Source organism: Pseudomonas sp. M1, assembly GCF_022760135.1.
Lineage (GTDB): Bacteria > Pseudomonadota > Gammaproteobacteria > Pseudomonadales > Pseudomonadaceae > Pseudomonas > Pseudomonas citronellolis.
Genome location: NZ_CP094343.1, coordinates 1,640,869 through 1,748,822 on the forward strand (window position 1 = coordinate 1,640,869; position 107,954 = coordinate 1,748,822).

125 protein-coding genes, 2 tRNA genes and 1 pseudogene (2 of these 128 only partly in view) are annotated in these 107,954 nt (G+C 64.8%); 73 read left to right on the forward strand and 55 right to left on the reverse strand.

The annotated features are described in order from the left end of the window. From PM1_RS07325 to PM1_RS07425, 20 genes are all read right to left on the reverse strand, one after another. Positions 1-119 carry the start of an HNH endonuclease gene (locus PM1_RS07325; RefSeq protein ID WP_024128525.1) on the reverse strand. Its footprint begins 397 nt before the window's first position, so the window shows 119 of its 516 coding nt (coding positions 1-119); its start codon is at positions 117-119; the stop codon falls past the left edge of the window. Then, positions 119-769 (reverse strand): hypothetical protein, encoded by a 651-nt coding sequence (locus PM1_RS07330; protein ID WP_009616732.1) that lies wholly within the window; start codon positions 767-769, stop codon positions 119-121. The genes PM1_RS07325 and PM1_RS07330 overlap by 1 nt, the downstream gene beginning before the upstream one ends. Further along, the gene (locus PM1_RS07335) at positions 766-984 is read right to left on the reverse strand and encodes a hypothetical protein (RefSeq protein ID WP_009616734.1); all 219 of its coding nucleotides are present in this window, start codon (positions 982-984) and stop codon (positions 766-768) included. Before PM1_RS07335 ends, PM1_RS07330 begins: the two co-directional genes overlap by 4 nt. A 352-nt stretch (positions 985-1,336) precedes the next feature. Continuing rightward, entirely contained in the window at positions 1,337-2,053 is a 717-nt protein-coding gene (locus PM1_RS07340) for a hypothetical protein (protein ID WP_009616736.1), read from the reverse strand. A 76-nt stretch (positions 2,054-2,129) separates the two neighbouring features. After that, entirely contained in the window at positions 2,130-2,654 is a 525-nt protein-coding gene (locus PM1_RS07345) for a hypothetical protein (protein WP_009616738.1), read from the reverse strand. Further along, entirely contained in the window at positions 2,651-4,252 is a 1,602-nt protein-coding gene (locus PM1_RS07350) for a YqaJ viral recombinase family protein (protein WP_009616740.1), read from the reverse strand. Before PM1_RS07350 ends, PM1_RS07345 begins: the two co-directional genes overlap by 4 nt. Positions 4,253-4,254: 2 nt before the next feature. Next, positions 4,255-5,043, reverse strand: coding sequence for a phage recombination protein Bet (gene bet / locus PM1_RS07355; protein WP_009616742.1), 789 nt, complete (start codon positions 5,041-5,043; stop codon positions 4,255-4,257). Further along, a complete protein-coding gene (locus PM1_RS07360; RefSeq protein ID WP_009616744.1) occupies positions 5,040-5,498 on the reverse strand; it encodes an HNH endonuclease signature motif containing protein in 459 nt (152 codons plus the stop codon). Before PM1_RS07360 ends, bet begins: the two co-directional genes overlap by 4 nt. A 165-nt stretch (positions 5,499-5,663) precedes the next feature. Continuing rightward, complete coding sequence (locus PM1_RS07365; protein ID WP_009616746.1) at positions 5,664-5,810, reverse strand: hypothetical protein; 147 nt, start codon at positions 5,808-5,810, stop codon at positions 5,664-5,666. Next, a complete protein-coding gene (locus PM1_RS07370; RefSeq protein WP_238603227.1) occupies positions 5,807-6,136 on the reverse strand; it encodes a hypothetical protein in 330 nt (109 codons plus the stop codon). The genes PM1_RS07365 and PM1_RS07370 overlap by 4 nt, the downstream gene beginning before the upstream one ends. Positions 6,137-6,344: 208 nt before the next feature. Next, positions 6,345-6,599 (reverse strand): hypothetical protein, encoded by a 255-nt coding sequence (locus PM1_RS07375; RefSeq protein WP_009616751.1) that lies wholly within the window; start codon positions 6,597-6,599, stop codon positions 6,345-6,347. Further along, a complete protein-coding gene (locus PM1_RS07380) occupies positions 6,599-7,000 on the reverse strand; it encodes a hypothetical protein (RefSeq protein ID WP_009616753.1) in 402 nt (133 codons plus the stop codon). Before PM1_RS07380 ends, PM1_RS07375 begins: the two co-directional genes overlap by 1 nt. Positions 7,001-7,010: 10 nt before the next feature. Next, on the reverse strand, positions 7,011-7,445 hold the full coding sequence (locus PM1_RS07385; protein WP_009616755.1) for a hypothetical protein: 435 nt from the start codon (positions 7,443-7,445) through the stop codon (positions 7,011-7,013). Next, entirely contained in the window at positions 7,442-8,545 is a 1,104-nt protein-coding gene (locus PM1_RS07390) for an RNA-directed DNA polymerase (RefSeq protein WP_009616757.1), read from the reverse strand. The genes PM1_RS07385 and PM1_RS07390 overlap by 4 nt, the downstream gene beginning before the upstream one ends. A 261-nt stretch (positions 8,546-8,806) precedes the next feature. After that, entirely contained in the window at positions 8,807-9,163 is a 357-nt protein-coding gene (locus PM1_RS07400; protein WP_009616759.1) for a four helix bundle protein, read from the reverse strand. Between the two features lie 57 nt (positions 9,164-9,220). Then, positions 9,221-9,820 (reverse strand): DUF1566 domain-containing protein, encoded by a 600-nt coding sequence (locus PM1_RS07405; protein ID WP_009616761.1) that lies wholly within the window; start codon positions 9,818-9,820, stop codon positions 9,221-9,223. Positions 9,821-9,938: 118 nt separating this feature from the next. Further along, the gene (locus PM1_RS07410; protein ID WP_009616763.1) at positions 9,939-10,424 is read right to left on the reverse strand and encodes a hypothetical protein; all 486 of its coding nucleotides are present in this window, start codon (positions 10,422-10,424) and stop codon (positions 9,939-9,941) included. Positions 10,425-10,454: 30 nt separating this feature from the next. Next, positions 10,455-10,928: a DUF1566 domain-containing protein gene (locus PM1_RS07415; RefSeq protein ID WP_009616765.1), complete on the reverse strand. Its 474-nt coding sequence runs from the start codon at positions 10,926-10,928 to the stop codon at positions 10,455-10,457. Positions 10,929-11,508: 580 nt separating this feature from the next. Beyond that, complete coding sequence (locus PM1_RS07420) at positions 11,509-11,949, reverse strand: type II toxin-antitoxin system YafO family toxin (RefSeq protein WP_009616767.1); 441 nt, start codon at positions 11,947-11,949, stop codon at positions 11,509-11,511. An 8-nt stretch (positions 11,950-11,957) separates the two neighbouring features. Beyond that, positions 11,958-12,500 (reverse strand): hypothetical protein, encoded by a 543-nt coding sequence (locus tag PM1_RS07425; protein WP_009616770.1) that lies wholly within the window; start codon positions 12,498-12,500, stop codon positions 11,958-11,960. A gap of 242 nt (positions 12,501-12,742) precedes the next feature. On the opposite strand from PM1_RS07425, the gene PM1_RS07430 reads away from it, so the two are divergent. After that, a complete protein-coding gene (locus PM1_RS07430) occupies positions 12,743-12,979 on the forward strand; it encodes a hypothetical protein (RefSeq protein WP_009616772.1) in 237 nt (78 codons plus the stop codon). Between the two features lie 191 nt (positions 12,980-13,170). Further along, positions 13,171-13,833 carry an NYN domain-containing protein gene (locus PM1_RS07435; protein ID WP_009616774.1) on the forward strand — a complete coding sequence of 221 codons (663 nt, stop codon included), beginning with the start codon at positions 13,171-13,173 and terminating at the stop codon, positions 13,831-13,833. On the opposite strand, the gene PM1_RS07440 is transcribed toward PM1_RS07435, so the two are convergent. From PM1_RS07440 to PM1_RS07460, 5 genes are all read right to left on the reverse strand, one after another. After that, the gene (locus PM1_RS07440) at positions 13,830-14,054 is read right to left on the reverse strand and encodes a hypothetical protein (RefSeq protein ID WP_009616776.1); all 225 of its coding nucleotides are present in this window, start codon (positions 14,052-14,054) and stop codon (positions 13,830-13,832) included. The genes PM1_RS07435 and PM1_RS07440 overlap by 4 nt on opposite strands. 282 nt (positions 14,055-14,336) lie before the next feature. After that, on the reverse strand, positions 14,337-14,858 hold the full coding sequence (locus PM1_RS07445; RefSeq protein ID WP_009616779.1) for a type II toxin-antitoxin system VapC family toxin: 522 nt from the start codon (positions 14,856-14,858) through the stop codon (positions 14,337-14,339). 2 nt (positions 14,859-14,860) lie between these two features. Then, entirely contained in the window at positions 14,861-15,574 is a 714-nt protein-coding gene (locus tag PM1_RS07450; RefSeq protein WP_009616781.1) for a hypothetical protein, read from the reverse strand. A gap of 184 nt (positions 15,575-15,758) precedes the next feature. Continuing rightward, positions 15,759-15,974, reverse strand: a complete 216-nt coding sequence (locus tag PM1_RS07455; protein WP_009616783.1) for a hypothetical protein — start codon at positions 15,972-15,974, stop codon at positions 15,759-15,761. A gap of 22 nt (positions 15,975-15,996) precedes the next feature. After that, the gene (locus tag PM1_RS07460; protein ID WP_024128530.1) at positions 15,997-16,677 is read right to left on the reverse strand and encodes a S24 family peptidase; all 681 of its coding nucleotides are present in this window, start codon (positions 16,675-16,677) and stop codon (positions 15,997-15,999) included. 115 nt (positions 16,678-16,792) lie between these two features. Here PM1_RS07460 and PM1_RS07465 point away from each other — a divergent pair, with 115 nt between their 5' ends. The 32 genes from PM1_RS07465 (at position 16,793) to PM1_RS07620 (ending at position 34,735) form a co-directional block, all read left to right on the forward strand. Further along, positions 16,793-17,029, forward strand: a complete 237-nt coding sequence (locus PM1_RS07465; protein ID WP_009616786.1) for a hypothetical protein — start codon at positions 16,793-16,795, stop codon at positions 17,027-17,029. Positions 17,030-17,031: 2 nt separating this feature from the next. After that, positions 17,032-17,340: a CII family transcriptional regulator gene (locus tag PM1_RS07470; RefSeq protein ID WP_009616788.1), complete on the forward strand. Its 309-nt coding sequence runs from the start codon at positions 17,032-17,034 to the stop codon at positions 17,338-17,340. A 1-nt stretch (position 17,341) separates the two neighbouring features. Then, positions 17,342-18,172, forward strand: coding sequence for a hypothetical protein (locus tag PM1_RS07475; RefSeq protein WP_009616790.1), 831 nt, complete (start codon positions 17,342-17,344; stop codon positions 18,170-18,172). Next, a complete protein-coding gene (locus PM1_RS07480; RefSeq protein ID WP_009616791.1) occupies positions 18,162-18,977 on the forward strand; it encodes an ATP-binding protein in 816 nt (271 codons plus the stop codon). Before PM1_RS07475 ends, PM1_RS07480 begins: the two co-directional genes overlap by 11 nt. Continuing rightward, complete coding sequence (locus PM1_RS07485) at positions 18,970-19,122, forward strand: hypothetical protein (RefSeq protein WP_009616792.1); 153 nt, start codon at positions 18,970-18,972, stop codon at positions 19,120-19,122. Before PM1_RS07480 ends, PM1_RS07485 begins: the two co-directional genes overlap by 8 nt. A gap of 109 nt (positions 19,123-19,231) precedes the next feature. Continuing rightward, positions 19,232-19,432 carry a hypothetical protein gene (locus PM1_RS07490; RefSeq protein ID WP_009616795.1) on the forward strand — a complete coding sequence of 67 codons (201 nt, stop codon included), beginning with the start codon at positions 19,232-19,234 and terminating at the stop codon, positions 19,430-19,432. Next, entirely contained in the window at positions 19,425-19,667 is a 243-nt protein-coding gene (locus PM1_RS07495; RefSeq protein ID WP_009616796.1) for a hypothetical protein, read from the forward strand. Before PM1_RS07490 ends, PM1_RS07495 begins: the two co-directional genes overlap by 8 nt. Continuing rightward, on the forward strand, positions 19,660-19,830 hold the full coding sequence (locus PM1_RS07500; RefSeq protein WP_009616797.1) for a hypothetical protein: 171 nt from the start codon (positions 19,660-19,662) through the stop codon (positions 19,828-19,830). Before PM1_RS07495 ends, PM1_RS07500 begins: the two co-directional genes overlap by 8 nt. Next, positions 19,823-20,098, forward strand: coding sequence for a hypothetical protein (locus PM1_RS07505; protein WP_009616798.1), 276 nt, complete (start codon positions 19,823-19,825; stop codon positions 20,096-20,098). The genes PM1_RS07500 and PM1_RS07505 overlap by 8 nt, the downstream gene beginning before the upstream one ends. Continuing rightward, complete coding sequence (locus PM1_RS07510; RefSeq protein WP_024128531.1) at positions 20,091-20,321, forward strand: hypothetical protein; 231 nt, start codon at positions 20,091-20,093, stop codon at positions 20,319-20,321. The genes PM1_RS07505 and PM1_RS07510 overlap by 8 nt, the downstream gene beginning before the upstream one ends. Continuing rightward, positions 20,314-20,718: a recombination protein NinB gene (locus PM1_RS07515; protein WP_009616799.1), complete on the forward strand. Its 405-nt coding sequence runs from the start codon at positions 20,314-20,316 to the stop codon at positions 20,716-20,718. The genes PM1_RS07510 and PM1_RS07515 overlap by 8 nt, the downstream gene beginning before the upstream one ends. 465 nt (positions 20,719-21,183) lie before the next feature. Next, the gene (locus PM1_RS07520; RefSeq protein WP_009616801.1) at positions 21,184-21,768 is read left to right on the forward strand and encodes a recombination protein NinG; all 585 of its coding nucleotides are present in this window, start codon (positions 21,184-21,186) and stop codon (positions 21,766-21,768) included. A gap of 70 nt (positions 21,769-21,838) precedes the next feature. Further along, on the forward strand, positions 21,839-22,441 hold the full coding sequence (locus tag PM1_RS07525; protein ID WP_009616802.1) for a hypothetical protein: 603 nt from the start codon (positions 21,839-21,841) through the stop codon (positions 22,439-22,441). 132 nt (positions 22,442-22,573) lie between these two features. Beyond that, positions 22,574-22,882 (forward strand): hypothetical protein, encoded by a 309-nt coding sequence (locus tag PM1_RS07530; RefSeq protein ID WP_009616803.1) that lies wholly within the window; start codon positions 22,574-22,576, stop codon positions 22,880-22,882. A 2-nt stretch (positions 22,883-22,884) separates the two neighbouring features. After that, the gene (locus PM1_RS07535) at positions 22,885-23,178 is read left to right on the forward strand and encodes a hypothetical protein (RefSeq protein WP_009616804.1); all 294 of its coding nucleotides are present in this window, start codon (positions 22,885-22,887) and stop codon (positions 23,176-23,178) included. Then, positions 23,175-23,798: a putative metallopeptidase gene (locus PM1_RS07540; protein WP_024128535.1), complete on the forward strand. Its 624-nt coding sequence runs from the start codon at positions 23,175-23,177 to the stop codon at positions 23,796-23,798. Before PM1_RS07535 ends, PM1_RS07540 begins: the two co-directional genes overlap by 4 nt. Positions 23,799-23,830: 32 nt before the next feature. Beyond that, positions 23,831-24,298, forward strand: coding sequence for a DUF2280 domain-containing protein (locus tag PM1_RS07545; protein ID WP_009616808.1), 468 nt, complete (start codon positions 23,831-23,833; stop codon positions 24,296-24,298). Then, positions 24,279-25,535, forward strand: coding sequence for a PBSX family phage terminase large subunit (locus PM1_RS07550; protein WP_024128536.1), 1,257 nt, complete (start codon positions 24,279-24,281; stop codon positions 25,533-25,535). Before PM1_RS07545 ends, PM1_RS07550 begins: the two co-directional genes overlap by 20 nt. Further along, positions 25,535-25,732 (forward strand): hypothetical protein, encoded by a 198-nt coding sequence (locus PM1_RS07555; protein WP_009616812.1) that lies wholly within the window; start codon positions 25,535-25,537, stop codon positions 25,730-25,732. Before PM1_RS07550 ends, PM1_RS07555 begins: the two co-directional genes overlap by 1 nt. Continuing rightward, positions 25,729-27,102, forward strand: a complete 1,374-nt coding sequence (locus PM1_RS07560) for an anti-CBASS protein Acb1 family protein (RefSeq protein WP_242935544.1) — start codon at positions 25,729-25,731, stop codon at positions 27,100-27,102. Before PM1_RS07555 ends, PM1_RS07560 begins: the two co-directional genes overlap by 4 nt. After that, positions 27,065-27,991 carry a phage minor head protein gene (locus PM1_RS07565; protein WP_009616814.1) on the forward strand — a complete coding sequence of 309 codons (927 nt, stop codon included), beginning with the start codon at positions 27,065-27,067 and terminating at the stop codon, positions 27,989-27,991. The genes PM1_RS07560 and PM1_RS07565 overlap by 38 nt, the downstream gene beginning before the upstream one ends. Before the next feature lie 3 nt (positions 27,992-27,994). Next, a complete protein-coding gene (locus tag PM1_RS07570; protein WP_009616815.1) occupies positions 27,995-29,272 on the forward strand; it encodes a hypothetical protein in 1,278 nt (425 codons plus the stop codon). After that, on the forward strand, positions 29,272-29,718 hold the full coding sequence (locus tag PM1_RS07575) for a hypothetical protein (protein ID WP_009616816.1): 447 nt from the start codon (positions 29,272-29,274) through the stop codon (positions 29,716-29,718). Before PM1_RS07570 ends, PM1_RS07575 begins: the two co-directional genes overlap by 1 nt. A gap of 10 nt (positions 29,719-29,728) precedes the next feature. Further along, the gene (locus PM1_RS07580; RefSeq protein WP_009616817.1) at positions 29,729-30,802 is read left to right on the forward strand and encodes a major capsid protein; all 1,074 of its coding nucleotides are present in this window, start codon (positions 29,729-29,731) and stop codon (positions 30,800-30,802) included. Between the two features lie 10 nt (positions 30,803-30,812). Then, positions 30,813-31,253, forward strand: coding sequence for a hypothetical protein (locus PM1_RS07585; protein WP_009616818.1), 441 nt, complete (start codon positions 30,813-30,815; stop codon positions 31,251-31,253). 84 nt (positions 31,254-31,337) lie between these two features. Further along, positions 31,338-31,733: a DUF7370 family protein gene (locus PM1_RS07590; protein ID WP_009616819.1), complete on the forward strand. Its 396-nt coding sequence runs from the start codon at positions 31,338-31,340 to the stop codon at positions 31,731-31,733. 55 nt (positions 31,734-31,788) lie between these two features. After that, positions 31,789-32,073: a hypothetical protein gene (locus PM1_RS07595; protein WP_238603228.1), complete on the forward strand. Its 285-nt coding sequence runs from the start codon at positions 31,789-31,791 to the stop codon at positions 32,071-32,073. Then, entirely contained in the window at positions 32,074-32,346 is a 273-nt protein-coding gene (locus PM1_RS07600) for a hypothetical protein (protein WP_009616822.1), read from the forward strand. A gap of 8 nt (positions 32,347-32,354) precedes the next feature. Beyond that, positions 32,355-32,765: a hypothetical protein gene (locus PM1_RS07605; protein ID WP_009616823.1), complete on the forward strand. Its 411-nt coding sequence runs from the start codon at positions 32,355-32,357 to the stop codon at positions 32,763-32,765. Beyond that, positions 32,758-33,126, forward strand: a complete 369-nt coding sequence (locus PM1_RS07610) for a phage tail termination protein (protein WP_009616824.1) — start codon at positions 32,758-32,760, stop codon at positions 33,124-33,126. The genes PM1_RS07605 and PM1_RS07610 overlap by 8 nt, the downstream gene beginning before the upstream one ends. Positions 33,127-33,140: 14 nt before the next feature. After that, on the forward strand, positions 33,141-34,136 hold the full coding sequence (locus PM1_RS07615; protein ID WP_009616825.1) for a phage tail tube protein: 996 nt from the start codon (positions 33,141-33,143) through the stop codon (positions 34,134-34,136). Continuing rightward, positions 34,133-34,735 (forward strand): DUF6246 family protein, encoded by a 603-nt coding sequence (locus tag PM1_RS07620; RefSeq protein WP_024128539.1) that lies wholly within the window; start codon positions 34,133-34,135, stop codon positions 34,733-34,735. Before PM1_RS07615 ends, PM1_RS07620 begins: the two co-directional genes overlap by 4 nt. A 10-nt stretch (positions 34,736-34,745) precedes the next feature. Here PM1_RS07620 and PM1_RS07625 read toward each other — a convergent pair whose 3' ends face one another. Further along, positions 34,746-35,114 carry a hypothetical protein gene (locus PM1_RS07625; protein ID WP_052059000.1) on the reverse strand — a complete coding sequence of 123 codons (369 nt, stop codon included), beginning with the start codon at positions 35,112-35,114 and terminating at the stop codon, positions 34,746-34,748. 139 nt (positions 35,115-35,253) lie between these two features. Here PM1_RS07625 and PM1_RS07630 point away from each other — a divergent pair, with 139 nt between their 5' ends. From PM1_RS07630 to PM1_RS07695, 15 genes and pseudogenes are all read left to right on the forward strand, one after another. Next, positions 35,254-35,592 carry a hypothetical protein gene (locus PM1_RS07630; protein ID WP_084229664.1) on the forward strand — a complete coding sequence of 113 codons (339 nt, stop codon included), beginning with the start codon at positions 35,254-35,256 and terminating at the stop codon, positions 35,590-35,592. 61 nt (positions 35,593-35,653) lie between these two features. Beyond that, positions 35,654-38,473 (forward strand): tape measure protein, encoded by a 2,820-nt coding sequence (locus PM1_RS07635; RefSeq protein ID WP_009616826.1) that lies wholly within the window; start codon positions 35,654-35,656, stop codon positions 38,471-38,473. Further along, on the forward strand, positions 38,470-38,925 hold the full coding sequence (locus tag PM1_RS07640) for a hypothetical protein (protein WP_009616827.1): 456 nt from the start codon (positions 38,470-38,472) through the stop codon (positions 38,923-38,925). The genes PM1_RS07635 and PM1_RS07640 overlap by 4 nt, the downstream gene beginning before the upstream one ends. After that, positions 38,922-39,410 carry a DUF1833 family protein gene (locus PM1_RS07645; RefSeq protein WP_009616828.1) on the forward strand — a complete coding sequence of 163 codons (489 nt, stop codon included), beginning with the start codon at positions 38,922-38,924 and terminating at the stop codon, positions 39,408-39,410. The genes PM1_RS07640 and PM1_RS07645 overlap by 4 nt, the downstream gene beginning before the upstream one ends. A gap of 3 nt (positions 39,411-39,413) precedes the next feature. After that, complete coding sequence (locus PM1_RS07650) at positions 39,414-39,821, forward strand: hypothetical protein (RefSeq protein WP_009616829.1); 408 nt, start codon at positions 39,414-39,416, stop codon at positions 39,819-39,821. Then, entirely contained in the window at positions 39,793-42,528 is a 2,736-nt protein-coding gene (locus PM1_RS07655; RefSeq protein WP_009616830.1) for a host specificity factor TipJ family phage tail protein, read from the forward strand. The genes PM1_RS07650 and PM1_RS07655 overlap by 29 nt, the downstream gene beginning before the upstream one ends. A 60-nt stretch (positions 42,529-42,588) precedes the next feature. Beyond that, complete coding sequence (locus tag PM1_RS07660) at positions 42,589-44,856, forward strand: hypothetical protein (protein ID WP_009616831.1); 2,268 nt, start codon at positions 42,589-42,591, stop codon at positions 44,854-44,856. 24 nt (positions 44,857-44,880) lie between these two features. Further along, complete coding sequence (locus tag PM1_RS07665) at positions 44,881-45,111, forward strand: DUF7940 domain-containing protein (RefSeq protein WP_009616833.1); 231 nt, start codon at positions 44,881-44,883, stop codon at positions 45,109-45,111. A 9-nt stretch (positions 45,112-45,120) separates the two neighbouring features. Then, positions 45,121-45,189: pseudogene (locus tag PM1_RS31215) on the forward strand (glycoside hydrolase family 19 protein); the annotation flags it as partial. A 15-nt stretch (positions 45,190-45,204) separates the two neighbouring features. Continuing rightward, a complete protein-coding gene (locus PM1_RS07670) occupies positions 45,205-45,639 on the forward strand; it encodes a lysozyme (RefSeq protein WP_009616835.1) in 435 nt (144 codons plus the stop codon). Further along, positions 45,636-46,145: a DUF2514 family protein gene (locus tag PM1_RS07675; RefSeq protein WP_043300125.1), complete on the forward strand. Its 510-nt coding sequence runs from the start codon at positions 45,636-45,638 to the stop codon at positions 46,143-46,145. The genes PM1_RS07670 and PM1_RS07675 overlap by 4 nt, the downstream gene beginning before the upstream one ends. A 429-nt stretch (positions 46,146-46,574) precedes the next feature. Then, complete coding sequence (locus PM1_RS07680; RefSeq protein WP_009616837.1) at positions 46,575-47,087, forward strand: CinA family protein; 513 nt, start codon at positions 46,575-46,577, stop codon at positions 47,085-47,087. A gap of 87 nt (positions 47,088-47,174) precedes the next feature. Further along, complete coding sequence (gene recA, locus PM1_RS07685) at positions 47,175-48,236, forward strand: recombinase RecA (protein ID WP_009616839.1); 1,062 nt, start codon at positions 47,175-47,177, stop codon at positions 48,234-48,236. Positions 48,237-48,244: 8 nt separating this feature from the next. Then, the gene (gene recX, locus PM1_RS07690; RefSeq protein ID WP_009616841.1) at positions 48,245-48,709 is read left to right on the forward strand and encodes a recombination regulator RecX; all 465 of its coding nucleotides are present in this window, start codon (positions 48,245-48,247) and stop codon (positions 48,707-48,709) included. Between the two features lie 654 nt (positions 48,710-49,363). Continuing rightward, complete coding sequence (locus PM1_RS07695; RefSeq protein WP_009616843.1) at positions 49,364-50,296, forward strand: IS110 family transposase; 933 nt, start codon at positions 49,364-49,366, stop codon at positions 50,294-50,296. Between the two features lie 36 nt (positions 50,297-50,332). Here PM1_RS07695 and PM1_RS07700 read toward each other — a convergent pair whose 3' ends face one another. Next, positions 50,333-51,424, reverse strand: coding sequence for an LOG family protein (locus PM1_RS07700; RefSeq protein WP_009616844.1), 1,092 nt, complete (start codon positions 51,422-51,424; stop codon positions 50,333-50,335). Between the two features lie 85 nt (positions 51,425-51,509). After that, positions 51,510-52,931 carry an MBL fold metallo-hydrolase RNA specificity domain-containing protein gene (locus PM1_RS07705; protein ID WP_009616845.1) on the reverse strand — a complete coding sequence of 474 codons (1,422 nt, stop codon included), beginning with the start codon at positions 52,929-52,931 and terminating at the stop codon, positions 51,510-51,512. Between the two features lie 128 nt (positions 52,932-53,059). On the opposite strand from PM1_RS07705, the gene PM1_RS07710 reads away from it, so the two are divergent. Further along, positions 53,060-55,465 (forward strand): phosphoketolase, encoded by a 2,406-nt coding sequence (locus PM1_RS07710; protein WP_009616846.1) that lies wholly within the window; start codon positions 53,060-53,062, stop codon positions 55,463-55,465. A gap of 6 nt (positions 55,466-55,471) precedes the next feature. Here PM1_RS07710 and PM1_RS07715 read toward each other — a convergent pair whose 3' ends face one another. Both PM1_RS07715 and PM1_RS07720 read right to left on the reverse strand, forming a co-directional pair. Then, positions 55,472-55,693 carry a DUF3820 family protein gene (locus PM1_RS07715; protein ID WP_009616847.1) on the reverse strand — a complete coding sequence of 74 codons (222 nt, stop codon included), beginning with the start codon at positions 55,691-55,693 and terminating at the stop codon, positions 55,472-55,474. 10 nt (positions 55,694-55,703) lie between these two features. After that, the gene (locus PM1_RS07720) at positions 55,704-56,111 is read right to left on the reverse strand and encodes a quorum-sensing-regulated virulence factor family protein (RefSeq protein ID WP_009616848.1); all 408 of its coding nucleotides are present in this window, start codon (positions 56,109-56,111) and stop codon (positions 55,704-55,706) included. Between the two features lie 167 nt (positions 56,112-56,278). Between PM1_RS07720 and PM1_RS07725 the strand changes: the two genes are divergently transcribed. Then, complete coding sequence (locus PM1_RS07725; protein WP_009616849.1) at positions 56,279-57,019, forward strand: tRNA-uridine aminocarboxypropyltransferase; 741 nt, start codon at positions 56,279-56,281, stop codon at positions 57,017-57,019. A gap of 3 nt (positions 57,020-57,022) precedes the next feature. On the opposite strand, the gene PM1_RS07730 is transcribed toward PM1_RS07725, so the two are convergent. Then, positions 57,023-57,904: a DMT family transporter gene (locus PM1_RS07730; RefSeq protein ID WP_009616850.1), complete on the reverse strand. Its 882-nt coding sequence runs from the start codon at positions 57,902-57,904 to the stop codon at positions 57,023-57,025. 226 nt (positions 57,905-58,130) lie between these two features. On the opposite strand from PM1_RS07730, the gene erdR reads away from it, so the two are divergent. Both erdR and PM1_RS07740 read left to right on the forward strand, forming a co-directional pair. Further along, positions 58,131-58,781 (forward strand): response regulator transcription factor ErdR, encoded by a 651-nt coding sequence (erdR, locus tag PM1_RS07735; protein ID WP_009616852.1) that lies wholly within the window; start codon positions 58,131-58,133, stop codon positions 58,779-58,781. An 82-nt stretch (positions 58,782-58,863) separates the two neighbouring features. Then, positions 58,864-59,235 carry a diacylglycerol kinase gene (locus PM1_RS07740; RefSeq protein WP_009616854.1) on the forward strand — a complete coding sequence of 124 codons (372 nt, stop codon included), beginning with the start codon at positions 58,864-58,866 and terminating at the stop codon, positions 59,233-59,235. A gap of 314 nt (positions 59,236-59,549) precedes the next feature. Here PM1_RS07740 and PM1_RS07745 read toward each other — a convergent pair whose 3' ends face one another. Next, complete coding sequence (locus tag PM1_RS07745) at positions 59,550-60,476, reverse strand: LysR family transcriptional regulator (RefSeq protein WP_009616855.1); 927 nt, start codon at positions 60,474-60,476, stop codon at positions 59,550-59,552. A gap of 232 nt (positions 60,477-60,708) precedes the next feature. Between PM1_RS07745 and fpr the strand changes: the two genes are divergently transcribed. Next, the gene (gene fpr, locus PM1_RS07750; RefSeq protein ID WP_009616858.1) at positions 60,709-61,485 is read left to right on the forward strand and encodes a ferredoxin-NADP reductase; all 777 of its coding nucleotides are present in this window, start codon (positions 60,709-60,711) and stop codon (positions 61,483-61,485) included. A gap of 281 nt (positions 61,486-61,766) precedes the next feature. On the opposite strand, the gene tsaA is transcribed toward fpr, so the two are convergent. The 3 genes from tsaA to rimO all read right to left on the reverse strand — a co-directional run bounded on the left by tsaA (position 61,767) and on the right by rimO (position 64,697). Beyond that, on the reverse strand, positions 61,767-62,477 hold the full coding sequence (gene tsaA, locus PM1_RS07755; RefSeq protein WP_009616859.1) for a tRNA (N6-threonylcarbamoyladenosine(37)-N6)-methyltransferase TrmO: 711 nt from the start codon (positions 62,475-62,477) through the stop codon (positions 61,767-61,769). Between the two features lie 382 nt (positions 62,478-62,859). Then, a complete protein-coding gene (locus PM1_RS07760) occupies positions 62,860-63,321 on the reverse strand; it encodes a DUF1456 family protein (RefSeq protein ID WP_009616860.1) in 462 nt (153 codons plus the stop codon). A gap of 53 nt (positions 63,322-63,374) precedes the next feature. Beyond that, a complete protein-coding gene (rimO, locus tag PM1_RS07765; protein WP_009616861.1) occupies positions 63,375-64,697 on the reverse strand; it encodes a 30S ribosomal protein S12 methylthiotransferase RimO in 1,323 nt (440 codons plus the stop codon). Positions 64,698-64,947: 250 nt separating this feature from the next. Here rimO and PM1_RS07770 point away from each other — a divergent pair, with 250 nt between their 5' ends. Continuing rightward, positions 64,948-66,852, forward strand: coding sequence for a potassium transporter Kup (locus PM1_RS07770; RefSeq protein ID WP_009616862.1), 1,905 nt, complete (start codon positions 64,948-64,950; stop codon positions 66,850-66,852). A 251-nt stretch (positions 66,853-67,103) separates the two neighbouring features. On the opposite strand, the gene PM1_RS07775 is transcribed toward PM1_RS07770, so the two are convergent. The 5 genes from PM1_RS07775 to PM1_RS07795 form a co-directional block, all read right to left on the reverse strand. Then, on the reverse strand, positions 67,104-67,667 hold the full coding sequence (locus PM1_RS07775) for a cytochrome b (RefSeq protein WP_009616863.1): 564 nt from the start codon (positions 67,665-67,667) through the stop codon (positions 67,104-67,106). A gap of 119 nt (positions 67,668-67,786) precedes the next feature. Further along, entirely contained in the window at positions 67,787-69,067 is a 1,281-nt protein-coding gene (locus PM1_RS07780; protein ID WP_009616864.1) for a virulence factor family protein, read from the reverse strand. A 1-nt stretch (position 69,068) separates the two neighbouring features. Continuing rightward, entirely contained in the window at positions 69,069-71,702 is a 2,634-nt protein-coding gene (gene mprF, locus PM1_RS07785; protein WP_009616865.1) for a bifunctional lysylphosphatidylglycerol flippase/synthetase MprF, read from the reverse strand. Positions 71,703-71,866: 164 nt separating this feature from the next. Further along, positions 71,867-71,943 (reverse strand) — tRNA-Met (locus tag PM1_RS07790). Positions 71,944-72,057: 114 nt separating this feature from the next. Next, positions 72,058-72,134: transfer RNA gene (locus PM1_RS07795), tRNA-Met, on the reverse strand. Between the two features lie 147 nt (positions 72,135-72,281). On the opposite strand from PM1_RS07795, the gene dinB reads away from it, so the two are divergent. From dinB to gcvT, 5 genes are all read left to right on the forward strand, one after another. Continuing rightward, entirely contained in the window at positions 72,282-73,409 is a 1,128-nt protein-coding gene (dinB, locus tag PM1_RS07800; RefSeq protein ID WP_009616867.1) for a DNA polymerase IV, read from the forward strand. A gap of 59 nt (positions 73,410-73,468) precedes the next feature. Next, positions 73,469-74,995, forward strand: coding sequence for a sigma-54-dependent transcriptional regulator (locus tag PM1_RS07805; RefSeq protein ID WP_009616868.1), 1,527 nt, complete (start codon positions 73,469-73,471; stop codon positions 74,993-74,995). A 265-nt stretch (positions 74,996-75,260) separates the two neighbouring features. Then, complete coding sequence (gene gcvH / locus PM1_RS07810) at positions 75,261-75,638, forward strand: glycine cleavage system protein GcvH (protein ID WP_009616869.1); 378 nt, start codon at positions 75,261-75,263, stop codon at positions 75,636-75,638. A gap of 14 nt (positions 75,639-75,652) precedes the next feature. After that, positions 75,653-78,514 carry an aminomethyl-transferring glycine dehydrogenase gene (gcvP, locus tag PM1_RS07815; RefSeq protein ID WP_009616870.1) on the forward strand — a complete coding sequence of 954 codons (2,862 nt, stop codon included), beginning with the start codon at positions 75,653-75,655 and terminating at the stop codon, positions 78,512-78,514. A 93-nt stretch (positions 78,515-78,607) separates the two neighbouring features. After that, a complete protein-coding gene (gene gcvT, locus PM1_RS07820) occupies positions 78,608-79,720 on the forward strand; it encodes a glycine cleavage system aminomethyltransferase GcvT (RefSeq protein WP_009616875.1) in 1,113 nt (370 codons plus the stop codon). Between the two features lie 345 nt (positions 79,721-80,065). On the opposite strand, the gene PM1_RS07825 is transcribed toward gcvT, so the two are convergent. From PM1_RS07825 to PM1_RS07840, 4 genes are all read right to left on the reverse strand, one after another. Further along, the gene (locus PM1_RS07825; protein ID WP_009616877.1) at positions 80,066-80,467 is read right to left on the reverse strand and encodes an META domain-containing protein; all 402 of its coding nucleotides are present in this window, start codon (positions 80,465-80,467) and stop codon (positions 80,066-80,068) included. After that, entirely contained in the window at positions 80,464-80,904 is a 441-nt protein-coding gene (locus PM1_RS07830) for a hypothetical protein (RefSeq protein WP_009616879.1), read from the reverse strand. Before PM1_RS07830 ends, PM1_RS07825 begins: the two co-directional genes overlap by 4 nt. An 80-nt stretch (positions 80,905-80,984) precedes the next feature. Beyond that, entirely contained in the window at positions 80,985-81,974 is a 990-nt protein-coding gene (locus tag PM1_RS07835) for a 2-hydroxyacid dehydrogenase (RefSeq protein WP_009616882.1), read from the reverse strand. 8 nt (positions 81,975-81,982) lie between these two features. Continuing rightward, on the reverse strand, positions 81,983-84,757 hold the full coding sequence (locus PM1_RS07840; protein ID WP_024128544.1) for a response regulator: 2,775 nt from the start codon (positions 84,755-84,757) through the stop codon (positions 81,983-81,985). Between the two features lie 140 nt (positions 84,758-84,897). On the opposite strand from PM1_RS07840, the gene PM1_RS07845 reads away from it, so the two are divergent. Further along, positions 84,898-85,608 (forward strand): response regulator transcription factor, encoded by a 711-nt coding sequence (locus PM1_RS07845; RefSeq protein ID WP_009616884.1) that lies wholly within the window; start codon positions 84,898-84,900, stop codon positions 85,606-85,608. Beyond that, positions 85,586-86,965 carry a HAMP domain-containing sensor histidine kinase gene (locus PM1_RS07850; protein WP_009616886.1) on the forward strand — a complete coding sequence of 460 codons (1,380 nt, stop codon included), beginning with the start codon at positions 85,586-85,588 and terminating at the stop codon, positions 86,963-86,965. Before PM1_RS07845 ends, PM1_RS07850 begins: the two co-directional genes overlap by 23 nt. 30 nt (positions 86,966-86,995) lie before the next feature. Here PM1_RS07850 and PM1_RS07855 read toward each other — a convergent pair whose 3' ends face one another. Beyond that, the gene (locus PM1_RS07855) at positions 86,996-89,224 is read right to left on the reverse strand and encodes a TonB-dependent receptor domain-containing protein (RefSeq protein WP_009616887.1); all 2,229 of its coding nucleotides are present in this window, start codon (positions 89,222-89,224) and stop codon (positions 86,996-86,998) included. Positions 89,225-89,556: 332 nt separating this feature from the next. Here PM1_RS07855 and cysM point away from each other — a divergent pair, with 332 nt between their 5' ends. The 4 genes from cysM (at position 89,557) to mazG (ending at position 94,997) form a co-directional block, all read left to right on the forward strand. Beyond that, positions 89,557-90,456 carry a cysteine synthase CysM gene (cysM, locus tag PM1_RS07860; protein WP_009616888.1) on the forward strand — a complete coding sequence of 300 codons (900 nt, stop codon included), beginning with the start codon at positions 89,557-89,559 and terminating at the stop codon, positions 90,454-90,456. A 1-nt stretch (position 90,457) separates the two neighbouring features. Next, complete coding sequence (rlmD, locus tag PM1_RS07865) at positions 90,458-91,822, forward strand: 23S rRNA (uracil(1939)-C(5))-methyltransferase RlmD (RefSeq protein WP_009616889.1); 1,365 nt, start codon at positions 90,458-90,460, stop codon at positions 91,820-91,822. Between the two features lie 90 nt (positions 91,823-91,912). Further along, positions 91,913-94,171 (forward strand): GTP diphosphokinase, encoded by a 2,259-nt coding sequence (gene relA / locus PM1_RS07870; RefSeq protein ID WP_009616890.1) that lies wholly within the window; start codon positions 91,913-91,915, stop codon positions 94,169-94,171. Beyond that, positions 94,164-94,997, forward strand: coding sequence for a nucleoside triphosphate pyrophosphohydrolase (gene mazG / locus PM1_RS07875; RefSeq protein ID WP_009616893.1), 834 nt, complete (start codon positions 94,164-94,166; stop codon positions 94,995-94,997). The genes relA and mazG overlap by 8 nt, the downstream gene beginning before the upstream one ends. A gap of 322 nt (positions 94,998-95,319) precedes the next feature. Here the strand turns inward: mazG and PM1_RS07880 are convergent, their stop codons facing one another. Next, on the reverse strand, positions 95,320-96,252 hold the full coding sequence (locus PM1_RS07880) for an aspartyl/asparaginyl beta-hydroxylase domain-containing protein (RefSeq protein WP_009616895.1): 933 nt from the start codon (positions 96,250-96,252) through the stop codon (positions 95,320-95,322). A 163-nt stretch (positions 96,253-96,415) separates the two neighbouring features. On the opposite strand from PM1_RS07880, the gene PM1_RS07885 reads away from it, so the two are divergent. Next, positions 96,416-96,955 (forward strand): DUF2058 domain-containing protein, encoded by a 540-nt coding sequence (locus tag PM1_RS07885; RefSeq protein WP_009616897.1) that lies wholly within the window; start codon positions 96,416-96,418, stop codon positions 96,953-96,955. 57 nt (positions 96,956-97,012) lie between these two features. On the opposite strand, the gene PM1_RS07890 is transcribed toward PM1_RS07885, so the two are convergent. From PM1_RS07890 to purM, 3 genes are read right to left on the reverse strand one after another with little or no spacing between them, the layout of a single operon-like run. Further along, on the reverse strand, positions 97,013-97,729 hold the full coding sequence (locus PM1_RS07890) for a DUF3108 domain-containing protein (RefSeq protein ID WP_009616899.1): 717 nt from the start codon (positions 97,727-97,729) through the stop codon (positions 97,013-97,015). 10 nt (positions 97,730-97,739) lie between these two features. Continuing rightward, positions 97,740-98,390: a phosphoribosylglycinamide formyltransferase gene (gene purN, locus PM1_RS07895; RefSeq protein WP_009616901.1), complete on the reverse strand. Its 651-nt coding sequence runs from the start codon at positions 98,388-98,390 to the stop codon at positions 97,740-97,742. Then, complete coding sequence (gene purM / locus PM1_RS07900; RefSeq protein WP_009616902.1) at positions 98,390-99,451, reverse strand: phosphoribosylformylglycinamidine cyclo-ligase; 1,062 nt, start codon at positions 99,449-99,451, stop codon at positions 98,390-98,392. Before purM ends, purN begins: the two co-directional genes overlap by 1 nt. Positions 99,452-99,666: 215 nt before the next feature. On the opposite strand from purM, the gene PM1_RS07905 reads away from it, so the two are divergent. Together PM1_RS07905 and hda are read left to right on the forward strand one after the other, a co-directional pair. Continuing rightward, positions 99,667-100,707: a DUF2066 domain-containing protein gene (locus tag PM1_RS07905; RefSeq protein WP_009616903.1), complete on the forward strand. Its 1,041-nt coding sequence runs from the start codon at positions 99,667-99,669 to the stop codon at positions 100,705-100,707. Between the two features lie 144 nt (positions 100,708-100,851). Beyond that, positions 100,852-101,559 (forward strand): DnaA regulatory inactivator Hda, encoded by a 708-nt coding sequence (gene hda, locus PM1_RS07910; protein ID WP_009616904.1) that lies wholly within the window; start codon positions 100,852-100,854, stop codon positions 101,557-101,559. Between the two features lie 286 nt (positions 101,560-101,845). On the opposite strand, the gene PM1_RS07915 is transcribed toward hda, so the two are convergent. Genes PM1_RS07915 through arsC form a run of 3 tightly spaced genes read right to left on the reverse strand, consistent with a single transcriptional unit; the run spans position 101,846 to position 103,212 of the window. Then, positions 101,846-102,265 (reverse strand): DUF2069 domain-containing protein, encoded by a 420-nt coding sequence (locus PM1_RS07915; protein ID WP_009616905.1) that lies wholly within the window; start codon positions 102,263-102,265, stop codon positions 101,846-101,848. Beyond that, positions 102,266-102,862, reverse strand: a complete 597-nt coding sequence (gene wrbA / locus PM1_RS07920; protein ID WP_009616906.1) for an NAD(P)H:quinone oxidoreductase — start codon at positions 102,860-102,862, stop codon at positions 102,266-102,268. Beyond that, positions 102,859-103,212: an arsenate reductase (glutaredoxin) gene (arsC, locus tag PM1_RS07925; RefSeq protein WP_009616907.1), complete on the reverse strand. Its 354-nt coding sequence runs from the start codon at positions 103,210-103,212 to the stop codon at positions 102,859-102,861. The genes wrbA and arsC overlap by 4 nt, the downstream gene beginning before the upstream one ends. 113 nt (positions 103,213-103,325) lie before the next feature. On the opposite strand from arsC, the gene PM1_RS07930 reads away from it, so the two are divergent. Further along, a complete protein-coding gene (locus PM1_RS07930; protein ID WP_009616908.1) occupies positions 103,326-104,555 on the forward strand; it encodes a YihY family inner membrane protein in 1,230 nt (409 codons plus the stop codon). Between the two features lie 158 nt (positions 104,556-104,713). Further along, the gene (locus PM1_RS07935; protein ID WP_024128548.1) at positions 104,714-104,911 is read left to right on the forward strand and encodes a hypothetical protein; all 198 of its coding nucleotides are present in this window, start codon (positions 104,714-104,716) and stop codon (positions 104,909-104,911) included. Between the two features lie 3 nt (positions 104,912-104,914). On the opposite strand, the gene PM1_RS07940 is transcribed toward PM1_RS07935, so the two are convergent. Continuing rightward, the gene (locus PM1_RS07940) at positions 104,915-105,313 is read right to left on the reverse strand and encodes a hypothetical protein (protein ID WP_009616910.1); all 399 of its coding nucleotides are present in this window, start codon (positions 105,311-105,313) and stop codon (positions 104,915-104,917) included. 176 nt (positions 105,314-105,489) lie between these two features. Continuing rightward, positions 105,490-106,902, reverse strand: a complete 1,413-nt coding sequence (locus PM1_RS07945) for a PilZ domain-containing protein (RefSeq protein ID WP_024128549.1) — start codon at positions 106,900-106,902, stop codon at positions 105,490-105,492. A gap of 30 nt (positions 106,903-106,932) precedes the next feature. Here PM1_RS07945 and PM1_RS07950 point away from each other — a divergent pair, with 30 nt between their 5' ends. Both PM1_RS07950 and PM1_RS07955 read left to right on the forward strand, forming a co-directional pair. Next, the gene (locus tag PM1_RS07950) at positions 106,933-107,403 is read left to right on the forward strand and encodes a TlpA disulfide reductase family protein (RefSeq protein WP_009616912.1); all 471 of its coding nucleotides are present in this window, start codon (positions 106,933-106,935) and stop codon (positions 107,401-107,403) included. Further along, the gene (locus PM1_RS07955; RefSeq protein ID WP_009616913.1) at positions 107,403-107,678 is read left to right on the forward strand and encodes an acylphosphatase; all 276 of its coding nucleotides are present in this window, start codon (positions 107,403-107,405) and stop codon (positions 107,676-107,678) included. The genes PM1_RS07950 and PM1_RS07955 overlap by 1 nt, the downstream gene beginning before the upstream one ends. Before the next feature lie 20 nt (positions 107,679-107,698). Here PM1_RS07955 and PM1_RS07960 read toward each other — a convergent pair whose 3' ends face one another. Next, positions 107,699-107,954, reverse strand: partial view of a hypothetical protein gene (locus tag PM1_RS07960; protein WP_009616914.1) — the 3' end only. 698 nt of this gene lie beyond the right edge of the window; only the last 256 of its 954 coding nucleotides appear in the window; its start codon lies off the right edge, out of view; it ends in the stop codon at positions 107,699-107,701.

The window sequence follows — 107,954 nt, forward strand, 5'->3', positions numbered from 1 at the left end:
GTGGTCATCTTACCGTAGCCGTACTTATTGAGTACTTCGGTCCACGTCCAGCAGCCGTTTTCATCGATGGTCACTTTTCGCATGAGCCTGGTTAAGGCTGGAGTAATGTATTTACCCATCACTTAGCCTCCTCATGCTTCGCATGTGCTGCCTTGGCTGCCGCCAGCTCCGCAGTAACTTCCGCCGCCCTGGCCTGGGCGGCGTCGCGCAAGCCGAGTGCATGCTTCTCGGTTTCCACAGCCTCGACTGCCACCTGTTCCAGCCATTCATTGCGCGCCCGCAAGTCCTCGATCTCGGCTGTCATGTGTTGAACCAGGAGTGCATCCGGCCAGTAACGCGGATCACTACCGGGATGGGCAGCGAGGATTAGGTCACGCCAGCCTGCCACCTCCGGCGCAGGGGAGGGCTGCGCGCAGTCAGGGCATGGATCATCCTGATACCCGCTATCGGCTCCGACGAAGCCACCGATCACGCCGTTGTCGTTGCAGGTTGCGCATTTCGGAGAGGGTTGCGCCAGGGCGGCGCGGGCCATCCAACCGCGTTCCATGTCGCCAACGCAACCTGCGGGCTTCTCACGATCAAGCCATGTCTCGAACTCGGCGTATTCATCTCGCTCCCCCTGCGCGCCCTCTACCTGCTGCGAGGCGAGGATCTGCTGAGCCATCCAGATTTCGTTCCCGGTGATGTAGATCTGGGTGAGGTCGCCTTTGAAGGCCTTGCCGCTGTAGAGTCCGGCGATGTGGCGGATCAGGTCCATTGCCATGGTCATGGTTTCGTCCTCGTGTACTTGGCGATGAACTCAGCAGCCTCTGTGCTCAGCTGCTGGCCGCCGATTCCGTTGGTGAGATGGGATTTCAGGCGCCGGATCAGGTCGAGGGCCTGCTCGTGGAACAGGGCTTCTTCCAACTGGGCCTGGTAATGCGCGTGCGGGTTCGCGCAAAGCTCAGCGATTCGGTGCTGAGCCGCGGATTCGTCGAGGGGCATGGGGATAACCTCGCGCCGTAGTGGAGCAATGGCGTGGAGTGGGGTAGGTTCGGATGGCCCGGCATGGGGCCGGATCAAGGAGAAATGGATGGCGCCTAGAACATGCTGCGATAGCTCAATGCACAGCATTGACAATGGCAAAGGGCTTGGAGACTTCGAGCTAACCGGACATCGTCAGCCAATCGGCCAGAAGATGACCTTCTACAAGTGCTTGGAATGCGGCGATCGGTGGTCGAGGACAGAGCAGACGTCCGGGATTGGCGATATCGTTTGGCACGAAGTGAGTTAGTTCGCCGGCATCATGCTGCGGGCTCCTTGGTGTCGTTGAAGACATCGGGAATGTCTGATCGACTTAGGCAGTGGCCCGGAGCGGCTCCCTGTCTTGCCGTACGTTGCGGAACTGAGTGGGCAGCATGTCAGCGTACTCACAGGCTCGCATCGGCATGATGATGGCGAGGAAGCGTTCGTCGATATCCGGGCCAGAGAGACGACACGCAACTGAGCAGCCTTCGCCTGTGGGATATAGTCGTGTTGCCTGCCACTTGTCGTTGGTGAGGATTTTCTGGGCGCTGTCGAGTAGGGTAAGATACTTTGGATTGACAGCCGGCATGCCCATCGCAGCATCTGCTTGCTTCGGGATCACCTTGCGCCAATCGGGGAACTTGCCGTCCACGATCATGATCTTTCCGGCATACAGCGTATCCGGGCCAAACGGACTGGTAGGCTCTATCTTGGTTTCATCGCTGGATACCTGGGCGAAATCCTTGCCAATCCACAGGTGTTCTGGCTTGTATACAAGGCCCGAATAAGCTTTCTTCGGCTTGGCTGTGCAGGCAGTGATCAGGCCTTTTGGGATATCTCCGATGATGAGATTCTGAGAACACCATCCCTCTGGGTCGTGCAAGATGCCCATCACATGGCCGTTGGTGGCGATGATGAACACTCCCTCCCCGTCAGGGTGAGGCTGGATGGCTACCCCGTTGAGGTAGTACCTAACATCCTTCTGTGCGGCGAATAGGTTGATGGCAGCGAAGTACTTCGGATTGACGCGGGCCATATAGGTGGTCATGGCTTCCTCCAGACAAAGCTCCGCCTAAGCGCTGTACTGCTTATGGCGTATAAGGGATGGGGTGGGGTGGGGTGGCTTAGAACGTAATGCCGAACTCGCGGGCGATCTTGCGTACCGTGGTCTCACTGACGCCGCACCGAATGGCGCAGGCTGCTACGCCGAGATGGGAATAGGCTTCGATCTTTGGCGCCAGAGCTCTACGCGCATCTGCCATCTTGTCCGACTTCGACCTGGCCAGTTCGGCGACATCCGGGAAGACGATGTTGTTCTCGAAGCACAGGGCCATGAACAGCATCTTGCCGATGCCGGCGGTTTCCCTGGCCTGGGTTCGGGACTGACCCGCTTCGGCGGAGATCTGGATCAGTTGGATCAGCCTCGCTTCTTCCTCGATGGTGATGCGGTGCTTCTTGGGCGCCTCCCGTCGGCGTGGAGGTTTCGGCGTCGGCGTGACAGTTTGCCGTGACGGGAAGGGGATGCGTTCGACGAATCCGGGAAGCTCGGTGATGTGGCCGCCGCTGGCCAGGTACTGCTCAACCTGGCCGGCTAGTTGCTCGCGACGATCTTCCAGCGGATGACGTGTGCGGTAGTCGATGGGGATCATGCTGCGACCCTCTGCCCTGCCTGGGCCTGCTGGATGTGCTCGATCAGAGCGGCGCAGATACGCGGGAAGTCGGCGGCTCGATACAGCACTGCGGCACGCTCGCGACCGGCAGGTTCGAAGCCGATGGAGCGGAGGAAGTCGGCGGTCAGGGCGAAGCCGAGGCGCACGTTGATGTCGCCAAGCTTGATGCGCTGGCCATCGTCTGCCTCCGGCGAAACTGCGGCCACTGGTGTTGCTTGACGCTGCTCGACTTGCGCCACCTGCACGACTGGCTCGACGACAGGCTGGACTACCACTGCAGCACGTTGCTCCTCCTGGCGCTTCTGCTCGGCCTCGTGCTCAGCGATACGCGCCTTGATCACCGCCACCAGGTCGTCGCTGGCCTTCATCACCAACTGCTGCAGGTCGGCGAAAAGAAACGCATGATCAGCGGCCAGTTCATCGAAACTGCGCAGGTTGCGCCGGATAGACTCGGCCGCCAGGTTGGCCTCGCTCTTCGCCCGGGCCAACTCGGTATCGGCAGCATCCTGCAGGCTGGAAACCGTCTTCTTGCCCTTGATGGCACCGGCGAAGTCGGCGGCGATAGGGGGCATCATGACACGGCCGTCCAGCGTCTCGTTGATCTGCGTGATGTGCTCACGCAATGCGGTGCCGGCCTTGGTGACGATCTCGGTACGGATGCTTTCCTTCCGCGCCTTGATCAACTTGTCCAACTCCAGGCGCTTGGCTCTGGCTTCGGCGGAAATCTCGTCGATGGCACGGAAGAGGGCGTCGATGCTCTCGGTCTGGCTCAGGGCATGCTGCTTGGCAGCCGCCAGGCGTTCCTCGACGTCGCCGCACCACTTCACTGTCTTCTCGGCGTTGGCGAAGTCCTGATCGGTCTGCAATTCGGTATTGATGCCCTTGAAGACCGCCATGGCGTGGTCCTTGAAGGCATCGAGGTTGCTAGCGGTGACCATGCCGGTGACTTCGATTCGCAGCGCCGGCAGGGTGTCTGGAGCGCGGCCGACGGCTTCCACCTTGATTTCCGGTGCAACGTAGACCCCCAGGTCCTGCTCGAACTGTGCCCAGCCAGCCAGCAGTTGCTCACGGCGCCCGGCCACCGGGCGGTATTCCATCTGCACCAGGTTGTCCTCGGTGCCATCGGAGCAGACGAAGATGGCGCGCTCGGCGCCGGTGACCAGCAACTGCTGTTCCAGCTGCCAGTAGTAGTGCGGCTCCAGCTCTCCGGCGCGCACCTTGGCGGCCAGGCCTTCGTTCCAGAGCTTGTGCTCGAACAATACGGTGCCGAGCATGTCCATGCCGTCGACGCTGGCGAGCAGGTTGCCCTCGGTGGCGACCACCGGGAACAGGTCTTCGCCGATCTGGGCCTCAATGATCGCGCGGGCCAGAGCCTCGGTCTCGTGGCCGCGGTCGAACAGTCGCTGCTGGGACTCGCTGACTTCCGGTACGATGCCGGTCCTCTTCTGCTTCAGCAGGTCGCTGCGCGACTGGTACTTCGAGGCGCCCATCATCGCCGGCGCCTCGGAGGCAGTGAAGTAGTTGGCTCGCAGGGCGTGCCACTCCGGCGCGCCCTGGGTGACGTTGTGGATCTGCATGATCATTCTCCTTCGATGGGATCGAGCGCCTTGATCTGGGCTATCTGCTCATCGCTCAGGACGTATTTGCTGCTGATGGTGTTGATCAGGTGGTCGGGCGAGGTCTTGCTCTGCTCGATGGCTTGGCGCCATTTCGGCAGGTTCTCGGCCAGCTGTTCGTCGGTGTAGGCCGGTTTGTCCTGCTCCAGCTTCGGCGACAGAGGCGTGATGTCCTTCTCGCCAACGATACGTTCGGCTTCATCCTGGTCGAAGATGCCGGTGTAACCGAAAGCCAGGCGAGCCGCCTGGATCATTGTCTTGTGGCGCATGAAGCGTTTGGTATGTGTCTGCCAGGGGCCGTCTACCTGGTAGCCGTTGTCTTTCTTGAATGGCGCGCGGTACACCTCGTCCAGGTACTCGCGGATGGTGATCGGGCGGCTTCGATCCTTGCGATAGATAACGCACTCCATCCACTCGGGCGCCGGGTTCTTAGCGCCTTCCATTGTTACCATGCTGTCTGACTGCCGAAATTCCATGCCATCGAACTGTGGGTGCTCGTTGATGATGCGCGACCAGCCATCCACGCCAACCACCGGAACGATGCCGTTCTGCTTGTCAGGGAAGGCATAGATCTCCTTCGTCCATGGGTTCAGGCCATATTGGTTGGCTACCACCATCAGGGCAGTCATCTGCGCGTCGGTGACCTGCCCTTTGAAGGCTGTGGCCTTTAGGGTTTCGATTAGCTGTGATCCGTCGCCCATATCGAGGCGGTCGGCCAGCTTCTGCGTGAGGGTAGTAAGTGCAGTGGTCATGCTTTGGCCTCGTGGTTCAAATGCTCCCAGCGTTTCCCGTTTAGGATCATGCTGATGAGTGATTGGGTGACACCGTGCTGCCTTGCCAGGGCGTACTGATTGGCATCCTTGGATCGCGGGCGGTAGGCGTCGCGAATCGCATTGATCTGTTCTTCGGTTAGCTTGGAGTTGCCGACAAGTTCGCCACGCACTCGGCGACCTCTATCGGTCATATCGTTCATGTTTTCCTGAGTCGTCCCCGGCTCGAGGTGATCCGGATTGACACAGGAAGGGTTGTCGCACTTGTGCCGAATCACGACTCCCTTGATTTGTTCCGGCTCGATTCCGGATGCCATGCAATAGGCGAGTCGATGCGCAAGGATTTGGCGCCCCTTGTACTGGGTGCGACCGTAGCCCGTTCGCATCTTCCCGCCGGCGTGTTCGATGCACTCAGCGCGGATTGTGATTGCGTTCACGATGAGTCCTTGCCGCGCGGCGCGCAGCTGGTAGAGGGAAAGGGAAGGCGCTTACGGCGCCACTCGGCCAAGTCGTCCGGGCTTAGAAAAGGGCGCTCCGGGCCTTGGATGCCGGGGTTTTTCACACCTGGCACTATCCGGCTGATCCAGTCGCAGATATCCGGTTTACCGGCCCGCTGCGCTCGGGTACGTAATGGGTTGTTCGACGGTGTGCCGGCCCGTGATCGCGTCGGCGAACTCGATGGCCTTGAAGAACAGGAGCATGGCGACGATGGCGAGGATCAGGCCGTTGCGGAGGGCTTTCTTCATCATGGCGTCACCGCCTGGATATTGGCTTCCACCCAGTTGCGCATGCGTTGCCAGCGGTGCTCTGGGGTTTCTCGCTGCCACTTCCCTGAGGCTCCCCAGAAGCCACCGGGGTACTCATCGTTCTCGAACACGATCTCCGCTGCCAACGCAGGCGCGATCTCGAAAGCTGCGGCTACCGACTCTCGGCAGTAAGGATCGATACATTTCATGTTGATGCCGCGCTTGGCGCCAAGCGCGCCTAGCGCGCAGTACTGACCGTCAGCTTCCAGTTCCTCCGCGATCAAGCGCTTGTCGGGCATGGCATCCAGGGCATCGCGCAGCTCGATCAAGAATGCTTGACCGCGACGGCCTTTGATTGCGGAATTGACTGCGCCTCTCCAGCAAATCAGAGACCAGTTGTCTAAATCGTCGCAATATCCACTCCTGCTCATGGCGTTACCATCCCCACAAAGGCCCAGGCGAAGGCCAGAACGCTGCCAAGAAAAAGGCCGCCGAAGATGAGGACTTGGGCGGCCTTGGTCAGGTCGATGGTGATTGTCATAAGTCTGGCTCCTTCTTTAGATACAAAGTCAGCGGCCCTTCTCGGAAGTCGCCATCAACCTTGCCGTCCAGTTCTGCTATCTCGGCACTGGACAGGTTTCGCCACTTGGCGATCAGGTAGTTCCCCTTCATGACCGGCATCGGGCAGCTGCGGCAGGTTGGGCCATGGCTGTAACCATGCTGCTCAAGCCACTTCTGCGCGGCGTATAGGGCCTGGAACGTGCCTTTCTGGTCAAAGGTCATGGTGAACATCACGCCGCCTCCTGCGCTGCCATGTACAGCCGATAGATTTCGTCTTCCTTTGCGTTCACCAACTCGCCGGCGATGTCGCGCACCCTGTCCCTGCCGATGAAGCAGCGCATGAGTCGCTTGGCTTCGCTCAGGTTGTTCGCTTCGAGCGCGACGATGAGCTGGCCAAGGTTGCACTCGTGATCGCCAGGAATCGCGTCCTCTGCGGCCTTCTGAACCTTGATGGCGAGGATGTCGGCCTCCAGCACCTTCTTGCCGGCCACCCTGACGAATCCCTTGTTGATCAGGTCGTCGACGCAGACGAAGTGGAGATTTTCCCATTCGCTGCTGGACAGCCAGGACAGAGAGTCATCTTGCTCGGCCGAGTCATGCGCCCACTGAGCGCTGTTGAGTTTGGCGTTCATTGCATGAGCCTCAATCGGTGTATGCGATGTACTTGAACTGGCCTTTTTCCGCGTTGAAGCACTCGAAGCGGCCGCCAAACGTCCCACGCACGGCCTTCTCGACCTCATCGCGCGGTGTGCCGATGGGGAACACACCCTTCTTGATCATCGAAGCGGCGGTATGCAACTCGGGAACCCAGTCGATCTTCGTCGGGTCGAGGACGCGCTTTTTGGGCTCGACAAAGGCGAAGCCGGAACCCGGGTAGATGGTCCCCATGTCCTGAACACAGAGCGGGTCATCTTTTGCCCGCCATCCGCATTCAGGACACCAGGTGTCCTGATTCTCGTGGCCTGAGCAGGGCGCGCTAATATGACAACTGCAGTTATCGACCTTCTCCAGTTCAATCACGCCATCGCATCCATCACGGTTGCAGTTGGCGCCTTCCTCATATCCGAGTTCGTTCATGGCTTCCTCCTGGGAGGGAAGGTTTTCGTCAGCGCGGCATCGACCGAGAATCCTCTGCGGAGCAGGGTTCGAGCGAGTTCGGCGCGGTCCTTGTGGGAATGGCTGGCCTGGCGGAGCAGGCCGAGGTAGCTATTTGCGAGGGTGCGCAGGTCTTCGGTCGGCGCAGCCTTGATGCGATGGTGAGCCTCGGAAACCGTTCGCTTTCGAGTTGTCCGGCGCCATGGCTTGATGACATGCCCAACGAAGTCGACGCCGCGGTCTACCGGCTGAAGGACTGTCTTCGATGGGTTGAGCTTCGCGCCCAGTCCGGGCAGGAAGGCTTCGATCGCCTCGCGCCATTCGTTCAACCGCTGCGGCGATTCGTGCAACAGAACCATGTCATCCACGTACCGGATGTAGTGCTTGGCGCGAAGCTGGTGCTTCACGAACTGATCGAGGTCGTTCAGATAGATGTTGGCGAAGAACTGGCTGCTGAGGTTGCCGATGGGAAGTCCCAGGTGTGCCGGCTGGGAGGCGAGCTGCTTGTGCTGCGGAACCTTGTTGAAAAGCCTGGGCGAGCTGCGCACCTCGTAGTCGGTCCGTGGATCGTGCCAGAGGATCTGCAGCGCCAGGCGCCGCCACCAGGTGTCATCGATCAGGCGCACCAGCTGGTTGCTGAGCACGCGCTTGTCGATCGTGACGAAGAAGTTCGCCAGGTCCAGCTTGAGGTAGTGCGCCGGGCGGCTCCAGTTCTGCGTCACGCTCCGCACCTTCGCCTCCAGTCGCTCGGCGGCGTACAGCGTGCCTCGGCCTGGGATGCATGCGCAGCTGTCGACGATGAACTTCGCTTCGATGCTGGCGCCGACGTGGTTGTAGAGCAGGTGATGCACTACGCGATCGCGAAAGGTCGCGGCCCACACCTCGCGATGCTTCGGCCGGGTGACGACGAAGCAAATGGAACGGCCTGGTCGGTAGGTGCCGGCCAGCAACTCGTCGTGCAGATCCAGCAGGTTCTCCTCGAGGTTCATCTCGAAGTGCCGTGCGCTGTTGGTGTTGCGCTTGTGGCGCCGGCAGTCGAAGTAGGCCTGAGCCAGGTCCTCGAAGGTGAAGGGTGCAACCATCAAATCTGCGGACGGGGCGGACGAGGCGCTCGTCGTTCTTGTCGTTGTTGTTCTGCCAGCCATCTTCGAAGTCCATGTAGTAGGCGTTGTTGGCGGAGCGCTGCGACCTATCGTGCTATCCACGTCGCCCCGCCGATTGCTCGATGGGGAAACTGCGCCAGGCCTCGCCGGTAGCCGGTGGTCCCTGTAGGTGCGCATGGCGGTGCCCAACCGGGCAGCGGCACGACCAGATTTGGCGCGCAGGCAAGAGGGCCGTAACCCTCAAGCAACGGGCGCGGTTGCGGTGGCTTTCTTCCAGGCGTTGGCCTGGCGGCCGATGGAAGCGGTCAGCCTCATGGCCTTGGCGTGCTGCGCGACGCTGATGAAATGCTGGTTCACCATCGTGCGCAGCAGGTGGTTGATCATCCAGATGCTTTCGAGGAGTTGGTCCAGGTGCTGGCGCTTGTTCCTGGCCATGTTTGCCCGGCCAATCAGCACCATGACCTGCAGGCTCTCGTCGCGGAGCTTCCCGCCGATGAGTTGCTTCATGTCCCGGGGGATGTGCCGCACCAGGGCAAGGACCACGCCGAGGAGCTCCTCGGCGCTGCGGTGGATCTCGAGTTCAGTGTGCAGCGCCACCCTGGCTACCTCGAAAAGCGAGGGCGCTGACGCGCCCATGAATGAAGGATTGAAGGACTAGATGAATTTCCTGCGGACGGGGCGGACGAGGCGCTCGTCGTCCTTGACGTTGAAGCTCTGCCAGCCATCTCCGAAGTCCATGAAGTAGGCGTGGTTGGCGGAGCGCTGCGTGCTCGACCAGTGATAGCCATCGCTGAACAGCTCGGGCACGTTCGCCTCGGCGATCTGGTTCTCGCGACGGGAGCCAAGGTAGAAGTCGGTGTGGCCATCGGCGGTGTACTCCGAGGCCAGCTTCGCCGCCGGGTGCTCCTCGCTGTCGGCCAGCAGGGCCCGGGTGTTCGCCAGACCGTTGCTGGCACTGTCGGCGCCCTCGGTCTCGTGCCCGTAGCCACCATAGGCGGCGCGGAATTCCGCAGCGGGGCCGCCGGCCACGATCAGGTAGTAGTCGCGACCGCCATTCTCGCCGCGTACCAGGCCGGCGTTGTGGCCGCCCTCGCCGGGCCAGTAGGCGCCGAGCGGCGGGATGCTGTTGGCCGGTTCGAGGGTGCTGAACACAGCATCGCGAATCGGTTCGACCGCCAGGTCGGGGCTGAAGAAGTTGATGGTCAGGCTATCCAGGCGCCGGATATTCAGCGCAGGCAGTTGCTTCGCTTGCATGGGATGTCCTCGGTGGAATAGGGCGCAGGCGGCCGGCGCTTCCCGGCAAGCATCTGGTCTGGCCGAAGAGGGGTTACGGTCCCGCGAATCGCCTGCAAGAAAGGATTGAAGGAATGGATCACTGAATGATGAGGCTGCGGACGGGGCGGACACGGAAGGTGCTGGACTTGAGGCCCCAGTCCGTGAAGCCCGTGTCGAAGAGCGTGGTGAAGGCGCCGCTGGAGGAGTACTGCGAACTCGACCAGTACCAGCGATCTTGGAAACCGCCGATCTCGCCCGCATCCTTCGCCGCGAACAGGAGGTTCAGTTCCAGGGCGGACGGGATTAAGGCGCCTTCACCGATCTCCATGGCCAGCTTGGCGATAGGGCTACCTGCCTCGACCATTGCGATGGTGTTCGCAGCGCCGTCGCGGAAGCTCTTTGCGCCTTCGACGTTGACGCCGTACTCGCCCCACTTGCCGGAGAATTCACGATCAGCGCCCAGGTCGATCAGGGCTCGCTCAACGCCGTTCAGCCAGTAGCGGGTGGCGAAGATGCCGTCTGCCAGCGGTTGGCCGATTTCCGGTAGTTCCGCCGCGAGAATAGTGGTGATGACCTCGGTCATGATGTGCTCCAGAAGGACTGAATGATTGAATCAGTGGAGGATGAGAATCTTGCGGACGGGGCGGACACGGAAGTTGAGGCCCTTGAGGTCCCAGTCCGTGCTGCCCGTGTCGAAGTACGTGTAGAAGGCGTAGGTGGAGGAGTACTGCGTACTGGTCCAATACCAATCGTCCTCATCCAGATCAGTCACGTAGCCGAGCTGCTTGGCGTACATCATCTGGCTCGATTCGAGCGCCGACGGGATGAAGGCGTTGAGGGCCAGAACCTTTGACGCAAGCTCACTGCCAGCTTCCGCCATTGCACGGGTATTCGCCTCGCCGTCGCCGTGGTTGGTCTCGACGTCCTGACCATACTTGCCCCATTCGCCTTCAATCTCGGATTCGGCGCCTAGCGCTACCAGGGCGTATTCGGAATCGCCGTACCACTGGCGAGCGAAGAGGGTGCCGTCAGCGAAGGGCTGACCGAAGGCCGGGAGTTCGGATGCTTTGATCGATGCATGGATCATGTTGGGTTCCTTGTGTTGTTCGGGTGGACTTCCCAATGCGCCCTGTCACCAAGGCGCATCAGTGAAGTATGGGTGTTGCTCCGCGTTCGCCTAACTGGGCTTCTACAACCCGCGGGTGGTGCTTCTGGTGTCGTGTGAACCGTGGCGCCGGCATGCCGCACGCTGCAGTCGTCTTTCCTGGGCACCGTTACCCGCCACCTGTGCCTGGGCGATGATTTCTGTTCTCACTGCAAGCGCTTTCGGCGCCTGTCCGCTGTGCCGGTACTGATCCCCGTTCTCAAGGGCTCCGGCAGGGAGCGTTAGCAGTGCAGACCCTCGGCGCGCGATTCCAGATGCAGCGCGTCAGCTTTGAGCCTGGCCGGCTACCAGAGGCCGGCATGGGTTCCCGAATTGTGAAAAGAGCGTTCCGGCTTCGCCGAGGCATCTCTGCCTTGCCAGCGCGGTGGATTGCGTTGGTGTGAGGTAAATTTAGCCATGAGCTAATTTTACGTCAATAGCTGTGAGCTAAATATTTTTAGCTGGGCATGAAAAAGCCCGCGCCAGGCGGGCCAGGATTCGGTGTCAGGCGGGGAGGGGTGGATCAGTATTTATCGCGGAATCGGCTTGCGACACGAGCAAGGTAGGTCATCATCTCGCGCTGGCGAGCCTTGCCATGGGCGTCAGGGTGAAGGAGGGCAAGCAGGGAGTAGCGGTTTTCCTCGAATAGCCCCTGGACGTAAACCAAGGCGGCGTCCTGTTGCGGAGCACCGTTCGGGCAGGTTCTGTCACGCTGAGGTCGGTTGGCCGGGAATACCGTGGGCGGAATAGCGATGTGGATATGCATCAGGCCGGCGCGATAAGCCTCCTGCGGCACGACATATGGCACATCGCGCCCGAAGTAGGGCGGCAGCCAGAGGCGATCGGATTCTACGTAGCGGGCAAAGTCGCGGCAGAGGCCATCAAGGAGAGAAGGGTAGTCCTTCAGGACGCCCTGGAAGAGCTCGGCGTAGGTTTCTGGATTGAACTCGACAATCACCGCCATCCTGGTGATCAGCTCACCAGGCGATGCAGGCGTTCGGTACCGAGGTCGGCCAGAGATTTGAGCCCTTCACCGCTTACGTCACTCTGGAAGACTTCAGGAACGGTGATTTGCTGCTTGAAGAGAATCTCGTTCTGCACGGCCATGGCGCGAACCTTAGCCAGATTGCGGCGCAGGGCGTCGTACTCTTCGCCGATTACTGGCAGGTTGGACAGTGCGCTGTCCGCAGGTACGGCTTCTTCGAGCTGGCGCAAGGTCTGCACGATCTCGGTGAAGGGCTGCTCATTGATCAATGAGTCAGGCACCTTCTGCTCCAGCATGATCTTGCAGGAAGCCTCAAGGGTGTCGCGAAGTTGGCCGAGAGCGGCCATGGCGCGCTTAATGCGTTCGCGAATCTTGGCCTTCTGGGCAAGTTCCTGCTGCTGGTGTTGCCTGCCGGCCTTCTGGCTGTCCAATTGGGGGGTTGCAGCTGCCAATTGGGCGCACGAGGTCGAAACGCTCAGCGCCAGGCTGAGCATCGCCACCTTGGAGAAAGGAACCTTCGTGCGGGCCATGCGGCTCTCCCGAGCAAACTACGAGCCAAAGCATATATCTAGTGGCACTACAACTCAATGCGAGGCCTGGGCTACCTGGCCCGAACTGCAGGTTAAATTCAGCTGTAACCCGCATGGTTACTGGATCGGAACCTGGCCCAACACCTTGGCCTAGAAACGAGAAGCCCGCCCGGGGTGGCCGGATTCGTCGTCAGGCATCCCCACCTCATCAGGTACAATCCCTCCCTCAGACCGGAGGGCTTATGAGCTACAACCTTGCGAACCTACCGATGGACGAACGCCGGGCGATAGAAGACGAGAAGTCGGAGTTGTTCGAGTTTTGGCAGCAGAACCTGGACAGAGCGAAGGGAGAGGCCGCGCGCATCCTGGGCGAGAAGGACCGGCGGAAGGGTAAGTGGCGGGAGTGGGCCGCAGAGCAGATCGAGGCCCTACAGCCTGAGCAGTATCGGGAGATGGTCAGGAGGGAAGTAGGGCGCTGAGGCTAGATATCAATGGATATTGCTGCCATACCTCAAAATCCGTGACGGCACCAAGCTTTTCGTCGTGACAGGTTGACGTGACCGCTACGGCGCTTATACTCACGCCCAAGAAACGGCTGCCTTTCGGGTGACATATAAGAGGGATTCGTCCCCACCTGACTGGCGGCCATTTTTTTGCCCGGGAGAAATGGATGCTCAGTTACGCGGTGCTGATCGATGCGGGCTTTCTGAAGCCCAAGCTCTGGCCGGTTCGCAAGGAACCGATCACGTCGGAAATGGTTGAGCAGTTTGTCATCGCCCTGCGAAATCATCCGTTTCTGAAGGACCACCGCCTTCACCGCATCTATTTCTATGACGCCAAGCCGCTTCTGTCTGAGGCGAAGCACCCCAATGGAAGCGTCATAGAGTTCGGCAAGACCTCGACCGCTACCACCAACCAGGCTCTGCACTCCAGCCTAGAGAAGAGTCCCTACGTCGCCCTTCGTTTTGGCGAACTCGTCCACCAAGGCTGGCGGATCAAGGCGCGCCTGCTTCGTAAGGCCAACGCTGACACGACATTCAAGGCCGACGATCTGGAGCCAAACGTCCAGCAGAAGGGCGTCGACATGCGCATCGGCCTGGACATCGCCAGTCTCACATTGAAGAAGCAAGTCGGGATAATCGTCCTGGTGACAGGCGATAGCGACTTCATCCCGGCGATGAAGTTCGCGCGTCGAGAAGGTGCGCAGCTCGTCCTCGTTACCTTAGGCCACGGCGTCAGGGAAGAGGTGTTCCAGCATGCTGACATCGTGATCACGAACGATGCCAAGAGCTATTTCGCCACGGCAGAAGACCTTAGCCACGCCGGCGGCTAGTCCGGATTGGACTTAGCCTCATGGATCGCCAGGTCAGCTATGGCCTCAGCGATGAAGTCCGCATTCTCGATCAGCGTCTCCAGGTGGAGCTTCACGGCATCGGAGGTCTCGGTCGAGCCTCGTTGCTCAACCCAGATCGCCAACTCTTCGACAGCCGAGCCGATGGCGTTGATGTTCAGGTTGAGACGGTAGAGCAGGGCGGGGAGAGGGGAGTCGGCCATGGAAACCTCCAGAGCGGAGGACTCAGCTTAGGCCGGAAACGAAAAGGCCGCACTCAATGGCGCGGCCTTGTCCTGGTAGCTGCTGTCTTCCCAGCTCCAGGGCAGGGAAAATTTACCAAAACGAACCGTGGGATCAAGCCCCCCTCGGCTTGCACAGGCGGCACCGGTGGTCGGTCGATGACGCCTGGCCGAGGAGATCTGCTGCAGCGCCTGAGCGAGGAGGTGGCGGCGTTCTGAGAGCCAGGCTCAGAAACAAAAAGCCCCGCTTTGCGGGGCTTTCGGTCAAACGCTATCGTTGAAGTTCAACTGTTCAGGTCGGGGCGAGATGTCAGAAAGCGATTTCGGCGTAATACCGACGGCCTTAGCTCTTTTATAAAGCTGCTTGTCGTGGGTCCATATTTCCTTGGCGCCGCTTGCGACGGCGATAGCCAGAATTTGGCGATCGTATTTGAGCTTCGCCATCTTGGCATCAGGGTCCAGGCTCTTTAGCTCCTGATTGGTAACCAGAAGAGCGCATTCAACCGCCGCCAATTGGTCAAACGGAACCACCTCAATCGATTTCGTGCCGTTGATGATATCGAGATGGGTTTGATAACTGCTGCGTTCGATTCCCAAGAGATACTCAGAAACTACGGGGGCCGGCAGGATGACCGTGCCCTTCATTGTCTCAATTTGCTCAACCAGGGCCACGGCGCGCCTGAAGGCGTCGTCGACAACCTCGCCGGTTTCGGGATTCATCAAATCCGTTGCGCCATCGTCCTGCATGATCTGCACCAGAACGTTGGTGTCGATGACTATCTTCAAGCCTAGCCCCTACTCCCAAGAATCTCGGAATGCGCGTCGGGTGAAGCGCTCCATTTCACCCCTCCAGCAGCTTTAAGCCTTGCAACTGCTTCTTTGAAGCTGATGTCTTCGAGCAGCGTGAATGTCTTCACCTTCAGCTTGACCAGCCGCCACTGCCCACTGTTGAGCCTGACCCACTCGCCATTACCTTCCAGTCGTACCGGCTTGAAGATCACTTTGGCCAGGTTCTCGGCGACGTCTATGTCAGCTTCGCAGTAGAGCGTTTCGCCATCTGCCCCTTCCAGGCGCACTGGAACCGTTTCATCCTTGCCTCCGACGCTATAGAGGCGGCCCTGGACAGATGACGGTTTCACCACGCGAAGCGCATCTTCAGTTTCCTGGGGCTTAGGGAACTGAAGTATCTGAGCTCCACCTAGCGTGCGCAACGATGCTCCCGTCCTGTCCTCGGACATCAGTTCTGAGAGCTTTTGGAACGCTGCCTGAGCCTTTTTGGAGCCAAGCCCGCCAGATACCTCTCGGACCTGATTGAGTACGACGGGGTATTTATCGTCTTCTACATAGGCTACTAGCTGAGCAGAACCCTCTTTCACGCCCTCGAAGTGCACTGCGCTTTCTGCCCCATACATCGTGGCCAGCGCACGCAAGTAGTCCGTCAGCCGCTTCATCGAGAGGCGGTTTGGCGTGAGGTCATCGAGGTAAAGCGTTAGCTCTTTCATGCGGGGATTATAGTCAAGCGTCCTTGTTGACTACCATGACCGCGCCAGACGAAGCGCGATCCATTTGATCACTTTTTTACACCAGATGAGCATTCCACACCAGCAGCACCCTGGCGTGGATGCAGGTCTCATTACTCCCCCACGACCTGCCTATAGCTCCGGGCCGCCTGGCGGCCAAGCCCCATCAGCCCTTGCTCCGCGTTATCCGCCCCGCCTTGACCTCATCAGCATATGAGCCAAGACGATCCTCACCGTTGATGAGCACCCCAACGATACGGAGTACGGCCCAGGCGTCAGTCTCATTGCCTGCCTGGCTCAGTCGCTCGGCGATCTTCACCAGGTCGACGGATGCCCACTTGAGGTCGTGCTTGAGCAGTTGGGTGGGTTTGTTCATGCCCATTTTTACGGCTCCAGCAGATTGGCTACCGCTGTATGTACCTGGAAGATTTCACGATCGCTCCGACGAAATGGATCTTGTCGACCTCATCATCAGCAATAGTGATGGGCGGATGGGCATCATTGACGCTCAGCAGACGGATCAAGCCATCGCGCGCGTACATGAAGACCTTGATCATGGACTGGCCGGAGATCGTCCTGACTAGCACCTCATCGCCGGCGACGAAGGTCTTGTTTGGCTCAACCAGGACGAACTCACCACTACGAATGCGAGGTTCCATGCTGTTGCCGACGACCTTCAGCGCATAGGCGTTAGGATCATCACTGAAAATCTTTAGGTAGCCATCACCGTACCCAACCGGGTATTCCATGGCATCGAAAAATCCATCCGTGCCCAACTGTGCCATTCCTACAACAGGGATCATTCCTTCCCTTATGTGGCGGGGCTCTCCCTCTACGTTCACATGCTGGGAAAGCCTACCGTCTTCCCCCTCTCCGCTATGGAGTTGGTCGAGCCATCCCCTGGGTAGCCCATCCCTTTCCTCAATTCGCCGCGCAACGTCATCGCCTAGATTCTTGTCGGTTTTGTCCGACAGGATCTGGCTCAGGTGAGCGGCGCTCATCCCCCATTTGTCGGCGCACGCGCCTTTCCGCCGCTTTCCAATGAGTGCGATCAGGTTCGATTTTCTGATTTCGTAGATGTCCATTCCAACAAGATTGCCACTATTTAGCGCAATGCTAAATGTCCCCACAGCTAAATTCTCCTTGAGTTGATATTAGCCATGAGCTAAATTTCTCCGCACATCTCAAGGAGAATCACCCATGTCTGACCATTTGCGCGATTGGCTGGCTAAGACGCCGGCAGAAGAACGCAAGCGAGTGGCAGAAGAGGCCGGCACCACCGTTGGCCATCTCTGGCAGCTCGCTGGTGGCCACCGGAAAGCATCCGACAAGCTCGCAGAGCGGCTTCAGGACGCTTCCTCTGGCGAGATCACCATCGCCGGTCTTCGTCCGGATCTCGTGCCTCTTGCCGAGAAGATCCTGCGCGGGGCCGCCTAACCATGACCGCCAACCAATTGAACCCCGAGCAGGATGCAAGGGCACGCAAGAACTACAGCCTCATCGTGCAGCGGCTTGCATCGGTCGGGAATGCGCCGGTGGCGCTTGCGGTGGGCTGCGACGAATCGACGATCAGCCGGATGAAGCCGGAGAAGTTCCGGGAGTTCTCGGAAATCCTGGCCGTGCTCGACCTGAAGATCGTCCCGATGGACATGAAGTGCTTCAACGAGCGCGAGATGGAGGCCATTTTGACCTTGGCCAAGTCGAAGATGCGCGAGCTTGAGAGCGTCGAACAGCTGGAGTGGGACTGACATGGCCCGAGCCCGGAATATCAAGCCTGCCATCATGGCAAACGAGGACCTGGCCGAGCTCACTCCGGCCGAGCGCCTCCTGTTCATCTACCTCTGGATGCTGGCCGACCGGGAAGGGCGCCTTGAGGATCGCCCGAAGCGGATCAAGGCCGAAGCCTTCCCCTACGACGATGTCGATATCGACGCCATGCTGGACAACCTGCAGGGTGCCGGTTTCCTCATCCGCTACACCGTCGAGTCCAAGCGCTACATCCAGATCCTCAACTTCACCAAGCACCAGCGCCCGCACAGCAACGAGACCGCCAGCGACATCCCTCCGATGGAGCAAGGGGTTCGCACTGAGAAGAAGCCCGAGGTAGAGCCTGTTCAAAGCGCTTCTAACCATGGTGAAAAGGACTTTCAACCAAGGGAAGAAGCACTTCGCTCTGATCTTCTGATTCCTGATCTTCTGATCCCGGATACCAAGACCCCCCCAACCCCCGCGGGGGAGTCGCCGCCAGTTCGGGACGACCTGTTCGACCAATTCTGGGCGATGTACCCGAACAAGACCTGCAAGGCGAAAGCTCGGGCGAAGTGGGTGAAGCTCAAGGTCACCCCCATCCTGTTCGACCAGATCATGTCCGGCCTGCGCCGTCAGTGCGCTAGCCAAGCGTGGCTCAAGGATGGCGGCCAGTTCGTGCCGCACCCGACGACCTGGCTCAACGGCGAGCGCTGGAACGACGAGGTGCGCAGCAACGTTCACCACCTGCCCAGCAGCCGGCACCACGGCTTCGACGACCGCGACTACACCGCCGGATTGATCCAGCGGGAGGATGGCACCTATGGCTTCTAACGCCCTGAACCTTGAGGTCGGTGATCTTGAGCGCCGCTTCGGCGTCGTGTCGAAGTCTCCGGCGAAGTGCGACAAGCACGGCGAGTACGCGGCAGTGGTCCATCGCAACTCGGACAAGCCTTCCGGTTGCCCGGCCTGTGCCCAGGAGATCGCCGACGAGAAGCTGCGCGATGAGCAGGCCGAACTGTGGCGCAAGATCGAGCGCGAGAAGATGGAACGCCGCCTGGCTGGCGTGCTGATTCCGCCGCGGTTCCATGGCCGCAGCTTCGACACCTACATCGCCACGAATGCCGGTCAGCGGAAGGCACTGAAGGTCTGCCGCGAGTACGCGGAGAACTTCGAGGTGAATGCTCGCGATGGTCGCTGCCTCCTGCTGCTAGGCAAGCCGGGCACCGGCAAGACTCATCTGGCCAACGCCATCGCCGGCCATGTTGTCTGCCATAGCCGCAGTGTTACCGCAGCCTATCGAACCGTCAGCTCGATCCTGCAGTTCATCAAGGGCAGCTTCGACCGCGAATCCGGCTACAGCGAATCTCAGGCGTTCGAAGCGCTCTGCGAGCCGAGCCTGCTGATCGTTGATGAGGTTGGCGCAACCAAGCCCACCGAGTTCGAACTGACCACTCTGTTCAGTGTCATCGACGGGCGCTACCAGAACCTGCTGCCGACCATCATCGTGTCCAACCTGATGCCGAACGAGCTTCCTGCTGCGCTCGGTGAGCGGTGTGTCGATCGCCTGCGCGAGAACGGCGGCATTGCCCTGGTGTTCGACTGGCAATCCAAGCGCTCGGAGGCTGGCCATGACTAAGCCCAACCTCGGCAAGATCTCCACCCAAGGCCTGGACCTAACCAGCGCCTGCGACATCTGCGGGAAGAACCGAGCTCATGGCAGCCACAAGCGCTGCAGCAAGGTCCGCCAGCAGCGCTATCTCGCGGGGAGGGCCTCCCAATGAAACGCTCCTGGACCGTAATCCTCGGCACCCAGCGCTTCACCATGGTGCTGATGGAAGACTGCGACCCGCTCGCAGTGGTTCGTTCTATTTGGCCGGAGGCGACTGTGCAATGACCAAGTTCCTCAAGAAATTTCTCTTCGCGTTCATGCTGATGACCATCGCCGCTGCAATTTCTGTATGCGTGATGGTCTGGGTCAGTTTCATCTCGGATGCTGGTTTCCGGGGCTTGACTGGGTTCCTGCTGGCTGTAGGCCCTGAGCTTCTCATTGCCGCCGCTGGCTTCGCCTGGGTGGAGGTGCGCCGTGGCTGACAACCGTCACTTCGCAGATCCCTGGTTCTGGATATGCGTCCACGAGGCAGTGGAATCCGGCTTCCTGAACGAATGGCTTCGTCTGACCGGGAATCGACTCCCTCGCAGCGAGATTGAACGCATGGTCGACGAGGCAACCGGCTACGGAGAGGACGTGGCTCGCCAGTTCCTCCAGCACGTGAAGGAGTTCATCTACGACACCATTCCGCACCCGGTGGAGGTAGCCAATGGATAAGCCCCGCCAGTTCTACCAAGCCAGCTACGGCGTCCACCTTCCCTACAACAAGCGCATGTGCTTCGGCTGCAACCAGGTGAAGCCGCGCGACAAGGCTCCGGCGTCCAAAGCTTGGCGCTGCGCTGACTGCAAGGCGAAGGCCAGGGAGGCGCGCAATGTCTGACTTCATTGATCGCCTCAACTCCCCAACAACGCAGGTATCTGACGGCCCCCTTCCCGGCAAGAAAGGTTGGGGCAAGGCTCCGTTCTGCGGGAACAAGGCCCACTACTTCGAGCTCATCTACGACGATTCCATCGGCCCGCATGGGCGCGAGAAGTACTGGGTAGCTCTCTGTGGAGTGGATGCCGTCACCGCGGACAGGGTGCCGATGTTCTCGGCCGGCAGCTGGAAGCGCTGCAAGAACTGCGAGCGGAGGGCGAGTCATGGCTGATAAGAAGGTAGACAAGTTCTGGCTCTCGATGGTGGCCGCAATCATCGGTATGTCGTTTGGCGCTCTGGCCATTCACCTCTACGACCGCTTCTCTTGGAACGGTACTGCCTGGAACTTCTACAGCCCTAACACGGACATGACCTGCCTTGTAGCTCGCAGCCGAGGGCAAGAGGTTATGGCCTGTCTTCCAGGCGATCGGCGAAAGGAGGCTGATCATGGCTAACCCCCGCTTCCCCATCCGCAACGAGACCGACCGCCAGCGCGCCATTGCGATCCTGCAGCGCATCGACCTGGCCGAAGGCAAGACCTGGAGCCTGCACGACGAGGCCCGCAGCGACGCCCAGAACAGGCGCATGTGGGCCATGCTGCGCGACATCAGCCACCAGGTGGAGTGGTACGGCCGGAAGCTGGACGACGAGAGCTGGAAGCACATCTTCAGTGCCGCGGTTCAGCAGCAGGATGCCGTTCCGGGCATCAACGGTGGGTTCGTGGTCCTGGGCGTCTCCACCCGCAAGCAATCCAAAAAGTGGTTCAACGAGATGTTCCTGGTGATGGAAGCCTTCGCCGCCGAGCGTGGCGTGAAGTTCACCACGCGGGATTACTGGGAGGGAGCGGCATGAGCAAGTTCAAGGCTGGGGATCTCGCGCTCGTCATCGGAGAAAGAAACTTCGGGCGTTGCGTAGAGCTGATCTCCTTCCACGTGGGCCCTTGTCGTGTCGACATTAAAGGAAACAGATGAGTAATCGTCCCGGAAGGCGTTCCCGCATGGCGCGTCACGGCAAAGGACCTGGCGGGCGAGTTGGTTCCCTCAGGTAAGGCTGTGAAAACCGATGAAGTCCTGATCCGAGAATCGAAACTTATCCCGCTGAAGGGCGACTTCCAGCCCGAGCAGCAGAAGGCGAAGGAGGTGGAGGCGTGATTCACGCGAAGCTGATGCGCAAGCGGAAGAAGTTCGGCCGGTGCTGTTGCGCCGGCCATGGCGGTTCCTGCCAAGTTAGCCGGGATATCCAGTCGACGCCATGCGGGCGCTCTGTAGACCGGCGGGAAACTCGTAAGGCGCTCCGTGACGGCTGGGAGGACTACTGATGCTCTCCACCCGCCAGCCACGCCCGAAGAAGTGCCAGAACACCGAATGCGGCACCAAGTTCATCCCTCAGCGCCTGGGGCAGCGCGTCTGCTCCCCAGCCTGCGCCCTGGCCACCAAGGACAAGCACCAGGCTCCGGCGCGGAAGGCCATCGCCGACCGCAACCGCCGGGAGATCAAGGCGCGGAAGGAGAAGCTGAAGAGCAGGGCGGATCACCTGAAGGAGTGCCAGGCAATCTTCAACCAGTACATCCGGCTACGGGATGCGGACAAGCCCTGTGTGAGCTGCGGCCGTCCCGCCACCTGGGATGGCCAATGGCACGCGTCGCACTATCGCAGCGTTGGTTCCACGCCGTCGCTCCGCTTCAGCCCGCTCAACGTGCACCGCGCTTGTTCCATCTGCAACTCGCACCTGAGCGGCAACATCATGGGCTATCGGCCCGAGTTGGTGCGGAGGATCGGGGAAGAGGCAGTCCTGGAACTGGAAGGGCCTCATGAGCCCCTGAAGCTGAGCATCGAGGACATCAAGGTACTGAAGGCCAAGTTCCGGGCCTGGGTGCGTGAACTGAAGCGGGAGACGGCATGACACTAGCCGAATACATCGCCCAACAATGGGCAATCCTTCGAGAGTACGGGCTGATCAAGGGGGAAGGGGAATGAAGCTGAATAGCGCACGTCAAGCCTGGCACGAGGCGTTCTATGGCAAGCGGAACAGCAACGCCAACCACTTCGCGACCATCCATAGGCTCGGCACCCAGATCCAGCAGACCGAGATCGACCGCTCCTTGGACCACTGCGAGCATGGCGTGCTGGCCGGCTACGTGCAGCAGGCGGTCGCCAGTCTCTCGCCTGACCTGCAACTGTTCGGACATCACATGTACGGGCCGGAAGGGATCATCGGCGATCCCGATGACGTTCGCGAGGCGGCCGAGGCGCTGGTATTCGATCTGGCCTACAGTCGTGTCGAGAAGATGTATGCCAAGAAGATGGAGCGCGCCCGCGCTGTGGCAGCAGGCGTTCTCTACCGATACCGCCGCATGCATCAGGGCGGCCAAAGCTCGATGCCTGACCCAATGCCGAAGCCTGAGGGATTCCGCGCATGGATCCTGGCAGAGAAAGGCATTTCCCTCTCCAGTGAACAATGGACAAGGGAGTGGGAAGGGTTCATCGACACCTGCTTCCTGGCCTGTGACGACCTGGACAAGCAGGCGCTGATACCAGTGTCGAGCATCCTCGCACTGATGAAAGAGGCAGCATGAAATCGCATTGTTATAACGTTTGACAAATTGTCCGGCTGGCAATACGATTTTCCCATCCTAGAAATTGTCACTTCAGAGCCCGGCCATGCGCCGGGCTCTGTCGTTCTTGCATGCGTGAAAGCGGAGCTGCCGATGGAACCGACCTCTACTGCGGCAGGAGCATTGCTCGCCAAGTACAGCGTCGCGATCGCCGCGTTCGCTGGTGCAATCCTGTCGCTGTCCTTCCTCCGCGGCCTGACTCGAAAGCAGGCCAGCGCCGCGGTGATTACCGGATTCCTCTCCTCGATCTTCACTACCCAACTGGTGGTGAACTACTTCGGCCTTCCGGCTGATGCCGATTCGAAGAACGGGGTGGCTTTCCTGATTGGCCTATTGGCCATGAACATCATCCCCGCCATCAAAGCAGCAGCGGAGCGCATTCTCGCTACCAAGGGTGCCTGACCATGATGACCTCCATCCTCATGGGCCTGGACGCCGTGCTTTGCATTCTCGTGGTACTGGCAGCGCTTGAGTTCCTGCGCTCAGTCCACCTGTTCGAGCATCCGATCCTGAGCCTGTCGTTCTACTTGGTGGCCACCGGAGCATTCGGCTTGCTGCTGGAGCTGGCAAAAGGCTACTGGGTGAGTCCCTGGGCAGTAGTCCTGCACCTGGGTGTCGTGGTCTACGCCTGGTGCCGACGCAAACACATCTTCCGAGATTACTGGTCGTGGGATGGGGTGGACCGGAGGGGTAAGTGATGCGCCCTATGCCTCCCGCCAGCATTGGCCAGTTCGCTGAGGGCCAGGATTGGGCTGACGCCTATCTGCCAGCACCTGAGGTTCTGGCATGGGCTATGGAGACCTTCGTCAGTGAGGATGGCGAGATCCACAACGAAGACCACGCCCATCTGCAGGACGCACCAATCGCGTTTCTCTGGGCAGCATCGGGGTTCGAGAAGCAAGGTCGACTGGTGCTCGGCCAGTGCGAGGAAGTCACCTTCCGCTGTGGACCATGGCAGAAGGGCAGGCAGGAGCAGCAGATGCTCCAGTGGTTCGGCTACTTGCCGACCTACCTGATCACTCTGGCCGCGGACTACTGCGCCGAGTGCAGTGATGCCGAGTTCTGCGCCCTGGTAGAGCACGAGTTGTACCACATCGCCCAGGCGCTGGATAAATACGGCGAACCCAAGTTCACCGAGGAAGGTCTGCCCAAGCTCAAGCTGCGCGGCCACGACGTCGAAGAGTTCGTCGGCGTGGTTCGCAGATACGGCGCCAGTGAAGGGGTTAAGGCCCTGGTAGAGGCGGCAAACAACCCGCCCGAGGTGGCGAAGATCAACATCGCGAGGGCCTGCGGAACCTGTCTGCTCAAGTCGGCCTGATGCAAGACAGGCAGTAGACGGAGTCCAACCATATGGCAATCCTGAACAACGAGGTGAAGGCCTTCATCGTTCAGGCCCTGGCCTGTTTCGATACGCCGAGCCAGGTGGCCGAATCAGTCAAGCGTGAATTTGGGATCGAGGTTTCCCGTCAACAGGTGGAGACGCACGATCCAACCAAACGGTGCAGCAAGACGCTCGCCAAACGCTGGGTGACGATGTTCCACGATACGCGTAAGCGCTTCCGTGAAGAGATTGCGGAGATCCCCATTGCGAACCGAGCCTACCGCTTGAGGGCGCTGGGGCGCATGGCAGAGAAGGCCGAGGGCTTGCGCAACATGGCGCTCGCTGCCCAGCTATACGAGCAGGCAGCGAAAGAGTCTGGCGGCATGTACTCGAACAAGCACCAGCTTGAGCACTCCGGCCCAGGTGGTGGCCCGATTCCGATGATGCCTACGACCATCCAGCTTGTGGCGCCAGGCCATGACAACGGCGAGGATTGAGCTGCCGCCAAAGCTGATCCCGGTTTTCTCTGGCCCAGCACGATACCGCGGCGCTCATGGTGGCCGCGGCAGCGCCAAGACGCGTACGTTCGCCAAGATGACGGCGGTTCGGGCGTACATGTTCGCTGAGGCCGGAATCAGTGGCGTGATCCTCGGCGCCAGGGAGTACATGAACTCCCTTGAAGAGTCCTCGATGGAGGAGATCAAGCAGGCGATCAGGTCAGAGCCCTGGCTAGATGCCTACTTCGATATCGGCGAGAAGTACATCCGCACGAAGAACCGTAGGATCTCCTACGCATTCTGCGGCCTGCGCCACAACCTCGACAGCATCAAGTCGAAGGCTCGTATCCTCATTGCTTGGGTGGATGAGGCCGAGAACGTCAGCGAGACGGCATGGATCAAGCTGCTCCCTACGGTGCGCGAGAACGACTCCGAGGTCTGGATCACATGGAACCCGGAGAAGGACGGTAGCCCGACCGACACCCGGTTCCGGAAGAACATGCCGCCCGGCGCCAAGATCGTCGAACTGAACTACACGGACAACCCGTGGTTCCCCGACGTCCTTGACCAGGAGCGCCTGAACGACCGGGAAACCCTGGACGACCAGACCTATGCATGGATCTGGGATGGTGCGTACCGCGAGAACAGCGACGCGCAGATCCTGTCCGGCAAGTACCGGGTGGCGGAGTTCACCCCGGGCCATGGCTGGGATGGGCCGTATTACGGCTTGGACTGGGGCTTCAGCCAGGACCCAACGGCCGGCGTGAAGCTCTGGGTGCACGACCGCAGACTATGGGTAGAGTACGAGGCCAGCAAGGTCGGACTCGAGAACGACGACATCGCCCAGTTCATGATCGACCGCCTGCCCGGAATCGAGCAGCATGCGGTGCGCGCCGACTCAGCTCGGCCGGAGACGATCAGCCACGTCAAGAGCAAGGGGAAGGACCACAAGCGCGCCAACCTGCCCCGCATCGAGCCTGTGGTGAAGTGGCAGGGCAGCGTCGAGGACGGTATTGCTCACCTGCGCAGCTACATCGAGATCGTCATTCACCCGCGCTGCACAGGCTTCCTGCGGGAGGCCAGGCTCTACAGCTACAAGGTCGACCGCCTGACCGGTGACGTGCTGACCGACATCATCGACAAGCACAACCACTTCATGGACGCCAGCCGCTACGCACTTGGCCCGCTGATCAAGCGCCGCGGTGCCATCGGCCTGCTGCTACCCGGAGCCCGCTGATGGCCATCTTCATCCTCAGGGAGCGCGACGGTAACCGAGCCATGGTAGTGCGCGCGAAGTGCATCAGCTGCGCCCGCACCATTGCGGTCGAGAACGCCAGCGCCGAAGGCACCCTGCTATGGCGTGATCCAAACCTGTCGTCCGTTGAGCTGGTGCGCGAGAGCGACAAGCCCGGGCTGATCCTGAAATCGGAATGACCATGACGGACAACCTGCAACTGGCGGTCAATCACGCGTTGAACGACCTCCAGACCGCCCGCGCCCGCATGGGGCTGCTCAATCCTGGAATGGGCATCGACAACAAGCGTCCCCAGGCATGGTGCGAGTACGGATTCCCCGAGTTCCTTACCTTCCACGACTTCTACGCGCTCTATCGGCGGGGAGGCGTGGCGCACGGCGCCATTGGCAAGATCATCGGTCTCTGCTGGCGTACCAATCCCTGGATCATCGAGGGCGACGACCAGGATGGGGCGAAGGACGAAACGGCCTGGGAGAGCACGCTGAAGCCGTTGATGGGGCGCGGCAAGTTCTGGCGTGCCTTCGCAGAGGCCGACACCCGCCGCCTCGTTGGTCGGTTCTCAGGCCTCCTACTGCAGGTGCGCGACGGCAAGAAATGGGATCAGCCGGTGACCAAGGGCAAGGCCCTGGTGAAGATGATCCCCGCTTGGGCCGGATCACTGAAGCCGATCACCTTCGACGACAACGAGACTTCGGAGGCCTACGGCGAGCCCACCATGTGGCAGTACACTGAAGCCACTCGTGATGGGCGCGCTGGGCGTCAGATGAGGGTTCACCCGGATCGGGTGTTCATCCTCGGCGACTGGACCAGTGAGGCGATCGGTTTCCTTGAGCCGGCCTACAACGCCTTCATCAGCCTGGAGAAAGTGGAAGGTGGTTCCGGTGAGTCGTTCCTGAAGAACGCCGCCCGCCAGTTGCTGCTCAACTTCGACAAGGAAATCGACCTCAACAACATCGCCGCGATGTATGGCGTGTCGCTGGATCAGCTCAACCAGCGGTTCAATGAGGCCGCGCGCCAGTTGAACCGTGGCAACGATGTGATGCTTCCCACGCAAGGAGCCTCGGCCACCCAACTGGTCTCAGCGGTGTCCGATCCAGGGCCGACCTACGACGTCAACCTGCAGACCGCAGCTGCTGCCCTGGATATCCCCACCAAGATTCTGGTCGGCATGCAGACCGGCGAACGGGCCAGCAGTGAGGACCAGAAGTATTTCAACGCTCGTTGCCAAGCACGTCGCACCGACCTCACCTTCGAGATCAACGACCTGATCGCGCACTTGATCCGCATCGGCATCATCGAGCCTAAGGCCGAATACACGGCAATGTGGGATGACCTCACCACTGCTACCCAGGGCGAGCGCCTGGCCGACGCCAAGGTGATGAGCGAGATCAACCAGACGGCCATGGCCACTGGTGAAATGGTGTTCACTGCCGAGGAAATCCGCGAGCAGGCCGGTTTCGATCCGCTGGAATTGCCGGATCCGCTACCAGACGAAGACCCGGAGGAAGACGATGCCACGAGCAGCGATCCTGCCGGCGAATCCGCGTGATCCTACCGGCGCCGATAGATTGGAGCGGGGCGCCTTCCGCGATTTCTCGAAACGCTTCAGGAAGATCAGAGACGGCTACCTGCTCGCTCTGGGCCGCATCCCCAGCGAGCCAGTCGTCAACCGGCGATACGTGTTTAACCTGGACAGCACGCTGCTGAACGCCATGTTCTCCGGCCTAGACAGCATGGTCGATTCGATCCTGCTTGAGGGCGGTGAGGACAAGCTCTGGTTCTTCGAGTCGTACGTCAGTATCGCCTACCAGCGTGGCACCGCGCAGCAGTTCGCCAACCTCGGTCAGCAGTCGCCCGTCTATCACGCCGGCCAGCAGTCGCTGCGAGACATCCTGATGTCCGAGCCATATCGGCGCCGGATCGCCCTGGTGCGTGCTCGCGAGTTCGAGGAGATGAAGGGGCTGTCCGGGACCACCAAGAGCACGCTCAATCGGGTGCTGGCCGAAGGCATTGCACGCGGCAAGAATCCGCGAGAGATCGCCAAAGACATCGGCTCATCGGTAACCAGCCTCGATGATGTTCGCGCACGCCGGATCGCGCGGACGGAGATCCCCACAGCGCTGCGCCGGGCCCGCATGGATGAAACCGATGACGCCCAAGAGCGCTACGGCATTCGAACCATGGAGATGCACATCTCCGCTCTGAGTCCGACCACGCGGCGCACTCACGCTGCTCGCCACGCAACACTGCACACCACCGAAGAGCAGCGCGATTGGTGGGCCGAGGACGCCAACTCCATCAACTGCAAGTGCTCCACGGTCTCGGTGATTGTCGACGACAACGGCAATCCGCTGGTGCCGGCGATAGTCGAGCGCGCCAAACGTAACAAGCAAGTCATGGAAGCCAAGGGGCGCGGCCCCTGGGCGAAAGAGGATTAAGCCATGCCCATGCAGGTCAACATCACCGCTAAGGTCAACAGCGCGAGTATCCGCCGCGAGCAGCACAACGGCCGCGAGCACATTGTCATCCCCAGCTACACGCTGCCGGCCAATGTCGTGATGAATGGCGGTCTGTACCCGGCCAGCGAGATCGATGCGCACTACAAGGCTCTGGAGGGGACGCTGGCGCCGCTCGGGCACCCGACCGTCAACGGCAAGTTCGTCTCAGCGTTCTCTCCAGAGGGAATCCACACCAACCACGTCGGTGCCTTCAACCGCAATGTGAAAAAGGTGGGTAGCCGTATCGCTGTCGAGAAGTGGCTCGATGTCGAGTTCGCCAAGAACAGCGAGAACGGCCGACGCCTGCTGGAGCGCATCGAGGCGCTGGAGAAGGGCGAGACTGCGGATCCCATTCACACCAGCATCGCGGTGTTCCTCGACCGCGAGCCGGCCACCAACGCCGAATACCAGTGGGTAGCACGCATTCACTCGGTCGATCACGACGCGATCCTACTGGATGAACCTGGCGCCGCTACCCCAGAGCAGGGCGTTGGGCTGATGGTGAATGCCGACCAGGCCGTGGCGCTTAAAGCCAACTCTGGTGCCCTGGAGGGCGAAAGCTTCGGCGACAAGCAGCGTCGCCTGGAGCAGGCCGCACGTGACCGATTCGTTCAGGGCGACAACGACTATGTCTGGATCGCCGATTTCACCGATAGCCAGGTCGTCATCGTGCGCAACGGAGGCGATGCCGAGGTCTTCGGCTACCGCATCGACGGTGGCCGGATCGCCTTCGACGACACCGGATCGCCGGTAGAGCGCCGCGAGTCCTGGGTTTCGAAACTCCCTACTGTCAATCAAATCCTGAAACTGCTGTTCAACAATCAGGCTCGGCCTGATCAACCTGAGAAGGAGGGCGACATGCCTCTCACTACCGAAGAAAAAGCCGAGCTCGTCAAGGACATCGGCGCCAACACCGCCAGCGCCATCAAGGAACTGGCGGACACCATCATCAAGCCCCTGGCCGACAAGGTGGACAGTCTGCAGGCCAACCAGAAGGCGCTGACCGACAGTCTTACCGCCAACCAGAAGGCCGAAGACGACAAGATGCGCGAAGCCGTCAAGGCCAAGTACGGCGAGGTCGTCGCGAACAGCCTGCAGGGCGATGCCCTGAAGGAAATGTTCAAGCAGTGTGACAGTGCCGCGGGCATCCTCAACGGCAACGCCAGCGATCAGCCGGTGACCGGCGCGCCTGACCCGAAAACCTACGGAGGTGCCCAATAATGGCCCGCTACCGCCGCGTGAACATCGACGGCAAGTCGCTGTTCAAGACCGAAACCCGCAAGACCGCCGCCGCCCTTTACCCGGGCACCTTCGCGACCATCAACGGTTCCGACCTGTTCGCCCAGGCCTCTGCTGTCGTCGGCCGGATGTACGTGCTGGATGCCGCGCATCATGAGGGCCTGTCGATCACTGACCAGATCCCCTCGGGCCATTCCGCCATCGGCAACTACCTGGAGGAGGGGCGCGAGTTCGCCGTGCGCATGGCGGCCGGCGCCTACACCAAGGATCAGGCCGTCACCGTCAGCGCCTCCGGCCTGGCCATCCCGGTGCCTGGCACCGCCGGTACCTACAAGGTCATCGGCTACATCCAGGACGACGTCACCACCACTGCCGTCGACTTCATTCGCATCCGCATCCGCGCCGATAGCGTGACTGTGGCCGGCTAAGGAGAACGCCATGTACTTCACTCGTGAGAATCTCGCGAATCCCCGTATGCTCGGCCACTGGAACGAGCTGTGGGCCAACCGCGACCAGTTCAACGCCTTCCAGGGGCAGATGGTCCGCGCCTATCAGGCCACCATGACCCCCGAACAACTGGCCTGCAACGCCCTGGCCGGCCTCGGTCGCGACTTCTGGCAGGAAATCGATGCGCAGATCGTGCAGATGCGCAACCAGGAGGTGGGCATGGAGATCGTGAACGATCTGATGACCGTTCAGACCGTTCTGCCAGTTGGCAAGACCGCCAAGTTGTACAACATCGTTGGCGACATCGCCGATGACGTGTCGGTGAGCCTGGATGGTCAGGCTCCGTACTCCTTCGACCACACCGAGTACGACAGCGACGGTGATCCGATCCCGGTGTTCTCCGCCGGCTATGGCGTCAACTGGCGCCACGCCGCAGGGCTGAATACCGTCGGCATCGACCTGGTGCTCGACTCGCAAGAAGCGAAGTTTCGCAAGTACAACAAGCGCCTGGTCAGCTACATGCTGGACGGCGACGGCAACATCCAGGTGGCGAGCTACCCGGGACAGGGCCTGCGCAATCACCGCAACACCATCAAGCTCAACCTGGGCAGCGGCTCGGGCGGTGCCAACATCGACCTGACCGCCGCCGGCGCCGACGCAATCATCGCGTTCTTCGGCACCGGCGCCTTCGGCCAGGCCGCGCGCACCAACAAGGTCGCCGCGTACGACGTCCTCTGGGTGTCCTACGAGATCTGGGCGAACCTGAACAAGGCCTACGTGGTGAACGGCCAGGTCATCGGCACCGTTCTGTCCGTCGTAGCCCCGTTCATGCCGGTGCGCGAGATCAAGCCGACCTATGCCTTCTCCGGCAACGAGTTCCTCGGCTACGTCCGCCAGCGCAGCGTTGTCAGCCCACTGGTCGGCATGACCACCGGCGTAACTCCGCTGCCGCGCCCGCTGCCGAACACCAACTACAACTTCCAAATCCTGGGCGCCTTCGGCCTGCAGGTGAAGAAGGATGCGGAAGGTCTGGCCGGCGTGATCTACGGCGCCGTGATCTCCTAAGGAGGCGACCATGCCCAAATACGAAGTGACCATCCCCTGGAATGGCGTCATCGCTGGCCAGGTCATCGACCTGGATTCGGTTCATCCTGCCATCGCGGCCAACGTCCGTCCTGTCGCGGAACGCGAGGTGGACGCCACCTCCGCGGATGACGCCGAGCAGGTGCTGCTGAAGGCCTGGGAACAGGCTGACGGCATCGTTCGCGAAGCCCAGGCCAAGGCCGTAGAGATCATCGATACCGCCAAGGCCGAAGCGGCCACGTTGACTTCCGAGTCTACCAAGCCGGCCGGCCAGCTGACTCCGGCGATCACGGCCGACGCCAACGAGCGCCGCGAACTCATCAAGGCGCGCCTGAAGGAGCTGAAGATCGAGTTCGACGGCCGCAAAGGCGAAGATGATCTCGCCGCGCTGCTGCCGGAAGGCGAACTGGCGAAGCTGTTCCCCGCCGAGTGATCGGCACCTGACGAGAGGCCGCCTTCGGGCGGCTTCGTCGTTTCTGGCCCCTGCAAAGGGGCCTTTCTCTTTCTGGAGCCCGACATGCTCACGACTGACCAGGCCAAGGAGTACTTGGCCTCCGTCGGCATTACGCTGCCGGACTTCTTGGTTGACCTATTGGTCGGCCAGGCCAACAGCATCAATGACTGCTTGGCCGAGCATTACGACGCCGCGACCGCGACGCTGATCCAGCTCTACCTGGTCGGCCTGCTCGCGCTTGCCCAAGGCGATAAGTACATCTCCAGCCAGACCGCGCCGTCTGGCGCTTCCCGTTCGTTCCGGTATCAGGGCTTCGCGGACCGCTGGAAGGGAACGCTGAATCTGCTGCGAGGCCTGGACAAGTACGGCTGTGCCTCTGAATTGATCCCCGCCGATCCGACCCAGACAGCCCATGGTGGACTATGGATCGCTTCGGCTGGCTGCATGTGCGAGGACTGAAATGTCAGCTACGGCAAATTGGTCCTACACCAACGTGGCCACCGTGCGGCCCTTCGTGAAGATCGACCTGAAGACTCAGACGACGATCTACGGCGATGAGTACGAGATCGCTTGCACCTGGGAAGCGAAGAGCGAGACGGTGCGTGACGCCGGCGGACAGAGCGGCGCTCAGGGCTCAGAGTTCGTTAGTCGCCACATGATCTACACCGAGGATGCGCGCCCGAAATACCTTGATCTCATTCAGTTCGACGGCTCGAACGGCTGGGAAGAAATCCGGTCGGTCACGAACTGGGACATGTCCTTCTTCGGCGAGCAGCCGGACTTCCTGCTGGTGACCTGAATGACCCCGAAAGAATTGATCAAGGCCGCGCTCGATCGCTTGGTTGACGAGCATGACGAGGACCCGCGCAGTCCGCTGATTCGTGGGTTGTCCGCGCTGCTGGAGGATCCGGACAGAATTCCCGGCGACGCGGGCATCGACCTGGTGGTGACCTGCAGGCCCGGTGGTCAGTTCAGTGTTGCCGACCAGTCCGGCCGCCCGGTGCGCGGCGTGAATTCGGTTGCGGTTTTCCGCGACCAGACGGGCCGAGAGGTCCTACAGATCAACCTGTGAGGTGAGCCATGCCAGCCAAGGGAATCGAGCGCGTTCGCCGTGGCTTCAAGGTCACTGTCGATCGCATCAGCCAGAAGGTCAGCGAAGGCGCTGTCTACGCGATCCTCAGTCAGGGCGCTGCGATGGCGCAGACCATGACGCCAATCGATACCAGCAGCCTGATCAATAGCCAGTACGCGCCGCAGATCAGCGTCGACCACGGCAAGGTCATGGGAAATGTCGGCTACACGGCGGCCTATGCCGGTGCAGTGCATGACGCGCCCGGAACCACTGTTGGCAAAGGCGTGCCACGCGATCCAGCCGATCCAAGCCGAGGAAACTTCTGGGACCCGAACGCCGAGCCGGAATTCCTCAGCAAGGGCTTCGAGCAGATCGAGTCAGCAGTGCCATCGATCCTGAGGAGCTACTACCGTGTATGAGGCCTTCGTCGACTGGCTGACCGCTGTGCTCGGCGATACCTACGAGATAAGCACCGGCCAATGGGTAGATGGTCCGAGCTTGGTCGATACCTGGATCGCTGCCGTAGTGCAGAACGGTGGTCCGCCAGTGAGCGTCGATGACCGACGGCAACGCTACCGCGTAATCCTGCTGGGCCCTCGCAATGGCCGCCAGCATGTCTCCACCATCAACCAGAACATCGAATCACTGGTGCAGGCCGCCATGGGCGATGCCGTGCCCTGTGGCGCCGCTTCCGTGCGCGCGATCGGAGAGCCGGTAGGTCCCGGCTACACCACCGAGAACCGGGCCTGGTACAGCCTGGACCTTGAAGTTCTCTTCTGAAAAGGAGCCTAAAGATGGCTTGCAAGAAACTGAAATTCCCCGGGAAGGATGTCGTCCTGGAGTACGTGATCGGCTGCGGCGATGAGCTTCCAGCAGAAATCGACTGGCTGCGCTTCGGCTCTCTGCGCACCAAGGAGTTCGAAATCTCCTGGGACACCGCGGATGCCACTGATGCCGATTCCATCGGCTCGCTGCGCGAGAATCTGGCTACCTTCCAGTCGATGACCATTTCCGGCGACGGCACGGTGAAAGCCTCCGGCGCAGGTTCTCAGAACCTGATCGATCTGACCAAGCATGTGGTCAATCCGGTGGCTACCGGCGGCCAGCCTGCCGTGTGGCTGCGCATGACCTTCCCGGACCTGACCTTCACCGCCTACTGCCTGATCAGCACCCTCAGCCGCTCGGCGCCCTACGATGACGTGACCACCTACAGTTTCGAGGCCTCTGCTACTGCCTCGGACTTCGGCCTGATCGTCGAGGACACTCCGGATGCTGATGCTCCTGATCCCGCCAGCATCCAGGTAGTGCCGGAAACCATGACGCTGACCGTCGGTGAGGGCTTCAACTTCGAAGGCGTGGTGCTTCCGGTCGGCGCCCCGCAGGGCCTGCGCTGGACCTCCAGTGCGCCTACCGTGGCCGCAGTCAACCAGGTCTCCGGCGAGGTCACTGCGCTTTCTGCCGGATCTGCGACCATCACTGCCGCCTCCAGCGTAGCGCCTGGCATCACCGACACCGCAGCCATCACCGTGGTGCCGCTGGTACAAGGCATCACCGTATCGCCTACTTCCGTCAGCGTCGAAGAGGGTGCTACCCAGCAGCTCACCGCTGCAGTGAGCCCGGTAGGCGCCTCGGCCGGCCTGGTCTACGAGTCGGCGAATACCGCGGTTGCCACCGTCAATTCCACTGGCCTGGTAACTGGCGTCGCAGCAGGCACCACCAACGTCAAGATCACCAGCGCCGCACGGCCTTCGGTGAGCGTGACCGTTCCGGTTACTGTGACTGAGGCGTGATCCTCACCGAGACCGGCGAAATAGGCGTGCATGCTGGAGATAGCGTGCACGTCCTTCGGCCATCTCTCTACGCCATGACGCAGATCGGCGAGCCGGCGCAGATCGTAGAGGTGTATGCCACGGTGATGTGCGATGGGCTGCAAGGAAAAGCGGCCCTTGACCAGTTTGCGGACGCCCTGTCGGTTATCAATGCCTGCAGCGAGGAAGACCTGTCCGAGGTGTTTGGCGGATATGACGACGATCTGCAATATCAGCCTGGAATTGCTCCGCGTGAGCATGTACTGCCTCTTGCTCGATGCCTGCTGCGCCATGGAATAACCGGAGCTCAGGAGCCTCTACCGCGCAAAGCGGACGAAGATCCAGAGTACATCCGAGAGTTCGTGGCTAGGGATCATGTGGCCTTGGCCATGGCTCACCTGGGGATTGGCGAACGAGATGCCTGGGGGATGACCATGACCAGCCTAGTCGGGGCCCTAAGGGCGAAGTTCCCGAGGTTGGAAAGCAGTTCCCCGGGGGCCAGGGCCCCCAGCAAGGAAGAGCACGAAGCAACGATGGATTGGTTCGAGAAGGTAGAGGCCAAGCGCAAAGCCAGGCTTTGATCTCTTTGATCTACAGAACCTTCGTCCACTCACCTTTTCCCTTGGCTTTCATCTTCTCGAAGGCTTGGCGCGCTCGGTCGATTATGGATGGCGTAAGAGGGCGACCATAAGGATCAAGTAGAACCTTGACGAAGGCGCAGCGGCATTCCTCGGCGTTACCATCCAGTTCGTACCACGCGCGAATCTCGTCAGGAGTGAATAGCTTCCCATGGCGCTCGGCATGCGAAGCTCTAGTGTCAGGCTTCAAGGCCGACACCTGCATCATCTTGAATCGAGTTCCGAACCGTCTGGCAAGTGCTTCATCTTGGTCGAGGCGAGCCATTCGCATTGCATGGACCGGCCCGAAGGAGATGGTTTGCTTTGGGGACTTCTTGGTCATGACGATCTTCCTTGCCGTTGATGGTCGATGGATTTTCGGTTAATGGCCTGAGGGATGCCAAGCAGCCAGAGAGCAGCGTATCGCTGTGTTTTTGTGTTGCCACTTTGTTATCCTCTGGGTCTTTTGGGGAGGATAAACAATGAGGGATTTTTTGTTTTTAGCTGCTCTGGCTGTCACTTTGGTCGGGTGTGGTGAGCAGAATCCGGAAAGGAATGCCGCCAGTGATGCAGCAATGAAAGAAATAAGAATGCAAAGGATGGCCAGAGAGTTTGTATCTGGGGTATTGAAAGATCCAGGAAGTGCTGAGTTTCAGAATCAATCCGGGTTTTGCGGTGAGGTAAATTCAAAGAACTCATATGGCGGGTATGGCGGGTATCAGAGATTTATTGCTGGATCAGCCGAGTTGGTAGTGCTTGAAAGGGATAGTGGAATATCAAAGGCAGAATTCTCAAAGTTGTGGAATAAGTTTTGTAGATAATCATTTTCGATTCAAAGCCCTGCCATAGAGCGGGGCTTTTTATTTGGCAGAGGGCGGTAGAATGTCCGAGAAAGTCGGCAGTATCTATTACACCGTGGAGGCCAAAACAGAAGCGCTTCTTAATGCAGAAAAGGACGTCTCCAAATCTATGGAGAAAATGTCCTCTGAGATGGATAAAGCGGATAAGTCTGCCGACAACCTGAATACCGGACTGAGTAAGCTTGCAAAAGCCATTGGAGCGGTCATTGCCGCAAGCGCTCTGCGGGATATGGCCGCCATGGTGCAGAAGTACCAGGAAATGGCCGACCGGGTTCGACTGGCCACGTCGTCTACGCAGGAGTTCAACACGGTTCAGGCGAGGCTGCTGCAAACTGCCAATGGCACCTATCGTTCGCTGCAGGAGGCACAGGAGCTCTACATTCGCACTGCCGATAGCCTTCGCAGTCTCGGCTATACAACCGCCCAGGCGATGGATGTGCAGGACTCTCTGTCCTATGCCTTCGTGACCAATGCCACCAGCGCTGATCGTGCCGGCGCCGCCATCGATGCCTTCAGCAAGTCGATCAATACTGGCAAGGTCGCTGCTGACCAGTGGGAAACCATTAGCTCTGCGGTTCCGACAGTGATCAACCAGATCGCTGCCGCGTCCGGCAAGTCTGCCGCTCAGGTGCGCGCTCTGGGTGCGGCAGGTAAGCTGACTGCTACCGATCTATCTGAAGGTCTGCGCAAGGCATTGGACGAGAACGCCAAGGCCGCTGCCGGCATGACCAACAACCTGGTAGATGCTGGTGTTCGCACGAAAACGGCACTGACTCAGGTGCTCGTCTCCATTGAGGACCAGACTGGCGCACTGGACACGCTCACGAATGGAATCATCGCTGCGGCTGATGCTGTGCTGAATTTCGGCCTGGATGCCCAGAAGATGGAGTCCTTCTTGCAAGCTGCCGCTGTTGCTGGAGCCGCCCTTGCGTCGATAGTTGCTGGGCGCCTGATTATGGGGCTGAAAGATTCGGCCGCAGCCCTATATGCCTCAACCATTGGAGCTGCAGCCAAGGCGAAAGCTGATCTGGCCGCCGCGCAGGCCGCTACTGTCCTGGCCGCGGAAGAGTTGATTCAGGCCCGTGCCGCCGCAGAGGCGTCTGTAGGGCTCAGCACCCATGCCGCTGCTGCGCAGAGGCTCGCCGTTGCCGAGACGCAAGCGACAGCCGCTACTGCCGCTCTGACTGTGGCTCAGCGTGCCGTAGCTGGTGCGGCGAGTGTCGCCGGGGTTGCCATGGCTGGATTGCGCAGCACCCTGGCGTTCCTCGGCGGCCCTGCTGGCCTGATTCTCCTGGCGGCGACCGCCCTAGTTACATTCGGCATGAACGCCAAGACCGCCAGCACTGAGATTGATGGCCTGGACAAGGCAGTGAAAGACCTGACGAAGTCTCAGGCTGCATTGCAGAACCTGAAGATCGACGAAGCCCTGACGACACTGACCGAGGACGCTGAGAATGCGCGTCGGTCTGTCGAGTTGATGGGCAATCTCATGAAGACCGTTGATCCTGGCTCTGATCGTTATCAACGGCTGAATAAGGTGCTGATTGAGCAGCAAGCAGCCTATGAGGCGAATAGCCAAAAAATCCGCACCTACATGCAGCGGCAGCAGGAACTGCAGAAGGTAATCAATGGACAGCCAGCCAGCGGCGGTAAGTCGACCGAGACGCCAACACTGACGAATCCCACGCCTCCGGACGAGTCTGCAGCGAAGAAAGCGGCTGCTGAAGCGAAGAAGCGAGCCAATGAGATTCGCCAAGGAACCCTGGAGAACGAAAAGGCTATCGGAGAGCTGTCGCAAGCGCTTGCCCAGGCTGGACTGAAGGCGCAAGACCTCGCCGAAGCTCAGGCGGTAATGAAGCTCAACGAATACGCCACGCCTGAGCAGATCGCCCAGGTGAAGGCTCTTGCCGCAGCGCTATATCAGGCCGAGCAGGCGAAAGCGAATAAGCAGCTCCTGGGCCAAGTGGATCCCATCGCCGGCGAGAACCAGGCCTATCAAACAGAGCTGGAGAACCTGAAAAAGCTGAACGATGCCAAGCTTCTTGAGGAGGAGCGCTATCAGGAACTTCGCACTCAGGCAGAGCAAGATCACGATGACCGGCTGAAGCAGTTGGAAGAAGAGCGATTCCGTCGTCAGTCGGCCGGCAACGAGTTGATCATGGCCACCCTGGATGACATCCAGCAGGCCGGAACTAACGCCATGGTTGGGCTGATCACGGGCGCCAACAACGGCAAGGAAGCCATGCAGCAACTGGCAGGATCAATGCTCAACCAGGTAGTTGGTGCGCTGGTTAAGGTAGGCATCGAGCAGGCCAAGAACTTCATCATGGGGCAGAGCATGCAGGCGACCGCAACTGCCCAGGGCGTTGCTCAGGCCGGGGCGTTGGCTGGAGCATATGCCCCAGCAGCAGCTGCGGCCTCTGTGGCCTCGTTTGGCGGCGCCGCCACGGCAGGTCTTGCTGCTATGGCTGCTGCCGTCCCCGCGATGCTTGGACTGCTCGGTGGCCGGCAATATGGCGGCTCGGTCGCTCCCGGCGGGATGTACCGGATCAACGAGAACGGCGCGCCCGAGGTATTCAATGCTGCCAACGGCAGGCAGTACATGCTGCCCAACTCCCGCGGAGAGGTGGTGAGCAATAAAGACGCTTCAGGAGGAAGCTCTCCCGCTGTAAATGTTTCGGTCAATCTGCACGAGGATGCTTCTCGGGCCGGGCAGGTAACGAAAAGCGTGGGCCCAGATGGAGAAGTTCAGATTGATGCTTGGGTGGCGAATCTACTATCAGATGGGAAGACGGCGAAAGCGATAAGCCAGGCATTTGGACTGAAACGGAGAGGCATATGATCGAGTATCCCGAAGACCTGCCTTTCCCCCAGCGCTCTGGGTATGGGTTCACTCCGGTGAGCCCATTGCTGCGCTCTGAGCTGCAGAGCGGTCGAGCACGCCAGCGCCGCAGATTCACCAGTACCCCAACGGTTGGCAGCTTCACCTGGCTGCTCAGCGACACCCAGGCCGTTCTGTTCGAGGCATGGTTCAAGGAAGTGCTGCTCGACGGATCGCAATGGTTTGAGTGTCCGCTCAAGACGCCGATGGGCAAAAAGGCATACGTCGCGCGGTTCACGGATATCTACTCAGGACCTGTGCTGTTCGGACGCAGCCATTGGCAATACAGCGCCAATCTTGAACTTCGCGAGCGACCTGTACTGACCGGTGGCTGGGCCATCTATGCGCCCCAGTTCGTTGCCCACATGAACCTGGTAGACCTTGCCGTTAACAGGGAGTGGCCTGAAGCATGACGATCCTTGAGCGTGTGTATGCTTCCGGTGGTCCAGAGGTAGCGATTGCCACCCTGGAATTGTCCTGTGATGCCTGGGCGGATTCGTTGTTCCTGTGCCAGGGGTTTGAGGACCAGGTGTTCACCACCGAGGACGCCAGGACGGTGACCTTCCAGGCGGCCGGCATCGACGTGGCGATCCCGAAGCGGGACAACTCCGGCGCACAGGAAGTGGGCTTCGCCATCGACAATGTGACCGGGGAAGCCCAGCAGCGAATCGATGCTGCCCTGGATGCTGGCGCGAAGGTCTTCCTGACGCTGCGCATCTTCCTGGACACCGACCGCAGTGCGCCGGCCGAGCCGCCGTACCGGATGGTCGTCAAAAGCGGCAAATGCTCGGCGGCCACCCTTGAGGTGACGGCGGGGTACTACGACCTGATCAACACTGCATGGCCGCGGGACGTGTACACCACGACTTTCGCGCCTGGCCTCAAGTACATCGGCTGATCCATGTTCGACAGATACCTGACGGCCACCTACGTCGAAGGTGGTCGCGAATGGCCGTGCGTGGACTGCTGGGGGCTGGTGATTCTCGCGCGGTGCGAACTGTTCGGGCTGCCGCGGCTGAGCGACTTCGGCGCAGTCACCCGCCATACACCGGTCGACATGCAGCGCGCCTACCGCGCCGAGGTGGACCGCGCCCTGGTCGAGTGCCGTCCCGGTCCTGGAGTGATCGCTGCGGCCATGCGCGGGGCGGTCTGCATCCATGTCGGCCTGGTGGTGGAGAAGGAAGGCCGCCTGCGCGTGCTGGAGATCAACCCTCGTTCCACACCATCCCTCCCGCTCCTTGAAGACTTCGAGGCGCGCTACCTGCGAGTGATCTACTACCGTGATCGAGATCTATCCATCGCGCCTTGAAGGCGAGCCGCTGGAGCGGCACCCGATCATCCGGCCGGTGACCATCCGCGACTGGCTGGTGGCCAACGTGCCGAGCTTCGGCGACCGTGAGGTGCATCCGATCAGCATCGGCCTGATCCCTGCGGAGTTTGCCTGCCGGTCCGACCTGACCGAACGCCAGATCAACGCGGAAGAGCGCGTGGTCCCCGCGGAAGAGTGGGCGTACACGCTGCTGCAACCGCAGGATGTCGTCCGCATCTACATCGAGCCCCGGGGCACCGATCCGTTCACCATCACCGTTGCACTGTTCAAGGGTGCGCAGTCGGTGTTCCGGTCGTTCATGCCGAAGATACCGGGTGTTTCTTCGGTTCCGGGTTCCGGCGAGTCGCTGACCGATTCGAACGCAGATGCGAACAAGGTCAAGCTGGGCGATGTGATCCCCGAGCTGGCCGGGAATCCGAAGCGTTACCCGGACTATCTCGTTCCGCCCCGGAAGTACTTCGCCGGCCCCCGTGAGCAGTGGATGGAGGTGCTGCTGTGTGTTGGAAAGGGGGAGTATCAGATTCCGGCCAGCTCGGTGCTGATTGGAGATACCGCGCTGCTCGCCCTGGGCGCCGATGCGCGGTACACCATCTACGGTCCAGGTGAGGACCTGTCTGCCGAGACCGGGGCCGAGTGGTGGCACACCGCAACGGAAGTGGGGGCTACCTCGACCGGCACGGCCGGCCTGGAACTGACGGTGGCCACCGACGTAACGCAATCGCCCACCGCGAGCGCGTACCAGTTCAATGGCTTCACGATCACCATCCCGACCGGACAGGGCTCCTTCCCCGAGGACTGGGAGGAGGGTCAGGTAATCCGGGTGATCGCACCCTACAGCTACACGGTCACCGATGGGACGCCGCGCGACGTGATCACCGGCCCGCTCGGCATGCTCAATGCCGAACCGGGTGATGAGATCGAGGTAGTGGGTGTCAACGGCGGCTTCTACACGGTGGAGGATTTCGATGTCTCCACCGGGATGACGCTGGATTACGAGTGGGGCGATCCGGCCGACCAGCTGGCGCTGGGTACTGGCTTGGCCACCATCGGGCCGAAGGGGCTGCTCTATCGCATCGTGACGATCAGCGAAGACCTGCAGGTCATCACCGTCGAGCGCCTGGACTCCAGCGGTTCCACCGATACCGGCTGGCCTGGCTTCGATGCCATGACCAGTTCGTCGGCGGTCATCAGCCTGGACCTAAGCGGTTCCGAGGGCGGTTACCGCGGGCCGTTCCCAGCCTGCCCGGAATACGAGAAGACTTCTCTCATTGAGGTCGACGTGTTTATGCCGGAAGGCCTCTGCGGCGTCGGGCGGGAAGGGCAGTTCTACCAGATCAGCGTCTTCTACGACGTGGAGTGGCGAGACATGGCTGTCGGCGGCGCCTGGACCGTGGTCAGCTTCAGCCATGCCGGGAACTCACTCGATCAGCAGGGGTTTACCGACCAGATTGCGCTGCCCTATGCCATGCGGCCTGAGGTGAGAATCCGCAAGGTGTTCGTCAACCAAGGTGGTTATTCGACGAGCGAGTACCGCGATACCGCGCAGTGGTATGGGCTGCGGGCGAAGCTCCAGGCGCCTACCAGCTACGCAGGTGTCACTACCATCGCGGTCAAGGTGCGATCCTCTGACCGCATCTCCTCGATGACGGACAACAAGATATCGATGAGGCCAGTGCGCATCTTGCCGACGCGGAGCGGTGGGGCGTGGACAAGCCCGCAACCCACTCGCGACATCGTGCCCTGGGTGGCCTATGTCGCGAAGTCCATCGGGTACACCGATGCGGACCTTGACCTGGCCCAGCTCGATGCCTTGGATGCCATCTGGAAGTCCAGGGGAGACACCTACGACATCGCGATCACCGATGCCGGGACTGTGAAGAGCAACATCGAGGATGCGCTGGATGCCGGATTCGCCGAACTGACGATTAAGCGCGGCAAGATTTCCCCCGTGCGCGACCAGCCGCGGTCGTCGTTCGATCACATGTACACGCCGCAGAACATGACCGAGGCGCTGGTACGGAGCTTCACTGCTCCGGGGCCTGACGATTATGACGGTGTGGATGTTGAGTACACCGACCGCGACACCGGGGAAACGGCAACAGTCGAATGCCGCATCGCCGGCGATGTCGGAAGGAAAGTCGAGAAGATCAAGGCGCCGGGCGTCATCGACCGAGACCGCGCGTATCGAATTGGCATGCGGCGCCGGATGGTGCAGCTATACCGCCGCTGGGATTACACCTGGTCGACGGAACTGGATGCGCTCAACAGCGACTATCTCAGCTACTGCGTAGTGGCAGATGACGTGCCTGGGTATGCGCAGAGCGCGCTACTGCTGTCGTATCAGATTTTGTCCGGCGGGGTGGTTCAGTTGGAATCCAGCGAGCCGCTGGACTGGTCATCCACTGCCCCGCACGTCGTGGCGGTGCGCCGGCCTGATGGGACTGTTTCTGGTCCTTACGTTGCGACACGGCTGGACGACTACACGCTCACCATCCCATCCCTGGACTTCACCCCGGATGTCTCGTGGGATATCGAGCCACCGCACCTGCTGTTCGGCTCCTTCTTCCGTTGGGCTTATCCGGTTCTGATCACCTCAATCGAGCCCGACAGCAATGTCGGCGCCTCGGTATCCGCTGTGAACTACGACTCGCGTATCTACCAATACGACGACGCGACCGCCCCATAACAACCGAACAACCTCCCCGAACCCGCCACCTGGCGGTTTTTTGCATTCTGGAGCACACGCATGGCTTACACGCCTTTCAATACCGGCAACCCGATTGGCACCTGGGGCTCAGTCGATCCACGTGATTTGGTGGACAACGCCGCGATCCTTGACCGGTGGGTGAATGACCAGACGATCACCCAATGGCGCGACAGATTCGGCGTGCAGCGCCTGACCTGGAATGGCATGGAGGTAGCTTTCCAGCAGGCTCAGGATGACCGCCAGAGTGCTTTCGATGATGAGCAAGCCGAGCATCAGGCTGATTTCGATGCCGCCCAGGCGCAGCGCGAGTCGGACTTCAACGCCTTCCTGCTCGCATCTGGATATCAGTTCATTGGCGATTACGACACCGATGGCCCGCTGACCATCACCCAGGTGAACCAGATTTTCAGCAAGGACGGCGAATTCTGGCGCGCCGGCGCTGCACTGACGCTGCCTTACACCACGGTGAATGATTGGGAGGTCGACGAAGCAAACTTTGTGTCGGTCGGCGATGCGGCATTGCGCCAAGAGTTGGCCGAGGATGATGGCGCAAACAAGGTTGGTTGGTCTCGCCATTCGCTTTCCAGCGCGATCGCCAATGTCCATCAGGCCCTGGATGCGCAAGCAGTAAGTGTTTGGGAGTTTGCTGGTCTTGTCATGAGCAAACCGACTGCCGATCCAGCGACATGGGACTGGGCTCCGGCATTCCAGGCCGCGGTGGATTACGCGGATACACATGGGATCGATGTTGTAGAGGCCTACGGATCGTTTGGGCTTGGAGCCTCAGTGACGATCCCTGCAGGTGTTCTGCTGAGGGGGCGAGGTCGACGCAGCATAATCATCCCGCTATCGACGGGAAGCTTTACCGGCGGCTACTGCTTCTTGCTGAACAACAATGGCTCCATACCAACCGTAGCATTTCCAAACAACCTCTCCGGCGGTATCAGTGGTTTCTGGTTCCAAAACAATAGCCAGACCGCTAGTCGCCGTGCCGTGCTGTACAGCGGCTCGATGATTATCGAGAACCTACGTGGTAGCTACATGACCAGCATGGTCAAATCGCTTGGTAGCGGGGCCTATTCGGACAACTCGCGAATCCGAGGAATCCATTCCGAACCAGTGATCAGCTCTGAGTATCAAGTTGACCTGCAGGGGTTGGGTGATAGCGCCAACATCGGCGACTTGCATTTCCCGCGTAATGGAAGCAGCACAGGACTTGGTGCTGACGGCAACACGAACGGCCTGTCGGTGCAGAACAGCCTGGGCTTTAACGTCAACTGCGTGATCGGCGGCAATATTCGGGTACGCCAAGCGGTAGGTGGCTTCTATGGCCTGCACCTTGAGCTTTCCAGGATTGCGCTGCAATCATCGAGTATCACTATCGCGGATAGTTACCTTTGTCCGAAAACGGACTGGACCCCGATTGTCTGCACCAATGACACCGGTATTCGCGGATCGCTTCGCTTGTGCAATGTTGAATTCGCCCGCATGTATGGCTTGTCTGTGCGAACCGGATACGACATTGAGCTTGATACACACTGGTCGCTGTACACCGAAAATGTCCATCGACGTCATCTGGCTGTCGATAACATTTCGAATGGTACGCACACGGGTATTACAGTCTGCAAGAAAGATGGATCTGCATTATTGGCATTCAACAAATTCTCCTTCGTTTATTCTGGTAAAGGCGCAATCTCTCAGAATTATATGGTGACTCAGGAAGCATATTCCGAAACTCGCGCACTAACTCCAACTGGGCTTTTGAATACTCTAGAAGTTACGGTGTCCGGTGTCACAACTTCTCTCAGTGGAACCTACTACTACAACTCTCAAGTTCTATTGGACAGCACTCGACTTGTTGGTCGCGCAACTTCTGGTGGTGAGAAATCAGGATCGACAACTAACAATATTATCGGCCTGTCCACCTCCCTGGATAACGCGCAGAATGTCATCCTGAGGATGTATCGCGGCACTTCGAGCGGCAATTATGACTCAGTAGTCGACATCCCAATGATGGGTAGCGGTGTTCTGTATGACGACGGCATCAGCGTCAATGGCTATGCCTGGAATTCACGCACTGCAGGTGGCATGGACACTCTGAACAGCATTGGTGAATACAGCTTGCGCGGCAACTCGGATGGCTCCGTTCTTATCAAAGGTCAGGCCGCTCCAACTACTGGAACGTGGCTGCAAGGCGATCAAATTGATCGGACATCGAATCTTGCGGCTGGCGGTAAGAGGTCACGTATTTGCGTTGCAGGCGGATCGCCTGGAACGTGGAAGGACTGGGGCGCCATCGACGCATAAAAATACCAACACAAGGAAACTGCAATGCAACTTATCCCCCAATGGAAACTCTGGTATCGCCGCTTCAGCACTTGGATCATTACCATGATCCCGTTCATCGAGCTGCTGCGGCAGAACCTGCCTTCGCTGCAGGGCGTCATGCCCAGCAACGCCTATCAGATCGCCTATGCCGTCCTGGTGGTACTGGCGGTGGTGGCGATGCAGATCAAGCAGGAGTCGGTCTCCGGCGCTGTTGAGCAGCAGCCTGACGCCTAAGGAGGGCCCATGCCATTCAATGAGCAGCAACTCCTGCGCATCCTCCCCAACGCCGGCCCAAGAGCCGGCGTTTTCGTTTCTGGAGCCTGACCAATGCGTACATCCGAACGGGGCCTGAGCCTCATCAAGTCGTTCGAGGGCCTGCGGCTGCAGGCCTATCAGGATGCCGTCGGCGTCTGGACCATCGGCTATGGCGCCACCCGCGGCGTGAAGGCGGGGATGGCCATCACCAAGGACCAAGCCGAGCGGTTGTTGGTGAACGACGTACAGCGCTTCGAGCCCGATCTCGACAGGCTGGTGAAGGTGCCGCTGAACCAGAGCCAGTGGGATGCCCTCATGAGCTTCGTCTACAACCTGGGCGCGGCCAACCTTGAGTCGTCGACGCTGCTGAAGCTGCTGAACCAGAAGGACTACGCTGGCGCCGCTGATCAGTTCCCGCGCTGGAACAGGGCAGGTGGACAGGTTCTTCAGGGGCTGGTGAAGCGCCGCGCGGCTGAGCGGGCGATGTTCCTTGGGATTCCGGCATGACCTGGCTGCTCAGCTACTGGAAGCCCCTTGCCGTGGCGCTGATCCTCGGCGCCGTCGGGGCGCTCTGCTGGCAGCAGGGCTCCGCACGCACCGATTCAGCCTGGCAGGCGAAGTGGGACCAGCACCTGGCCGCCGATGCCGCGGCAACCGCGAAGGCTCAAGCAGAACAGCGCGCCATCGAGCAGACGCGCCAACAGTCCATCAACCGAGTAACTACCGATGCTCAACGTGAAATCGACCGTGCTGCGGCTGATGCTGCCGCTGCTCGTGCTTCTGCTGGCAGCCTGCGCGACGCCGCCGACCAACTCGCAGCCAGACTGGCAGCAAGTGAAGCCCGCAGCGATACCTGCACTGCCGGAGCAAGCAAGGCAGCTGCCGAGGCCGCCCGAGTGCTCGCCGACGTGCTCAAGCGCGCTGACGAAAGAGCGGGGCGTTTGGCAGACATTGCTGACCAGTCCCGAGCCAGGGGGTTAGCCTGCGAGGCGGCGTATGACGCTGTGAAGTAATGAGCGGCGCCGGCCAGTTGCCGAGATTCCATTCAGGGAGTAGATGGTGGCCGGCGCCGCATGTGCATGATGGCAAAACGGGTAGGGCGGCGATGTCAGTTCGATCTCCTGCAGTCGCAGGAAATTGTGGTGCTGGGTGTGGGAAGTGGGTGCCCAGAACGGGCAAGAAGTGTGGGGCACGTTTGGGGCAATTCTCCCGCCAAACAATGCCATTCAGCGCCAAATGCATGATCTTCTAAGAATGCCTGAGGTCGCCTCAATGCCACTAATTTCGAGGGCTGCAGTGGTTTTCTAGCTTCCTACTGATTCACAATCGGGGTGTGAGCAGAAAGGTCGCTTTGGCTCATGACTTTGGGCGGTCCGTCTTCTATATGCAAAAGCGCCTAGTGTACGGTATCCGGCCTGACGGCTTAAGCATCGGAGTACGCAATGAGCATCAGCGACGAAGGCATCACCGACCTGGCCGCGCGCCTGGGCGCGCAGCTGCAGCGGCTGGGCGCGCGGGTCAGCACCGCCGAGTCCTGCACCGGCGGCGGCATTGCGGAGGCGATCACGCGGATCGCCGGCAGCTCGGCCTGGTTCGACGCCGGCTACGTCACCTATTCCAACGCGCAGAAGAGTGCGCAGTTGGGCGTGCCTGACGAACTTTTCCCACAGGTCGGCGCGGTCAGCCGGGAAGTGGTCGAGGCCATGGCCCGCGGCGCACAGGCGCGCAGTGGCGCGCGTTTCACTGTTGCGGTTAGCGGCATCGCCGGTCCGGACGGTGGTTCGCCAGAGAAGCCTGTAGGAACCGTCTGGTTGTGCTGGGCCGATGGCGAACAATGCTCCGCGCAGCGCTTTCTTTTTTCCGGCGACCGCCTCGAGGTGCGCCGGCAGGCGGTGGCGGCCGCTCTGGACGGGGTGTTGCGACTGGCCGTCGGGGAAAATCCCGTTCGGGGGTAGGCGCGCGCCTTGCCCTGTGAAATAATACTGTCTACTTATACAGTTGTTCGTGGCCCATCCCGGCCGCCTGACTTCGCGAGGACTTCAATGGACGACAACAAGAAGCGCGCCCTGGCCGCGGCCCTGGGACAGATCGAACGCCAATTCGGCAAGGGCGCGGTAATGCGCATGGGCGACCACGAGCGCCAGGCCATCCCGGCCATATCCACCGGCTCCCTCGGCCTGGACATCGCCCTGGGCATCGGCGGCCTGCCGAAAGGCCGGATCGTCGAGATCTACGGCCCGGAATCCTCGGGCAAGACCACCCTGACCCTCTCGGTCATCGCCGAAGCCCAGCGCCAGGGCGCCACCTGCGCCTTCGTCGACGCCGAGCACGCGCTGGACCCGGACTACGCCGGCAAGCTGGGCGTCAACGTTGACGACCTGCTGGTCTCGCAGCCGGACACCGGCGAGCAGGCCCTGGAAATCACCGACATGCTGGTGCGCTCCAATGCGGTGGACGTGATCATCGTCGACTCCGTGGCGGCGCTGGTGCCCAAGGCCGAGATCGAAGGCGAGATGGGCGATGCCCACGTCGGCCTGCAGGCCCGCCTGATGTCCCAGGCGCTGCGCAAGATCACCGGCAACATCAAGAATGCCAACTGCCTGGTCATCTTCATCAACCAGATCCGCATGAAGATCGGCGTGATGTTCGGCAACCCGGAGACCACCACCGGCGGCAACGCCCTGAAGTTCTACGCCTCCGTGCGCCTGGACATCCGCCGTACCGGCGCGGTGAAGGAAGGCGACGAGGTGGTCGGCAGCGAAACCCGCGTCAAGGTGGTGAAGAACAAGGTCGCCCCGCCGTTCCGCCAGGCCGAGTTCCAGATCCTCTACGGCAAGGGCATCTACCGCACCGGCGAGATCATCGACCTGGGTGTGCAACTGGGCCTGGTGGAGAAATCCGGCGCCTGGTACAGCTACCAGGGCAGCAAGATCGGCCAGGGCAAGGCCAACGCCGCCAAGTACCTGGAAGAGAACGCGGAAATCTGCGCGGTGCTGGACAAGGCCATTCGCGAGCAACTGCTGAACAACCAGCCGGCGCCGACCAAGGCCGAGCTGGCTGCAGCCGAAGCTGCCGAGGCCGCTGAAGCCGATCTCGACTACTGATCCCGCCGATGCCGACCGTGCTCGATACGCCCGTCGCCGTGCGGCGGGCCGCCATGGACCTCCTGGCGCGACGCGAGCACGGTCGTGCTGAACTCGTCCGCAAGCTGCGCCAGCGTGGCGCGCCTGCGGAACTTATCGAGCCCGCCCTCGACCGCCTGGCCGAGGAAGGGCTGCTCAACGAATCCCGTTACCTGGAAGCCTTCATCGCCAGCAAGGCGCGCAGCGGCTATGGCCCCTTGCGCATCCGCGAGGAACTGAGCCAGCGCGGCCTGCCACGAGGCGAGATCGAAAAGGCCCTGGGCGAGGCGGATGTCGACTGGCAGGCGCAACTGCGGGATGTCTGGCGCCGCAAGTTCCCCCGCCTGCCCCAGGACGCCAGGGAGCGTGCCCAGCAGGGGCGTTTCCTCGCCTACCGGGGGTTTTCCATGGAAGCCATCAACCGCCTGTTCAGCGGGCGGGGCGGGGACGACTGAGCCCGGGCCCGGCGCTGGTTGACCGGCCTGTCGGCCGGATCGCGGACGGAGTCCGCTCCTACGCCCTCCGGCAAACACAAGGCCCGTAGGATGGCGTTGAGCGAAGCGATACCCATCACCACGACTGCATGGGTTTCGCCAAGGCTCAACCCATCCGTTGAGGCGCACCTTGGCGCGGCCGGCAAGACAGTTGCCCCTACGCCATTCCATACACCGTTTTCCCGGAATCACGCGCCAGCGCGGTGTCACGTCGGGCCAACGGCGGATAACCGCGAACGGTTATACGCCCTACGGTTGGGCGTGGGCGTAGGAGCGGACTCCGTCCGCGATAGCCGGAACCACCGGCGCGGATCGCGGATAAGATCCGCTCCTACGCCACCCACCCGCGCCATCCCATGTAGGAGCGCGCCCTGCGCGCGAATCGCGGGCAGGGCCCGCTTGTATGGCGGTAGGGTAGGAACCTGTCGGGGGTGGAGGGACAAGACCCGCTTCTGCAAGCCAGACGGTAGGAGACTTCCCCCACCCACGCGCTCACGACAAGCGCCGATAAGGAATCCATCGGATTTGAGTAGCAGCTCAAACCGACAATATCAGCAAGCCTGCGCCACTGTGAGCCCCGACAGGTCGACCCCATCTTCACCGTCGGAGAACACCATGACAAGCCAGGTCACGGTTATTGGAATCGATGTTGCCAAGGAAACACTGAGCCTGTGCGATGCCCGCACCGGTGAGGTGTTCGAACTGCCTAACGAAGCCCGTGCGATCAAGGCCTGGCTCAAGACGCTGCCATCCCACTGCGCCATCGCAATCGAGGCAACGGGCATCTACCACGTGCTGGTTGCCAGTCTGGCGCATGCCCGGAAGCACCGGATCTACCTCATCAACGGCTTCCGCCTGAGCAACTATCGCAAGGGGATCGGTGGGCGAAACAAGGACGACCGTAGCGACGCCCAACTCCTGGCCCGCTACCTGTCCCATGAACAGGCGCAGTTGGAGCCCTGGCAGCCCCCGAGCAAGGTGTACTGCCGTTTGCAGGCGTTGCTGCACCGTCGAGCCGTGCTCGTCCGTAATGTCACGTCGCTGCGTCAGAGCTTCTCCCAGGACCCTATGCTGGCAAGGGCATTGAAGCCGGTCCTCAAGCGCATGGCTGTCCTGGAGCAACGCCTGGAGACACAGATCCAGCTCGTGCTGGAGGAGGCCGGGCTGAAGGAGCAGAGCAAGCGTTGCCAGGCCATCGAGGGAATCGGACCACTGACGGCCGCAGCGCTGATCCTGGCATTTCTGCGAGGGCATTTCCGCAACAGCGACGCCTTCATCGCATTTCTGGGGCTGGATGTGCGACTCAAGGAGTCTGGCCGTTACAGCGGCCGGCGGAAGCTGACCAAGCAAGGCGATCCGGAAATCCGCCGGCTACTGCACAACGCCGCCATGGCTGCAGCTCGCACCAAACGCTGGAGGGAGCTCTATCAGGGCTATTTGGCACGCGGGCTGAAGACAACCGAGGCCTTGACCGTCCTGGCCCGCAAACTCGCCAGAATCGCCTTTGCCCTGATGCAGACACAGACGACCTACCAACCCCGGGGATAAGCCGTCATTGACATAGAATCTTACAGGTGCGGTGGCCTATGCCGGAACGGGGCAGGCTTCGGTCCAGTTCTGCTTGTCGTTGATGAAGTTCACCAACTCGCGCAAGCGGCCGTGGTCGCGGCCGTTGAAGGCGAAGGCCAGGCGCGTGAGCTGGGTGAATTCCGGCTCGTCTTTTTCCAGTTCGCCGCAGGCCTGCTGGTGGAAGCCGTCGTGCAGGCAGAGGTTGCCGAACTCTTCGTGCAGGCGCTGCATGGCCTGGTCGCTGAGGCGGTGGTTGAGGCGGATGACGAAGTTGTCCTTGAGCCAGCGGCTGGAGTGGAAGTTGCTGTAGAAGTGGGCGATCTCCCCCACCGCGTCTTCCACCGAGCGGGCCAGTTTCATCAGGTGCATGTCGCTGGGCAGGATGTAGCGGTTGTCCAGCAGTTGCTCCTGCATGAACTGCAGCGCCTGCTCCCAGTAATGCCCGCCGGGTTGGTCGAGCAGCACCACCGGCACCAGCGGGCTCTTGCCGGTCTGGATCAGCGTCAGCACTTCCAGCGCCTCGTCCAGGGTGCCGAAGCCGCCGGGGCAGAGCACCAGGGCGTCGGCTTCCTTGACGAAGAACAGCTTGCGCAGGAAGAAGAAGTGGAACGACAGCAGGTTGTTGGTGCCGGCCACCGTGTGGTTGGCCTGCTGCTCGAAGGGCAGGGTGATGTTGAAACCCAGGCTGTTCTCCAGCCCCGCGCCTTCGTGGGCGGCGGCCATGATGCCGCCGCCGGCGCCGGTGACGACCATCAGGTCGTAGCGCGCCAGGGTGCGCCCCAGGTCCCGGGCCAGGGCGTACAGCGGGTGGTCCGGGGGCGTGCGCGCCGAGCCGAACACCGTGACCTTGCGCCGGCGCTTGAACTGCTCGAGGGTGGCGAAGGCGTGCTCCATCTCGCGCAGCGTCTGCAGCATGATCTTGGCGTCCCAGCGGTTGCGGTCGGCCTGGGCCATGCGCGCCACGGTGAAGAGCATCTCGCGGTACAGCGGCAGGTTCGGGCTGTCGCCCGGCGCGGCGAGGGCGGCCAGCTCCTCGACCTTTTGCGTCAGGTCGGTGCCGCTGGTCTGGAAGTGCCGGGAAAGGTAGTCCTCGGGTTCATAGGGCATGGGGATACTCCTTGTTCTTCAACCCCTTGTCGTAGGCGTGCGCCAGTCTGACATGCCGCCGATGACAGTCGGCGATGACCCTGTTTCAGATTGCGATACGGTCCCCCTGTTCGGGAATGTTGGCTTTCCAGTCGAGGCGTTCGAGCAGTGCGGCCTGCAGGGCATCCATCTTTTCCCGCTCGCCATGTATCAGGTATAGCTCGGGTTTGTTCTCGAAGTGGCCAACCCACTGAATCAATTGCGATTGTCCGGCATGGGCGGAGAAGCCGCCGAGGGTGTGGACCTTCGCCCGCACGGCGATGCGTTGGCGTAGCACGCGCACGCTCTCGGCGCCGTCGACGATGGCGCGGCCCAGGGTGCCCTTGGCCTGGAAGCCGGGGAAGACGATGTGGCACTCCTGGCGCCAGAGGTTGTGCTTGAAGTGGTGGACGATGCGCCCGCCGGTGCACATGCCGCTGCCGGCGATGATGATGGCGCCGCTCTTGATGCGGTTGATCGCCATGGAGTCTTCCGGCGTCTGCGTGGTGCGTAGCAGCGGCAGCCATTCGGACAGCTTCACGGTGCCGGTGCCGCGGATGTATTCGCGGTCGCTGTCGGAGAACTCGCCGGAGTGGCGCAGGTAGATATCGTTGGCCCGCGCGGCCATGGGGCTGTCGAGGAAGACCATCTGCTGCGGCAGGCGGCCTTCCTGGTAGAAGCGCCCGAGGTAGAACAGCAGGTCCTGGGTGCGGCCGACGGCGAAGGCGGGGATCAGCACGTTGCCGCCGTCCTTCTGCGCCTGTTCGAGGATGTCCGCCAGTTCCAGCAGCGTCTCGTTGTTGTCGCGGTGGTCGCGGTCGCCGTAGGTGGATTCCAGCAGCACCACGTCGGCGCGGCTCAGTGGCGTCGGCGTGCGCATCAGCGGCGAGCAGGTGTTGCCCAGGTCGCCGGAGAACACCAGGCGGCGCGTCAGGCCCTGCTCGTGGATCTCGATCTCGACGATGGCCGAGCCGAGGATGTGCCCGGCGTTGTGGAAGGTCACGCGGATGCCGGGCGCCACTTCCACGGTGCTGCCGTAGCTGACGCTGCGGCGCAGCTTCAGGGCCTTCTCGGTGTCTTCCACGGTGTAGATCGGGGTGACCGGCGGCTTGTTCAGGCGGGCGCGCCACTTGCTCTCCCACTCGGCGTCCTTTTCCTGGATGTTGGCCGAATCCATCAGCATCAGTTCCAGCAGCTCGCAGCAGGACTCGGTGGCATAGATCGGCCCCTTGTAGCCTTCCTTCGCCAGGCGCGGCAGCAGCCCGCTGTGGTCGATGTGGGCATGGGAGATGACCACCGCGTTCAGGCTCTTCGGGTCGAAGGGGAAGGGCGTGCGGTTGCCGGCCTCGTTGTCGCGGGTGCTCTTGCCGTTGCTGCGGCCCTGGCGCATGCCGCACTCGAGCAGCACACGCGCGCCGTCCCGGGTTTCCAGCAGGTAGCAGGAGCCGGTGACTTCCTGGGCTGCGCCGATGAAGGTGAGTAGGGCCATGGGGCCTCCTTAGCAGGATTCGGTATTTCAGACTCGCGTAGCTGGAACGAAATGGCGTTGATACAGGTCAGCGCCCCTCCCATCCGGCGACCTAGACTTCCCCCATAGCCCCAGGGAGAACGTCGAGCATGTCGCAGATACTGCCCAGTCCGGACGAACTGGCCGCGCACGCGGCGGAGCAGCCGGCATTCGCCGAATGGCTGAGCGGATACGGTCCGCTTGAGCATAGCGCGCTGACCCAGGCTGCGGTCTTCCGCGTGACTCATCAATTGGTCCAGGCCGGCCTGCAGCCGGACCTGGCGAGCGTCTACCGGATGTTCCGCGCGCTGGACCGGCTGACCTGCGCCGGGCTCTGGCTGGTGGTGCACATGACCTACGCGCGCCGTGTGCACCTGGATGGCACGCCGCTGCAGGCCGAGGATTTCAAGGCCAACCCTGAGGGCCACACCGGCGGCGCCCTGAACATGGTGCCGGCCTACGCCGGCTACCTGGCGCTCAATGCCCTGACCGGCACCACCCGCGGCTGGCTGATGGGGCAGGGGCACTGCGTGGCGGCCATCGAGGCGCTCAACGTGCTGACCGCCAACCTGCACCCCGAGCAGGCGCGGCGCTACAGCATCGACGCCGCCGGCCTGGAGCGCCTGGTGCAGGACTTCTACAGCTACGCCCAGGCGCCGGACGGCAGCGTCGCCGTGCCCCTGGGTAGCCACGTCAACCCGCATACCGCCGGCGGCATCGCCGAAGGCGGCTACCTGGGCTTCGCCGAACTGCAGTATGCGCACCTGCCGCTGCCCGGCGAGACCCTGGTGGCCTTCCTCTCCGACGGCGCCGCCGAGGAGCAGCGCGGCAGCGACTGGATGCCGCGCTGGTGGCGCGCCGAAGACTGCGGCGTGGCCCTGCCGGTGATGATCGCCAATGGCCGGCGCATCGAGCAGCGTACCCAGTTGGGCACCCGGGAAGGCCTGGAAGGCTTCAAGCACCACCTGAGCGGCTGCGGCTTCGACCCCCTGAGTTTCGACGGCCGCGACCCGGCCGCCTTCGTCTGCGCCCTGTGGGAGATGGAGCAGCGCCTGGCCCATCGCGTGCACGAGAAGAACAGCGGCATCCTGCAGTACCCGCTGCCGATTCCCTACGGCATCGCCGAGACGGTCAAGGGCTTCGGCTTCTACGGCGCCGGCAGCAACGCCGCGCACAACCTGCCGCTGCCGGGCAACCCCCGCGACGACGAGAACGCCCGTGAGCTGTTCAACCAGCATGCGGCGCGGCTGTGGGTGCCGGAAGCGGAGCTGGACGCCGCCTGCGCACTGTTCACTGCGAGCCGCCAGGGGCGCCTGCTGGAGCGCGACAACCCGCTGGCGGTGCGGCGGCCCATCGAGCCCAGCCTGCCGGAGCTGCACTACCGCAACGACCAGTGTTCGCCGATGCTGGCGCTGGACCGCTTCTTCAGCGAACTGTGCGCGGCGAACCCGGACCTGCGGGCCCGCGTCGGCAACCCCGACGAGCTGGCCAGCAACCGCCTGGGCGGCGTGCTCAAGGCGCTGAAGCACCGCGTCTGCCAGCCGGAGAGCGCGCTGGAGGCCGTCGACGGGCGGGTCATCACCGCGCTCAACGAGGAGGCCGTGGTCTCCGCCTGCCTGGCCAACCAGGGCGGGCTCAACCTGGTGGCCAGCTACGAGGCGTTCTGCGTGAAGATGCTCGGCGCGGTGCGCCAGACGCTGATCTTCGCCCGCCTGCAGAAAGAGGCGGGGCGCCCGGCCGGCTGGCTCGGCTGGCCGCTGGTGGCCACCTCGCACACCTGGGAGAACGGCAAGAACCAGCAATCGCACCAGGACACCACCTTCTGCGAAAGCCTGCTGGGCGAGATGAGCGACATGGTGCGGGTGCTGTTCCCCGCCGACCACAACAGCCTGCTGGCGCTGCTGCCGCAGATTTACCGCAGCCGTGGGCAGCTCGCCTGCGTAGTAGCGCCCAAGCGCGAGCGGCCGAACCTGTTCGACCGGGCCCAGGCGGAACAACTGGCGCGCGATGGCGCCATCGTGGTGGAAGAACATCCCGGCAGCGACCCGCTGCTGCTGATCGCCAACGGCAGCTACCAGCTCGGCGAGATGCGCCGCGCCGTGGAGCGCCTGGCCGAGGCCGGCTACCCGTACCGCCTGGTCTACCTGCAGGAGCCGGGGCGCTTCCGCGCGCCGAGGGACAACTGGGAGCTGGCGGCGGTGGCCGACGAGGTGCTGATCGAGCAACTGTTCCCGGATGCCTACGGGCGCCGCGTGCTGCTCACCCACATGCGCCCGGAAGTGGCGCGCGGGCATCTCTGGCCGATCCTGCCGGATGCGCTGCGCAGCTCGGTGCTGGGCTACCGCAACCGCGGCGGGACCCTCGACGAGCCCGGCATGCTGTTCGCCAACCGGGCCTGCTGGGGCGATGTGCTGGCGGCCTGCGCGCGCCTGCTGGAAGTACCGCGCAGCGCGCTGCTGACCGCCGAGGAGGTCGCGGCGCTGGCCGGCAAGGGGGATCCGCAGGCCCTGCGCTGAGGCGCCTCAGCGCTTCAGCGGCTTGACGAGGGAATCCAGGCCCTCGACCTTCAGCTCCAGCACAATCTGCATCAGGCGGCCCAGCTCGCCCTTGGGAAAGCTGTCATTGCGCTGGAACCACAGCAGGTACTCCTCCGGCAGGTCCACCAGCATGCGTCCCTGGTACTTGCCGAAGGGCATCGGCGTGCGGGCGATCTTCAGCAGGTTGAGCTTTTCCGACTCCAGCATGGCGCCGGCTTCACTTCTGCAGCTTGATGCGGCAGCTGCCGGCATCGAAGCGCTCGACGGCCACCGGGGCGTTCGTGTGGTACTCGGTGAAGTCGTAGGTGAGCACCGCGCCCTGGGCCAGCAACTGGCGGTAGCCGGTGTTGCTGCACACGCTGTCGCCCAGCTGGCTGCGCACGCTCTCGGGGTTGGCGCGCATCTTCGCGGCGTGGCTGGCGCGCACGCTGAGATGGTTGATCAACTGGTTGCCTTCGACGGTATAGCCCTGGTCGAGGATGTCCTCGTTGATCGCGCGCGGAGTGCCTTCGCTGCTTTCCTTGGCGACGTTCTCCAGTGTCTTGGCCAGTTCGAAGTCCTTGAGCGACGCGGCGTGGGCCGCGGGCAGGACGAGGCAGAGGGCGAGGGCGGTTAGGCGCAGCATGGGCTTCTCCTGAAACGGGTGCGTATTCGACCGCGCGACGCCGGCACGGTTCGCCGGCGCCGCAAATCCCCCATTGTCCCTGAAAACCGCCCGGCTGCCGAGCGGCCTTGGCGCGCAGGGGCTCTGTTACAATCGCCGCCCGCCGAGACTGCCTGCCCGAGCCACCGATGTCGCCTGCCCATCCCGCCACCAAGAACCATGCCGTCGCCCGCCTGCGCGCCGAGCGCCTGGCCCGCTGCGTGAAGCCCTTCGTGGCCCGTGGCTCGCGTTCGCCGCGCTGCGCCGGCTGCCGCCTGCGCCCGGACTACTGCATGTGCGCCTGGCAGCCGCAGGTGCAGGCCAACGCCGGCATGTGCCTGGTGATGTTCGACACCGAGCCGCTGAAGCCGAGCAACACCGGCTGGCTGATCGCCGAGACGGTGCCGGACACCTGGGCCTTCGGCTGGTCGCGCATCGAGGTCGACCCGGCCCTGCTGGCGCTGCTGGACAATCCGCAGTGGCAGCCCTACGTGGTGTTCCCGGGGGAGTTCGTCGCCGCCGAGCGGGTGGTGGAGAAGGTCGCGCCGCAGCCCGGCAAGCGCCCGCTGTTCATCCTGCTGGACGCCACCTGGAACGAGGCGCGCAAGATGTTCCGCAAGAGCCCCTACCTGGACCGCTTCCCGGTGCTGAGCATCACCCCGGACGCGCTGTCGCGCTACCGCCTGCGCCGCTCCAAGTTCGACGAGCACCTGTGCACCGCGGAAGTGGCGGCGCTGTGCCTGGGTCTGTCTGGCGACCAGCGCGCGGGGGATGCGCTGGATGCCTACCTGGACGTGTTCAGCGAGCGCTACCTGGGCGCCAAGCACCAGCGCGGCCTGGACGAGCAGAGCCCGGCGCACCAGGCCCTGCGGCCCTACACCGCGCTCTAGGGTTCAGGCCGCCGCGGCCTTCTTCTGCGGCCACAGCTGGGCCACCAGCATGCCGGCGAGCATCAGCGCGCAGCCGAAGTAACCGCGCGCGTGCAGGCTCTCGTCGAGGAAGATCGCCCCGGCGATGGCGGCGAATACCGCTTCCAGCGAGAGGATGATCGCAGCGTGGGAGGCGATGGCGTGCTTCTGCGCGATCACCTGCAGGGTGAAGCCGGTGCCGACGCCGAGCAGGCCGCCGTAGAGCAGCGCCGGGCCGGCCTGGACGATGGCGTCCCAGTGGATTTCCTCGAACACCAGCGCCAGCGCCATGCTCACCACCGAGCAGGTGACGAACTGCAGGAAGGCCAGGCGGATGGCGTCGTAGCGGCTGGCGAACAGGCCCACCAGCAACACGTGGCAGCCCCACACCAGCGCGCCGGTCAGTTGCAGCCAGTCGCCGGAGGCCACCTTGAAGCCCGGGCCGATGCTCAGCATGGCCATGCCCACCACCGCCAGCGCCGCGCCGAGCCAGGTGCCCGTGCCGGTGCGGTGGCCCAGCAGCAGGCCGAGCAGCGGCACGATGATCACGTACAGGCCGGTGATGAAGCCGGAGTTGGTCACGCTGGTGAACAGCAGGCCGACCTGCTGCAGGTTGATGCCGAGGGTCAGCGCGGTGCCGATGGCCAGGCCCGCCAGCAGCAGGCCGCGGTTGAACGGCTGGGCCCCGCGCCTGGCCGACCAGGCCAGCAGCGGCAGCAGCATCAGCGCGCCGAGGGCGAAGCGCAGGCCGGTATAGAGGAAGGGCCCGATGGCATCCATCCCCAGGCGCTGCGCGACGAAGGACACACCCCAGATCATGGCGGTGACCAGCATCAGGATATCGGCGCGCAGGGCATGGCTCTTCATGGTGTTCTCGGCAGGCAAAAAAAGAGCGCAACTCTGCCGCAAGCCGGGGACTTTGAAAAGCTGTCCATTCCGTCAGCGGGTGCGCTGGGAGTCGCCCGCATCTGCATTCTCGGCAGGCATCGGCCGATGCATTTGCGTACAATGCGCCAATCAGGTCACGACCTTTCCCATGCTGGCCCCGCCGTTATCCGCGGCCGGGATCGAGCCTGGCCATCAAGGAACTTACATGGCTTCCTATGAAATCCTGATCGCTGACGATCATCCGCTGTTCCGCAGTGCCCTGCACCAGGCCCTCACCTTGGGCCTGGGCCCCGAAGCGAAACTGGTGGAGGCGGCGAGCATCGCCGAGCTGGAAGCCAGGCTCAACGAGAAGGCCGACTGGGACCTGGTCCTGCTGGACCTGAACATGCCCGGCGCCTACGGCTTTTCCGGCCTGGTGCTGCTGCGCGGGCAGTACCCGCAGATCCCGGTGGTGATGATCTCGGCCCAGGAGGACGCCGCCGTGGTGCAGCGCTCCCGCGAGTTCGGCGCCAGCGGCTTCATCCCCAAGTCCAGCGAGATGGCCACCCTGCAGCAGGCGGTGCGCGCGGTGCTCGACGGCGACGTCTGGTGGCCGCCGCAGGCCGACGCGGTGACCGAGCTGAGCGAGGAAGTGCGCGCCGCCAGCGCCGGCCTGGCGAGCCTGACGCCGCAGCAGTTCCGCGTGCTCACCATGGTCTGCGAGGGGCTGCTGAACAAGCAGATCGCCTTCGAGCTGAGCGTCTCCGAGGCGACGGTGAAGGCCCACGTCACCGCCATCTTCCGCAAGCTCAACGTGCGCACCCGCACCCAGGCGGCGCTGTTGCTGCAACAGATGGAAACGGTTCCGGGCGCCTGATCGGCCGCCCGTGACCTTGGTTTCACACTTTCCTACGGCACCTGGTTTAGAGTGCCGCGTCTTTTTTCGCAGAGAGCCCTTCGTGACTTCTTCCCCCTTCAAGGGCCAGACCGGCCTGAAGCGCATCCTCAACGCCGCCGGCTACTCCATGGCCGGTTTCGTCGCTGCCTTCCGTGGCGAGGCGGCCTTCCGCCAACTGGTGCTGATCAACGTCATCCTCGTCCCGCTGGCGTTCTTCTGCGACGTCAGCCGCGGCGAGCGCGCACTGATGATCGCCGTGTGCCTGCTGGCGCTGATCGTCGAACTGCTCAACTCGGCGGTGGAAGCGGTGGTCGACCGCGTCTCCCTGGAGCGCCACCCGCTGTCGAAGAACGCCAAGGACATGGGCAGCGCCGCGCAGTTCGTCGCGCTGAGCATCATCACCGTGACCTGGGCGGTGATCCTGCTGGGCTGAGCCCATGGGAGCAGGCGCGTAGGGCGTATGACCGTTCGCGGTCATACGCCGCTACACCGGCCTCGTGCCCGGCTCCTCGGTCGAGCCCGGAGTGCCCTGAAACAGGCACTTCGTGGCCAAACCCGGAGCGCGCCTGAAGCCAAGGCCAAACGGCGGATAACGTCGAACGTTATCCGCCCTACGCTCTACAAAGTGCGGAGAAATGCCGTCGTAGGATGGGTTGAGCGAAGCGATACCCATCACCACGGCAGCATGGGTTTCGCAGGCTCAACCCATCCTACGAAGAGCGTCCCGGCGTGGTCGACAAGACCGCCTCAGGGAATCATCGGCAGCACGATCTCGTCGCTGCGGCTGATGCCCGCCGTCTCGCTGCGGCACAGGTCGAGGAATTCGCGCATGGTCGCGGTCTGGTACTTCTGCCGGTGCCAGATGAAGTAGAACTGCCGGCGCAGGTCCAGCTGCGGGGTGTCCACCGGCACCAGGCTGCCGCGGCGGAAGGCGTCGCGCAGGGCCAGGCGCGAGATGCAGCCGATGCCCAGGCCCGACTCCACGGCGCGCTTGATCGCCTCGGTGTGCTCCAGCTCCAGGCGGATATTCAGCGGCTCGATGTGATGGCGCATGGCCTGGTCGAAGGTCAGGCGGGTGCCCGAGCCTTGCTCGCGGAGGATCCAGGCCTCGCTGCTGAGCCGGTGCAGGTCCACGGGCCCGGCGTTGGCCAGCGGGTGCTGCGGCGCGCAGAACACCACCAGCTCGTCCTCCATCCACGGCTGCACCTCGATGTCCGGGTGCTGGCAGTCGCCCTCGATCAGGCCCAGGTCCAGCTCGTAGTGGGCGATGCGCTGCACCACGTGGGCGGTGTTGTGCACGTGCAGGCGCACCCGGCAGTCCGGCTGGCGCTGCATGAAGGTGCCGATCAGCAGGGTGGCCAGGTAGTTGCCGATGGTCAGGGTGGCGCCCAGGTCCAGGGAGCCGAAGGCGCTCTTGCCGTTGAGCAGCGTTTCGATCTCGCTGCCGCGGTCCAGCAGCGCCACCGCCTGGGGCAGCAACTGGCGGCCCAGGGCGTTCAGCGTCAGGCGCTTGCCGGCGCGGTCGAACAGCTTGCAGTCGAACTGCCGCTCCAGCTCGCCCAGGGCCGTGCTGGTGGCCGACTGCGACAGCGACAGCGCTTCGGCGGCGCGCGACACGCTTTCCTGCTGGGCCACGGCGACGAAGACTTCCATCTGGCGCAGGGTGAATTTCATCGGTTGGTTTGGCTCCGTGGCGGGCGAGGGCGCGACATTCGGTCGCCCCAGGCGGGGCGGCAGGGGGCGTAAGCTGGCGCGCGCTGGCCGCCAGGCGTCCCTTATCTGCGTTTTGGATTAGCAATATCCAGATAATTTATTTTGCGGATATTCTCGCCCCCTATAAAATGTCGCGCAATCGCGCTACGTCCGGGATCTGCTGGGGTGCGCCACGAATCTCTAGGAGTCCTTGATGAGCAACCTGTACACCGAGCGCGTTCTCAGCGTGCACCACTGGAACGACACCCTCTTCAGCTTCAAGACCACCCGTAACCCGGGCCTGCGCTTCAAGACCGGCCAGTTCGTGATGATCGGCCTGGAAGTCAACGGTCGCCCGCTGATGCGCGCCTACTCCATCGCCAGCCCGAACTACGAGGAGCACCTGGAGTTCTTCAGCATCAAGGTCCCGGACGGCCCGCTGACCTCGCGCCTGCAGCACCTGAAGGAAGGCGACGAGCTGATGGTCAGCCGCAAGCCCACCGGCACCCTGGTGCTGGACGACCTCAAGCCCGGCAAGCACCTGTACCTGCTGAGCACCGGCACCGGCATGGCGCCGTTCCTGAGCGTGATCCAGGACCCGGAAGTCTACGAGAAGTTCGACAAGGTCATCCTGGTCCACGGCGTGCGCTGGGTCAGCGAGCTGGCCTACGCCGACTTCATCACCAAGGTCCTGCCGGAGCACGAGTACTTCGGCGACATGGTCAAAGAGAAGCTGATCTACTACCCCCTGGTCACCCGTGAAGAGTTCCGCAACATGGGCCGCCAGACCGACCTGATGCGCAGCGGCAAGCTGTTCGCCGACATCGGCCTGCCGCCGATGAACCCGCAGGACGACCGCGCCATGATCTGCGGCAGCCCGAGCATGCTGGACGAGACCAGCGAAGTGCTGAACGGCTTCGGCCTGCAGATCTCCCCGCGCATGGGCGAGCCGGGCGACTACTTGATCGAGCGCGCCTTCGTCGAGAAGTAAGCTGCCCGCAATTGAAGGAGCCCGCCACCCGGCGGGCTTTTTCGTTCATGGCGGACATGGGGAAATGCCGTGCGTAGGAGTGCGTAGGGGCCGGCGTGGCCGGTAAATCCAATCGCGGATGAATCCGCTCCTACGACCGTGCTTCCCTGAACCGTAGGAGCAACTGTCTTGCGCCTAGGTGCTCTTCGTAGGATGGGTTGAGCTTGCGAAACCCATGCGGTTGCGCTGATGGGTATCGCTTCGCTCAACGCCATCCTACGAAAAGCCGTGCTTCCTGGAACCTACGGGGTGAGGCGGCGAAGCGCGGGTTGCACATCCAATACCCTGATCACCCCCGCTTCGGGGTAATGCCAATGCACGTCCAGGTCCCACAGGCGCGCGCCGTAGCGGCGTTCGGGCGTGGGTTGCTGGTAGGCCGGGCGCGGGTCCTGGGCCAGGCACTGTTCGACCAGCTCGACCACCGGCTCGCCCAGGCGCAGGGCCTGCTCACGGGCCTGGGCCAGGGCGGTGTCGCTCCACTGCACCGGGATCGGCGCCGGCGGCGCCTCGGCGATGGCGTTGCGCGCGTCGGCCACGGCGTCGGCATAGGGCACGTAGGGCTTGATGTCGAGCACCGGGGTGCCATCCAGCAGGTCGATGCCGGACAGCCACAGGCACCCGGGCTCGACCTTCTCCAGGCGCACCACCGACTGGCCGATGCCGTTGGGCCGGTGCGTGGCGCGGGTGGCGAACACGCCCAGGGAGCGGTTGCCGCCCAGGCGCGGCGGGCGCACCTTGAGCCGTGGCTTGTCTTCCAGGGCCTGGTGGAAGAGGAACAGCAGCCAGACGTGGCTGACCTGCTCCAGGCCTTCCACCGCCTCGCCGCCGTCGAACGGCGGCAGCAGCTCCAGCACGCCCCGCGCCGCCGGGGCCAGCTGCGGTTGGCGCGGGATGGCGAACTTCTCCTTGAAGCAGGAACGGATGTAGCCGATGGGGGAGACGGAGTAGGACATGGCGGCACGCGCATGGAGCAGGGGGCCGCCATGTTACCCGATCGGCACTGCAAACCCCGCCGCTTGCGTCATCGCCGGCGCCTGCGCAGCAACAGCCAGCCGTAGAAGGTGTCCAGGCCTGGTTTCGCTCCTCACCCCAGTCCTCTCCCGGAGGGAGAGGGAGCCGTTCGTGCCACCGGGGCCTCCGGCGTGGCCGGTGAACCCAATCGCGGACAAAGTCCTACGTTCCAGGAAGCACGGCTTTTCGTAGGATGGTGTTGAGCGAAGCGATACCCATCAGCGCCACCGCATGGGTTTCGCAAGCTCAACCCATCCTACGAAGAGCGCCTCGGCGCAAGACAAGTGCGTGGGCAGCCAGACCCAGGGCATGGCCGCCCGCGGCTCAGCGCCTGTCGCGCCGGACCAGGCCCTTGAGGAAATTGCGCAGCAACTGGTCGCCACAGGGACGGTAGTTACTGTGGCCGGGGGCGCGGAACAGCGCGTTGAGTTCCCCCTTGGTCATCACCAGCCCGGCGTCGTCGAGGATCGCCAGCAGGTCGTGGTCGCGCAGTTCGAAGGCCACCCGCAACTTCTTCAACACCAGATTGTTGGTCAGCGGCAGTTCCAGCGGTGGCAGCGGCCGGCTGTCGTCGCGGCCGCGGCGGTGGATGATCAGGCCGTCGAGAAAGCGCGCCAGCACTTCGTCCGGGCACTCGCGGTAACCGGGTTCGTCCTCGCGGGCCAGCAGCGCGGCGACTTCGGCCTCGTCCAGCGCCAATCCGGCCAGGCTGGCGATGGCGGCGACCTCGCGGTCGGCGATGTCGAGGCTGTAGCGCAGGCTGCGCAGGATGTCGTTGTTGAGCATCGGTAGTGTCCCGGTTGAAAGAAAAAGCCCCGCAAGGCGGGGCTTTCGGCGGCTCAGGCCAGCTCGGCCCAGAGATCGTACTCGTCGGCGTCGGTGATGCGCACGCGCACCTTGTCGCCCGGCTTCACGTCGAAGGTATCGATGTAGACGGCGCCGTCGATCTCCGGGGCGTCGGCCCAGGAGCGGCCCACCGCGCCTTCGGCGTCCACTTCGTCGATCAGCACTTCGATTTCCTTGCCCACCTTCAGTTGCAGGCGCGCGGCGGAAATCGCCTGCTGGTGCGCCATGAAGCGCTCCCAGCGCTCCTGCTTGACGTCATCGGGCACCGGCTCCAGGCCCAGGTCGTTGGCCGGGGCGCCTTCCACCGGGGAGTACTGGAAGCAGCCGACGCGGTCGAGCTGGGCTTCGGTCAGCCAGTCGAGCAGGTACTGGAAGTCTTCCTCGGTCTCGCCGGGGAAGCCGACGATGAAGGTCGAGCGGATGGTAAGCTCGGGGCAGAGCTCGCGCCACTTCTTGATGCGCGCCAGGGTCTTGTCCTCGAAGGCCGGGCGCTTCATGGACTTGAGCACTTTCGGGCTGGCATGCTGGAAGGGGATGTCCAGGTAGGGCAGCAGCTTGCCCTGGGCCATCAGCGGGATGACGTCGTCGACGTTGGGGTAGGGGTAGACGTAGTGCAGGCGCACCCACACGCCCATGCTCGACAGCGCTTCGCACAGCTCCAGCATGCGCGTCTTCACCGGCTGGCCGTCCCAGAAGTCCAGCTTGTACTTCAGGTCCACGCCGTAGGCGCTGGTGTCCTGGGAGATCACCAGCAGTTCCTTGACGCCGGCCTTGACCAGGCGCTGGGCCTCGCTGAGCACGTCGCCCACCGGGCGGCTGACCAGCTTGCCGCGCATCGACGGGATGATGCAGAAGCTGCAGCTGTGGTTGCAGCCCTCGGAAATCTTCAGGTAGGCGTAGTGGCGCGGGGTGAGCTTGATGCCCTGCGGCGGCACCAGGTCGATCAGCGGGTTGTGCTCGGCCTTGGGCGGCACCACCTCGTGCACGGCGCTGACCACCTGCTCGTACTGCTGCGGGCCGGTGACGGCCAGCACACTGGGGTGCACGTCGCGGATGCTGTCCTCGGCCACGCCCATGCAGCCGGTGACGATGACCTTGCCGTTCTCGGCGATGGCTTCGCCGATGGCGTCCAGAGATTCGGCCTTGGCGCTGTCGATGAAGCCGCAGGTGTTCACCACAACGACGTCGGCGTCCTCGTAGGTGGGCACGATCTCGTAGCCCTCCATGCGCAGCTGGGTGAGGATGCGTTCGGAGTCGACCGTTGCCTTGGGGCAACCGAGGCTGACGAAACCGACTTTGGGCGTTGCGGTGGACATGGGCGGCTAACCTCTAAGGGCGCGCTGGCGGCGCCTCTGATCAAAAAGTGCGCAATTCTAGCGGCAGCCCGCGCGCTTGACCAGCCTCCGTGAGACAAGCTGCCGCAGCGGCCGGCGAAAGCGCCGGCAGACACAGGGTAAGGGCGGCAAACACCTTCTATAGTCACTCAGATTAGGTTTTCGTGGCTCTTGCATCGCCGGGCCCGTCGGCGCAGGATGCGCCGAATTTTTCCTAGAGGAATTTTGTTACATGTCCAACGCCAGCGCTGGAACCGCGGAGCAGCAGGAAAACCATTCAAGCTCCGCCCTGGGCATGATGGTGGCCGCGGTGGGCGTCTGCTACGGCGACATCGGCACCAGCCCGCTGTACACGCTCAAGGAAGTCTTCGTCGGCGGCTACGGCGTGCAGGTGGGGCACGACGCCATCCTCGGCATCCTCTCGCTGATCTTCTGGTCGCTGGTCTGGGTGGTCTCGATCAAGTACGTGATCTTCGTCCTGCGCGCCGACAACCAGGGCGAGGGCGGGGTGATGGCGCTGACCGCGCTGGCGCGCCGCGCCGCCCACGGCTATCCGCGGCTGAGCTCGGTGCTGGTGGTGCTGGGCCTGTTCGGCGCCTCGCTGTTCTATGGCGACAGCATGATCACCCCGGCGATCTCGGTGCTCTCGGCGATCGAGGGCCTGGAGATCGCCTTCGACGGCCTGGAACACTGGGTGGTGCCGCTGGCGCTGATCGTGCTGGTCGGCCTGTTCCTCATCCAGCGCCACGGCACGGCGCGCATCGGCATCCTGTTCGGCCCGGTGATGGTGATCTGGTTCGTGGTGCTGGGCGCGCTCGGCCTGTACGGCATCTACCAGCACCCGGTGGTGCTGAACGCGATGAACCCCTACTGGGCGGCGAACTTCTTCATCGTCCACCCGGGCATCGGCGTGGCCATCCTCGGCGCCACCGTGCTGGCGCTGACCGGCGCCGAGGCGCTGTACGCGGACATGGGCCACTTCGGCCGCAAGCCGATTTCCCGCGCCTGGTTCGCCCTGGTGCTGCCGGGCCTGGTGCTGAACTACTTCGGCCAGGGCGCGATGATCCTCTACAACCCGGAAGCCGCGCGCAACCCCTTCTACCTGCTGGCGCCGTCCTGGGCGCTGCTGCCGATGGTGGCGCTGTCCACCGTGGCCACGGTGATCGCCTCCCAGGCGGTGATTTCCGGGGCCTTCTCGCTGACCCGCCAGGCCATCCAGCTGGGCTTCGTGCCGCGCATGTTCGTGCAGCACACCTCCAGCCAGGAGCAGGGGCAGATCTACATCGCCGGGGTGAACTGGGCGCTGATGGTCGGCGTGGTGCTGCTGGTGCTGGGCTTCGAGTCCTCCGCGGCGCTGGCCTCGGCCTACGGCGTGGCGGTGACCGGGACCATGCTGGTGACCACCCTGCTGATGGGCGTGGTGCTCTGGCTGCACTGGAAGTGGCCGCTGTGGCTGGCCATTCCGTTCTTCTGCATGATGCTGCTGGTGGACGTGCTGTTCTTCTCGGCCAACCTGCCGAAGGTGGTGCAGGGCGGCGCCTTCCCGGTGGTGGCCGGTATCGCCCTGTTCATCCTGATGACCACCTGGAAGCGCGGCCGCCAGCTGCTGGTGGAGCGCCTGGACGAAGGCTCGCTGCCGCTGCCGCTGTTCATCGCCAGCATCCGCTCGCAGCCGCCGCACCGCGTGCAGGGCACCGCCGTGTTCCTCACCGCGCGCTCCGACGCCGTGCCCCACGCGCTGTTGCACAACCTGCTGCACAACCAGGTGCTGCACGAGCAGGTGGTGCTGCTCACGGTGGTCAACGAAGACAGCCCGCGGGTCGCCACCGACCGTCGCTTCGAGGTGGATGCCTACGGCGAGGGCTTCTTCCGCGTGCTGCTGCACTTCGGCTTCATGGAGGACCCGGACATCCCGGCGGCGCTGAAGTACTGCCACCTCAACGAGCTGGACTTCAGCCCCATGCGCACCACCTACTTCCTCAGCCGCGAGACGGTCATCCCGTCCCGGCGCATCGGCATGGCGCGCTGGCGCGAGGGGCTGTTCGCCTTCCTGCTGAAGAACGCCAACGGCAACCTGCGCTACTTCAACCTGCCGCTGAACCGGGTGATCGAGCTGGGGACGCAGGTGGAGATCTGACCGGCTTTATCGGGAAGACGAAGCGCGCCTGAGGGCGCGCTTTTTAGTTTCTGGGGGCCTCGCCAATCGACCGTGCATGGGATCGGCCGATCGCGGACGGAGCCCGCTCCTACGGTTCCAGGATGCACGGCTTTTCGTAGGATGGTGTTGAGCGAATCGATACCCATCAGCGCAACCGCATGGGTTTCGCAAGCTCAACCCATCCTACGGGGCTCCGTCCGCGATTCGCGCGCAGGTGCGGGATGGCGCGGTTACTCCGGCCGCGCCTCGCCGGCGCCGGGCAGCATGCGCACCAGGGTGTTGTCGCGGCTGATGAAGTGGTGGAACAGCGCGGCGACGGCGTGCAGGCCGATCAGGAAGTAGCCGATGTTGCCGACGGTCTCGTGCACGGCCTTGACCTGCTTGGCCAGGTCCGGGTTCTCCGCCACCAGCGGCGGCAGTTGCAGGCCCCAGAAGGGGATCGGCTTGCCGGCGGCGCTGAGGATGGTCCAGCCGGCCAGCGGCAGGCCGATCATCATCGCGTAGAGCGCCACGTGCACGGTCTTGGCCAGCAGCATCTGCCAGGCCGGCGGGGCGGGCACGATCGGCGGGGTGGGGTAGATGAAACGGCCGATCAGGCGCAGCCAGACCAGGCAGAACACGCTCAGGCCGAGCATGAAGTGCCACTGGCTTAGCAGGGCGCGGGTGTCGCTGCCCTTGGGGTAGTTGCCCTTGAGTTCGATGCAGGTGTAGACGCCGGCGATCAGCACCAGCATCAGCCAGTGCAGGGCGATGGACAGGCTGCCGTAGCGGCGCGGGTAGGGGGGCTGGCTCATGGAAACTCCTTCTCTTCAGGCTGTCCCGCTCGTGGCGGCGGGTCGGGGCAGCTTGCGTCCGCAGCCTGAAGCCCGGCTGAAGACGCAGCCAATGCCTGAAGTGTAAGCCAGCCTTCGGCTCAGGACTCGTTCGGCGGCACCTGGCGCGCGCGGATGGCGTTGACCAGGCGCTTGGCCAGGGCCGGGTAGTTCTCGTCGAAGTGATGGCCGCCGGGCAGCTCGAGGTTCTCGCCGATGGCCTGGGGCTGGGTGCAGCCGCTCTCGTCCTTCTCGTCGATGCCGTACACGCAGAGCACCTTGGGCCCGGGCATGCGCGCCAGTTCCGGCCCGGTGGCGGCTTCCTGGCCGGCCTTGCCCAGCCAGCCCTGCACCTCGATCTCGAAGCTGCCGCTGCGCGCCAGGGCCAGCAGCAGCACGGCGCTGACCTGCTGCTTGTCGGCCTCGGGCAGGCGGTTGTAGATGGCCGGCAGCACGTCGGCGCCGAAGGAGTAGCCGGCCAGCACGAAGTGGGTGGCGCCCCATTTCTCGCGGTAGTGCTGCATCAGCAGGGCGAGGTCGGCGGCGCTCTGCTCGGGGCTCTTGTGCTCCCAGAAGTAGCGCAGCGCGTCGATGCCCACCACCGGGTAGCCCAGTTCGGCCATCTGCCCGGCGACGTCGCGGTCCAGGTCGCGCCAGCCGCCGTCGCCGGAATAGAACAGGGTGACGGTGGGCGAGGGCTTGGCGGCCGGCACCTCGACCACCGGGAAGTCGTCGCCGCTGCCCTGGATCAGGCGCTTGAGCTGGTCGTCGAGGACCACCGGCAGGCTGTCGTAGTAGTTGGCGATGACGGTCTCGGCGTTCTGCTGACTGCGGGCGAAACGCGCGGTCCCGTCGTCCGGGTTGTCGTTCCAGGCCGCGGTCCAGTGGCCGTGGGGCGCGCTCTGCGGCAGCTTGGGCGCGGCGCAGTCGGGCTTGTCGAGGGCGAAGCCGACCGACAGGGCCTTGGCCTTGTCGCTGTTCTGCCCGGCCAGCCAGCGCCAGGCCCAGGCGCCGCCCTGGCGCACGCCGGCGACCAGGGTCGGCTGGGCGTCGAGCAGGTTCTGCGCGGCCTGCACGCGGTGCTGCTGGGCCACGCAATCGTTGTCCGGGAAGAGGAACTGCACCACCCGGGCGCCATTGTCGTGGGCCAGGGCCAGCAGCTGGGCGTCGTCCAGCTTGTTATCCTGGGGCACCGCCAGCAGCACAGTGGCGGTCGGGTGCCTGGCGGGAATGGCCAGGCTCACCGGGCTGCCGTCGGGCAGCTTGCCGTGCTCCAGGCGCGCCTGGGACAGCGGGTGGAACCACAGCGCCACAGCTGCGGCGGCAGCGACGACTATCAGCAGCAGGACGATGGCCAACAGGCGCCAGCGACGTTTCGACATATCAGCGTTTCACCAGTCCGGACAGGCCGCCCGCGATCAGGGCGGCGGTATCGGCCAGCGCCACCAGCGGATCCAGTCCGGCGGGCACGGCCAGGTAGCGGGGTTCCCAGTCGGGCTGGAACTTGTCCTTGAAGCGACGCAGCCCCTGGAAGTTGTAGAACTGTTCGCCGCGGTGGAACACCAGCGCGCCCAGGCGCTGCGTCAGCGGCGCGCCGCGGCGCGGCTGCAGGCCCGAGAGCGGCACCATGCCGAGGCTGAAGCGGGCGTAGCCGTGCTCCTTGTAGTGCAGGATCAGGCCGAGCATGAGGAATTCCATGGTCATCTTCGGCGCGTCCGGCACTACGCGCATCAGGTCCAGGCTGGCCAGCCCGTGGCTGGCGGTTTCCAGCAGGTTGACGAAGGCCACCGCGCGGCCCTGGTGGCGCACCACGGCGACGCGGAAGTAGCGCAGGTACTCGGGGGTGAAGCGGCCCAGGGAGAAGCCCTTCTCGCGGGTGGCCTTGCCGCCCAGCCAGGCGTCGGAAATCGCCCGCAGCTCGTCCAGCGGCGCCTGCCCGGCTTCGTGGAACTCGATGGCCAGGCCGTCGCGCTGGCCGCGGTTCCAGGTGTAGCGCAGGTCCTTCATGTCCTTGCCCTTGGCTTCCAGGTCGAAGCGCTGCAGGTCCACGCGCGCTTCCTCGCCGAGCTTGAGGGCGGTAAGGCCGATGTCCATGTAGAACGGCAGGTTCTCCGCGCGCACCTGGTAGAACACCGGGCGCGCGTGGTGCAGGTCGCAGAGGTCGCGGAACTGCCAGATCAGCTCGGCGCGGGCCTGGGTCGGGCCGATGGGGTCGTACAGCGCCACCAGGCTGCGGCCGCGGCGGGCGTACATGAGGAAGGCGTCCTGGCTCGGGTGGAACAGCAGGGCCTTGTCGCCGGACAGCGCCAGGCCGCCGTCGGGCTGCTCGGAGCGGGCGAGGATGGCGGCGGCGCGGTCCAGTTCCTCGGCGCTCGGCTCGTGGATCGCTGGCGGCGAGGTGCGCAGCAGCCAGGTCAGGCCCACCGCGGCCAGCAGCAGGCAGCTGCCCAGCAGGGCGCGCAGGCCGCGCGGGGCGTCGGCGTCGAGGGCGAACTGCCACCACAGCTCGTGGCTGTAGGGCACGTCCTGGTAGGCGAACAGGAACAGCCAGATGGAGCTGGCCAGCACGCAGCCGGCGGCGGCCAGGTACAGCGGCGAGAAGGGCACTGCCATCAGCCGGCTGCGGCGGTAGAAGGAGCGGCGGAAGATCGCCAGGAGCAGGGCGGTGACGCCGAGGATCGACGCTTCCTCCCAGTCCACGCCCTTGAGCAGCGACAGCACCGCGCCGCTGAGCAGCAGCACCAGGGTGATCGCCCAGGCCGCCGACAGGCGCCGGCGCAGGCCCTGGGCCAGCAGCAGGCAGAGCACGCCGATCAGGCTGGCGGCGAAGTGCGAGGCGTCCACCAGGCGGTGCGGGACCAGGAAGTCCAGCTCCTCCAGGCGGGTGTCGATGGACGGGGTGGCGCCGGAAAACAGCAGGACGATGCCGGAAATGAACACCAGCACCGCCAGCACCGGCGCGGCCAGGCCGGAGGCCACGCGCATCGCCTGGCGCGCCAGGAGCATGCGCCGCGCCTCGACCACCAGCAGCAGCAGGCAGGCCAGCAGCAGCGGCAGCACCACGTAGATCAGGCGGTACATCAGCAGCGCGGCGGCCAGCGGCGCGGCGCCGATCTGCCCGGAGAAGGCCGCCAGTAGGATCGCCTCGAACACCCCGACGCCACCGGGCACGTGGCTGAGCACGCCGGCGGCCAGGGCGATCATGTAGACCAGCAGGAAGGCGCCGAACGGCGGCGCCTCGGGCAGCAGCAGGTAGAGCACGGTGGCGGCGGCGGCCACGTCCAGCGCGGTGATCAGCAGTTGCAGCAGCGACAGGCGCAGGCCCGGCAGGCGCACCGAGCGGCGGCCGATGCGGATCAGCTGGCTGTCCGGCGACGGCTGTTCCGCCTCGCGGCGCCGCTCCATGCCGATCACCAGCAGCACGCAGAAGGCCAGGATCGCTACCGCCAGGACCGCTACCAGCCACTGCGGCAGGCGTAGCGCCAGGGCCGCGTCGGGCAGGTCGCTGAGCGCGGCCATGGCCGCCAGCACCGGCAGCGCGCAGCCCAGGGACAGGCTGGCGAACAGCGTCATGCGCGCCACTTCCATGGCGTTCAGCCCGGCGCGGGCGTACAGGCGGTAGCGCACCGAGCCGCCGGAGAGCATCGACAGGCCCACCGCGTTGCCGATGGCGAAGGCGCTGAAGCCGCCGGTGAGCAGCGTCGGCAGCGGCAGCTTCACCCCGGCGAAGCGGGTGGCCGACCATTCGTAGCCGAGCAGGCAGACGAAGCCGGCCACGGTGGCGGCCAGGGCGCCGAGCAGGGCGTTGCCGGGGATGTCCAGCAGGGCGTCGTGCAGGGAATAGGGATCGATGTCGCGCAGCAGGTGGTAGCAGGCCACCAGCGCCAGGGCGAAGAGCAGCAGGGTGACGCCGACGCCGATGGCCTGGCGATGGGCGCCGAGCCGCTCGAACAGGCGGGAGCGGGAAGGAGCGCTGGCAGTTTCCGGAGTCTCAGGCGCGGTGGAGTCGACGCGCATCGGGCACCTCAATGGCTGTTGCGCGACAGGTGGGGGCACCCGCGCGAATTCCCAAGTCCATGGGAACAAATGACTGCAATTATGGGGGCCGCGGCCTGGATCAGGCTCGGTCTTTTTCCGCTGTAACGAAAAAAGCCACTCCGCAGAGTGGCTTTTTTCTATGTTGGTTGCGGGAGCTGGATTTGAACCAACGACCTTCGGGTTATGAGCCCGACGAGCTACCAGACTGCTCCATCCCGCGCCGGCCATTTTACTCGGGATGAACACCCTGTCAATCGATTTCTGCTTTCCGATCAATTATTTAAATTGAGCGCAAACGAAAAAGGCCACTCCGAAGAGTGGCCTTTTTCTATGTTGGTTGCGGGAGCTGGATTTGAACCAACGACCTTCGGGTTATGAGCCCGACGAGCTACCAGACTGCTCCATCCCGCGGCGGCCATTCTACTCAGGACGGCTACCCTGTCAACCGTTTTTTCAGAAAAACTGGTTTTTCTTCAGATGCTTAGCGAAGCGGGGCCGCAGCGGGCGGGCGGCGCAGGCGTTCGCGCCGTTTTGCATTACCATGGAAGCCTTCAGCTAATGCGCTGGAACGGACGGGGTATCTCCTCCGAGTTCCGGCGCTATCCCCTCCGAGCAGGTTCCGCGTTGAGTTCCCGGCAGCGAAAGATCATCCACATCGATTGCGACTGCTTCTACGCCGCCATCGAGATGCGCGACGACCCGAGCCTTGCGGGCAAGCCGCTGGCCGTGGGCGGCTCGCCGGACAAGCGCGGGGTGGTCGCCACCTGCAACTACGAGGCGCGCGCCTACGGCCTGCACTCGGCCATGGCCATGCGCACCGCGGTCAAGCTGTGCCCGGACTTGACCATCGTGCGCCCGCGCATGGACGTCTATAAAGGCGTGTCGCGGGAAATCCACGGGATCTTCCGCGACTACACCGACCTCATCGAGCCGCTGTCCCTGGACGAGGCCTACCTCGACGTCAGCGACTGCCAGCAGTTTTCCGGCAGCGCCACGCTGATCGCCCAGGACATCCGCCGGCGCGTCTGGTCGTCGCTGGGCATCACGGTTTCCGCCGGGGTGGCGCCGAACAAGTTCCTGGCCAAGATCGCCAGCGACTGGCGCAAGCCCAACGGCCTGTTCGTGGTCACCCCGGAGCAGGTCGAGGACTTCGTCGCCGAGCTGCCGGTGAAGAAGCTCCACGGCGTGGGCAAGGTCACCGCCGAGAAGCTGGCGCGCCTGGGCGTGCAGGACTGCCGACAACTGCGCGACTGGTCGCGCCTGGCGCTGGTGCGCGAGTTCGGCAGCTTCGGCGAGCGCCTGTGGAACCTCGCCCGTGGCATCGACGAGCGCCCGGTGCAGGTGGACAGCCGGCGCCAGTCGATCAGCGTGGAGAACACCTTCGACCGCGACCTGCCCGACGTCGACGCCTGCCTGGCCGAGCTGCCCGGCCTGCTCGACGAACTGCAGCGGCGCATGCAGCGCCTGGACGCCAGCTACCGGCCGGGCAAGCCCTTCGTCAAGCTGAAATTCCACGACTTCACCCAGACCACCCTGGAGCAGGCCGGCGCCAGCCGCGACCTGGACAGCTACCGGCTGCTGCTGGCCCAGGCCTTCCAGCGTGGCGAGCGGCCGGTGCGGCTGATCGGCGTGGGCGTGCGCCTGGAAGACCTGCGTGGCAGGGCCGAGCAACTGAACCTGTTCTGAGCGTTGCCGGCGTTGGGTAAAAGTCCGATCATGCGCAGCGCGTAGCCAGGGCCCCGAGCATGCGAATCCACGTCACCTTCACCGACCGCGTCGGCATCACCCAGGAAGTCCTGGCGCTGCTGGGCGCGCGCAACCTGAATCTGGACGCGGTGGAGATGGTGCCGCCGAACGTCTATATAGACGCCCCCGAGCTGCGCCAGGAAGTGCTCCACGAACTGCACGGCGCGTTGCTGCGGGTACGTGGCGTGCTCTCGGTGCAGATCGTCGACATGCTCCCCGGCCAGCGCCGCAGCCTGCACCTGGACGCGCTGTTGGCGGCCATGGGCGACCCGGTGCTGGCGGTGGACGCACAGGCCCGGGTGCTGCTGGCCAACCCGCGGTTGATCGACCTGTGCGGCCGCCAGCCGGCCGGCGAGTCGCTGTCCACCCTGTTCGACGAACCGGGCCTGGCCGAGCACCTGATGGAGAAGGGCTTCCGCCTGCCGATGCACGAGGTCAGCCTCGGCGGCCAGCCGCTGCTGCTGGACGCCACGCCGATCCGCGGCTCCGGCGATGCGCTGGACGGCGGCTTGCTCACCCTCTACCCGCCGAGCCGCATCGGCGAACGTCTGTCGCTGCTGCACCACGACCACGCCGAGGGCCTGCAGGGCCTGATCGGCCGCTCCGCACCGCTGATGCAGCTGAAGGCGCGGGTGCGCAAGGTCGCCGGGCTGGACGCGCCGCTGCTGATCCAGGGCGAAACCGGCACCGGCAAGGAACTGGTGGCGCGCGCCTGCCATGCCCTGAGCGCACGCCGCGAGGAACCCTTCCTGGCGCTGAACTGCGCGGCGCTGCCGGAAAGCCTGGCCGAGAGCGAGCTGTTCGGCTATGCCTCCGGCGCCTTCACCGGCGCCCAGCGCGGCGGCAAGCCGGGCCTGCTGGAGCTGGCCGACCGCGGCACAGTGTTCCTCGACGAAGTGGGCGAGATGTCGCCCTACCTGCAAGCCAAGCTGCTGCGCTTCCTTAGCGACGGGTGCTTCCGCCGCATCGGCGGCGAGCGCGAGGTACGGGTGAACGTGCGGGTGCTCTGCGCCACCCACCGCAACCTGGCGAAGATGGTTGGCGAAGGCAGCTTCCGCGAAGACCTCTACTACCGCCTCAACGTGCTCAACCTGCAAGTGCCGCCGCTGCGCGAGCGCGGCCAGGACATCCTGCTGCTGGCCGAGCACTTCCTGCGCCTGGCCTGCACGCAGATCCAGCGCCCGCCCTGCCGCCTGGCGCCGGAAACCCACCCGCTGCTGCTGGGCAACCGCTGGGCCGGCAACGTGCGCCAGTTGCAGAACAAGATCTTTCGCGCCGCGGCCATCGGCGAGGGCGAGGTGATCGGCGTCGAGGACCTGGAAGTGGCCGGCACCGAGCTGGACACCCGCCAGGCCGCCGACGAGGAGGTCACCAGCCTGGAGGAAGCCGTGCAGCAGTTCGAGAAGTCGCTGCTGCAACGGCTCTACGCGGCCTACCCCTCGACGCGCCAGCTGGCCGCGCGGCTGCGCACCTCGCACACCGCCATCGGCCAGCGCCTGCGCAAGTACGGGATCGGCGAGCGCTGAGAGTGGAACGATTTCGCTCCAGTGGAGCGTTTTCGTTCCATTTGGCGGCGGCCGCGCCAGCCGGGGCCCTGATGCGCTAAAGGCCAGGAGACTGGTTGGTTCTTGTGGAATGATTTCGTTCCAATGGCTAGGTCTCGCCTTGCTGTGAAGTTTATCAACTAATTGATTTATAAGTGTTTTGTTGGTTTTGGCATCACCCTTGCTCTCGTGCCGGGAAAAATCGCGAGCCACCCGACGGCTCGATTCGAGACCAAGAGGACGACCCATGACCACCCTGCGCTTCACACCCGACCATGAATGGCTGCGCCTCGAAGCTTCCGGCGAAGTGACCGTCGGCGTCACCGACTATGCCCAGGAAGCCTTGGGCGACGTGGTCTACGTCCAGCTGCCGGAGCTCGGCCGCCATGAGCAGGGCGCCGAAGTGGCGGTGCTGGAGTCGGTGAAGGCCGCCAGCAACATCGTCATGCCGCTGGCCGGCGAGGTCACCGAGGTCAACCCCGCGCTGGTCGACGGCCCGGAGCTGGTCAACCAGGCGCCGCTGGCCGACGGCTGGTTCTTCCGCATCCGCCTGGATGACGCCGCCGCCCTCGACACCCTGATGGACCAGGCCGGCTACGAAGCCTACCTGTCCGCCCGCGCCTGAACCGGGGAGCCCGCATGAGCAAGGTCCAACTGAGCACCCGCAACGAATTCATCGCCCGCCACATCGGCCCGCGCGAGGCCGACACCCAGGCCATGCTCGAGCTGGTCGGCTACGCCAGCCTCGACGCCCTGACCGACAGCGTCATCCCCAACAGCATCAAGGGCACCAGCGTGCTCGACGGCAGCGCGGGGCAGGGCGAGGCCCAGGCCCTGGCCGACCTGCGCGCCATCGCCGCGCAGAACCAGTTGCTGCGCAACCACATCGGCCAAGGCTACTACCCCTGCCACACGCCGGCGCCGATCCTGCGCAACCTCCTGGAAAACCCGGCCTGGTACACCGCCTACACGCCCTACCAGCCGGAAATCTCCCAGGGCCGCCTGGAAGCGCTGCTGAACTTCCAGACGCTGATCGGCGACCTCACCGGCATGCAGATCGCCAACGCCTCGCTGCTGGACGAAGCCACCGCCGCCGCCGAGGCCATGACCTTCTGCAAGCGCCTGTCGAAGAACAAGGCCGCCCAGGCCTTCTTCGCCTCCGCGCACTGCCACCCGCAGACCCTCGACGTGCTGCGCACCCGCGCCGAGCCGCTGGGCATCGAAGTGGTGGTCGGCGACGAAGCCGCGCTGCAGGACTTTTCCGCCTACTTCGGCGTGCTGCTGCAATACCCGGCCAGCACCGGCGCGGTCATCGACTACCGCGAGCTGATCGAGCGCGCCCACGCCGCCGGCACCCTGGTAGCCGTGGCCGCCGACCTGCTGGCGCTGACACTGCTCACCCCGCCGGGCGAATTCGGCGCCGACGTGGTCCTCGGCAGCGCCCAGCGCTTCGGCGTGCCGCTGGGCTTCGGCGGCCCGCACGCGGCCTACTTCGCCACCCGCGACGCCTTCAAGCGCGACATGCCCGGCCGCCTGGTGGGCATCTCCATCGACCGCTTCGGCAACCCGGCGCTGCGCCTGGCCATGCAGACCCGCGAGCAGCACATCCGCCGCGAGAAGGCCACCAGCAACATCTGCACCGCCCAGGTGCTGCTGGCCAACATCGCCAGCATGTACGCCGTCTACCACGGCCCGCAGGGCCTGAGCGACATCGCCCGGCGCGTGCACCGGCTGACCGCCATCCTCGCCGCCGGCCTGGCGCAGCTGGGCCACAAGGTCGAGCAGGAATACTTCTTCGACACCCTGAGCGTCGCCACCGCGCGCCCGGCCGCCGAAGTCCATGCCGCCGCCCAGGCCGCCGGCATCAACCTGCGGGTGATCGACGACGGCCGCGTCGGCGTCTCCCTCGACGAGACCTGCGAGCAGGCCGCCGTCGAAGCCCTGTGGGCGGTGTTCGCCGCCGGCCAGACGCTGCCGGACTTCGCCGCCCTGGCCGCCAGTGTCGGCGACCAGTTGCCGCAAGCGTTGCTGCGCACCTCGGCCTTCCTGCGCCACGAGGTGTTCAACCGCTACCACTCGGAAACCGAGCTGATGCGCTACCTGCGCAGGCTGGCCGACAAGGACCTGGCGCTGGACCGCAGCATGATCCCGCTGGGCTCCTGCACCATGAAGCTGAACGCCGCCAGCGAGATGATCCCGATCACCTGGGCCGAGTTCGGCAACCTGCACCCCTTCGCCCCGGCCGAGCAGGCCGCCGGCTACCGGGCCATGACCGCGGAACTGGAGGCCATGCTCTGCGCCGCCACCGGCTACGACGCCGTGTCGCTGCAGCCCAACGCCGGTTCCCAGGGCGAGTACGCCGGCCTGCTGGCCATCCGCGCCTACCACGCCAGCCGTGGCGAAGGTCACCGCGACATCTGCCTGATCCCGTCCTCGGCCCACGGCACCAACCCGGCCACCGCCCAGATGGCCGGCCTGCGCGTGGTGGTCACCGCCTGCGACGCGCGCGGCAACGTCGACCTGGCCGACCTCAAGGCCAAGGCCGAGGAACACCGCGAGCGCCTGGCGGCGATCATGATCACCTACCCGTCGACCCACGGCGTGTTCGAGGAAGCGGTGCGCGACATCTGCGCCATCGTCCACGACAACGGCGGCCAGGTGTACATCGACGGCGCCAACATGAACGCCATGGTCGGCCTGTGCGCGCCGGGCAGGTTCGGCGGCGACGTCTCGCACCTGAACCTGCACAAGACCTTCTGCATCCCCCACGGCGGCGGCGGCCCGGGCGTCGGCCCGATCGGCGTGAAGGCGCACCTGGCGCCCTTCCTGCCCGGCCACGGCGAGCAGCTGGAGCGCAAGCAGGGCGCGGTGAGCGCGGCGCCCTTCGGCAGCGCCAGCATCCTGCCGATCACCTGGATGTACATCCGCATGATGGGCGGGCAGGGCCTCAAGCGCGCGTCCCAGGCGGCCATCCTCGGCGCCAACTACATCGCCCGCCGCCTGGAAGAGCACTACCCGGTGCTCTATACCGGTGAGAACGGCCTGGTGGCCCACGAGTGCATCCTCGACCTGCGCCCGCTCAAGGAAACCAGCGGGATCAACGTCGACGACGTGGCCAAGCGCCTGATCGACTTCGGCTTCCACGCCCCGACCATGTCCTTCCCGGTGGCCGGCACGCTGATGGTGGAGCCCACCGAGAGCGAGTCGAAAGAGGAGCTGGACCGCTTCTGCGACGCCATGATCCGCATCCGCGAGGAAATCCGCGCGGTGGAACGCGGCGAGCTGGACAAGGACGACAACCCGCTGAAGAACGCTCCGCACACCGCGGCGGAGCTGGTTGGCGAGTGGTCGCACCCCTACAGCCGCGAGCAGGCGGTGTACCCGCTGGCGAGCCTGGTGGACGGCAAGTACTGGCCGCCGGTGGGCCGCGTGGACAACGTCTACGGCGACCGCAACCTGGCCTGCTCCTGCCCGTCGATCGCCGACTACCAGGACGCGTGAACCCTTAAGTCCCTGTGCCCGCTCCTGCGGGCGCCGTGGCCGCGGTGGGCGCCGGATGCGCCGGCGCGGCCTTTTTTTCGCCAAGGAGACGCCATGAGCCTCGCCAAGACGCCGCTGTACGACCTGCACCTGGAACTGGGTGCGAAGATGGTTCCCTTCGCCGGCTACGAGATGCCGGTGCAATATCCGCTGGGCGTGCTCAAGGAGCACCTGCACACCCGCGCCCGGGCCGGCCTGTTCGACGTGTCGCACATGGGCCAGCTGCGCCTGCGCGGCGCCGACGCCGCTGCTGCGCTGGAAAGCCTGGTGCCGGTGGACATCCTCGACCTGCCGGTCGGCCAGCAGCGCTACGCGCTGTTCACCAACGCCGAGGGCGGCATCCTCGACGACCTGATGGTGGCCAACGCCGGCGACCACCTGTTCCTGGTGGTCAACGCCGCCTGCAAGGACCAGGACCTGGCGCACCTGCGCCAGCACATCGGCGCGCGCTGCGAGATCGAGTCGCTGTTCGACAGCCACGCCCTGCTGGCCCTGCAAGGCCCGGCCGCGGCCGAGGTGCTGGCGCGCTTCGCCCCGGCGGTGAAGGACCTGACCTTCATGCAGGTAGCGAGCGTCGAGCTGCTGGGCGCGCAATGCAACGTCAGCCGCTCCGGCTACACCGGCGAGGACGGCTACGAGATTTCCGTGCCCGCGGCCCACGCCGAAGCCCTGGCCCGCGCGCTGCTGGCCGAGGAAGAAGTGCAGCCGATCGGCCTCGGCGCGCGCGACTCGCTGCGCCTGGAAGCCGGCCTGTGCCTGTACGGCCATGACATGGACAGCGCCACCACCCCGGTGGAAGCGAGCCTGGGCTGGGCCATCTCCAAGGTGCGCCGCGCCGATGGCGAGCGTGCCGGTGGTTTCCCCGGCGCCGAGCGCATCTTCGCCCAACAGCGCGAAGGCGTGGCCAGCAAGCGCGTCGGCCTGCTGCCGCAGGAGCGCGTGCCGGTGCGTGAAGGGGCGGAGATAGTCGACGCGGATGGCGCGGTGATCGGCAAGGTCAGCAGCGGCGGCTTCGGCCCGAGCCTGGGCGCGCCGGTGGCCATGGGCTACGTGGCCAGCGCCCATGCGGCGCTGGACAGCGAAGTGTTCGCCATGGTGCGCGGCAAGCGCGTGCCGATGAAGGTGGCGCGCACGCCGTTCGTGCCGCAGCGGTATTACCGCGGTTGAGGAGCATCGCGGACGGAGTCCTACGCTGCTGGTGGTTTTCGTAGGAGCGAGCTTGCTCGCGAACGAGGCTTCCGGGGACTTCGGCGCCAGGCCTGAGAGCACCCTCTCCCTGAAGGGAGAGGGGACCGTTCGGTGTGTTCGGGCAGTTTGGAGTCAGCCGGCAGCACCGTTGGTTTCCGACTGGAGCCATACCCTCTCTCGGCACGGACAAGCCCCCTCTCCCTTCAGGGAGAGGGCTGGGGAGAGGGCGCGGAGTCAATCCAAAGCATCAAAGCCAAGAATGAGCCTCGTTCGCGAGCAAGAACTAGGCGTCCCCCTCGCTCCTACGAAGAGCCGCTGGGCGCCTCAATCCTCCGGCCACATCCGCAGCACGCGGCTGTCGGCCGAGAGCAGGCGCAGTTCGCCCTTGTCGGTGATTTCCCAGCGCTGCACTTCGCCCAGCGCCTGGAAGAACCGCTGCTCCTGCTCCATCAGCGCCGGCGCGCACATCCGCCGGGTGCTGCCGGGCTGGCCGAAGCTCAGCGTTTCGCCGTCCAGCTGGTAGCTGGCGAACCAGTGGTTGCAGCCGGCGTTGCCGAAGGCGCGGCCCTGGCCATCGAAGGTCAGGCTGACGTGGCTGCGGCCCACCAGCGGGCGCTTGCCGATCCATTCCACGCGGTAGGCCTGGTCGCTTTCGGGTTCCGTCGGGTGCTGGGCGCAGCCGGCCAGCAGCAGGGCGCCGAGCAGAGTCGTCAGTGTCTTGTTCATGGGTTCCCCCGGGCCTGGCAGGCGGGGCAGAGGTGGCGGTCGCCGTCCACCGTCCAGCCCAGTTCGGCGATGCGCGCGGTGGCGGCGGGGGCGTGGGCGGGCTTGCCGAGGCTGGCGTCGACGGCGAACTCGAAGTCCAGCATGGTCCCGCAACCGTCGCACTTGACCTGCCAGTTGAGGATCGACAGTTCCTTGAACACCGGGCCCTTGGCCACCGCGGTCCATTGCCCCGGTGGGTTGATCAGGTGGCGCACCTTGTCCACCGTCAGCGTCATGCTCAGGTCGCGGCTGCCCTTGAGGCTGACCAGCAGGGTGTCGCCGTTCTGGATCGAGCCACCGTTGCCGGTGACCTGGTAGAGGCCCGGCCCGAGCGCGCGGCATTCGTTCAGCGTGTGTTGCGGATTGAGCAGGTTGTAGCGGAAATCGTGTTGAGCCATGGGTCCTCCGAAAGTCCGCCCATAGTAGGGGAAGTGGCCCGGACTCGCGACCGTGGCGGCGTGGCCACGGCCCCCGGGGCTCAGGGTTCGACGAGGTTGACAGGGGCACCTTGGCGCCAGGCGCCGATGTTGTCCAGCGTAGTCCCGGCGATGGCCGCCAGCGCCTCGCGGGTGAGGAAGGCCTGGTGCGCGGTGATGATCACGTTGGGAAAGGTCAGCAGGCGCGCCAGCACGTCGTCCTGCAGCGGCAGGTCGGAGCGGTCGGCGAAGAAGATTTCCGCTTCCTCCTCGTAGACGTCCAGCCCCAGGTAGCCTAGCTGGCCGCTCTTGAGCGCCTCGATCAGCGCCGGGGTGTCCACCAGCGCGCCGCGGCCGGTGTTGATCAGCATGGCGCCGCGCTTCATGCGCTGCAGGCTGCCGGCGTTGACCAGGTGGCGGGTGGCCTCGTTGAGCGGGCAGTGCAGGCTGATGATGTCGGACTCGGCCAGCAGTTGGTCAAGGCCGACGAAACGCCCGCCGAGGGCCTCGATGGCCGGGTTGGGGTAGGGATCGTAGGCCAGCACCTGGCAGCCGAAGCCACGCATGATCTGCGCGAACACCTGGCCGATCTGGCCGCTGCCGACCACGCCGACGGTCTTGCCGTGCAGGTCGAAGCCGGTCAGGCCGTGCAGCGAGAAGTCGCCTTCGCGGGTGCGGTTGTAGGCGCGGTGCAGGTGCCGGCACAGGGCCAGGACCAGCCCCACGGCGTGCTCGGCCACCGCGTGCGGCGAGTAGGCCGGCACCCGCACCACGGTCAGGCCCAGGGCGTGGGCGGCGGCCAGGTCGACGTGGTTGTAGCCGGCCGAGCGCAGGGCGATCAGCCGCGTGCCGCCGGCCGCCAGTTGCTCCAGCACCGGCCGCGAGAGGTCGTCGTTGACGAACGGGCAGACCACCTCGAAGCCCATGGCCAGGGCGGCGGTGTCCGGGCGCAGCGGGCTCTGCTGGAAGTGCAGTTCGAAGCCGTGCCCGGGGTTGGCGGCGAGGAAGCTCTCGCGGTCGTAGTTCTGGCTGCTGAACAGGATGATGCGCATGGCCGGCCTCAATGGGTGTCGTGGGGCGTGCGCTGCCCGGTATGGCTTTCGGTGGCGCGGGTCAGTTCGCCGATGGCGTGGTCCAGGTCCTCCAGCGCGGCGCCGGCCTGCGGGTCGTTCTGCTTGAGCAGGGTTTCCGCGCGCTGGCAGGCGCCGCGCAGTTGCGGCACGCCGCAGTAGCGGGTGGCGCCGTGCAGGCGGTGCACGCGCTCGATCAGGGTGGCGCGGTCGTTGCGCTCGCGGGCCAGGCGGATGGCCTGGCGGTCGGCGGCCAGGGAGGCGAGCAGCATGGCCAGCATGTCGGCGGCCAGGTCGGCCTTGCCGGCGGCCAGGCGCAGGCCTTCCTCGGGGTCGAGCACGGCCAGGCCGTCGGCGGCGAAGCGCGCGCCCTGGGCCGCCACGCCGCGGCCGGCCAGGGCCAGACCGGTCCACTTGAGCACCACCTGGGCCAACTGGCGCTCGTCGATGGGCTTGGTCAGGTAGTCGTCCATGCCGCCCTGCAGCAGGGCGCGCTTCTCGTTGGCCAGGGCGTGGGCGGTGAGAGCGACTATGGGCACCGGGCTGACCTCGCGCTGGGCTTCCCAGTGGCGGATCGCCTCGGTGGCCTGGCGGCCGTCCATGCCGGGCATCTGCACGTCCATGAAGACCAGGTCGAAGCGCTCGCGCTGCACCGCTTCCACCGCGGCCAGGCCGTTGTCCACCGCGGTGACTTCCGCGCCCAGGTCGCAAAGCAGCGTCTGCACCAGCAGCAGGTTGGCCGGGTTGTCGTCGACGCACAGCAGGTGCGGCACCTGGCGCTCGGCCCGCGGCGAGGGCTTGTCCTGGCGCGCCGGGCGCAGGTGCAGGAGCTGGTCGAGGGCGTGCTGCAGCTTGCGCGTGCAGGCCGGCTTGCTCTGCACCTGGCCTTCGGGCAGCACGGCGTTGTACTGCGACTGGTCGACGGTGGGGCAGAGCACCAGGGTCTTGCAGCCCTTGAACTCGAAGTCGCGGATGGTCTGGCGCAGCACGTCCGGCTGGCTGTCGGCGAGGTTGACGCCGAGCACCGCCAGCCCGATCGGCGCGCTGCCGGCGTCGGCGGGCTTGTCCAGGGCCGCGCGCAGGGCGTCGAGGTCCTCGAACTCGTGCACTTCCAGGCCGCAGTCCTCCAACTGGTGGTGCAGCGCGGCGCGGGTCAGCTCATGGGGTTCGCAGAGCGCCACGTGGTGGCCGCTGGGCGGCGCCGGCAGGTTGTCGTCGCTGTCCTCGCGGGCCTTGGGCAGGCTCAGGCTGATCCAGAATTCCGAGCCCTCGCCGGAGCTGCTGTCCACGCCTATCTCGCCGCCCATCTGCTCGATCAGGCGCTTGGAGATCACCAGCCCCAGGCCGGTGCCGCCGGCCTGCCGCGACAGCGAGTTGTCGGCCTGGCTGAAGGCCTGGAACAGCGCGCGCAGGTCGGCGTTGGTCAGGCCGATGCCGGTGTCGCGCACGCTGATGCGCAGCTGCGCGCGCTCGTCGTTCTCGTCCTCGAGCATGGCGCGCACGGCGATGGTGCCTTCGTGGGTGAACTTGATGGCGTTGCTCACCAGGTTGGTCAGCACCTGCTTCAGGCGCAGCGGGTCGCCCACCAGGTTCAGCGGGGTGTCGCGGTAGATCAGGCTGACCAGCTCCAGGCGCTTCTCGTGGGCGGCCGGGGCGAGGATGGTGAGGGTGTCCTGGACCAGCTCGCGGAGGTTGAACGGAATGTTCTCGAGGATCAGCTTGCCGGCCTCGATCTTGGAGAAGTCGAGGATCTCGCTGATGATCCCCAGCAGGCTCTCGGCGGACTTCTGGATGGTGCCCAGGTAGTCCTGCTGGCGCACGGTCAGGTCGCTTTTCTGCAGCAGGTTGGTGAAGCCGATGATGCCGTTGAGCGGGGTGCGGATCTCGTGGCTCATGTTGGCCAGGAACTCGGACTTGATGCGGCTGGCCTCCAGGGCCTCCTTGCGCGCCAGGTCCAGCTCGATGTTCTGGATCTCGATGGTCTCCAGGTTCTGCCGCACGTCCTCGGTGGCCTGGTCGATGTTGTGCTGCATCTCTTCCTGGGCGCTCTGCAGCGCCTCGGCCATGCGGTTGATGCCCGCGGCCAGCTCGTCCAGCTCGTGGCTGCCCAGGGCCGGCAGGCGGGTTTCCAGGCGGCCTTCCTTGAGCTGCGCGACGCCCTGGGCGATCTGCCCCAGGGGCGCGCTGATGGCGCGGCTCATGCGCAGGGAGAGCAGGGCGGTGACCACCAGCCCGGTGACGATCAGCAGCAGGCTGGTGAACAGGCTGCGGTAGCCGCGCAGCAGGGTGCCGTGGTGCGAGAGTTCCAGCTCGACCCAGCCGAGCAGGCGGTTGGCGTCCTCTTCCGGGGTGCTGGACAGGCTGCGGTGGCGACCGAGCACCGGCAGCAGGAAGTGCGTGGTGTCCAGGCTGCTGACCAGGCTCAGGTGGCTGCCGTCGCCGCTGGGCATGGGGGTGAGGATGCTCGGCCCGGCATGCACCAGGCGCACGCGCTCGGGGTTGAGGAAGGTCACCGCGCGCACGTCGGGCTGGTCCAGGGCCTCGTTGGCGATCCGCTCCAGCAGCGGCAGGTCGCCGTGGTCCAGGGCGGAGGCCGACAGCGGGGCGAGCTGCTCGGCGATCAACTGGCCGCGCTCGATCAGTTGCACGCGCATGTCCGACAGCTGCACCCAGGTGAAGTAGCCGCCCAGCACCAGCGTCAGCAGGCTGGTGGGCAGCAGGGTGAGCAGCAGCACCCGCCCCTTGATGCCGAGATCCTTGAACACGCGCGTCCTCCCCAACGGTTTCGGGGCAGTTTAGCGGGTCGCCGGGCGGGAATCCCGAACATTGACCGCCGGACGGCTGCGCTTGCCCTGGGCAGGCGCTGTCATGAATACTTGTCGTTCGCGAATAAGTCTTGTTTGTCATGACGCCGACCGCCACCAGCCAACCCCGCCTGCTGACCATCGAGGACGACCCTACCCTGGGCGCCCACCTGCACAGCCACCTGAGCCAGCGCGGCTTCGCCGTGACCTGGTGCCGCGACGGCCGCGAGGGGCTCGACCAGGCGCTGAGCGAGGCCTTCGACCTGGTCCTGCTGGACGTCATGCTGCCCGGCTGCAGCGGCCTGGAGGCCCTGCGCCAGCTGCGCCGTGAGCAGCGCGTGCCGGTGATCCTGATGTCCGCCCTGGGCGCCGAGCAGGACCGCATCGCCGGTTTCTCCCAGGGCGCCGACGACTACCTGCCCAAGCCCTTCAGCCTGGCGGAGCTGAACGTGCGCATCGACGCCATCCTCCGCCGCGTCGCCCTGGAGCGCGGCAGCCTGCTGCCGGCCGGCCCCGCGGACGCCGGGCTGCGGCTGAGCGAGGAACCCTGCGAGGTGGCCTGGGAAGGCCAGTCCGCGGCGCTCACCGCCACCGAGCAGCGCCTGCTGGAAACCTTCCTCGGCAACGTCGACGAAACCCTGAGCAAGCCGTTCCTCTACCAGCACGTGCTGAACCGTGGCTACACCGCCCATGACCGCGGCCTGGACATGCACGTCAGCCACCTGCGCCGCAAGCTGCAGTCCATCGGTTATGCGCGCCATCAACTGCGCGCGGTCTGGGGCAAGGGCTATGTTTTCGCTAGTGCCGAGTGAGCGGCGCGTCCGCCAGGTACTGCCCAGCCGCCATTCGCTGTTCTGGCGCCTGGCGGTGCCGGTGGTGCTGCTCTGCCTGGTGCTGATCTGGCTGTCCTGGACCTGGGGCCGCCAGGTCGAGCGCCGCGGCTATTTCCTCGATACCCAGGCCCAGGCCGTGCTCCGCGGTTACGCGGCCGACCTGGAACGGGCCTGGAACGCCGGCGGCGAGGCCGCGGTGGACGACTGGCTGGCACGCATGCGGGCCAGCGAGCAGACCTGGATGGTGGCGCTGGACGGCCGCCTGCAGCCCCTGGGCAGCCAGCCGCTGAGCATCGAGGAGGCCACGCGCCTGACCTTCCAGCGCGGCCTCGACTGGCCGGTGAGCAACCGCAGCCGGAGCCTGCCCTACATCGGCATTCCCTTCCCCGAGCACCCCGCCGACGGCCGCCTGGTGCTGCAGCTGCCGCAACGCTTCAAGCCCGCCGGCTACTCCACGCTGGCGCGGATCTTCACCCATGGGGTGGTGCCCGCCGCGCTGGCGCTGCTGCTGTGCGGGCTGCTCTACCGCCAACTGATCCACCCGCTGGCGCGCCTGCGCGAGCACGCCAACGCGCTGCGCGCCGACGACCTGGGCTCGGGCGCCGCCCGCGAGGTCAGCGTCCGCCGCGACGAACTGGGCGAGCTGGGCCGCGCCTTCGACCACATGGCCCAGCGCCTGAGCGGCCACGTGGAGTTCCAGCGCCAGTTGCTGCGCGACCTGTCCCACGAGCTGCGCACGCCGCTCAGCCGCCTGCGCGTCGCCGCCGAGAGCGCGCCGGCCGAGGACCCGCTGCGCCTGCGCCTGGAGCGCGAGGTGGAAGTTATGCAGCGGCTGGTGGCCAACACCCTGGAGCTGGCCTGGATGGACACCGAGCGGCCGCGCCTGCCGCTGGAGGACGTCGCCATCCTGCCGTTGTGGGAATTGCTGGTGGAGGACGCCGGCTTCGAGTCCGGCTGGGCGCCTTCGCGCTTCCACTGCGAGGTGCCGGCGGACTGCGTCGTCCGCGGCCACCTCAATGGCCTGGCGCAGGCTTTGGAGAACCTGCTGCGCAATGCCATCCGGCATTCCCCGGAGGGCGGTTGCGTCCGCCTGCTCGGCCAGCGCGAAGGCGACTACTGGCACCTGTGCCTGGCCGACCGGGGGCCGGGGGTGGAGGCCGCCGACCTGGAGCGCATCTTCCTGCCCTTCACCCGCCTTTCCGCGGCGCGTTCCGGCGAGGGCTTCGGCCTGGGCCTGAGCATCGCCCGCAGCGCCATCCGCCTGCAGGGCGGCGAACTCTGGGCCGAGCGCGGCAACCCCGGCTTGCGCATGCACCTGCGCCTGCCGGCCGCCTGACGCCGTGCGGCGCCAGGCGACCGGCGGCCGTCAGAACTCCATCACCGCCGACAGCCACAGCCGGCGCCCTTCCTCCAGGGTGCCGCTGGTCCCCGCGCTGCCCTGGATGTAGTGCGAGGCCCAGCCCGTGGTGCCGTTGGCGGCGGTGTAGGAGTCGCCGCCGAGGAAGTCCTTGTCGAACAGGTTGTACAGGGTGGCGTTCAGCGTCAGGTTGCGCGTGGCCTTGAACGAGCCGCCGAGGTGGAACACCTGGTAGGCGTCGAGGTCGCCCAACTGGTCGGCGATGGCCTGGTTGGTCGCGTTGAGGTTGGCGTAGCGCGCGGTGAAGCGCGCCCGCTCGCCGTGGTATTCGCCCTTCAGCCAGAGCTTCAGGCGCTCGCTGGCCTGCCAGTCCAGGCGCAGGTTGGCCATGTGTCGCGGGGTGTTGGTCAGCGGGGCGCCCTTGTCGTCGCCGCTGAGCTGCTCGCTGTCGGTGTAGGTGTAGTTCAGCGAGGCGCTCAGGGCCGGGGCGAAGGCCCAGCGTCCGGCCAGTTCCACGCCCTGGGTGCGGGCCTTGCCGATGTTCACCTGCTGGGCGAAGTTCTCCTGCAGGAAGCTGCTGCCCATGTCGATGCAGCCGGCCTGGTTCGGCGCGTCCGGCCAGTTGCAGTTGGGGATCGGGGTGCCGCTGTCGATCTTGTCCTTGAAGCGGGTGTGGAACAGCGTGAGGTTGGCGTTGAAGTCGGCGAGGTTGTCGTAGTAGATGCCGAATTCGGTGTTGGTGCTGGTTTCCGGGTCCAGGTCGGGGCTGCCGATGGTGAGGATCTGGCCCTGGCCGCTGACGCCGTTGATGCCGTCGTGCAACTGGTTCAGCGTGGGCGTCTTGTAGCCCTGGCTGACGCCGCCCTTGAGCGTCCAGCTGTCGGTGGTGTTCCACACCAGGTAGGCGCGCGGGCTGAAGTGCCCGCCGAAGGCCTCGTGGTCCTCGTAGCGGCCGCCGAGGGTCAGCGCCAGGTCCTGGCGCAGGCGCCACTCGTCCTCGGCGAACAGCGCCCAGGAACTCTGCTGGAATTCCTCGGTGGCGATGCCGTCCTCGACCTTCGCGTCCCAGTACTGGCCGCCGAGGGTGAACATGTGCGCCTCGCCCAGGGGCATCACCAGCTTGCTGTCCAGCACCAGGTCGGTGGACTTGAGGGTGCGGTCGTCGCCGCCGACGATCGACGGGTAGCCGCTGTAGGGCCGCCCGACGGTGCCGGGGATGGTGCGCCCGATGGTCTCGGTGGTGCTGTGCGTCAGGCTGCTGTCCAGGGTGCCGAAGCCCAGGCGGCCGGTGTGGGAGAGGGCGAACTGGTCGCGCTCGAAGCGCAGTTCGTCCTTGTAGCCGTTGGCGCGCGTCGGTGCGTCGCGGCTGCAACCGTCGGTGGCGCTGCCGCCGGCCTTGCCGTCGAGGCTGCCCAACTGGCAGTCGTCGTTGTTGTACGCCTGGCGGCCACGCTCGAAGTCCAGGGAGATGTCGTGCTCGGCGTTGGGGGTGAAGGTCAGGCGGCTGCCGATGTTGTAGTTCTGGCCTTCTACCGGGGAGGCGCCGCGGCGGCTGACGGTGGCGCCGTCGTCGAAGCTCAGGTCCGAGGCGCTGCGGTCGAAGAAGCTGCCGCGCAGGTTCAGGCCGAGCCGGTCGGCCACCAGCGGGCCGCTGGCGTAGAGGCTGGTGCCGCTGCTGTCGCCGTAGTCGCGGTGTTCCTGGACGGTGTGGTCGAGGCTGAGGCTGGCGCCCCATTCGCGGGCCACCTTGCGGGTGATGATGTTGACCACCCCGCCCATGGCGTCGGAGCCGTAGAGGGTGGACATGGGGCCGCGGATCACCTCGATGCGCTCGATGGCCGAGAGCGGCGGCATGAAGCTGGTTGAGGTCTCGCCGAAGCCGTTGGGGGTGATGTTGCCGGCGCTGTTCTGCCGGCGGCCGTCGATCAGCACCAGGGTGTAGTCGCTGGGCAGGCCGCGGATGCTGATGTTCAGGCCGCCGGTCTTGCCGGTGCTCTGGCCGATGTCGACGCCTTCGACGTCTTCCAGGGCCTCGGCCAGGTTGCTGTAGCGCTTCTCTTGCAGTTCCTCGCGGGTCAGCACGCTGATGCTGGCTGGCGCTTCTGTGACCTTCTGTTCGTAGCCGGCGGCGGTGACCACGGTGTCGCCCAGGCTCAGGGTGTCGTTGCCCTGGGCCTGGCCGGCCATGGCCAGGGCGATGGCGCCGGCCAGGGAAGTGCGGGAAAGAGGAATGGACATCGGTAGGCTCCTGACTGCTCGTGATGGCGGCGGAGCCTGTCGGTAACGCAAATCATTTTCATCTTCATGAAAGTTACTGCATATGTCAGCAGAGGCCTGAAATCGCACTGCAGCGCCCGGCTCATGGGGGCTGGAACGCATTGTGGCAGCATGTTAATTGCGGAGATTTCCTACGCGGATGTTCCGGTCTCCGAGCAAGGAATCCGGGGCGGCGAGGCAGGCGCGGATGCCGCCGCCGATGCCACTCGCTGCGCTTGCCGATATGGCCGGCGGCGGTTTACCGGTATCATAGGCCGCTATCCAGATTGGCCTTGCTGACGACGAGCGACTCCATGACCGTGCAGTACCCCACCATCGCCGAGTGCATCGGCAATACTCCGCTGGTGCGCCTGCAGCGCCTGCCCGGGGAAACCTCCAACACCCTGCTGGTGAAACTCGAAGGCAACAACCCGGCCGGCTCCGTGAAGGACCGCCCGGCGCTGTCGATGATCACCCGCGCGGAGCTGCGTGGCGACATCCACCCCGGCGACACCCTGATCGAGGCTACCTCCGGCAACACCGGCATCGCCCTGGCCATGGCCGCGGCGATCAAGGGCTACCGCATGATCCTGATCATGCCGGACAACTCCACCGCCGAACGCAAGGCGGCCATGACCGCCTACGGCGCCGAGCTGATCCTGGTGAGCAAGGAGCAGGGCATGGAAGGCGCCCGCGACCTGGCCGACCAGATGCAGCGCGAAGGCAAGGGCAAGGTGCTGGACCAGTTCGCCAACGGCGACAACCCGGTGGCCCACTACCAGGGCACCGGCCCGGAGATCTGGCGCCAGACCCACGGCGAGATCACCCACTTCGTCAGCTCCATGGGCACCACCGGCACCATCATGGGCGTGTCGCGCTACCTCAAGGAGCAGAACCCGGCGGTGCAGATCGTCGGCCTGCAGCCGATGGAAGGCTCGTCCATCCCCGGCATCCGCCGCTGGCCGCAGGAATACCTGCCGAAGATCTTCGACGCCAGCCGCGTCGACCGCGTGGTGGACATGCACCAGAGCGAGGCCGAGGACGTGATGCGCCGCCTGGCCCGCGAGGAAGGCATTTTCTGCGGCGTGTCCTCCGGCGGTGCGGTGGCGGCCATGCTGCGCCTGTCCCGCGAACTGGAGAACGCGGTGCTGGTGGCGATCATCTGCGACCGCGGCGACCGCTACCTGTCCTCCGGAATCTACGACCCCAGCTGACATGGCCAAGCACAGAAGCGGCCTGCGCTTCCAGCCCAGCGGCGGCGCCCGCAACGCCGGCGTGCCGGTGGGCAAGAAGCAGCGCCTGCGCATCGAGCGCCTGGCCCATGACGGCCGCGGCATCGCGCACCTGGAAGGGCGCACCTGGTTCGTCACCGGCGCGCTGCCCGGGGAAGAGGTCGAGGCCCGCGTGCTGGCCGCGCGCAGCCAGGTGGTGGACGCCCGCGGCGAACGCATCCTGGCCGCCGCGCCGGAGCGCCGCGCCGCGCCCTGCACGGTGGCCGGCAAGTGCGGCGGCTGCACCCTGCAGCACCTGCCCCACGCCGGACAATTGGCGCTCAAGCAGCGCACCCTGGCCGAGCAGCTGCAGCGCTTCGGCGACATCGTCCCGGAAGAGTGGGCAGCGCCCCTGGCCGGTCCCGAATTCGGCTACCGCCGCCGGGCCCGCATCGCCGTGCGCTGGGATGCCAAGGCCCAGCGCCTGGAGGTGGGGTTCCGCGCCGCCGCCAGCCAGGCCATCGTCGCCTTCGACGACTGCCTGGTGCTGGTGCCCGAGCTGCAGACTCTTGCCCGCGAGCTGCCGGCGCTGCTGCAGGGTTTCCAGCGGCCGCGGGCCATCGGCCACGTCGAGCTGTTCCACGGCACCGCCTGCGCCCTGCTGCTGCGCCACACCGAACCTCTGCCCGCCGCCGACCTCGAACGCCTCCGGGCCTTCTGTTCGGCACGGGATGTGCAGCTGTGGCTGCAGGGCGACGGCGAGCCGACGCCGGCCGACGGCGAAGGGCGCCTGGGCTACCGCCTGGACGCCTGGGACCTGACCCTGGCCTACCGGCCGGGGGACTTCGTCCAGGTCAACGAGCCGGTCAACGCGGCCATGGTCGCGCAGGCGCTGGACTGGTTGGCCCCCGCACCGGCGGAACGGGTGCTAGACCTGTTCTGTGGCCTGGGCAATTTCGCCCTGCCGCTGGCCCGAAGCGCCGCCTGCGTGGTGGGCGTGGAAGGCGTGCAAAGCATGGTCGCGCGCGCCGCGGCCAACGCCCGGGCCAATGGCCTGGACAACGCCGTGTTCCACCAGGCCGACCTGGCGCAGCCGCTGTCCGCGGCGCGCTGGTTCGCCGGGGACGCGGCCAAGGGATTTTCCGCCGTGCTGCTCGATCCGCCGCGTGACGGCGCGCTCGAGATGGCACGGGGCATGCGTGAACTGGGCGCCGAGCGGGTACTCTATGTGTCCTGCAACCCGGCGACCCTGGCGCGCGACGCCGGCGAACTGGCCCGTCAGGGCTATCGCCTGAAGCGTGCCGGAATCCTCGACATGTTCCCGCAGACGGCGCATGTGGAGGCGATGGCTCTGTTCGAGGCAGGTTAGGACGACCTGCGCAATCCGACCGGCCCACGCCAGAAAGGCCGGCGCAGTCGAGCGGTGTGCCACGGCACACCGTGGGGAAGGGTAGACAAGATGGTACAGGTGAGAGCGCACCAGCCGGTCAACACCGACGGCAGCATCAACCTCGAGGCCTGGCTGGACCACGTCCAGACCCTGGTCCCGGTGCTGGATCGCAAGGTCCTGCTGGAGGCCTGCGAGTTCGCCCGCGAGGCCGAGAACAAGGCGGTCAGCCAGGTGGAAGCCGCCTGGGCCGATGGCACTTCGAGCTTCCAGACCGGCCTTGAGATCGCCGAGATCCTCGCCGACCTCAAGCTGGACCAGGAGTCGCTGGTGGCCGCGGTGATCTACCGCGGCGTCCGCGAGGGCAAGGTCAAGCTGGAGGAAGTGCAGCAGCGCTTCGGCCCGGTGGTGGCCAAGCTGATCGAGGGCGTGCTGCGCATGGCGGCGATCAGCGCCAGCCTCAACCCGCGGCAGTCCATGGTGCTCGGCACCCAGGCGCAGATCGAGAACCTGCGCAAGATGCTGGTGGCCATGGTCGACGACGTGCGCGTCGCGCTGATCAAGCTGGCCGAGCGCACCTGCGCCATCCGCGCGGTGAAGAACGCCGACGAGGAGAAGCGCATGCGCGTCGCCCGCGAGGTGTTCGACATCTACGCGCCGCTGGCGCACCGCCTGGGCATCGGCCACATCAAGTGGGAGCTGGAGGACCTGTCCTTCCGCTACCTGGAGCCCGACCAGTACAAGCAGATCGCCAAGCTGCTGCACGAGCGCCGCCTGGACCGCGAGCAGTACATCGCCACCGTGATGCAGCAGCTCAAGGACGCCCTGGCCGCCACCGGCATCAAGGCCGACCTGTCCGGCCGCGCCAAGCACATCTACTCGATCTGGCGGAAGATGCAGCGCAAGGGCCTGGACTTCAGCCAGATCTACGACGTGCGCGCGGTGCGCGTGCTGGTCCCGGAGATGCGCGACTGCTACACCGCGCTGGGCATCGTGCACACCCTGTGGCGGCACATCCCCAAGGAATTCGACGACTACATCGCCAACCCCAAGGAAAACGGCTACCGCTCGCTGCACACCGCGGTGATCGGCCCCGAGGGCAAGGTGCTGGAAGTGCAGATCCGCACCCACGCCATGCACGAGGAAGCCGAGCTGGGCGTGTGCGCGCACTGGCGCTACAAGGGCACCGACGTCAAGTCTGGCTCCAACCACTACGAGGAGAAGATCTCCTGGCTGCGCCAGGTCCTGGAGTGGCACGAGGAGCTGGGCGACATCGGCGGCCTGGCCGAGCAGCTGCGCGTGGACATCGAGCCGGACCGGGTGTACGTGTTCACCCCCGACGGCCACGCCATCGACCTGCCCAAGGGCTCCACGCCGCTGGACTTCGCCTACCGCGTGCACACCGAGGTGGGCCACAACTGCCGCGGCGCCAAGATCAACGGGCGCATCGTGCCGCTGAACTACAGCCTGCAGACCGGCGAGCAGGTGGAAATCATCACCGGCAAGCACAGCGGCCCGAGCCGCGACTGGCTGAACCAGAACCTTGGCTACGTCACCACCTCGCGGGCGCGGGCGAAGATCGTCCACTGGTTCAAGCTGCAGGCCCGCGACCAGAACGTCGCCGCCGGCAAGGCCATGCTCGAACGCGAACTGGGGCGCCTGGCGCTGCCGCCGGTGGACTTCGAGAAGCTGGCCGAGAAGGCCAACTACAAGACCGGCGAGGACCTGTTCGCAGCCCTCGGCGCCGGCGACCTGCGCCTGGCCCACGTGGTCAACTACGCCCAGGCCCTGGTGGAACCGGAGCGTGGCAACGAGCAGCTCGAACTCATCCCGCGCAAGCCCAGCCGCCTGGGCCACGGCAAGCGCGGCGACATCCAGATCCAGGGCGTGGGCAACCTGCTGACGCAGATGGCCGGTTGCTGCCAGCCGCTGCCGGGCGACCCGATCGTCGGCTACATCACCCTCGGCCGCGGCGTCACCATCCACCGCCAGGATTGCGCCACCGTGCTGCAACTGGCCGGCCGCGAGCCGGAGCGGATGATCCAGGTGAGCTGGGGCCCGGTGCCGGTGCAGACCTACCCGGTGGACATCGTCATCCGCGCCTACGACCGTTCCGGCCTGCTGCGCGACGTGTCCCAGGTGCTGCTCAACGAGCGCATCAACGTGCTGGCGGTGAACACCCGCTCGGACAAGGACGACAACACCGCGACCATGCGCCTGACCATCGAGATCCCCGGCCTGGATTCCCTGGGCCGCCTGCTGGCGCGTATCTCGCAACTGCCCAACATCATCGAGGCGCGGCGCGACCGCGCGGGTGGCAAGGATGTATAAGCTCGACGACCTGCTGTACCTCATGGCGCGCCTGCGCGACCCGCAGCACGGCTGCCCCTGGGACCTCAAGCAGGACTACGCGAGCATCGCCCCCTACACCATCGAGGAAGCCTACGAGGTCGCCGACGCCATCGAGCGCGGCGACTTCGAGCACCTGCGCGAGGAGGCCGGCGACCTGTTGTTCCAGGTGGTCTACTACGCCCAACTGGCCCGCGAGGAGCAGCGCTTCGACTTCGACGCGGTGGTCCACGGCATCACCGCCAAGCTGGTCCGCCGCCATCCCCATGTGTTCCCCGACGGCGACCTGTACGGCGAACCCGACGCGGCGAAGCTGGCGGAAGCGGCGGTGAAGCAGCGCTGGGAAGAATTCAAGGCCGAGGAGCGCGCGGCCAAGGCCGCCGAGCCGGTGCAACTGTCGCTGCTGGACGACGTGCCGGTGGCGCTGCCGGCCCTCAGCCGCGCGGCCAAGCTGCAGAAGCGCGCGGCCCAGGTCGGCTTCGACTGGCCGGAAGCCCTGCCGGTGGTGGACAAGCTGCGCGAAGAGCTGGACGAAGTGCTGGAAGCCATGGCCGACGGCGACGCCGAAGCCCAGGCAGAGGAGATCGGCGACCTGCTGTTCGTGGTGGTCAACCTGGCCCGGCACCTGAAGGTCGACCCGGAAACCGCCCTGCGCGCGGCGAATGGCAAGTTCGAAAGGCGCTTCCGCTACATCGAGACCACCCTGCGCGACCAGGGCCGCAAGGCCGAGGAATGCAGCCTGGAAGAGCTGGACGCGCTCTGGGGCGAGGCCAAGCGGGAGGAGAAGAACCCGCTGGGGTGTGGCTAGTTCGCCGGCGTTACGCAAAAAGCCCCGGTTCGCCGGGGCTTTTTGCTTTTCGTAGGAGCGAGCTTGCTCGCGAATGGGGCTGTTCGTGCCACAGGGGCGTCCGGCGTGGCCGGGGAGTCCAATCGCGGACAAGGTCCGCTCCTACGCCGGTGCTTCCAGTAGCGTAGGGCGAATAACCGTTCGCGGTTATCCGCCGCCTCACCTTCCTCATCGACCCTGCCTCGGTCGATCTGGGGGGAATGCGTGACCCGCGCCAGGCTCGACACCGAGCGGGCTGGTAACCAAGGTCAAACGGCGGATAACGCCGTAGGCGTTATGCGCCCTACGTGAACATCCAGCGAATCAGCAACACCAGCAATAGCACCGCCAGAATCGGCCGACCGATGCGGTAGGCCTTGGGATAGCGCCGCTTGAACTTCTTCACCTGCCCACCCACGCCGTTGCCGATACGAATCAGCACCGAGTAGGCCTGGTTGATCCCGCCGACGCGCTCGCCCTCGACGTTCTGCGGCGCGGTGGCGCGGCCGAGAAAGGCGCTGACGCGGCGGTTGATGCGCGTCAGCAGCGGCGACTTGAGCGGACGCTCGACGTCGCAGAAGAGGATCAGGCGCGATTCGTCCGTCTCGTTCTTCACCCAGTGCACGAAGGTCTCGTCGAACATCACGTCCTCGCCGTCGCGCCAGGCATAGGGTTGGCCGTCGACGAAGATGCGGCAGGCGTCCGAGTTCGGCGTGGCCAGGCCCAGGTGGTAGCGCAGGGAGCCGGCGTAGGGGTCGCGGTGCTTGTTCAGGTGGCTGTTCGGCGGCAGGCGGGTGAACATCGCGCCCTTGACGTTGGGGATGCTGCTGACCAGCTCCACGGTCTTCGGGCACAGGCGCTGTGCGGAGGGCAGGGGGCCGTCGTACCAGGTCAGGTAGAAGCGCGTCCAGCCCTTCTTGAAGAAGGAGCCGAAACCCGCCTCGTTGTTGTTCAGGGCGTCGCGGATGTAGCCCTCGTCGAACAGCTGCTCGGCTTCCTCGCGGATCATCTGCCAGTTGTCGCGCAGCTTGTCGAGTTCCGGGAAGCGCTCACGGTCCAGGTAGGGCTTGGAGGGTACGCTGGAGTTCAGGTACATCAGCGAGTTGTACGGGGCGAACCAGGCCGAGTGGTTGACCACCTGGCGCAGGAACGGCAGGCGTACCTTGCCGCGCAGGTGCACGTAGAGAATGGCGATGAGGAAGATGGCGAGGATCGCGAGGACGAGGAGCTTGATCATGGGATGGCGAGTCCGCCCTGTTTGGCTGAAAAACGGCCGGCCACTTGCGCAACGCCGACACAGGCCCGAGGATTATACCCTCAGCGCGCGTCGCCGCTGAATTTTCCGCCACGTCAGAATTGTCCTGCGTCATATTCGCAGGCTGTCGGAGAGTCGTTAGCCAATGAGCATGTCATTGCGTGACCAGTTGCTGAAAGCCGGGCTGGTCAACGAAAAGCAGGCCAAGCAGGCCAGCAAGCAGAAGCAGAAACAGCAGCGCCTGGAGCACAAGGGCCAGGCCGAGAAGGACGACAGCCAGCGCCAGGCCGCGTTGCAGGCCCAGGCCGAGAAACAGGCCCGCGACCAGGAGCTGAACCGCCAGCAGCAGCAGAAGGCCGAGAAGAAGGCTCGCGCCGCGCAGGTCAAGCAACTGATCGAAGGCACCCGCCTGCCCAGGATGGAGGGCGACGACTACTACAACTTCGTCGACGCCAAGAAGGTCAAGCGCATCGCGGTGAACGCCCTGATCCGCGACAAGCTCAGCCGCGGCAGCCTGGCCATCGTCAGTTACGACGGGCGCTACGAGATAGTCCCGCGCGATGCCGCGCTGCGCATCCAGGAACGCGACGAGCGCCGCGTGGTGCTGCTCAACGAGCCCAGCGGCGAGCCGGACGAGGACGATCCGTACAAGGACTACGTGGTGCCCGACGACCTCATGTGGTGACAGCTGCGGAAACGAAAAAGCCGGGCGGATGCCCGGCTTTTTTCATGCTGCCCGAGGTTACGAGCCCTTGACTTGCCTGCCGTCGACGGTGCCGTCCTTGAGCATGATCTGGTACTCCTTGCCGTCGGTCTCCTGCTGGTACAGGCGCACCAGCAGGTAGTCCCAGTCCTTGGCGAACCAGAGGACGGTCTTGCGGTTGCTCTTGGTCGGGTCGCGCACGCGTTCGACCTTGATGGCGTCGATCTGGCCGGCCTGGGTGGCGACCTTCTCCTCGCCGAGCACGCGGAAGTCGTAGGTATCGGTGTCGGTACCCTCGATCACCTGGTAGCTCATGCTTTTCTTGCCGACGGCGACGTCGTGCTGCAGCACCAGCTGGTAGGTGGACTTGTCGAGCTGGCCGCGGTTCAGCGGCAGGCGCACGGCGTCGCCGCGGTCGCTGCCGGTGACCTGTTTCTGCGCCCAGTCGAACTGCAGGTCGGTGGACTTGTTCTTGCCCAGGCCCTCGCGGGCCCAGTGGTAGGTCTGCGGCAGGTAGGTATCGCCTTCGACCTTGAAGGAACTGCTCTCCTTCAGGCTGGCGAGCAGCATGGAGGCCTGGAAGTCGAGTTCCCAGTTGCCGCCGTCGCCTTGCTTGAGGCTGCGGGAAGCGGTCCCGCTCAGCGGCATCTGCTTCCAGTCCGCGGTGTAGCTGGCCTCGAACGGCTTGATCTGGAACGAGGCGGCATACGCCGGCAACGTCAGCAGGGCCATCAGGAACAGCAGGACTCTACGCATCGCGAATCTCCTAGGTTCGGAACGGGTAGCCGGTGGCCGGCAACGCCTGGCCATCCAGCATGGCGCCTCGCTCGCCCAGGCGCAAACGGCCTTCGGCGAACCAGCGCATGGCCAGCGGGTAGATCAGGTGCTCCTGCACGTGCACCCGCGCGGCGAGCGTCTCCGGCGTGTCTTGCGACTCTACCGGGATTGCCGCCTGTACGACCAGAGGGCCGCCGTCGAGTTCCTCGGTGACGAAATGCACCGAGCAGCCATGCTCGGCGTCACCGGCCTCCAGCGCCCGCTGGTGGGTGTGCAGGCCCTTGTACTTGGGCAGCAGCGAGGGGTGGATGTTCAGCAGGCGGCCGTGGTAGTGGCGCACGAAGGCCGAGCTGAGGATGCGCATGAAGCCGGCCAGGACCACCAGGTCCGGGGCGTGGGCGTCGATGCGGCGGATCAGCTCGGCGTCGAAGGCTTCGCGGTCGGCGAAGCCCTTGTGGTCCAGGACCTCGGTGGCGATGCCCGCGGCGGCGGCGCGCTGCAGGCCGTAGGCGTCCGCGCGGTTGGAAATCACCGCGCGGATGGTTGCCGGCGTGGCGCCGTCGGCCAGGCTGTCGATCAGTGCTTGCAGGTTGCTGCCGGAGCCGGAAATCAGCACCACGACATTGCAAGGACGGGACATCAGTGGCCTTTCAGGTTGTTCAGCACCACGCGTTCGGCGTCCGCTGCGCAGGCGTCGATACGGCCGATGACCCAGGGCTGCTCGCCGGAAGCGCGCAGGGAGGCGAGGGTGGCCTCGACCTGGTTCTGGGCGACGCAGATGACCATGCCCACGCCGCAGTTCAGCACGCGGTGCATCTCATGCTCGTCGACGTTGCCCTTCTCCTGCAGCCAGTCGAATACCGCCGGGCGCTGCCAGCTGGCCACGTCGATCACGGCCTGGGCGTTGTCCGGCAGCACGCGCGGGATGTTGTCCAGCAGGCCGCCGCCGGTGATGTGGGCCATGGCCTTGACCGCGCCGGTCTGCTCGATCAGCTGCAGCAGCGGCTTGACGTAGATGCGCGTCGGCGCCATCAGCAGGTCGGCCAGGGGCTTGCCGTCGAGTTGGGTGGCCTCGATGTCGGCGCCGGAGACTTCGATGATCTTGCGGATCAGCGAGTAGCCGTTGGAGTGCGGGCCGGAGGAGGGCAGGGCGACCAGGGCGTCGCCGGCGACCACCTTCGAGCCGTCGATGATCTCGGCCTTCTCCACCACGCCGACGCAGAAGCCGGCCAGGTCGTAGTCCTCGCCCTCGTACATACCGGGCATCTCGGCGGTTTCACCGCCGACCAGCGAGCAGCCGGCCAGCTCGCAACCGGCGCCGATGCCGGTCACCACGGTGGCGGCGACGTCGACGTTGAGCTTGCCGGTGGCATAGTAGTCGAGGAAGAACAGCGGCTCGGCGCCGCAGACCACCAGGTCGTTGACGCACATGGCGACCAGGTCCTGGCCGATGCTGTCGTGCTTGTTCAGGTTCAGCGCCAGGCGCAGCTTGGTGCCGACGCCGTCGGTGCCGGAAACCAGCACCGGCTGCTTGTAGCCGGCCGGGATCTCGCAGAGCGCGCCGAAGCCGCCCAGGCCGCCCATGACTTCAGGACGCGCGGTGCGCTTGGCGACGCCTTTGATGCGTTCGACGAGGGCTTCGCCGGCGTCGATGTCCACACCGGCGTCCTTGTAGCTCAACGAGGGTTGCTTGCTGCTCATGTATCCAGGCCTGTAGAAAGGAGTGATTCGTCTGCCGGCCGCGGCGCGAAGGATTCGCGGCGACCTCGCGGGAGGCGCGGGATTTTATCAGGCTTGCCCGGCAGCGGCCATCTCGCGCTGTTGCCGCTGACCGGAGGGCTGTTTAAGGTATAGGCCTTCCGGAGGGGCTTGCCAGGTGCCGTTCCCTTCCTTACTCCGTTCGTCGAGAGCCTGTCATGCGATTTACCGCCCGCCTGTTGATCCTCTGCCTGTCGTTGCTCAGCCTGCCGTCCTTCGCCGCCGCGCTGGGCAACCTCTACCAGGTGCACGAGCCGGTGGCCTCGCAGCAGCCGGACGAGCGCAGCGCCGGCCTGTCCCGCGCGCTGCAGACCCTGGTGCTGCGCCTGACCGGCGATGCCCGCGCCGCCCAGAGCGGCGCGCTGGCCGGCTACTTCAAGGACCCGCAGCAGCTGATCAGCCAGTACGGCTACGAGAACGGCCCGCCGCTGGCCCTGGTGGTGGACTTCGACCCCGCCTCGGTGAACAACGCCCTGCGCCAGGCCGGCCTGCCGGTCTGGGGCGCCAACCGCCCGAGCCTGCTGGCCTGGTGGCTGAACGAAAGCGCCGCCGGCAGCAGCCTGGTGGGCGACAGCCAGGAAGGCGCCGCGCCGCTCGCCCGCGCCGCCCAGCGCCGCGGCCTGCCGCTGCTGCTGCCGATGGCCGACCTCTCCGAACAGGGCGTGGGCACCGCGCAGAACATCACCGCCGCCCAGCCCGACGCGCTGCGCGCCGCCTCCGAGCGCTATTCCGCCGACGGCCTGCTGGCGGTCGACGCCAAGGAAGACGGTGGCAAGTGGCAGGCGCAATGGCGCCTGTGGCTGGGCGACTCGCGCGAACAGGGCCAGGCTCAGGGCGACAGCCCGGACGCCCTGGCCGACGCCGTGATGCTGGCGGTCAGCCAGCGCCTGGCGCCGCGCTTCGTCGGCGCGCCGGGCGCGGCCAGCGCCCTGACCCTGCAGGTGCAGGGGGCCAACCTCGAACGCTATGCCCAACTGCAGAAGCTGCTCGACCCGATGGGCGCGAAGCTGGTCCTGGCCCAGGGAGACAACCTGCAATACCGCCTCAACGCCAGCCCCGACCAGTTGCGCGCCCAACTGGGCCTGGCGCACCTGCAGGAGGCTCCGGCCGAGCCGGCCCAGCCGGTGCTGGACGCCAATGGCCAGCCGCTGCCGGCGCAGCCCGCGGCGCCGAGCAACGTCATGCGCTTCCGCTGGTAGTCACGCCGCGGGTGGGCCTGGCGCCGGATTCGCAGTATGCTGCGCCTCCGGCGCCTTTTCGGATGCGCCAAAATGATGATTTGGTTACACTTTTGATCCGTACGGCTTCACTGTAAGCGTTTTCGAAGAAAAGCCCCGCCCGGCATGAAACAACCTATGCAGCTACCCCTGGGCATCCGTCTGCGCGACGATGCTACCTTCGCCAACTTCTACCCCGGCACCAACGCCGCGGCGCTGGGGTATGTCGAGCGGCTGTGCGACTGCGACGCCGGCTGGGCAGAGAGCCTCATCTACCTGTGGGGTGTCGAGGGCGTGGGGCGCAGCCACCTGCTGCAGGCGGCCTGCCTGCGCTTCGAGCAGTACGGCGAGACCTCGGTGTACCTGCCGATGGCCGAGCTGGTGCAGTACGGCCCGGCGATCTTCGACGACCTGGAACAGCTGGAGCTGGTCTGCCTCGACGACATCGAGGCCCTGGCCGGCCTGCCTGAGTGGGAAGAGGCGCTGTTCCACCTGTTCAACCGCCTGCGCGACGCCGGCCGCCGCCTGCTGCTGGCGGCCTCGATGCCGCCGCGCGAATTGCCGGTCAAGCTGCCCGACCTGAAGTCGCGGCTGACCCTCTCGCTGATCTTCCAGCTGCACCCGCTGACCGACGAGGAAAAGCTCCGCGCCCTGCAACTGCGCGCCTCGCGCCGCGGCCTGCACCTCACCGACGAAGTCGGGCGCTTCATCCTCACCCGCGGCGCGCGCAGCATGGAATTCCTCTTCGACCTGCTGGACGAACTGGACAAGGCCTCGCTGCAGGCCCAGCGCAAGCTGACCATCCCCTTCCTCAAGGAAACCCTGGGTTGGTAGGCCCCTTCGGGGGAGCCGCAAGCCGCAAGCCATAAGCTGCAAGTTATCCGGAGCCGTACGCTCTTCGCCCTACGACGATGCGTCCGCCTCCGAGGCCACCTGTAGGAGCAACTGTCTTGCCGACTGCGCCGAGATGCTCTTTGTAGGATGGGTTGAGCTTGCGAAACCCATGCGGCCGCGGTGATGGGTATCGCTTCGCTCAACACCATCCTACGGGTTTTTTTGCCGGAAGGTGTAGGAGCGGGCCCTGCCCGCGAATCGCGCGCAGGGCGCGCTCCTACAGGGTCTAATCCTCCCCCGCCAGCTTGCGCTCGTACTGGAAGCGCCAGCGGGTGTACAGCAGCGCCGCGCAGAACAGGCTCACGCTGAGCAGCACCTCGGCCCAGCCGTAGATGCGCTGGCCCGGCTCGAAGGTGTTGAGCACCCCGGTGATGAAGTACAGGTTGACCACGTAGCAGGCCCAGGCGTGGCCGCGGGCACTGCCGATCAGCATGCCTGGGGCGATGATCAGCAGCGGCAGCAGCTTGAGCGCGGTCCACACCTTCGGCACCCAGTCCGGGGCGCCGCGGGCGTCGGTGAACAACAGGCCCCAGGTCAGGATCAGCAGGACCAGGCCCAGCAGGCTGCCCAGGCTCACCGCGCGGCTCGCGGCCAGGCGCGGGCGCAGGTGCTCGAGGGTGGGCAGGGGTTTCTTCTTGCGGGCCATTCAGCGCTCCAGTTTGCCGGCGACCTCGGCCAGGCGCTTGCCCAGCGCGCGGCACAGGGTGATCTCGTGTTCGTCCAGGGCGCGCTTGCCGTCGGCGCCGGCGAAGTGGCTGGCGCCATAGGGCGTGCCGCCGCCGCGGGTCTCCAGCAGGGCCGGCTCGCTGTAGGGGATACCGGTGACCAGCATGCCGTGGTGCAGCAGCGGCAGCAGCATGGACAGCTGGGTGGTCTCCTGGCCGCCGTGCAGGCTGGCGGTGGAGGTGAACACCGCCGCCGGCTTGCCGACCAGGGCGCCGGTCAGCCACAGGCTGCTGGTGCCGTCGAGGAAGTACTTCAGCGGCGCAGCCATGTTGCCGAAGCGCGTCGGGCTGCCCATGGCCAGGCCGGCGCAGTCCTTGAGGTCATCGAGGGTGGCATAGAGCGCGCCTTCCTCGGGCAGGTCCGGGGCCACCGCCTCGCACTCGGTGGACACCGCCGGCACCGTGCGCAGGCGCGCCTCCAGGCCGCCCTGCTCGATGCCGCGGGCGATCTGCCGGGCCATCTCGGCGGTGGCGCCGTGGCGGCTGTAGTAGAGCACCAGGATGTAGGGCGCGCTCAAGGCAGGATCTCCAGCACCTTCTCCGGCGGCCGGCCGATCACCGCCTTGTCGCCGGCCACCAGGATGGGCCGTTCGATCAGCTTCGGATGCGCGGCCATGGCCTCGATCAGCTGGGCGTCGCTGAGCTGCGGGTCATCCAGGCCGAGGGCCTTGTATTCCTCCTCGCCGGTGCGCAGCAGCTGGCGCGCGCTGATGCCCAGCTTGCCGAGCAGCGCCTGCAGTTCGGCGGCGCTGGGCGGCGTTTCCAGGTAGCGCACGATGGTCGGGGCCAGGCCGCGCGCCTCGAGCAGTTCGAGGGCGCCGCGGGACTTGGAGCAGCGCGGGTTGTGGAAAAGTGTCAGTTGGCTCATATCCATGGGCTCGCTGGGCCGTTAAAGTGGCGGCTATTCTAACCGCCTCCCGAGGGTTGGCTGAACCATCGGCGTTCGGCCGGGCCGGCGGCCCTGCGACTTAAGGACACAGCATGCACCCGCGCCTGCGGAACCTGATCGAGTTCTGGCGTTATCTGCTCCAGCGTTTCCATGCCGACCGCGTCAGCAGCCATGCCGCCGCGCTGACCTACACCACGCTGTTCGCCGTAGTGCCGATGATGACCGTGACCTTCGCCATCGTCTCGGCCATTCCCACCTTCGAAGGCATGGGCGAGCGCATCCAGTTGTTCATCTTCCACAACTTCGTGCCGTCCACCGGCGAGGCGGTGGAGACTTACCTGCGCGCCTTCATCGTCCAGGCGCGCCACCTGACCTGGCTGGGGGTGGCCTTCCTGGCGGTCACCGCGTTCAGCATGCTGGTGACCATCGAGCGGGTGTTCAACGAGATCTGGCGGGTGCGCAAGCCGCGCCGCGGGGTGACGCGCTTCCTGCTGTACTGGGCGATCCTCAGCCTGGGGCCGCTGCTGCTGGGCGCCGGCTTCGCGGTGTCGACCTACGTCACTTCGCTGTCGCTGCTGTCCGGGCCCCATGCGCTGCCCGGCGCCGGCATGCTGCTGAAATTCATGCCGCTGCTGTTCAGCGTGGCGGCCTTCACCCTCATCTACGCCGCAGTGCCCAACGCCCGCGTGCCGCCGCTGCACGCCCTGGCCGGCGGCGCGCTGACGGCCTTCCTGTTCGAGGCGGCCAAGTCGCTGTTCGGCCTCTACGTCGGCCTGTTCCCCGGCTACAAGCTGATCTACGGCGCCTTCGCCACGGTGCCGCTGTTCCTGCTGTGGATCTACCTGTCCTGGCTGATCGTGCTGTTCGGCGCCGAACTGGTCTGCAACCTGTCCTCGACGCGCCTGTGGCGGCGCAGGGCGTTGCCGCGGCTGCTGGTGCTGCTGGGCGTGCTGCGGGTGTTCTACGAGCGCCAGCGCCAGGGCGAGGCGACGCGCCTGGCGCATCTGCACCGCGCCGGCTGGATGCTGCCGGAGGACGAATGGGAGGAGCTGCTGGCCTTCCTCGAACGCGAGCAGATGGTCTGCCGTTCGGGCGGCAGCGACGATACCTGGGTGCTCTGCCGCGACCTGGGCAGCTACAGCCTGCATCGCCTGCTCAACCGCTGCCCCTGGCCGCTGCCGTGCCTGGAGACGCTGCCGGACAGCCTGGCGGAGGACTGGTATCCGCCCCTGCGCGAGGCCCTGCAGCGCTACCAGGCGGAGCGGGAGGTGCTGTTCGGCGGCAGTCTCGCAGAATGGTTGAGTCCGTCACATTCCAGGTGACGTAAAAGGTCAGTTTGCGGCGAAACGGAATGCTGGAAGCGGTCGGGCGGAGATGAAAATGCGTGGAATCGCGGGCCTCGAAAGTTTGGCACGCTTCTGGCTATAACCGGTTCAGGACAGTGGTGTTCCCCAGAAGTTCCGAGAAGGCCCGCATCTTCATGAACAAAGACCTGAACAAAGTTGTACACCTGCACCAGCGCGACCCGCAGAGCGCCCTGGAGCGGCTGAATAGAATTACCGGTCTGCAGTTCAGCAGCTGGCCCGAGTCGCTGCTGCCCAGCGTGCATGCCGCGCTCGACGAGCGGGCTGCCAGCACCGCCGAGCCCGTCGGCGAGCCCGCCCGCCAGCTGGGTTGAGCGCTACGACAGCTGGCCGGCGTTGATCCGCTGGTCGCTGGCGATCTGTTCCACCGCCTGGACGAAGAGTTCTTCCACCGTCAGGCGCGAAAGTCCCACCGCCGAACGCAATCTGATCTGCAGATTGTCGATCCTGTAGCGATACGGCAGCCGCGCGATGCCGGACAGCAGTATGCGTCCGCTGGCGTTGAGGGTGCCGTGATCGATCACCACCTCGTGCTGCCGCTCGCCGTCGCCGTAGCTGGCCAGCAGCGTCACCGGCAACTGGGCCATGCCCGGCACCAGCAGCCAGGCGGCGACGTTGTAGTCGCAAGCCCGCCCACCGTTGCTGGTACCGAGGGGCCTGGCATTGGCCACTATGTGTTCGGGCACCCGGCTGACGATCTGATCCGTGGGCTGCATATGTCTGTCGCTTCCGTGAATGGGTTCGGCCGGCGTACTTGGCGCCTGCGTGTTCTGACAGGATGTGGGACCCGCGGAAGGAGAACTTCCGCAAGCCCCGCATTATAGGGAGCAACAGGCCCACAAAACGTGCGTGTTAGCGATCCTGGCTGTGACCTGTTTCCCAAATGACATCATCAGCCCAGCCGCAGCGGATGCCGGCTGACCAGGGGCGTGGTCAGGTTGGCCGCGGGCAGCGGGAGGATGGTCTGGTTGTCGAAGCTGGCCAGCTGCAGCCAGAGGTTCTCGCCCTCGACGAATTGCCCCTGGGGCAGCCAGATGCCGTGGTACCAGCCGTTGCCCGGTTCCGGGGTGCTCTGCAGGACCGCCGGGTGACGCTGTGCGTCAGGCGTGCGGCGCAGCCAGGCCGGCCGTGGCAGGCCCTTGAGGAAGCGCAGGCCCAGGTGCAGGCCGTCGCCGTTGAGGTGACGCCAGCGCACCATCGCCAGGATCGGCGAGCCCGGCTTGTCGAGGATCAGCAGCAGTTGCCCGACCGGCAGGCGCTGTGCCTGGCTGCCCTGGCAGACGATGCGCGCCCCGCCGGGGCTGGCGTCGGCCATCTGCGCCTCGCAGCTGCCGGCGGCGCTGGCCAGCAGGTGGGCCTGGATGGCCGTCAGGCCGATCACCAGCTGGCAGCTCGCATGCTTCTCGGCGCGCGTATGACGGCGCGGCTGGTGGCCCAGCCAGTGCGGGCGGACACGTTCCAGCAGCAGGCTCTCGGCCGCCGGGCGCAGCGGCGCCGGGTCGTGCAGGGCGATCAGCAGCGCGCCCAGTTCCAGGCGGCGCAGGCGTTCGGGCGGTGCCTCGGGCTTCTGGTCGAAGCCCAGGCAGGGGCGGTCGTCGCCAAGGTCGACCAGGTAGCCTTCCTGCTCCTCTTCCTCATCGTCCCAGTCCTGCAGCCGGGCCAGGCCGGCCAGCGGTGCGAGGGCGCTGAACAGGTGCGGCGCCTCGCCTTCGGTGAGGTGGAAGGGGTTGCTCAGCGCCAGCAGCAGGGATTGCTGGTACAGGCCCCGCAGGGTTCCGGCCGGGGTGGGTTCGAAGGCAGCGGCGATGGGTTCGTCCAGGCACTGCTGGTATTCGCCTATCCAGTACAGCAGGTGGCTGTCGCGCCACAGCGAGCCCGGCGGCTGCTGGTACTGCTGGTAATGGCGCAGCAGGGCCTGGGCGAGGAAGTGCTCGGCCATGTACAGGCACCACGCCAGGTGCGGGCGCGAGGGCTTGTGGCCGTTGAGTATCTGCAGCAGCAGGCGCTTGAAGCCGGCGGCCAGTTCGCTGCACAGGTGCACGAAGAGAGCCGGCGGCGTTTTCTCGGCGCGGATCAGCCGGGTGTAATGGCGATATTCTTCGGCGAGGCTTTGCAGCGCGCGCTGCCTTTCCAGTAAGGTCAGTGCGCAACGGTTGAGCCTGAAGAGGACGCCCAGGCAGTGCTGCAGGCCTTCGTGCAGGGGCAGCCGCCGGGCCTGCAGCAGTCCTGCCGACAGGTTGCTCGCCGCGTCGCCGTTGTCTTCGAGAATGTCCGGCACTTCCAGGCGCAGGGCAGAGAGCATCATGACCACCCCGCATACACGAGGACTGAAGGCATGGGAGTACGGCTCCGTTTTGTCAGTGGACTATTGGCCGGCCTGATCCTGGCCGGCTGCTCGGCGGATTACGGCGTCGATCAGCATGGAAAGAAGGTACCTACAGCAAGCCTAGATGGCCAGTGGCTAGTCATCAATTACTGGGCCGACTGGTGCGTGCCTTGCCGCAAGGAAGTGCCCGAGTTCAACCGCCTGGCGGAGGACAGCCGGGACAAGGGCGTGCGGGTGCTGGGGGTCAACTACGATGGCCTGCGTGACGCCGAGCTGAGCAAGGCCGCGCAAGACCTGGGGATCCGCTACACGGTGCTGGCCGACGACCCGGCGCCGCGCTTCAAGCTGCCGCGCAGCGAGGCGTTGCCGGTGACCTACATCGTCGACGCCAAGGGCCAGGTGCGCGAGTGCATGCTGGGCGAACAGACGGCCAGCGGCGTACAGGCGCGCCTGCTGGCCCTGCAAGGGGAGAAACGCTGATGGCGAGAATCTGCATGCACGGCTTCGTCAGTGGGCGCGTGCAGGGCGTCTACTACCGCCAGGGTACCCAGGAGCAGGCCGACCGGCTGGGCATCGACGGCTGGGTGCGCAACCTGCCCGATGGGCGGGTCGAGGTGCTGATGGAAGGGGAGGAGAGCGCCGTCCACGCGCTGCGCGAATGGCTGCACCAGGGCCCGGAGAAGGCCCAGGTGACGGACGTGGCGTTGCAGGACATGCCGGCCCAGGGCATCACCGGCTTCATCGTGCGGCGCTGAGCCCCGGCGGCGGCCCGGGCTCAGTTGCTGGCGCCGGGGTCCGCGGCCAGGCGGCCGGCGTCGCTCAGCAGGCGCTGGAGGAATTCCTTCTGCAGCTCCGGATCGTTGCGCGTCAGCTCGATCAGGCTCTGCTCCAGCTCGCTGGCTTCCTCTTCCAGGCCGAGGTCGGACAGGCGCTTGACGCGGTGCACCCAGTGCTGCACGTCTTCGCCTTCAAGGTCGTCGTAGATCAGCGCATGAGCTTCGTGCAGCTTGCCCCGCAGCGTCGGGCTGACC

Bases quoted from the DNA above. Each gene is read 5' to 3' on its own strand.
- PM1_RS07330 (WP_009616732.1), bottom strand. From the start codon at position 769: ATGACCATGGCAATGGACCTGATCCGCCACATCGCCGGACTCTACAGC.
- PM1_RS07335 (WP_009616734.1), bottom strand. From the start codon at position 984: ATGCCCCTCGACGAATCCGCGGCTCAGCACCGAATCGCTGAGCTTTGC.
- PM1_RS07340 (WP_009616736.1), bottom strand. From the start codon at position 2,053: ATGACCACCTATATGGCCCGCGTCAATCCGAAGTACTTCGCTGCCATC.
- PM1_RS07345 (WP_009616738.1), bottom strand. From the start codon at position 2,654: ATGATCCCCATCGACTACCGCACACGTCATCCGCTGGAAGATCGTCGC.
- PM1_RS07350 (WP_009616740.1), bottom strand. From the start codon at position 4,252: ATGCAGATCCACAACGTCACCCAGGGCGCGCCGGAGTGGCACGCCCTG.
- bet (WP_009616742.1), bottom strand. From the start codon at position 5,043: ATGACCACTGCACTTACTACCCTCACGCAGAAGCTGGCCGACCGCCTC.
- PM1_RS07365 (WP_009616746.1), bottom strand. From the start codon at position 5,810: ATGATGAAGAAAGCCCTCCGCAACGGCCTGATCCTCGCCATCGTCGCC.
- PM1_RS07375 (WP_009616751.1), bottom strand. From the start codon at position 6,599: ATGTTCACCATGACCTTTGACCAGAAAGGCACGTTCCAGGCCCTATAC.
- PM1_RS07380 (WP_009616753.1), bottom strand. From the start codon at position 7,000: ATGAACGCCAAACTCAACAGCGCTCAGTGGGCGCATGACTCGGCCGAG.
- PM1_RS07385 (WP_009616755.1), bottom strand. From the start codon at position 7,445: ATGAACGAACTCGGATATGAGGAAGGCGCCAACTGCAACCGTGATGGA.
- PM1_RS07390 (WP_009616757.1), bottom strand. From the start codon at position 8,545: ATGGTTGCACCCTTCACCTTCGAGGACCTGGCTCAGGCCTACTTCGAC.
- PM1_RS07405 (WP_009616761.1), bottom strand. From the start codon at position 9,820: ATGCAAGCGAAGCAACTGCCTGCGCTGAATATCCGGCGCCTGGATAGC.
- PM1_RS07410 (WP_009616763.1), bottom strand. From the start codon at position 10,424: ATGACCGAGGTCATCACCACTATTCTCGCGGCGGAACTACCGGAAATC.
- PM1_RS07415 (WP_009616765.1), bottom strand. From the start codon at position 10,928: ATGATCCATGCATCGATCAAAGCATCCGAACTCCCGGCCTTCGGTCAG.
- PM1_RS07420 (WP_009616767.1), bottom strand. From the start codon at position 11,949: ATGGCGGTGATTGTCGAGTTCAATCCAGAAACCTACGCCGAGCTCTTC.
- PM1_RS07425 (WP_009616770.1), bottom strand. From the start codon at position 12,500: ATGGCCCGCACGAAGGTTCCTTTCTCCAAGGTGGCGATGCTCAGCCTG.
- PM1_RS07430 (WP_009616772.1), top strand. From the start codon at position 12,743: ATGAGCTACAACCTTGCGAACCTACCGATGGACGAACGCCGGGCGATA.
- PM1_RS07435 (WP_009616774.1), top strand. From the start codon at position 13,171: ATGCTCAGTTACGCGGTGCTGATCGATGCGGGCTTTCTGAAGCCCAAG.
- PM1_RS07440 (WP_009616776.1), bottom strand. From the start codon at position 14,054: ATGGCCGACTCCCCTCTCCCCGCCCTGCTCTACCGTCTCAACCTGAAC.
- PM1_RS07450 (WP_009616781.1), bottom strand. From the start codon at position 15,574: ATGAAAGAGCTAACGCTTTACCTCGATGACCTCACGCCAAACCGCCTC.
- PM1_RS07455 (WP_009616783.1), bottom strand. From the start codon at position 15,974: ATGGGCATGAACAAACCCACCCAACTGCTCAAGCACGACCTCAAGTGG.
- PM1_RS07460 (WP_024128530.1), bottom strand. From the start codon at position 16,677: ATGGACATCTACGAAATCAGAAAATCGAACCTGATCGCACTCATTGGA.
- PM1_RS07465 (WP_009616786.1), top strand. From the start codon at position 16,793: ATGTCTGACCATTTGCGCGATTGGCTGGCTAAGACGCCGGCAGAAGAA.
- PM1_RS07470 (WP_009616788.1), top strand. From the start codon at position 17,032: ATGACCGCCAACCAATTGAACCCCGAGCAGGATGCAAGGGCACGCAAG.
- PM1_RS07475 (WP_009616790.1), top strand. From the start codon at position 17,342: ATGGCCCGAGCCCGGAATATCAAGCCTGCCATCATGGCAAACGAGGAC.
- PM1_RS07480 (WP_009616791.1), top strand. From the start codon at position 18,162: ATGGCTTCTAACGCCCTGAACCTTGAGGTCGGTGATCTTGAGCGCCGC.
- PM1_RS07485 (WP_009616792.1), top strand. From the start codon at position 18,970: ATGACTAAGCCCAACCTCGGCAAGATCTCCACCCAAGGCCTGGACCTA.
- PM1_RS07490 (WP_009616795.1), top strand. From the start codon at position 19,232: ATGACCAAGTTCCTCAAGAAATTTCTCTTCGCGTTCATGCTGATGACC.
- PM1_RS07500 (WP_009616797.1), top strand. From the start codon at position 19,660: ATGGATAAGCCCCGCCAGTTCTACCAAGCCAGCTACGGCGTCCACCTT.
- PM1_RS07505 (WP_009616798.1), top strand. From the start codon at position 19,823: ATGTCTGACTTCATTGATCGCCTCAACTCCCCAACAACGCAGGTATCT.
- PM1_RS07510 (WP_024128531.1), top strand. From the start codon at position 20,091: ATGGCTGATAAGAAGGTAGACAAGTTCTGGCTCTCGATGGTGGCCGCA.
- PM1_RS07515 (WP_009616799.1), top strand. From the start codon at position 20,314: ATGGCTAACCCCCGCTTCCCCATCCGCAACGAGACCGACCGCCAGCGC.
- PM1_RS07520 (WP_009616801.1), top strand. From the start codon at position 21,184: ATGCTCTCCACCCGCCAGCCACGCCCGAAGAAGTGCCAGAACACCGAA.
- PM1_RS07525 (WP_009616802.1), top strand. From the start codon at position 21,839: ATGAAGCTGAATAGCGCACGTCAAGCCTGGCACGAGGCGTTCTATGGC.
- PM1_RS07530 (WP_009616803.1), top strand. From the start codon at position 22,574: ATGGAACCGACCTCTACTGCGGCAGGAGCATTGCTCGCCAAGTACAGC.
- PM1_RS07535 (WP_009616804.1), top strand. From the start codon at position 22,885: ATGATGACCTCCATCCTCATGGGCCTGGACGCCGTGCTTTGCATTCTC.
- PM1_RS07545 (WP_009616808.1), top strand. From the start codon at position 23,831: ATGGCAATCCTGAACAACGAGGTGAAGGCCTTCATCGTTCAGGCCCTG.
- PM1_RS07550 (WP_024128536.1), top strand. From the start codon at position 24,279: ATGACAACGGCGAGGATTGAGCTGCCGCCAAAGCTGATCCCGGTTTTC.
- PM1_RS07555 (WP_009616812.1), top strand. From the start codon at position 25,535: ATGGCCATCTTCATCCTCAGGGAGCGCGACGGTAACCGAGCCATGGTA.
- PM1_RS07560 (WP_242935544.1), top strand. From the start codon at position 25,729: ATGACCATGACGGACAACCTGCAACTGGCGGTCAATCACGCGTTGAAC.
- PM1_RS07565 (WP_009616814.1), top strand. From the start codon at position 27,065: ATGCCACGAGCAGCGATCCTGCCGGCGAATCCGCGTGATCCTACCGGC.
- PM1_RS07570 (WP_009616815.1), top strand. From the start codon at position 27,995: ATGCCCATGCAGGTCAACATCACCGCTAAGGTCAACAGCGCGAGTATC.
- PM1_RS07575 (WP_009616816.1), top strand. From the start codon at position 29,272: ATGGCCCGCTACCGCCGCGTGAACATCGACGGCAAGTCGCTGTTCAAG.
- PM1_RS07580 (WP_009616817.1), top strand. From the start codon at position 29,729: ATGTACTTCACTCGTGAGAATCTCGCGAATCCCCGTATGCTCGGCCAC.
- PM1_RS07585 (WP_009616818.1), top strand. From the start codon at position 30,813: ATGCCCAAATACGAAGTGACCATCCCCTGGAATGGCGTCATCGCTGGC.
- PM1_RS07590 (WP_009616819.1), top strand. From the start codon at position 31,338: ATGCTCACGACTGACCAGGCCAAGGAGTACTTGGCCTCCGTCGGCATT.
- PM1_RS07600 (WP_009616822.1), top strand. From the start codon at position 32,074: ATGACCCCGAAAGAATTGATCAAGGCCGCGCTCGATCGCTTGGTTGAC.
- PM1_RS07605 (WP_009616823.1), top strand. From the start codon at position 32,355: ATGCCAGCCAAGGGAATCGAGCGCGTTCGCCGTGGCTTCAAGGTCACT.
- PM1_RS07615 (WP_009616825.1), top strand. From the start codon at position 33,141: ATGGCTTGCAAGAAACTGAAATTCCCCGGGAAGGATGTCGTCCTGGAG.
- PM1_RS07625 (WP_052059000.1), bottom strand. From the start codon at position 35,114: ATGACCAAGAAGTCCCCAAAGCAAACCATCTCCTTCGGGCCGGTCCAT.
- PM1_RS07630 (WP_084229664.1), top strand. From the start codon at position 35,254: ATGAGGGATTTTTTGTTTTTAGCTGCTCTGGCTGTCACTTTGGTCGGG.
- PM1_RS07635 (WP_009616826.1), top strand. From the start codon at position 35,654: ATGTCCGAGAAAGTCGGCAGTATCTATTACACCGTGGAGGCCAAAACA.
- PM1_RS07640 (WP_009616827.1), top strand. From the start codon at position 38,470: ATGATCGAGTATCCCGAAGACCTGCCTTTCCCCCAGCGCTCTGGGTAT.
- PM1_RS07645 (WP_009616828.1), top strand. From the start codon at position 38,922: ATGACGATCCTTGAGCGTGTGTATGCTTCCGGTGGTCCAGAGGTAGCG.
- PM1_RS07650 (WP_009616829.1), top strand. From the start codon at position 39,414: ATGTTCGACAGATACCTGACGGCCACCTACGTCGAAGGTGGTCGCGAA.
- PM1_RS07660 (WP_009616831.1), top strand. From the start codon at position 42,589: ATGGCTTACACGCCTTTCAATACCGGCAACCCGATTGGCACCTGGGGC.
- PM1_RS07665 (WP_009616833.1), top strand. From the start codon at position 44,881: ATGCAACTTATCCCCCAATGGAAACTCTGGTATCGCCGCTTCAGCACT.
- PM1_RS07670 (WP_009616835.1), top strand. From the start codon at position 45,205: ATGCGTACATCCGAACGGGGCCTGAGCCTCATCAAGTCGTTCGAGGGC.
- PM1_RS07675 (WP_043300125.1), top strand. From the start codon at position 45,636: ATGACCTGGCTGCTCAGCTACTGGAAGCCCCTTGCCGTGGCGCTGATC.
- PM1_RS07680 (WP_009616837.1), top strand. From the start codon at position 46,575: ATGAGCATCAGCGACGAAGGCATCACCGACCTGGCCGCGCGCCTGGGC.
- recA (WP_009616839.1), top strand. From the start codon at position 47,175: ATGGACGACAACAAGAAGCGCGCCCTGGCCGCGGCCCTGGGACAGATC.
- recX (WP_009616841.1), top strand. From the start codon at position 48,245: ATGCCGACCGTGCTCGATACGCCCGTCGCCGTGCGGCGGGCCGCCATG.
- PM1_RS07695 (WP_009616843.1), top strand. From the start codon at position 49,364: ATGACAAGCCAGGTCACGGTTATTGGAATCGATGTTGCCAAGGAAACA.
- PM1_RS07700 (WP_009616844.1), bottom strand. From the start codon at position 51,424: ATGCCCTATGAACCCGAGGACTACCTTTCCCGGCACTTCCAGACCAGC.
- PM1_RS07705 (WP_009616845.1), bottom strand. From the start codon at position 52,931: ATGGCCCTACTCACCTTCATCGGCGCAGCCCAGGAAGTCACCGGCTCC.
- PM1_RS07710 (WP_009616846.1), top strand. From the start codon at position 53,060: ATGTCGCAGATACTGCCCAGTCCGGACGAACTGGCCGCGCACGCGGCG.
- PM1_RS07715 (WP_009616847.1), bottom strand. From the start codon at position 55,693: ATGCTGGAGTCGGAAAAGCTCAACCTGCTGAAGATCGCCCGCACGCCG.
- PM1_RS07720 (WP_009616848.1), bottom strand. From the start codon at position 56,111: ATGCTGCGCCTAACCGCCCTCGCCCTCTGCCTCGTCCTGCCCGCGGCC.
- PM1_RS07725 (WP_009616849.1), top strand. From the start codon at position 56,279: ATGTCGCCTGCCCATCCCGCCACCAAGAACCATGCCGTCGCCCGCCTG.
- PM1_RS07730 (WP_009616850.1), bottom strand. From the start codon at position 57,904: ATGAAGAGCCATGCCCTGCGCGCCGATATCCTGATGCTGGTCACCGCC.
- erdR (WP_009616852.1), top strand. From the start codon at position 58,131: ATGGCTTCCTATGAAATCCTGATCGCTGACGATCATCCGCTGTTCCGC.
- PM1_RS07745 (WP_009616855.1), bottom strand. From the start codon at position 60,476: ATGAAATTCACCCTGCGCCAGATGGAAGTCTTCGTCGCCGTGGCCCAG.
- fpr (WP_009616858.1), top strand. From the start codon at position 60,709: ATGAGCAACCTGTACACCGAGCGCGTTCTCAGCGTGCACCACTGGAAC.
- tsaA (WP_009616859.1), bottom strand. From the start codon at position 62,477: ATGTCCTACTCCGTCTCCCCCATCGGCTACATCCGTTCCTGCTTCAAG.
- PM1_RS07760 (WP_009616860.1), bottom strand. From the start codon at position 63,321: ATGCTCAACAACGACATCCTGCGCAGCCTGCGCTACAGCCTCGACATC.
- rimO (WP_009616861.1), bottom strand. From the start codon at position 64,697: ATGTCCACCGCAACGCCCAAAGTCGGTTTCGTCAGCCTCGGTTGCCCC.
- PM1_RS07770 (WP_009616862.1), top strand. From the start codon at position 64,948: ATGTCCAACGCCAGCGCTGGAACCGCGGAGCAGCAGGAAAACCATTCA.
- PM1_RS07775 (WP_009616863.1), bottom strand. From the start codon at position 67,667: ATGAGCCAGCCCCCCTACCCGCGCCGCTACGGCAGCCTGTCCATCGCC.
- PM1_RS07780 (WP_009616864.1), bottom strand. From the start codon at position 69,067: ATGTCGAAACGTCGCTGGCGCCTGTTGGCCATCGTCCTGCTGCTGATA.
- mprF (WP_009616865.1), bottom strand. From the start codon at position 71,702: ATGCGCGTCGACTCCACCGCGCCTGAGACTCCGGAAACTGCCAGCGCT.
- dinB (WP_009616867.1), top strand. From the start codon at position 72,282: ATGCGCTGGAACGGACGGGGTATCTCCTCCGAGTTCCGGCGCTATCCC.
- PM1_RS07805 (WP_009616868.1), top strand. From the start codon at position 73,469: ATGCGAATCCACGTCACCTTCACCGACCGCGTCGGCATCACCCAGGAA.
- gcvH (WP_009616869.1), top strand. From the start codon at position 75,261: ATGACCACCCTGCGCTTCACACCCGACCATGAATGGCTGCGCCTCGAA.
- gcvP (WP_009616870.1), top strand. From the start codon at position 75,653: ATGAGCAAGGTCCAACTGAGCACCCGCAACGAATTCATCGCCCGCCAC.
- gcvT (WP_009616875.1), top strand. From the start codon at position 78,608: ATGAGCCTCGCCAAGACGCCGCTGTACGACCTGCACCTGGAACTGGGT.
- PM1_RS07825 (WP_009616877.1), bottom strand. From the start codon at position 80,467: ATGAACAAGACACTGACGACTCTGCTCGGCGCCCTGCTGCTGGCCGGC.
- PM1_RS07830 (WP_009616879.1), bottom strand. From the start codon at position 80,904: ATGGCTCAACACGATTTCCGCTACAACCTGCTCAATCCGCAACACACG.
- PM1_RS07835 (WP_009616882.1), bottom strand. From the start codon at position 81,974: ATGCGCATCATCCTGTTCAGCAGCCAGAACTACGACCGCGAGAGCTTC.
- PM1_RS07845 (WP_009616884.1), top strand. From the start codon at position 84,898: ATGACGCCGACCGCCACCAGCCAACCCCGCCTGCTGACCATCGAGGAC.
- PM1_RS07850 (WP_009616886.1), top strand. From the start codon at position 85,586: ATGTTTTCGCTAGTGCCGAGTGAGCGGCGCGTCCGCCAGGTACTGCCC.
- PM1_RS07855 (WP_009616887.1), bottom strand. From the start codon at position 89,224: ATGTCCATTCCTCTTTCCCGCACTTCCCTGGCCGGCGCCATCGCCCTG.
- cysM (WP_009616888.1), top strand. From the start codon at position 89,557: ATGACCGTGCAGTACCCCACCATCGCCGAGTGCATCGGCAATACTCCG.
- rlmD (WP_009616889.1), top strand. From the start codon at position 90,458: ATGGCCAAGCACAGAAGCGGCCTGCGCTTCCAGCCCAGCGGCGGCGCC.
- relA (WP_009616890.1), top strand. From the start codon at position 91,913: ATGGTACAGGTGAGAGCGCACCAGCCGGTCAACACCGACGGCAGCATC.
- mazG (WP_009616893.1), top strand. From the start codon at position 94,164: ATGTATAAGCTCGACGACCTGCTGTACCTCATGGCGCGCCTGCGCGAC.
- PM1_RS07880 (WP_009616895.1), bottom strand. From the start codon at position 96,252: ATGATCAAGCTCCTCGTCCTCGCGATCCTCGCCATCTTCCTCATCGCC.
- PM1_RS07885 (WP_009616897.1), top strand. From the start codon at position 96,416: ATGAGCATGTCATTGCGTGACCAGTTGCTGAAAGCCGGGCTGGTCAAC.
- PM1_RS07890 (WP_009616899.1), bottom strand. From the start codon at position 97,729: ATGCGTAGAGTCCTGCTGTTCCTGATGGCCCTGCTGACGTTGCCGGCG.
- purN (WP_009616901.1), bottom strand. From the start codon at position 98,390: ATGTCCCGTCCTTGCAATGTCGTGGTGCTGATTTCCGGCTCCGGCAGC.
- purM (WP_009616902.1), bottom strand. From the start codon at position 99,451: ATGAGCAGCAAGCAACCCTCGTTGAGCTACAAGGACGCCGGTGTGGAC.
- PM1_RS07905 (WP_009616903.1), top strand. From the start codon at position 99,667: ATGCGATTTACCGCCCGCCTGTTGATCCTCTGCCTGTCGTTGCTCAGC.
- hda (WP_009616904.1), top strand. From the start codon at position 100,852: ATGAAACAACCTATGCAGCTACCCCTGGGCATCCGTCTGCGCGACGAT.
- PM1_RS07915 (WP_009616905.1), bottom strand. From the start codon at position 102,265: ATGGCCCGCAAGAAGAAACCCCTGCCCACCCTCGAGCACCTGCGCCCG.
- arsC (WP_009616907.1), bottom strand. From the start codon at position 103,212: ATGAGCCAACTGACACTTTTCCACAACCCGCGCTGCTCCAAGTCCCGC.
- PM1_RS07930 (WP_009616908.1), top strand. From the start codon at position 103,326: ATGCACCCGCGCCTGCGGAACCTGATCGAGTTCTGGCGTTATCTGCTC.
- PM1_RS07935 (WP_024128548.1), top strand. From the start codon at position 104,714: ATGAACAAAGACCTGAACAAAGTTGTACACCTGCACCAGCGCGACCCG.
- PM1_RS07940 (WP_009616910.1), bottom strand. From the start codon at position 105,313: ATGCAGCCCACGGATCAGATCGTCAGCCGGGTGCCCGAACACATAGTG.
- PM1_RS07945 (WP_024128549.1), bottom strand. From the start codon at position 106,902: ATGATGCTCTCTGCCCTGCGCCTGGAAGTGCCGGACATTCTCGAAGAC.
- PM1_RS07950 (WP_009616912.1), top strand. From the start codon at position 106,933: ATGGGAGTACGGCTCCGTTTTGTCAGTGGACTATTGGCCGGCCTGATC.
- PM1_RS07955 (WP_009616913.1), top strand. From the start codon at position 107,403: ATGGCGAGAATCTGCATGCACGGCTTCGTCAGTGGGCGCGTGCAGGGC.